97 protein-coding genes and 2 pseudogenes (2 of these 99 cut by a window edge) are annotated in these 112,593 nt (G+C 70.8%); 52 read left to right on the top strand and 47 right to left on the bottom strand.

The window, feature by feature from the left end; all coding sequences use genetic code 11:
• The 4 genes from BpN12_RS11940 to argE form a co-directional block, all read left to right on the top strand.
• Positions 1 to 763, top strand: partial view of an agmatinase gene (locus tag BpN12_RS11940; RefSeq protein WP_246792797.1) — the 3' portion only. The gene continues 221 nt to the left of window position 1, outside the view; only the last 763 of its 984 coding nucleotides appear in the window; its start codon lies off the left edge, out of view; it ends in the stop codon at positions 761 to 763.
• Positions 760 to 1,488 carry an amino acid ABC transporter ATP-binding protein gene (locus tag BpN12_RS11935; RefSeq protein WP_246792796.1) on the top strand — a complete coding sequence of 243 codons (729 nt, stop codon included), beginning with the start codon at positions 760 to 762 and terminating at the stop codon, positions 1,486 to 1,488. Before BpN12_RS11940 ends, BpN12_RS11935 begins: the two co-directional genes overlap by 4 nt.
• A gap of 75 nt (positions 1,489 to 1,563) precedes the next feature.
• Positions 1,564 to 1,971 (top strand): RidA family protein, encoded by a 408-nt coding sequence (locus BpN12_RS11930; RefSeq protein WP_246792795.1) that lies wholly within the window; start codon positions 1,564 to 1,566, stop codon positions 1,969 to 1,971.
• A gap of 16 nt (positions 1,972 to 1,987) precedes the next feature.
• The gene (gene argE, locus BpN12_RS11925) at positions 1,988 to 3,151 is read left to right on the top strand and encodes an acetylornithine deacetylase (RefSeq protein ID WP_246792794.1); all 1,164 of its coding nucleotides are present in this window, start codon (positions 1,988 to 1,990) and stop codon (positions 3,149 to 3,151) included.
• A gap of 111 nt (positions 3,152 to 3,262) precedes the next feature.
• Here argE and BpN12_RS11920 read toward each other — a convergent pair whose 3' ends face one another.
• Positions 3,263 to 4,645: a DHA2 family efflux MFS transporter permease subunit gene (locus BpN12_RS11920; RefSeq protein ID WP_246792793.1), complete on the bottom strand. Its 1,383-nt coding sequence runs from the start codon at positions 4,643 to 4,645 to the stop codon at positions 3,263 to 3,265.
• A 591-nt stretch (positions 4,646 to 5,236) separates the two neighbouring features.
• Between BpN12_RS11920 and BpN12_RS11915 the strand changes: the two genes are divergently transcribed.
• On the top strand, positions 5,237 to 5,620 hold the full coding sequence (locus BpN12_RS11915; RefSeq protein ID WP_246792792.1) for a hypothetical protein: 384 nt from the start codon (positions 5,237 to 5,239) through the stop codon (positions 5,618 to 5,620).
• A 101-nt stretch (positions 5,621 to 5,721) separates the two neighbouring features.
• Here BpN12_RS11915 and BpN12_RS11910 read toward each other — a convergent pair whose 3' ends face one another.
• The 3 genes from BpN12_RS11910 to madL all read right to left on the bottom strand — a co-directional run bounded on the left by BpN12_RS11910 (position 5,722) and on the right by madL (position 7,528).
• Entirely contained in the window at positions 5,722 to 6,093 is a 372-nt protein-coding gene (locus BpN12_RS11910; RefSeq protein ID WP_246792791.1) for a hypothetical protein, read from the bottom strand.
• Between the two features lie 271 nt (positions 6,094 to 6,364).
• Positions 6,365 to 7,132: a malonate transporter subunit MadM gene (madM, locus tag BpN12_RS11905; RefSeq protein ID WP_246792790.1), complete on the bottom strand. Its 768-nt coding sequence runs from the start codon at positions 7,130 to 7,132 to the stop codon at positions 6,365 to 6,367.
• A 12-nt stretch (positions 7,133 to 7,144) separates the two neighbouring features.
• Positions 7,145 to 7,528 carry a malonate transporter subunit MadL gene (madL, locus tag BpN12_RS11900; RefSeq protein WP_246792789.1) on the bottom strand — a complete coding sequence of 128 codons (384 nt, stop codon included), beginning with the start codon at positions 7,526 to 7,528 and terminating at the stop codon, positions 7,145 to 7,147.
• 302 nt (positions 7,529 to 7,830) lie between these two features.
• Here madL and BpN12_RS11895 point away from each other — a divergent pair, with 302 nt between their 5' ends.
• Entirely contained in the window at positions 7,831 to 8,733 is a 903-nt protein-coding gene (locus tag BpN12_RS11895) for a LysR family transcriptional regulator (protein WP_246792788.1), read from the top strand.
• A gap of 157 nt (positions 8,734 to 8,890) precedes the next feature.
• Positions 8,891 to 10,147, top strand: coding sequence for an MFS transporter (locus BpN12_RS11890; RefSeq protein ID WP_246792787.1), 1,257 nt, complete (start codon positions 8,891 to 8,893; stop codon positions 10,145 to 10,147).
• 95 nt (positions 10,148 to 10,242) lie between these two features.
• On the opposite strand, the gene BpN12_RS11885 is transcribed toward BpN12_RS11890, so the two are convergent.
• The 7 genes from BpN12_RS11885 to BpN12_RS11855 form a co-directional block, all read right to left on the bottom strand.
• Positions 10,243 to 10,884, bottom strand: a complete 642-nt coding sequence (locus BpN12_RS11885; protein ID WP_246792786.1) for a DUF1109 domain-containing protein — start codon at positions 10,882 to 10,884, stop codon at positions 10,243 to 10,245.
• Entirely contained in the window at positions 10,881 to 11,453 is a 573-nt protein-coding gene (locus BpN12_RS11880; RefSeq protein WP_042628777.1) for a sigma-70 family RNA polymerase sigma factor, read from the bottom strand. The genes BpN12_RS11885 and BpN12_RS11880 overlap by 4 nt, the downstream gene beginning before the upstream one ends.
• Positions 11,454 to 12,120: 667 nt before the next feature.
• Positions 12,121 to 14,487, bottom strand: a complete 2,367-nt coding sequence (locus tag BpN12_RS11875) for a sensor histidine kinase (RefSeq protein WP_246792785.1) — start codon at positions 14,485 to 14,487, stop codon at positions 12,121 to 12,123.
• An 8-nt stretch (positions 14,488 to 14,495) separates the two neighbouring features.
• Positions 14,496 to 15,212 carry a response regulator transcription factor gene (locus BpN12_RS11870; RefSeq protein ID WP_198256787.1) on the bottom strand — a complete coding sequence of 239 codons (717 nt, stop codon included), beginning with the start codon at positions 15,210 to 15,212 and terminating at the stop codon, positions 14,496 to 14,498.
• 190 nt (positions 15,213 to 15,402) lie between these two features.
• Positions 15,403 to 15,768 (bottom strand): DUF4180 domain-containing protein, encoded by a 366-nt coding sequence (locus tag BpN12_RS11865; RefSeq protein WP_246792784.1) that lies wholly within the window; start codon positions 15,766 to 15,768, stop codon positions 15,403 to 15,405.
• Positions 15,769 to 15,899: 131 nt separating this feature from the next.
• Entirely contained in the window at positions 15,900 to 16,292 is a 393-nt protein-coding gene (locus tag BpN12_RS11860) for a hypothetical protein (protein ID WP_246792783.1), read from the bottom strand.
• Between the two features lie 262 nt (positions 16,293 to 16,554).
• A complete protein-coding gene (locus BpN12_RS11855) occupies positions 16,555 to 17,616 on the bottom strand; it encodes a lactonase family protein (RefSeq protein ID WP_246792782.1) in 1,062 nt (353 codons plus the stop codon).
• A gap of 150 nt (positions 17,617 to 17,766) precedes the next feature.
• Here BpN12_RS11855 and acnA point away from each other — a divergent pair, with 150 nt between their 5' ends.
• The 3 genes from acnA (at position 17,767) to BpN12_RS11840 (ending at position 22,501) form a co-directional block, all read left to right on the top strand.
• The gene (gene acnA / locus BpN12_RS11850; protein WP_246792781.1) at positions 17,767 to 20,469 is read left to right on the top strand and encodes an aconitate hydratase AcnA; all 2,703 of its coding nucleotides are present in this window, start codon (positions 17,767 to 17,769) and stop codon (positions 20,467 to 20,469) included.
• A gap of 314 nt (positions 20,470 to 20,783) precedes the next feature.
• Complete coding sequence (locus BpN12_RS11845) at positions 20,784 to 21,746, top strand: GntR family transcriptional regulator (protein ID WP_246792780.1); 963 nt, start codon at positions 20,784 to 20,786, stop codon at positions 21,744 to 21,746.
• Positions 21,743 to 22,501 (top strand): ABC transporter substrate-binding protein, encoded by a 759-nt coding sequence (locus tag BpN12_RS11840; RefSeq protein WP_246792779.1) that lies wholly within the window; start codon positions 21,743 to 21,745, stop codon positions 22,499 to 22,501. The genes BpN12_RS11845 and BpN12_RS11840 overlap by 4 nt, the downstream gene beginning before the upstream one ends.
• A gap of 67 nt (positions 22,502 to 22,568) precedes the next feature.
• Here BpN12_RS11840 and BpN12_RS11835 read toward each other — a convergent pair whose 3' ends face one another.
• Positions 22,569 to 23,429 (bottom strand): LysR family transcriptional regulator, encoded by an 861-nt coding sequence (locus tag BpN12_RS11835; RefSeq protein WP_246792778.1) that lies wholly within the window; start codon positions 23,427 to 23,429, stop codon positions 22,569 to 22,571.
• A 132-nt stretch (positions 23,430 to 23,561) separates the two neighbouring features.
• Here BpN12_RS11835 and BpN12_RS11830 point away from each other — a divergent pair, with 132 nt between their 5' ends.
• Entirely contained in the window at positions 23,562 to 24,863 is a 1,302-nt protein-coding gene (locus BpN12_RS11830) for an aspartate aminotransferase family protein (RefSeq protein ID WP_246792777.1), read from the top strand.
• 149 nt (positions 24,864 to 25,012) lie between these two features.
• On the opposite strand, the gene BpN12_RS11825 is transcribed toward BpN12_RS11830, so the two are convergent.
• Both BpN12_RS11825 and BpN12_RS11820 read right to left on the bottom strand, forming a co-directional pair.
• Entirely contained in the window at positions 25,013 to 25,444 is a 432-nt protein-coding gene (locus tag BpN12_RS11825; RefSeq protein WP_246792776.1) for an organic hydroperoxide resistance protein, read from the bottom strand.
• A 186-nt stretch (positions 25,445 to 25,630) separates the two neighbouring features.
• Entirely contained in the window at positions 25,631 to 26,107 is a 477-nt protein-coding gene (locus BpN12_RS11820) for an Lrp/AsnC family transcriptional regulator (protein WP_246792775.1), read from the bottom strand.
• Positions 26,108 to 26,298: 191 nt separating this feature from the next.
• Between BpN12_RS11820 and BpN12_RS11815 the strand changes: the two genes are divergently transcribed.
• Positions 26,299 to 27,540, top strand: a complete 1,242-nt coding sequence (locus tag BpN12_RS11815) for a diaminopropionate ammonia-lyase (RefSeq protein WP_246792774.1) — start codon at positions 26,299 to 26,301, stop codon at positions 27,538 to 27,540.
• Between the two features lie 53 nt (positions 27,541 to 27,593).
• Entirely contained in the window at positions 27,594 to 28,757 is a 1,164-nt protein-coding gene (locus BpN12_RS11810; RefSeq protein WP_246792773.1) for a M20 aminoacylase family protein, read from the top strand.
• A 34-nt stretch (positions 28,758 to 28,791) separates the two neighbouring features.
• Here BpN12_RS11810 and BpN12_RS11805 read toward each other — a convergent pair whose 3' ends face one another.
• Positions 28,792 to 29,523, bottom strand: coding sequence for a cysteine hydrolase family protein (locus BpN12_RS11805; protein WP_246792772.1), 732 nt, complete (start codon positions 29,521 to 29,523; stop codon positions 28,792 to 28,794).
• 127 nt (positions 29,524 to 29,650) lie between these two features.
• Entirely contained in the window at positions 29,651 to 30,241 is a 591-nt protein-coding gene (locus BpN12_RS11800; RefSeq protein ID WP_246792771.1) for a TetR/AcrR family transcriptional regulator, read from the bottom strand.
• A 364-nt stretch (positions 30,242 to 30,605) separates the two neighbouring features.
• Between BpN12_RS11800 and BpN12_RS11795 the strand changes: the two genes are divergently transcribed.
• The 3 genes from BpN12_RS11795 to BpN12_RS11785 all read left to right on the top strand — a co-directional run bounded on the left by BpN12_RS11795 (position 30,606) and on the right by BpN12_RS11785 (position 32,944).
• Positions 30,606 to 31,808, top strand: coding sequence for a hypothetical protein (locus tag BpN12_RS11795; RefSeq protein ID WP_246792770.1), 1,203 nt, complete (start codon positions 30,606 to 30,608; stop codon positions 31,806 to 31,808).
• Positions 31,809 to 31,969: 161 nt separating this feature from the next.
• Positions 31,970 to 32,404, top strand: a complete 435-nt coding sequence (locus BpN12_RS11790) for a hypothetical protein (protein ID WP_246792769.1) — start codon at positions 31,970 to 31,972, stop codon at positions 32,402 to 32,404.
• A 138-nt stretch (positions 32,405 to 32,542) separates the two neighbouring features.
• Complete coding sequence (locus tag BpN12_RS11785) at positions 32,543 to 32,944, top strand: DUF3597 domain-containing protein (RefSeq protein ID WP_246792768.1); 402 nt, start codon at positions 32,543 to 32,545, stop codon at positions 32,942 to 32,944.
• Positions 32,945 to 33,130: 186 nt separating this feature from the next.
• Here the strand turns inward: BpN12_RS11785 and BpN12_RS11780 are convergent, their stop codons facing one another.
• Complete coding sequence (locus tag BpN12_RS11780) at positions 33,131 to 34,717, bottom strand: aldehyde dehydrogenase (NADP(+)) (RefSeq protein ID WP_246792767.1); 1,587 nt, start codon at positions 34,715 to 34,717, stop codon at positions 33,131 to 33,133.
• Between the two features lie 406 nt (positions 34,718 to 35,123).
• Between BpN12_RS11780 and BpN12_RS11775 the strand changes: the two genes are divergently transcribed.
• A complete protein-coding gene (locus BpN12_RS11775) occupies positions 35,124 to 35,882 on the top strand; it encodes an SDR family oxidoreductase (protein WP_246792766.1) in 759 nt (252 codons plus the stop codon).
• Positions 35,883 to 36,020: 138 nt separating this feature from the next.
• On the opposite strand, the gene BpN12_RS11770 is transcribed toward BpN12_RS11775, so the two are convergent.
• Positions 36,021 to 36,944, bottom strand: a complete 924-nt coding sequence (locus tag BpN12_RS11770; RefSeq protein ID WP_246792765.1) for an AraC family transcriptional regulator — start codon at positions 36,942 to 36,944, stop codon at positions 36,021 to 36,023.
• A gap of 183 nt (positions 36,945 to 37,127) precedes the next feature.
• Between BpN12_RS11770 and BpN12_RS11765 the strand changes: the two genes are divergently transcribed.
• The gene (locus tag BpN12_RS11765; protein ID WP_246792764.1) at positions 37,128 to 37,910 is read left to right on the top strand and encodes an SDR family NAD(P)-dependent oxidoreductase; all 783 of its coding nucleotides are present in this window, start codon (positions 37,128 to 37,130) and stop codon (positions 37,908 to 37,910) included.
• Between the two features lie 210 nt (positions 37,911 to 38,120).
• Here BpN12_RS11765 and BpN12_RS11760 read toward each other — a convergent pair whose 3' ends face one another.
• Positions 38,121 to 39,176, bottom strand: coding sequence for a GlxA family transcriptional regulator (locus BpN12_RS11760; RefSeq protein WP_246792763.1), 1,056 nt, complete (start codon positions 39,174 to 39,176; stop codon positions 38,121 to 38,123).
• Positions 39,177 to 39,720: 544 nt separating this feature from the next.
• Between BpN12_RS11760 and proP the strand changes: the two genes are divergently transcribed.
• Positions 39,721 to 41,226, top strand: coding sequence for a glycine betaine/L-proline transporter ProP (gene proP, locus BpN12_RS11755; RefSeq protein WP_246792762.1), 1,506 nt, complete (start codon positions 39,721 to 39,723; stop codon positions 41,224 to 41,226).
• On the opposite strand, the gene BpN12_RS11750 is transcribed toward proP, so the two are convergent.
• Complete coding sequence (locus BpN12_RS11750; protein WP_425306263.1) at positions 41,196 to 41,303, bottom strand: DUF2269 family protein; 108 nt, start codon at positions 41,301 to 41,303, stop codon at positions 41,196 to 41,198. The two genes, proP and BpN12_RS11750, sit on opposite strands and share 31 nt — an antisense overlap.
• 182 nt (positions 41,304 to 41,485) lie before the next feature.
• On the opposite strand from BpN12_RS11750, the gene BpN12_RS11745 reads away from it, so the two are divergent.
• A complete protein-coding gene (locus BpN12_RS11745; protein ID WP_246792761.1) occupies positions 41,486 to 42,655 on the top strand; it encodes a porin in 1,170 nt (389 codons plus the stop codon).
• Positions 42,656 to 42,767: 112 nt separating this feature from the next.
• On the opposite strand, the gene BpN12_RS11740 is transcribed toward BpN12_RS11745, so the two are convergent.
• Complete coding sequence (locus BpN12_RS11740; protein ID WP_246792760.1) at positions 42,768 to 45,047, bottom strand: phosphocholine-specific phospholipase C; 2,280 nt, start codon at positions 45,045 to 45,047, stop codon at positions 42,768 to 42,770.
• A 367-nt stretch (positions 45,048 to 45,414) separates the two neighbouring features.
• On the opposite strand from BpN12_RS11740, the gene BpN12_RS11735 reads away from it, so the two are divergent.
• The 5 genes from BpN12_RS11735 to BpN12_RS11715 all read left to right on the top strand — a co-directional run bounded on the left by BpN12_RS11735 (position 45,415) and on the right by BpN12_RS11715 (position 51,283).
• Entirely contained in the window at positions 45,415 to 46,056 is a 642-nt protein-coding gene (locus BpN12_RS11735) for a YukJ family protein (RefSeq protein WP_246792759.1), read from the top strand.
• Positions 46,057 to 46,801: 745 nt separating this feature from the next.
• Positions 46,802 to 47,950: an asparaginase gene (locus BpN12_RS11730; protein ID WP_246792758.1), complete on the top strand. Its 1,149-nt coding sequence runs from the start codon at positions 46,802 to 46,804 to the stop codon at positions 47,948 to 47,950.
• 197 nt (positions 47,951 to 48,147) lie between these two features.
• Positions 48,148 to 48,465: a hypothetical protein gene (locus BpN12_RS11725; RefSeq protein WP_198256812.1), complete on the top strand. Its 318-nt coding sequence runs from the start codon at positions 48,148 to 48,150 to the stop codon at positions 48,463 to 48,465.
• A 296-nt stretch (positions 48,466 to 48,761) separates the two neighbouring features.
• Positions 48,762 to 50,339, top strand: a complete 1,578-nt coding sequence (locus BpN12_RS11720; protein ID WP_246792757.1) for a methyl-accepting chemotaxis protein — start codon at positions 48,762 to 48,764, stop codon at positions 50,337 to 50,339.
• Positions 50,340 to 50,650: 311 nt separating this feature from the next.
• Positions 50,651 to 51,283: a glutathione S-transferase N-terminal domain-containing protein gene (locus BpN12_RS11715; RefSeq protein WP_246792756.1), complete on the top strand. Its 633-nt coding sequence runs from the start codon at positions 50,651 to 50,653 to the stop codon at positions 51,281 to 51,283.
• A 66-nt stretch (positions 51,284 to 51,349) separates the two neighbouring features.
• Here BpN12_RS11715 and BpN12_RS11710 read toward each other — a convergent pair whose 3' ends face one another.
• Positions 51,350 to 52,264 (bottom strand): glutaminase, encoded by a 915-nt coding sequence (locus BpN12_RS11710; protein ID WP_246792755.1) that lies wholly within the window; start codon positions 52,262 to 52,264, stop codon positions 51,350 to 51,352.
• Between the two features lie 459 nt (positions 52,265 to 52,723).
• On the opposite strand from BpN12_RS11710, the gene BpN12_RS11705 reads away from it, so the two are divergent.
• Together BpN12_RS11705 and BpN12_RS11700 are read left to right on the top strand one after the other, a co-directional pair.
• On the top strand, positions 52,724 to 53,431 hold the full coding sequence (locus BpN12_RS11705) for a response regulator (RefSeq protein WP_246792754.1): 708 nt from the start codon (positions 52,724 to 52,726) through the stop codon (positions 53,429 to 53,431).
• Positions 53,418 to 54,593, top strand: coding sequence for an ATP-binding protein (locus BpN12_RS11700; protein ID WP_246792753.1), 1,176 nt, complete (start codon positions 53,418 to 53,420; stop codon positions 54,591 to 54,593). The genes BpN12_RS11705 and BpN12_RS11700 overlap by 14 nt, the downstream gene beginning before the upstream one ends.
• 201 nt (positions 54,594 to 54,794) lie before the next feature.
• On the opposite strand, the gene BpN12_RS11695 is transcribed toward BpN12_RS11700, so the two are convergent.
• Positions 54,795 to 57,413 carry a patatin-like phospholipase family protein gene (locus tag BpN12_RS11695; RefSeq protein WP_246792752.1) on the bottom strand — a complete coding sequence of 873 codons (2,619 nt, stop codon included), beginning with the start codon at positions 57,411 to 57,413 and terminating at the stop codon, positions 54,795 to 54,797.
• A 316-nt stretch (positions 57,414 to 57,729) separates the two neighbouring features.
• On the opposite strand from BpN12_RS11695, the gene mreB reads away from it, so the two are divergent.
• The 4 genes and pseudogenes from mreB to BpN12_RS11675 all read left to right on the top strand — a co-directional run.
• A complete protein-coding gene (gene mreB, locus BpN12_RS11690) occupies positions 57,730 to 58,764 on the top strand; it encodes a rod shape-determining protein (protein WP_280529116.1) in 1,035 nt (344 codons plus the stop codon).
• Positions 58,765 to 59,114: 350 nt separating this feature from the next.
• The gene (locus BpN12_RS11685) at positions 59,115 to 61,382 is read left to right on the top strand and encodes an amylo-alpha-1,6-glucosidase (RefSeq protein WP_246792750.1); all 2,268 of its coding nucleotides are present in this window, start codon (positions 59,115 to 59,117) and stop codon (positions 61,380 to 61,382) included.
• Between the two features lie 177 nt (positions 61,383 to 61,559).
• Positions 61,560 to 61,826 (top strand): hypothetical protein, encoded by a 267-nt coding sequence (locus BpN12_RS11680; RefSeq protein WP_246792749.1) that lies wholly within the window; start codon positions 61,560 to 61,562, stop codon positions 61,824 to 61,826.
• 631 nt (positions 61,827 to 62,457) lie between these two features.
• Positions 62,458 to 62,709, top strand: a pseudogene (locus tag BpN12_RS11675) (VOC family protein); the annotation flags it as partial.
• Positions 62,710 to 63,497: 788 nt separating this feature from the next.
• On the opposite strand, the gene BpN12_RS11670 reads toward BpN12_RS11675, so the two are convergent.
• On the bottom strand, positions 63,498 to 64,496 hold the full coding sequence (locus BpN12_RS11670) for an alcohol dehydrogenase catalytic domain-containing protein (protein WP_246792748.1): 999 nt from the start codon (positions 64,494 to 64,496) through the stop codon (positions 63,498 to 63,500).
• Positions 64,497 to 64,623: 127 nt separating this feature from the next.
• Here BpN12_RS11670 and BpN12_RS11665 point away from each other — a divergent pair, with 127 nt between their 5' ends.
• The 5 genes from BpN12_RS11665 to BpN12_RS11645 all read left to right on the top strand — a co-directional run bounded on the left by BpN12_RS11665 (position 64,624) and on the right by BpN12_RS11645 (position 70,282).
• On the top strand, positions 64,624 to 65,514 hold the full coding sequence (locus BpN12_RS11665; RefSeq protein WP_246792747.1) for a LysR family transcriptional regulator: 891 nt from the start codon (positions 64,624 to 64,626) through the stop codon (positions 65,512 to 65,514).
• Between the two features lie 233 nt (positions 65,515 to 65,747).
• On the top strand, positions 65,748 to 65,948 hold the full coding sequence (locus BpN12_RS11660) for a hypothetical protein (RefSeq protein ID WP_246792746.1): 201 nt from the start codon (positions 65,748 to 65,750) through the stop codon (positions 65,946 to 65,948).
• Positions 65,949 to 66,126: 178 nt separating this feature from the next.
• Entirely contained in the window at positions 66,127 to 66,696 is a 570-nt protein-coding gene (locus BpN12_RS11655) for a fimbrial protein (protein ID WP_246792745.1), read from the top strand.
• Between the two features lie 91 nt (positions 66,697 to 66,787).
• Positions 66,788 to 67,582 (top strand): fimbria/pilus periplasmic chaperone, encoded by a 795-nt coding sequence (locus BpN12_RS11650; protein WP_246792744.1) that lies wholly within the window; start codon positions 66,788 to 66,790, stop codon positions 67,580 to 67,582.
• Positions 67,583 to 67,684: 102 nt separating this feature from the next.
• Positions 67,685 to 70,282, top strand: coding sequence for a fimbria/pilus outer membrane usher protein (locus tag BpN12_RS11645; protein ID WP_246792743.1), 2,598 nt, complete (start codon positions 67,685 to 67,687; stop codon positions 70,280 to 70,282).
• Positions 70,283 to 70,605: 323 nt separating this feature from the next.
• On the opposite strand, the gene BpN12_RS11640 is transcribed toward BpN12_RS11645, so the two are convergent.
• Entirely contained in the window at positions 70,606 to 71,457 is an 852-nt protein-coding gene (locus BpN12_RS11640; RefSeq protein WP_246792742.1) for an alpha/beta fold hydrolase, read from the bottom strand.
• 332 nt (positions 71,458 to 71,789) lie between these two features.
• Here BpN12_RS11640 and BpN12_RS11635 point away from each other — a divergent pair, with 332 nt between their 5' ends.
• Both BpN12_RS11635 and BpN12_RS11630 read left to right on the top strand, forming a co-directional pair.
• Positions 71,790 to 72,650: a MurR/RpiR family transcriptional regulator gene (locus BpN12_RS11635; RefSeq protein WP_246794699.1), complete on the top strand. Its 861-nt coding sequence runs from the start codon at positions 71,790 to 71,792 to the stop codon at positions 72,648 to 72,650.
• A gap of 401 nt (positions 72,651 to 73,051) precedes the next feature.
• Positions 73,052 to 73,315, top strand: a complete 264-nt coding sequence (locus BpN12_RS11630; RefSeq protein WP_246794698.1) for a YodC family protein — start codon at positions 73,052 to 73,054, stop codon at positions 73,313 to 73,315.
• A 468-nt stretch (positions 73,316 to 73,783) separates the two neighbouring features.
• Here BpN12_RS11630 and BpN12_RS11625 read toward each other — a convergent pair whose 3' ends face one another.
• Together BpN12_RS11625 and BpN12_RS11620 are read right to left on the bottom strand one after the other, a co-directional pair.
• The gene (locus BpN12_RS11625; RefSeq protein ID WP_042628740.1) at positions 73,784 to 74,107 is read right to left on the bottom strand and encodes a superinfection immunity protein; all 324 of its coding nucleotides are present in this window, start codon (positions 74,105 to 74,107) and stop codon (positions 73,784 to 73,786) included.
• 122 nt (positions 74,108 to 74,229) lie between these two features.
• Entirely contained in the window at positions 74,230 to 74,625 is a 396-nt protein-coding gene (locus BpN12_RS11620) for a rhodanese-like domain-containing protein (RefSeq protein ID WP_246792741.1), read from the bottom strand.
• A gap of 110 nt (positions 74,626 to 74,735) precedes the next feature.
• On the opposite strand from BpN12_RS11620, the gene ftrA reads away from it, so the two are divergent.
• The 4 genes from ftrA to BpN12_RS11600 all read left to right on the top strand — a co-directional run bounded on the left by ftrA (position 74,736) and on the right by BpN12_RS11600 (position 78,488).
• Positions 74,736 to 75,692 carry a transcriptional regulator FtrA gene (gene ftrA, locus BpN12_RS11615; RefSeq protein ID WP_246792740.1) on the top strand — a complete coding sequence of 319 codons (957 nt, stop codon included), beginning with the start codon at positions 74,736 to 74,738 and terminating at the stop codon, positions 75,690 to 75,692.
• 368 nt (positions 75,693 to 76,060) lie between these two features.
• Positions 76,061 to 77,512: a M20 family metallopeptidase gene (locus tag BpN12_RS11610; RefSeq protein WP_246792739.1), complete on the top strand. Its 1,452-nt coding sequence runs from the start codon at positions 76,061 to 76,063 to the stop codon at positions 77,510 to 77,512.
• A 203-nt stretch (positions 77,513 to 77,715) separates the two neighbouring features.
• Complete coding sequence (locus tag BpN12_RS11605) at positions 77,716 to 78,204, top strand: GNAT family N-acetyltransferase (RefSeq protein WP_246792738.1); 489 nt, start codon at positions 77,716 to 77,718, stop codon at positions 78,202 to 78,204.
• Positions 78,205 to 78,269: 65 nt separating this feature from the next.
• Positions 78,270 to 78,488 (top strand): DUF1653 domain-containing protein, encoded by a 219-nt coding sequence (locus BpN12_RS11600; protein WP_246792737.1) that lies wholly within the window; start codon positions 78,270 to 78,272, stop codon positions 78,486 to 78,488.
• Between the two features lie 28 nt (positions 78,489 to 78,516).
• Here BpN12_RS11600 and BpN12_RS11595 read toward each other — a convergent pair whose 3' ends face one another.
• Both BpN12_RS11595 and BpN12_RS11590 read right to left on the bottom strand, forming a co-directional pair.
• On the bottom strand, positions 78,517 to 79,737 hold the full coding sequence (locus BpN12_RS11595; protein ID WP_246792736.1) for a winged helix-turn-helix domain-containing protein: 1,221 nt from the start codon (positions 79,735 to 79,737) through the stop codon (positions 78,517 to 78,519).
• Positions 79,738 to 80,217: 480 nt separating this feature from the next.
• Positions 80,218 to 81,615, bottom strand: coding sequence for an MFS transporter (locus BpN12_RS11590; RefSeq protein WP_246792735.1), 1,398 nt, complete (start codon positions 81,613 to 81,615; stop codon positions 80,218 to 80,220).
• A 913-nt stretch (positions 81,616 to 82,528) separates the two neighbouring features.
• Between BpN12_RS11590 and treA the strand changes: the two genes are divergently transcribed.
• Positions 82,529 to 84,109 (top strand): alpha,alpha-trehalase TreA, encoded by a 1,581-nt coding sequence (gene treA / locus BpN12_RS11585; protein WP_246794697.1) that lies wholly within the window; start codon positions 82,529 to 82,531, stop codon positions 84,107 to 84,109.
• A 121-nt stretch (positions 84,110 to 84,230) separates the two neighbouring features.
• On the opposite strand, the gene BpN12_RS11580 is transcribed toward treA, so the two are convergent.
• Together BpN12_RS11580 and BpN12_RS11575 are read right to left on the bottom strand one after the other, a co-directional pair.
• A complete protein-coding gene (locus BpN12_RS11580; protein WP_055140843.1) occupies positions 84,231 to 84,632 on the bottom strand; it encodes a winged helix-turn-helix domain-containing protein in 402 nt (133 codons plus the stop codon).
• A 638-nt stretch (positions 84,633 to 85,270) separates the two neighbouring features.
• Complete coding sequence (locus tag BpN12_RS11575) at positions 85,271 to 85,642, bottom strand: DUF3564 family protein (protein WP_246792734.1); 372 nt, start codon at positions 85,640 to 85,642, stop codon at positions 85,271 to 85,273.
• Between the two features lie 339 nt (positions 85,643 to 85,981).
• On the opposite strand from BpN12_RS11575, the gene BpN12_RS11570 reads away from it, so the two are divergent.
• On the top strand, positions 85,982 to 87,262 hold the full coding sequence (locus tag BpN12_RS11570; RefSeq protein ID WP_246792733.1) for an SfnB family sulfur acquisition oxidoreductase: 1,281 nt from the start codon (positions 85,982 to 85,984) through the stop codon (positions 87,260 to 87,262).
• Positions 87,263 to 87,438: 176 nt separating this feature from the next.
• Here the strand turns inward: BpN12_RS11570 and hpaR are convergent, their stop codons facing one another.
• The 9 genes from hpaR to BpN12_RS11525 all read right to left on the bottom strand — a co-directional run bounded on the left by hpaR (position 87,439) and on the right by BpN12_RS11525 (position 97,224).
• Positions 87,439 to 87,879 carry a homoprotocatechuate degradation operon regulator HpaR gene (gene hpaR, locus BpN12_RS11565; RefSeq protein WP_246792732.1) on the bottom strand — a complete coding sequence of 147 codons (441 nt, stop codon included), beginning with the start codon at positions 87,877 to 87,879 and terminating at the stop codon, positions 87,439 to 87,441.
• Between the two features lie 403 nt (positions 87,880 to 88,282).
• A complete protein-coding gene (locus tag BpN12_RS11560; protein WP_246792731.1) occupies positions 88,283 to 89,152 on the bottom strand; it encodes an MOSC domain-containing protein in 870 nt (289 codons plus the stop codon).
• Between the two features lie 242 nt (positions 89,153 to 89,394).
• Positions 89,395 to 90,375 (bottom strand): ABC transporter substrate-binding protein, encoded by a 981-nt coding sequence (locus BpN12_RS11555; RefSeq protein WP_246792730.1) that lies wholly within the window; start codon positions 90,373 to 90,375, stop codon positions 89,395 to 89,397.
• A gap of 59 nt (positions 90,376 to 90,434) precedes the next feature.
• Positions 90,435 to 91,739 (bottom strand): c-type cytochrome, encoded by a 1,305-nt coding sequence (locus tag BpN12_RS11550; RefSeq protein WP_425306310.1) that lies wholly within the window; start codon positions 91,737 to 91,739, stop codon positions 90,435 to 90,437.
• A 375-nt stretch (positions 91,740 to 92,114) separates the two neighbouring features.
• Positions 92,115 to 92,951 (bottom strand): ABC transporter ATP-binding protein, encoded by an 837-nt coding sequence (locus BpN12_RS11545; protein ID WP_246792728.1) that lies wholly within the window; start codon positions 92,949 to 92,951, stop codon positions 92,115 to 92,117.
• Positions 92,945 to 94,039: an ABC transporter permease gene (locus tag BpN12_RS11540; RefSeq protein WP_246792727.1), complete on the bottom strand. Its 1,095-nt coding sequence runs from the start codon at positions 94,037 to 94,039 to the stop codon at positions 92,945 to 92,947. Before BpN12_RS11540 ends, BpN12_RS11545 begins: the two co-directional genes overlap by 7 nt.
• Before the next feature lie 4 nt (positions 94,040 to 94,043).
• The gene (locus BpN12_RS11535) at positions 94,044 to 95,102 is read right to left on the bottom strand and encodes an ABC transporter substrate-binding protein (protein WP_246792726.1); all 1,059 of its coding nucleotides are present in this window, start codon (positions 95,100 to 95,102) and stop codon (positions 94,044 to 94,046) included.
• 154 nt (positions 95,103 to 95,256) lie between these two features.
• On the bottom strand, positions 95,257 to 96,096 hold the full coding sequence (locus BpN12_RS11530) for a class II aldolase/adducin family protein (protein ID WP_246792725.1): 840 nt from the start codon (positions 96,094 to 96,096) through the stop codon (positions 95,257 to 95,259).
• 42 nt (positions 96,097 to 96,138) lie between these two features.
• Positions 96,139 to 97,224: an LLM class flavin-dependent oxidoreductase gene (locus tag BpN12_RS11525; RefSeq protein WP_246792724.1), complete on the bottom strand. Its 1,086-nt coding sequence runs from the start codon at positions 97,222 to 97,224 to the stop codon at positions 96,139 to 96,141.
• A 322-nt stretch (positions 97,225 to 97,546) separates the two neighbouring features.
• Between BpN12_RS11525 and BpN12_RS11520 the strand changes: the two genes are divergently transcribed.
• Entirely contained in the window at positions 97,547 to 98,824 is a 1,278-nt protein-coding gene (locus tag BpN12_RS11520; protein ID WP_246792723.1) for an acyl-CoA dehydrogenase family protein, read from the top strand.
• 52 nt (positions 98,825 to 98,876) lie between these two features.
• Here BpN12_RS11520 and BpN12_RS11515 read toward each other — a convergent pair whose 3' ends face one another.
• The gene (locus tag BpN12_RS11515) at positions 98,877 to 99,791 is read right to left on the bottom strand and encodes a LysR family transcriptional regulator (protein ID WP_246792722.1); all 915 of its coding nucleotides are present in this window, start codon (positions 99,789 to 99,791) and stop codon (positions 98,877 to 98,879) included.
• A 62-nt stretch (positions 99,792 to 99,853) separates the two neighbouring features.
• Between BpN12_RS11515 and BpN12_RS11510 the strand changes: the two genes are divergently transcribed.
• From BpN12_RS11510 to BpN12_RS11500, 3 genes are all read left to right on the top strand, one after another.
• Positions 99,854 to 100,462: a cysteine dioxygenase family protein gene (locus tag BpN12_RS11510; RefSeq protein ID WP_246792721.1), complete on the top strand. Its 609-nt coding sequence runs from the start codon at positions 99,854 to 99,856 to the stop codon at positions 100,460 to 100,462.
• A gap of 151 nt (positions 100,463 to 100,613) precedes the next feature.
• Complete coding sequence (locus BpN12_RS11505; protein WP_246792720.1) at positions 100,614 to 102,290, top strand: rhodanese homology domain-containing protein; 1,677 nt, start codon at positions 100,614 to 100,616, stop codon at positions 102,288 to 102,290.
• 567 nt (positions 102,291 to 102,857) lie between these two features.
• Complete coding sequence (locus tag BpN12_RS11500) at positions 102,858 to 104,060, top strand: porin (protein WP_246792719.1); 1,203 nt, start codon at positions 102,858 to 102,860, stop codon at positions 104,058 to 104,060.
• A 334-nt stretch (positions 104,061 to 104,394) separates the two neighbouring features.
• Here BpN12_RS11500 and BpN12_RS11495 read toward each other — a convergent pair whose 3' ends face one another.
• Positions 104,395 to 104,613 (bottom strand): hypothetical protein, encoded by a 219-nt coding sequence (locus tag BpN12_RS11495; RefSeq protein WP_246792718.1) that lies wholly within the window; start codon positions 104,611 to 104,613, stop codon positions 104,395 to 104,397.
• Positions 104,613 to 104,948 (bottom strand): hypothetical protein, encoded by a 336-nt coding sequence (locus tag BpN12_RS11490; RefSeq protein ID WP_246794696.1) that lies wholly within the window; start codon positions 104,946 to 104,948, stop codon positions 104,613 to 104,615. Before BpN12_RS11490 ends, BpN12_RS11495 begins: the two co-directional genes overlap by 1 nt.
• Positions 104,949 to 105,336: 388 nt before the next feature.
• On the opposite strand from BpN12_RS11490, the pseudogene BpN12_RS11485 reads away from it, so the two are divergent.
• Positions 105,337 to 106,187: pseudogene (locus tag BpN12_RS11485) on the top strand (enoyl-CoA hydratase).
• A gap of 134 nt (positions 106,188 to 106,321) precedes the next feature.
• Here BpN12_RS11485 and alr read toward each other — a convergent pair.
• Positions 106,322 to 107,449: an alanine racemase gene (alr, locus tag BpN12_RS11480; protein WP_246792717.1), complete on the bottom strand. Its 1,128-nt coding sequence runs from the start codon at positions 107,447 to 107,449 to the stop codon at positions 106,322 to 106,324.
• A gap of 565 nt (positions 107,450 to 108,014) precedes the next feature.
• Here alr and BpN12_RS11475 point away from each other — a divergent pair.
• The 3 genes from BpN12_RS11475 to egtD all read left to right on the top strand — a co-directional run bounded on the left by BpN12_RS11475 (position 108,015) and on the right by egtD (position 110,849).
• A complete protein-coding gene (locus BpN12_RS11475) occupies positions 108,015 to 108,398 on the top strand; it encodes a DUF427 domain-containing protein (RefSeq protein ID WP_246792716.1) in 384 nt (127 codons plus the stop codon).
• A gap of 224 nt (positions 108,399 to 108,622) precedes the next feature.
• Positions 108,623 to 109,870 carry an ergothioneine biosynthesis protein EgtB gene (gene egtB, locus BpN12_RS11470; protein ID WP_246792715.1) on the top strand — a complete coding sequence of 416 codons (1,248 nt, stop codon included), beginning with the start codon at positions 108,623 to 108,625 and terminating at the stop codon, positions 109,868 to 109,870.
• Positions 109,854 to 110,849: an L-histidine N(alpha)-methyltransferase gene (gene egtD, locus BpN12_RS11465; RefSeq protein WP_425306262.1), complete on the top strand. Its 996-nt coding sequence runs from the start codon at positions 109,854 to 109,856 to the stop codon at positions 110,847 to 110,849. Before egtB ends, egtD begins: the two co-directional genes overlap by 17 nt.
• A 118-nt stretch (positions 110,850 to 110,967) precedes the next feature.
• On the opposite strand, the gene ubiT is transcribed toward egtD, so the two are convergent.
• The 3 genes in view from ubiT to ubiU are tightly spaced (at most 8 nt apart) and all read right to left on the bottom strand, a layout consistent with a single transcriptional unit that may run on beyond the window.
• On the bottom strand, positions 110,968 to 111,483 hold the full coding sequence (gene ubiT, locus BpN12_RS11460; protein ID WP_246792714.1) for a ubiquinone anaerobic biosynthesis accessory factor UbiT: 516 nt from the start codon (positions 111,481 to 111,483) through the stop codon (positions 110,968 to 110,970).
• Positions 111,480 to 112,382 carry a U32 family peptidase gene (locus BpN12_RS11455; RefSeq protein WP_246792713.1) on the bottom strand — a complete coding sequence of 301 codons (903 nt, stop codon included), beginning with the start codon at positions 112,380 to 112,382 and terminating at the stop codon, positions 111,480 to 111,482. Before BpN12_RS11455 ends, ubiT begins: the two co-directional genes overlap by 4 nt.
• Before the next feature lie 8 nt (positions 112,383 to 112,390).
• Positions 112,391 to 112,593, bottom strand: partial view of a ubiquinone anaerobic biosynthesis protein UbiU gene (gene ubiU, locus BpN12_RS11450; protein WP_246794694.1) — the final stretch only. It continues 823 nt past the right edge of the window; 203 of the gene's 1,026 nt are visible here — the last part of the coding sequence; the start codon falls outside the window, past its right edge; its stop codon occupies positions 112,391 to 112,393.

Raw genomic sequence — 112,593 nt, 5'->3', positions numbered from 1 at the left:
TTTCGACATCGACGGCCCGCTGCTGCAGGAGCGCGACGACATCCGCTTCGTCGATTGCGGCGACGTGATCGCCGACCTGGCGGCGCCGGGCAGCCACTACGAGCGCGTCGAGGCGGCCGTGCGCAAGATCCTCGCGGCCGGCGCGCTGCCGATCGTGATGGGCGGCGACCACGGCATCACCACCCCGGTGCTGCGCGCGTTCGATTCGCTGGGGCCGATCACGCTGGTCCACGTCGATGCGCACCTGGACTGGCGCGACGAGGTGAACGGCGTGCGCGAGGGGCTGTCGAGCCCGATCCGCCGCGCCTCGGAGATGAAGCACGTGGCGAAGATCGTGCAGATCGGCCTGCGCGCGCAGGGCAGCGCGCGGCCCGAGGAACTGCGCGCGGCACGCGCCTACGGCTCGGAACTCGTCACCGCCTACGAACTGCACGACGTCGGCATGGACGCCGTGCTCGAGCGGATTCCCGACGGCGGCAACTACTACCTGACGATCGACGCGGACGGGCTCGATCCGTCGGTGATGCCGGGCGTGGCCGGCCCCGCGCCGGGCGGCGTGACCTTCGTGCAGGCGCGCAAGCTGATCCACGGGCTCGTGAAGAAGGGCCGCGTGGTGGGCATGGACATCGTCGAGATCCAGCCCGAGAAGGACGTCAACCAGATCTCGTGCATCACGGCGGGCCGGCTGATCCTGAACCTGATCGGCAGCGCGATCCGCGCCGGCTACTTCGACTCGCGCGACGGAAGGCGAGGCCCGCGATGATCGAGATCCGGCAGGTCAGCAAGCGCTACGGTGCGTTCCAGGTGCTCGACGACTGTTCCACCCGCGTCGAGGCCGGGCAGGTGGTGGTGGTGTGCGGGCCGTCCGGCTCCGGCAAGAGCACGCTGATCAAGTGCGTGAACGGGCTGGAGCCGTTCCAGTCCGGCCGGATCGTGGTGGACGGCGTGTCGGTGGGCGCCGCCTCGACGCGGCTCGCCGCGCTGCGCGCGAAGGTCGGCATGGTGTTCCAGCACTTCGAGCTGTTCCCGCACATGAGCGTGCTCGACAACATCGCGATGCCGCAGGTCAAGGTGCTGGGCCGGCCGCGCGACGCGGCGCGCGAGCGCGCCCTCGCGCTGCTCGACCGGGTGGGACTGAAGGCGCATGCCGGCAAGTATCCGGCTGGCCTGTCGGGCGGCCAGCAGCAGCGCGTGGCGATCGTGCGCGCGCTGGCGATGGACCCGCGCGCGATGCTGTTCGACGAGCCGACCTCGGCGCTCGACCCCGAGATGGTCAACGAGGTGCTCGACGTGATGGTCGACCTGGCCCGCGACGGCATGACGATGATGGTCGTCACGCACGAGATGGGCTTCGCGCGGCGCGTGGCCGACCGCGTGATCTTCATGGAGCGCGGCGCGATCGTCGAGGACGCCGACGCCGCGCGCTTCTTCGACGGACCGCAATCGGCGCGCGCGCGGCAGTTCCTTTCGCGCATACTCACGCATTGACGCGTGCGTCCCGTTCCGCTTCTTCGCAACCCGGGTCCGAGCCGGACCCGCCCAGACCCGCAAGGCAAGCCAACCATGGAACATACCCGCATCCGCCCGTTCAACACGCGCGACACCTATCCCGAGCAGGCGCTCGACAACGATCTCGCGCAGGCCGTGGTGGCCGGCAAGATGGTGTTCCTGCGCGGCCAGATCGGCCAGGACCTCGACACCTCGGAGTCGGTCGGCATCGGCGACGCGGCGGCCCAGGCCGAGCGTGCGATGGCCAACGTCAAGATGCTGCTGGAGGAAGCCGGCAGCAAGCTCGAGGACATCTGCAAGGTCACCATCTACCTGACCGACGTGCGCTACCGCGAGGCCGTCTATCGCGTGATCGGGCGCTGGCTGAAGGGCGTCCACGCGGTCTCCACGGGGCTGACCGTGACGGCGCTCGCGCGCCCGGAATGGCTGGTCGAGGTGGACGTGATCGCGGTCAAGCCCTGAACCGGAGCCCGACACCATGAACGACGCCGTCGGCCTGCTCGCGACGCTGGTCGGGTTTCGCACCCTCAGCCGCCAGCCGAACCTCGACCTGATCGAATTCGTCGAATCGTACCTGCGCGGGTTCGGCGTCGCGTCGCGTCGCGTGCCGCACGCCGACGGCACGCGCGCCAACCTCTACGCCACCATCGGGCCGCGCGAGCGCGGCGGCATCTGCCTGTCCGGCCACGCCGACGTGGTGCCGGTGGCGGGCCAGCCCTGGAGTACCGATCCGTTCGTGCTGACTGAGCGCGACGCTCGCCTGTACGGGCGCGGCACCTCGGACATGAAGGGCTTCCTCGCCTGCGTGCTGGCGGCGGTGCCGTCGTTCGTGGCCGAGCCGCTGGCGCTGCCGATCCACATCGCCATCAGCTACGACGAGGAGATCGGCTGCGTGGGCGTGCGCGACCTGCTCGACGAGCTGGCGGTGGACGCGGCGCGGCCGATCGGCTGCATCGTCGGCGAGCCGACCCAGATGCGGCTCGCCTCGGCGCACAAGGGCAAGCGCGCCTATCGCTGCTGCGTGCGCGGGCTCGCGGGCCACTCGGCGCAGCCGCAGCTCGGCGTCAACGCGATCGAATACGCGGCGGAACTGGTCACCTCGCTGCGCGGCAGCGCGCGTGCCATGCAGGCCGACGGCACCCGCGACGCGCGCTTCGATCCGCCGTGGACCACGGTGCAGACCGGCACCATCGAGGGCGGCGTGGCCGTGAACGTGGTGCCCGACCGCTGCACGTTCGACTTCGAGATCCGCGAACTGGCGGGCGCGGACGGCGAGCGCATCGTCGCGGCGTTCACCGGCTTCGCGAACGGCACGCTGCTGCCCGAGATGCGCCGCGTGTCGGCCGACGCGTCGATCGAGCTGGAGGCGCTGTCGGCCTATCCGGGATTGCGCGACGACGCCACGTCGCTGGCGCTGAAGGCGCTCTGCGCCGACCTGCTCGGCGACGAGCGCGAGGAGACCACGCTGTCGTTCGGCACCGAGGGCGGGCTGTTCCAGGCGATCGGGATTCCGGCCGTGGTGTGCGGGCCGGGCGCGATCTCGCGCGCGCATCGCGCCGACGAATACGTGACCGCCGACGAACTCGGCGAATGCCTGCGCTTCCTCGAGCGGCTCGCCGGATACTGCCGGCAGCCGCGCTGAAGCGGGCGGCGGCGCCCGACCCGGCCGTCGCCGCGATCGTTCCTTGACGCGCGCGCCGCTCCGCCGCGACGTCTGTCTTGATCCGGTTTCCGTGCCGCCTCAGGTGCCGCCTCAGGTGCCGCGCGTGCCGGCCACGGCCGGCTTCAAATCGAGCTTGCCGAACACGAACGTGGAAACGAGCGTGATCGCGCCCATCAGCAGGAAGCTCATCTGGATCCCGAACAGCTCGCCGTCCGCGTGGTGGCCGGCCAGCAGGCTCGCGAAGCCGCCGCCCACCGACACGCCGAGGCTGGTCGCGAGCATCTGCACCATCGAGAACAGGCCGTTGCCGCTGCTCGCGTCGCGATGCGAGAGGTCTTTCAGCGTGACGCTGTTCATCGCCGCGAACTGCATCGAGTTGGCCGCGCCGAACGCACCCAGCAGCAGCACGTCGAGCGCGAGCGGCGTGTGCGGCGAGAGCGTGGCGAAGCCGAGGATCGACACGCCGACGATCAGCGTGTTGACGCGCAGGAACGGCACGTAGCCGAAGCGGCGCACGAGCGGCGCGATCCAGCGCTTGGAGACGGTGCCGGCCACGGCGGCGGGCAGCATCACCAGCCCCGCGTGCAGCGGCGAATAGCCGAAGCCGAGCTGCATCTGCAGCGGCAGCAGGAACGGCACGGCGCTGGTGCCGATCCGGCACACCAGGTTGCCCACCAGCCCGGTGCTGAAGTTGCGTTCGGCGAACAGGCCGAGCCGGAACAGCGGCTGCGCGCGGCGCCGTGCATGCGCGACGTAGCCGAGCACCGCGCAGACCGTGGCGAGCGTGGCCGCGACGATCCAGGCGGCGCGCGCCGTGCGCGCCGGCATGTCGAGCGCGAGCGAGCTGGCCAGCATCGCGAGCGAGAGCAGCGTGCAGCCGGCCAGATCGAACGGCCGCCGCTCGTCGAGCCGGTCCGACGGCAGGTAGCGCCGCACCGCCAGCAGGCCGAGCGCGCCGATCGGCACGTTGACGAAGAAGATCCAGCGCCACGACAGCGATTGCGCGAACCAGCCGCCGAGCGTCGGCCCGATGATCGGGCCGACCTGGCCCGCCACCGAGATGAACGCGAGCGCCGTCACGTAGCCCTCGCCGGGCACGCTGCGCAGCACGGCGAGCCGCCCGACCGGCAGCAGCATCGAGCCGCCCACGCCCTGCACGATGCGCGCGATCACCAGCTGCTGCGAGGTCTGCGAGCCCGCGCAGGCGAGCGAGCCGATCGCGAACACGAGGATCGCGGCGAAGTAGACCGAGCGCGTGCCGTAGCGGTCGGCGAGCCAGCCCGAGGCGGGCGTGAGGATCGCCATGGTCAGCGTGTAGGCCACCACGATCGAGCGCATCGACAGCGTGTCCTCGCCGAACGCGTGCGCGATCGACGGCAGCGCCGTGTTGACGATGGTCGTGTCGAGCGCCTGCATGAAGAAGCCGGCGGCCACGATCCAGAGCAGCGCCGATTGGGAGGAAGACCGCGTCATGGTTGAAATCGAAAGACGTTCGTAGGGTGCCGGGAAACATGGCGCGCGGTGCTCGCCGGCCTGCGCCGATCCGGCGATGCGGGTGGCGGCAACGTCGCCCGTTGGTGGGCGGCATGCGCGAATTCGAATTGGAACATGATCGGCGGGCTGCCGTCGATGTGCGCATGGGCCGGCATGGCGCGCGGAGCCGATCGAACGGCCGGGGTGCCGCGCGCGGCATGCGGGTGCCGCCTTGCGGCGCGTCGATGCGGGCCGTCCGGCGGGCCGCGGGAATGGTTGTGATCGCAACCGTCAGGCCGCGATGCGTGTGCGGCAGCCTCGTGCCGGCACCGCCGCGCCGCCTCGCCCGCCGGGTTCTCCGGACGCGGCCGCATCGTATCGAGTATCGCGAAATCGGTAAATCTGGCAAAACCAATAGACTGAATTACCTGGATTCGGGAAATAAATACCTGAAAAAATTACCCGGAGGTGACGGCTTGATAACGGATATTTACACCTCATTACATTCGTATACAATGCTTTCGCCAGTCAAAACGGGCGATTTGAAAGCTTCACCGCGGACGCGTTTCGAAAACCTAGAGGAAAAGAACGATGAGAAAAATTCTTGCGATCGCAGTATTCGCTCTCCTGTCGGCATGCCAGAACATGGACGGGCTCGGGATGAGCGGGAACGAGAAATTCGATCCGGCCTGGATCAAGCAGCACGTCGTGATTGGCAAAACCACGCAGCACGATATTTATTCGATGTATGGCGAGCCCGATAGCAAAAGTACCAATGCAAGCAACTCCGACACCTGGGTTTATGAAAAGAATCATTCGGGAAGCAATCTGATGTCGATGGCTTCCGGCATGATTCCCGGCATGTCCACGGTCAATCAGGCCAAGAGCGTGGCCGACGTTCACGACAAGAAAGGTTATGGGGATGCGCTGTTTTTCTGGTTTAAAAACGGCACGCTTACCAATTGGCACAATTGATGACGCCGGCGCGCCGTTCAGCAGGTGAGTCGCGCCGCTCGAAGCATCGCCGCCGGCCCGCCTGACAGCCGACGCGTCCCGTGCGCGCGCAGGCGCCGGCCTCACGCCAGGCAGCCTGCCTGCTCCTGCCTGTCCGTTTCCGGCCGTTGCTCGCGGGGCGCTGGCGTCGCCGCTCGAATCGCACGCCAGGCATCGAGGTAGCGGTCGATCGTCAGTGCCGCCAGTTGCGCATCGTGCAGCGCGAGAACGAGGCTGAGCGTATCGCGCTGGATGGCGTCGAGGCGATAAGGCGCGCCGCGCAGAAACGCGCGTTCGAGAGCCTGCTCCGCGCGCCGGCACAGCGAGGCGAGCGAGGGCGTCGACGCCACGTCTCGTAGCTGCCATGCGAGCCGGATCACGTTGGCGAGCACGGCAAGCGGCGCCGGATCGCGGCAGTCGGCGCGCAGCCGCGCGAACGCGAGATGGTGTTTCAACTGCAGGTCGCGGCGTTCGTGCGCGGGCAGCGGCGGCCGCGGGCGCGAAGCGGAATGACGGGGGACGGGCGGAACGGACATCGGCGGCAGGGATGGTAAGGGAAGCGGGAGCGTCACCGTCGAGCCTGGCGATGCGGGCGACGCGACCGGCGGGACGCCGGTCGATGACGCCCGACCACGCGGGCGGCACTCGCGCCGGGCGCCGGCAAGACTGCACGGCGGCGTGGGCGGGGCCGTCGACGGCCCCGCCGTGCGGCTCACGACGCCGCGCTCAACCGCCGACGATCGCCCGCGTCGCGAAGTACAGCACCGACGGCCCGAGCAGGCAGCCCACGCCGGTATGGAACGTCGAGATCAGCGCGCCGTAGGGCACCAGGCGCCGGTCGGTGGCGGCGAGGCCCGCCGTCACGCCGCTGACGGTGCCGGCCAGGCCGCCGAAGATCATCGCCGAGCGCGGCGTGCGCAGGCCGAGGAAGCCGGCCGCGAGCGGCGTGCCGACCATCACGATGATGGCCTTCACGAGCCCGGTGGCGATGCTCAGCGCGATCACGTCGGAACTCGCGCCGATCGCGGCGCCCGTCACCGGGCCGACGATATAGGTCACCGCGCCCGCGCCGATCGTCGTCATGCTGACGGCGTCGGTATAGCCGAACGCGCGCGCCACCAGCGCGCCGACGATGAACGGCAGCACCGTGCCGAGCAGCAGCGACAGCACGCCGATCAGGCCGGCGCGGCGCGCCTCGGTGGCCTGCACCTCGAACGCGGTCGCGACGATCGCGAAATCGCGCAGCATCGCCCCGCCCATCACGCCGATGCCGGCGAACAGCGGGATGTCGGCAATGCCTTTCTCGCCGTGCGTGGCGACGCCGCCGACATAGGCGAGCACGAGGCCGATCAGGATCGCGATCGCGGAGCCGTGGACGCGGCCGCGCGTGAGCTTGCGCGACAGCGCGGCCGACACCCACATCACGATGCCGACGAGCGCGAACGCGGCGATGAGGCCGTTGTGCGCAACGATTCTTTCGAGCATGGCAAGCATGGCGGCCTCCGCTTATTGCTCGGCCGGCACGAGTGCCGAGTCGTCGTTGCCGATGCGCGAGAGCACCGCGATGCAGCAGGCGCAGATCGCCACCGCGCCCACCGCCGCGATCAGCGCGACCGGGCCGCCCTTGAGCGCGGCCAGCACGTTCTGGTTGGCCGCCATCGCCACCACCACCGGGATGTACATCGCGCCCCAGAACGTGACGCCGGCCTCGGTCTCCTTCGGCAGCCAGCCGCGCCGGTGCAGCCAGATGCGCAGCACGATCAGCAGCAGCATCGCGATGCCGACGCCGCCGACGTTGGTCTTCACGCCGATCGCGGCGCCCAGCAGGTCGCCGAGAAAGAGGCCCGCGAGATGGCAGAACGCGAGCAGGGCGGTTCCATAGATGATCATCGTTGTCTCCAGTCTTTCTGATAGGAATCGTTGGCGGCGCGAGGGCCGCCGCCCGGCGGTTCGTCGATCGGAACGCGTTCTCGGGCTGGCCGTGGTGCCGATGCTCCGGCACGGACAGTCTAGTCCGCCGCTATTCGCGCATTTATGAAGTTGTCCGGGCGATTCAGTGGGAACGGCAATGTGCGCGGATAACGGAAAGAACAGAACGCTTTCGGCTGGCCGAGCGAGGCCGCCGCGTCGGCTATGCTGATGGCCCGCCGCGCCGCGCGCGGGGCTCACGACATGAACGACATGAGGACGCAATGGATTTGCTGGCGGCAATGCGGGTGTTCGTGCGGGTCGTCGAGCGGGGGAACCTGTCGCGCGCCGCGAAGGATCTCGGGCTCGGGCAGCCGGCGGTCAGCGATCGCATCGAGCGGCTCGAGCGCCATCTCGGCGTGCGTCTGCTGCTGCGCAGCACGCGCGCCGTGTCGTGTACCGACGAGGGCGTCGCGTTCTACCAGAAGAGCAAGCTCGTGCTCGACGCCGCCGAGGAAGCGCAGGCGGTCGTGATGCCGGAGCGCGCCGCCGCGCGCGGCCGCATCCGCATCGCCGCGCCGCACGGGCTCGGCGACACGGTGCTGCCGGGCGTGCTGGCCGTGCTGCGCGAGCGGCATCCCGACTGGCACGTCGAGCTGATCCTCAACGACGAGCCGACCGATCCGGTGACCGAGGGCGTCGATCTCTCGCTGCGCCTGGGCACCGTCGACAACGGGAGTTTCGTGGCGCGGCGGCTCGGCCACGTGCGGCGCCTGCTGGTGGCCGCGCCCGCCTATCTGGCGGCGCACGGCTGCCCGGACGAGCCGGCCGGGCTGGTTCGCCATCCGTTCCTGGCGGTGGCCGGGCTGTTCGCCGACGGCCAGCTGCCGCTGCACGCGGCGGCGGGCGAGCGGGCGGCGCCGATCAACGTCGTCGCGACGGCCAGCCACTGGGGGCCGGTGCGCGAACTGCTGCTGCGCGGCGGCGGGGTCGGCGTGCTGCAGGAAATCGTCTGCGCCGAGGCGCTGGCGGCGGGCCGGCTGGTGCGCCTGCTGCCCGGCTTCACGGTGCCCGGCTTCGACCTGCACGCGCTGCTGCCGGTCGCGCGGCCGCTGCCGGCCAAGACGCGGATCGTCCTCGAACTGCTCGAGGCGGCGCTGCCCGCGATGGTGCGCGAGGCCGGCTGACGCGAGGCCGGCTGACGCGAGCCGGCTGACGTGAGCCGGTTCGTGCGCGGCCCGATTCATCGAATCGCGCGATGACTGACATCGGCGGGCCGCGCCTACCGGGCGCGCGGGCCGGCCGCTAACGTGGGCGCTCGTTTCCACTTCGCGTGTCCCGCCCATGTCCACCCTGAACCTGAAGCACCTCGGCCCCTGCCTGCTCGCGATCGCGATCGACGCGATGGGCTTCGGCCTCGTCTATCCGATCATGGCCGCGATCTTCTCCGATCCGCGCTCGGGCCTCGTGGCGGCCACGACCAGCCCGGCGCTGCGCAACTTCGTGCTCGGGATCGGCTACGGCATCTATCCGTTCTGCATGCTGTTCGGCTCGTCGCTGCTGGGCGAGCTGTCGGACCGCCACGGCCGCCGCAAGGTGATGCTGGCCTGCGTGCGCGGCCTCGCGCTCGCCTATCTGCTGATGGCGCTCGGCGCCTGGCTGCCGAGTCTCGCGCTACTACTGGCCGGGCGCGGCCTGAGCGGGCTGATGGCCGGCTGCCAGGGCATCGCGCAGGCGGCCATCGGCGACCTCAGCACGCCGCGCACCAAGGCGCGCAACATGAGCGTGATGTCGATGGCATTCAGCGCGGGCGTGATCGTCGGGCCGGTGCTGGGCGGCATCGCGTCGGATCGCACGCTCGCGCCGGGCCTTGGCTACGGCACGCCGTTCCTGCTGGTGGCCGGGCTCGCGGCCGCCTGCGGCGCGTGGCTGCGGCGCGCGTGGCCCGACACGGCCGCGCCGCGCGGCCAGGCGCGCCTCGACTGGCTGCTGCCGCTGCGCACGCTGCGCGAGGCGGCCCGGCATCGACGCGTGGCGATGCTGAGTGCGGTGTTCTTCCTGATGCAGGTCGGCTACGGGCTCTACCTGCAGACCATCATGCTCGTGATGCAGACGCGCTTTCACTACACGAGCGCGCGGCTCGGCCTGTTCAGCGGCCTGATCGGCGTGGCGTTCGTGTTCGGGCTCGGCGTGGTGGTGCGCTTGATGCTGCGGCGCTGGCGGGTGGTGACGATCGCGGCGGCCGGCCTGCTGGCCGCGGGCCTCGCGCAGGTCCTCTCGGCGCTGCTGCCGGCCGAGCACGCGCTGTGGGCGCTCGGCATGGTGGTGGGGTGTTTCGACATGGTGGCCTATACGACCATCTACACCGCGTATTCCGACGCGGTCGAGGCCGGGCGGCAGGGCTGGGCGCTCGGCGTGGCCGGCTCGGTGATGGCCGTGGCGTGGGTCGTGACGGGCCTGCTGACGAACCTGCTGCCGCTGGTCGGCGAGACGGGGCTGCTGATGGTGGGCGGGCTGGGCTTTATCGCCAGCTTCGCGGCGATGCTGGCTTATGCGCGCCGCTGGGTGGAGCCTGCGCCGGGAGTGGCGGCGAGGGCTTGAGTGGGATGAGGTTTGGCGGTATGGCGTGATCGCGGCGCTGGGGCTGAATCAGCCAATGCGGCGGCGCGGCAACGCCACCGCGCCGCCGCACACCCTCACCAGCGCAGCACGCGCGCCCCGACAACGGCGCCCACGACGGTCGGCACCAGCATGCCGAGCAGGTACCAGACGCCCCAGAACGGCACGCCCATCTCCGGGCAATGCAGGCAGTAGACGAGCGTCGCGACGGCGCCCGCGAGCAGGCCGCCCACGGCGCCCGCCAGCCGCAGGCGGGTGGGCGCGAGGCTGCGCAGCGCGGAGAAGGTCGCCACGAAGCCCGGCACCGACAGCAGCGCGATCAGCGACGGGCAGACCTTCCAGGTCGAGCCGAGCACGAGCGCGAGCCGCTCGCCGGCCGGCGCGGCGGCCAGCACGGCCAGCGCGGCGATCCAGACCACCGCCACCGGCGCGGCGATCAGCAGGCTCGGGCGGCCGGCGCGCGCGCCGGGGCGCGCGAGCCTCGCCAGCGTGGCGAGCGCGCCGATCGCGATCACGAGCGGCAGCGCGACCTTGGCCCAGAACAGCGGCGTGAGCGCGACCTCGGCGAGATCGCGGCGCACGCCGAGCAGCGCCGCCATCAGCAGCAGCGCGCCGGCCGCGCCGATCGCGAGCGCCGTCGCGAAGCGCCGGGCCGGCAAGCGCGGGTCCACGGGCGTCACGCCCGTGGCCAGCATCGATATCAGATCGTCGGTTTTCATCGTGTTCCCCGAATCTTCGCGGCCAGCGCCTTCAGGCCGCGGTGTACTCCGATCTTCACGGCCGATTCGGACAGGCCCGTCATCCGCGCCGTTTCGGCCACGGACAACCCTTCGAGCTTCACATGCACGATCGGCAGGCGCTGCCGGTCCGGCAGCGTGTCGAGCAGCTTGCCGAGATCGCGCCGCGCCTCGGACGGCTCCAGCTCCGACGCCGCGATCCACTCCGATTCGTCGTCGAAGCTTTCGTTCAGCGCGTCCTGCCTCGACCAGGCGCGGAAATAGTCGATCAGCTTGTAGCGTGCGATCGCGTGGATCCAGGCCGTCAGCGGCTCGCCGGCGCGATACGTGTGCCGCTTGTCGTGGACCGCGAGCAAGATTTCCTGCACCAGATCCTCGACGTCGGCGGGCCGGCTCGCGAGCCGGCGCCGCACGAAGCCGCGCAGGTGTGCCGACAGGGCGCTCAGGAAGCGCCGGTAGGCGGCCTCGTCGCCGTCGAGGCCCGCCAGCAGCCACTGCCGCAGCGCCTGTTCGGCCTGTTGTCGAGCGCCGCCATCTTGAGTTCGCTCCATGCGTGGTCCGGGTTACAGGAGATCGAAAAAACTTTCGGCGAATGCCGCGGCGCGCGTTCGCGAGGCCGGGCGCGGGCGTCGAGTGGCTTGCGCGGTGCGTGCCGCTGGCTGCTCGCCTGCACGGGGCGCGGCAGGCCGCCGGCGCGGTCCCGACACGAAACGAATTGTATCCCGGCCGCGCGGGCGGACCGGCCGGAACGAACGCAGGAACGAACGCGGAGGCGTCGCTCAGGATGCCGCACCGGGCTGCCGCCGCATCGTGCCGATGTCTTCGCACGATTTCGCGCGCGGGCGTCCCGGGCGAGTTCGACGCGAAGCAAGGCGGGGCGAGGGAGCGGACGAAGGCGGAGCGGGGCCGGGCGGGAGCTGGCAAGCGATCCCGGCCGGCGCCGCTGCGCCGGCCGGCCACCGCCCCGAGCCAGAGAATGACGGACGGCGCGTGTCTTCAGGACGCGTTCGCCCATCCCATTCGGTGCGTTGCCAGGCAGCGCCAGCCCGTCGCCGGTGTCGGCCCGTGCGGCGGGTTCGCCCGATCCGCGATGCATTGCATCCGCAACCGAATGAGTGGCCAGATTAGCAATCCGCAAAATAGGTGCCCATACCCCGAAATGGGTATGGCGCCGAACCGTGCCGGCGCCGCCGCCATGGCGGGGCTCGCGCGCCGCGCTCAGTCCGAGGCGAGGCCGGCGATCTCGATCGCGATCGTCGTGCCGCCCGCGCCCGAATCGATCCGCAATTGCCCGCCCAGCCGGCCGACCCGCGCGCGCAGGCTGCGCATGCCGATCCCGCCGTGCGGCGTGGGCGCCTCGGGGTCGAAGCCGTGCCCGTTGTCGGCCACCGTGAGGCGCAGCCCGCTCGCGTCGTCGTGCGCGAGGCCGATCTCGATGCGCGTCGCGCCGCTGTGGCGCAGCGCGTTGGTGGCCGCCTCCTGCAGGATGCGCATCAGGTCGAGGCAGACGGCGTTCGGCAGGTGCAGCGTATCGATGCCGTCGAGCCGCCAGCGGCAGTCGATGTCCTGCGCCTCGAACGCGCGCGCGAGCCGGTGGCGCAGCGGCGCGATGAAGCCGTCGAGCGAGCGCGTGCCGGCATGGTCGAGCGCGGCCGAATCGATGATGATGCGCAGGTCGTCGCGCAGTTCCTTGAGGATGCCGAGGAAGCGCGCGGGCGGCATGTCGTGCGGCGCGTGCTCGAGCGTGGTGATGCTCGACACCAGCGTGCCGCCGAGCCCGTCGTGCAGGTCCTGCGCGAGGCTCAGGCGCTCGTTCAGGCGCGCGTTGGCGACCTGCAGCGCGTGTTCGCGATCGAGCGTGTCGCGCAGGTCGCGCTTCGCGTCGGCCACGGCACCCGTCAGTTCGTCGTTGAACTGCTCGATGCGCCGCAGGTTCGTGACGAACCGCCAGGCCAGCACGAGCGCCATGCCGATCATCTCGAACTGCGCGGCGATCGACGTGTAGTAGACGTTGTCGGCCAGCACGCCGAGGAAGGTCAGGATGTCGTGCAGGCAGGCCGCGATGAAGATCAGCATGCAGGCCGACATCGCGAGCCGGTCCGCGCGCGGGCGGCGCAGCGAGAACACGATGAACGCGGCGCAGCAGCCGATGAAGGTGGCCGCCGGGATCATTGCGATCACGGCGCGCACGGTTTCGATCGCGGCATGCGGCGTGACCAGCATGGCCATCGCCTGCGCCGCCGCGAGCGCCCACAGCACGGCTTCGAGGCGCGGATAGCGGCGGCTCGCGAAGCGCAGCGTGAACATCGCGAAGCTGCTGGCGAACAGCACCACGGCCACCGACATCGCGGCCTCCCAGCCGTCGGTGCTCGTAAACGGCCACGGCGTGGTGGCCGCCTGGTTCATCTGGAAACACCACCAGGCGAGCGACTGCAGGCCGAACCAGCCGTACACGCTCTCGCGCCGCCGCATCAGCCACAGCACCACGAAGAAACAGCCGAGCGTGGAGGTGACGGCCAGGCTGTAGAGCTGCAAATCGCGGCGGATCTCGTGTGAATGGCCGTAGTGCCGCGCCACCATCTCGGGCGGCCCGACCAGCACCGGGCCGAGCCCCGGCGCGTAGGCCGCGAGGCCCGACACGCGGATCAGCAGCGTGTTGCCGGCGTGCGCGCCCGCGTGCAGCAGCGGCGCCGGCAGCAGCCAGTAGCGCGGCATGTTCCAGGCGCGGCTGAGCGGCTCGGTGAGTTGCGCGTCGCGTCCCAGCATCGTGCCGTTCAAATAGACCGCGCCGGCCATGTTCAGGTAGTCGATGAAGACCGCGAGCGGCGCGCCGGCACCGCAGGCGCCGGACCAGTTCAGGCGATACCAGACCACGCCGTCGAAGCCGGGCCAGCGCGAGGTCCAGACGTCGGGCAGCGTGACGCGCAGCCAGCCCGCGGCGGGCGGCATGGCGGCGTCCCAGGCGCCGCGCGCCGCCTCGACGGCGAGCGGGCAGCCGGGCGCGTCCGGCATGCCGCCCGCCGTGGTGCCGGATTGCGCGTCGCTGCCCGGCCGCGCGGTGGAGGCGAGCGCGCCCGGCGCGGGTGTCGCCGTGAGCGAAGCGGCCAGCGTGGCGCGTGGCGGGGCGGCGACGGACGCGGCGGGAAACGAGGCGGCCGACAGGGCGGCCGACGGGGCGGGTGGGGCGGCCGGTAACGAGGCGGCCTGCGAGGGGGGAGACGGCAAGACGGGCGGCAACGCGCCGGCCGGCGGCGCGACTCCGGCGGCATCGCTCCGGGCCGCGGCGGTGGAGTTGGTGCCGTCCGCCGCCGCGTGGGCGGACGCGTCGGCCGGCATCGCGAGCAGCGCGACGAGGAACGCGGTGAGCCCGATCAGCAGGACGGTCACCACCGGCATCAGCAGCATGGCCCGCGAGACGGTGGCCACGCACCAGGCCGCCGCCGACGCCTGCGCGATCGCGCGCCGCGCCGCCTGCCCGCGCACGCGGTCGGCCGCGTCGGCGCGGGCGTCGAAGTCGGCACCAGAGCCGACATCGACGCCGGCCGAGGAGGTCGAACTGTGATCGCAGTCTGGCGCTGCCTGCATGCCGGATGTCAGGGCAGCAGCCCGTGGGCGCGGGCCTCGAAGACGGCCTGCGTGCGCGAGCGTACCGCGAGCTTCTTGTAGATGTTCTTGATGTGGCACTCGACGGTCAGCCGCGACAGCGACAGCAGTTCGGAAATTTCGCGGTTGGTCAGGCCTTTGCTGACGATGCCGAGAATCTCGACCTCGCGGCGGCTGAGCCGTACCGGCGGGGCGCCGTCGCGCGACGGCAGCATCACGGCGCCGGTCGGTGTCACGGACGCGGCGGGCGGCGGCGCGTTGACGGTGGTGTCGAGGATGTAGCGCGCCACGAACGGATCGATCGGCGCGCCGCCGCGCAGTACGCTGCGGATCGACAGCGCGATTTCGATGTCGTCGCGTTCCTTGAGCAGGTAGCCGGTCGCGCCGGCCTGCAGCGCGCCGACGATGGTCGGCCCGGTGCTCCAGGTGGAGATCACCACGATCGGCAGCGCCGGGTCGGCCTCGTGCCATTCGCGGATCAGCTCGATGCCCGAGCCGTCGGGCAGGCCGATATCGACCAGCGCGATCGCGCACGGCTGCGTGGCGCGGATCGCGCGCGCCTCCGAGAGGCTGCCGGCGAACAGCAGCGCGTCGTCGGCATAGCCGAGCGAGGTCAGGATGGTGGTGAGCCGGCGCTGCATCATCGGCTCGTCGTCGACGATGAGGAGCGGGCCCGGCACCATGGGTTCCGGCGGCAAGAGCGTCATGGGTCGCGTGTTGGATGACTGGGTCGGATGCCAAGCCGGCGAACTTGCGCACCTGCGTGGTGCGTTCGCCGGCCGGCGCGAGAATCGCGCCGACGGCAGCATCGAATGATACGCGAGCGATCCGACGGCGGGCTGACATGCTTGCATCGCATGCGTGTCCCGCTTCGCGTCGTGCGGCGCGTGCGCGCGCCTAGTCGGACGGCAGCAGCCGCGCGAGCGCGTCGTCGAGATCGGCGACGAAGCCGACCTGGCTGCCGCGGTTGCTCTCGACGATGAAATCGTGCAGCGGGCCGCTCGCCACCGCCTGGAAATCGCCGATGATCGCGAGCCGCAGGTGGTAGTTGACGAACATCTGCAGCAATTCGCCGGCCACCCCGGTGCGCAGCACGAGGAAATCGGGGTGCAGGCAGGCGGCGTCCACCGCCAGGCCGTCGAGATCGCGATGGCCGTGGCCGAGCATCAGGTCGAGCGCATCCTGGCGGCTGCGCACCGGCGTGTCCACGGCGCTGACGTGGACGATGCGGATGCCGTGCTGCTCGATCAGGCGCGCTTCCATGCGGGGATCCGGTGGCGGTGAGGGGCGCCGCGTTCGTTGCGGCGTGCGTGGTGAGGCGTGGTGCGGTGCGTGTGCCGGCGAGAGCTCAGGCGAGTGCGTTCAAGCGTGGGTTCGGGCCGGCACGCGCCGCGTCACGGCCGCGCGGCCGAAGCCGGCACCGCGGCCGACACCGGCGCCGCCGGCGAGGCGGCCCGGCGGCCGCGTTGGGCCTGCCGCGCGCGCTGGTCCCGCAGGCATTCCTGCGTGACCAGCATGGTGGCCTGGTCGGGGTTCGGTAGCGTCGGCGCCGCGTAGATGGTCGCGATCGCCTTGTCCACCGCCTGGCTGTCCGGGCCGTCGCCGTAATACTTGTGCGACTGCGCGAGCGCCTGCGCCCTGGTCTTGCCGCGCTTGCGCCAGCCGGAAACCTGCGCGGCGACGTCGCCGACCGCGAAACAGCGATCGTCGAACGCCTGCGCATGGGACGGAAGGGCCGGCAGCGCGGTGCAGCACGCGACGGCGAGGGGCAAGACGGCTTGCTTCATCGGGAAATCCTGTGGCTCGAAAACGCGGCGCCGGGCTGGAAAGCCGCCGCGGCGCCGCGACAATCGCACAGTCTATCGAAAAGCCGGGCCGCGGGCGGCCGACGCGGGGCGCCGTGCGGTGGGGCGCGAACGCGGCGGGGCGCGGCTTGTGCCGCGGTTGTGCCGCGCGGCTGCCGGTGCGCGCGGGCGGGCAGCGCGCACGATGCCGGCAGATATGCGGCGCAATGCCACATATCGCGAGCGGCGCCGGCCACGCGCCGATTCAGCCCGCGTCGCGCGAAAACACCAGGCAGACCGGGCTGCCCGCCGCGATCGTCAGGCCGGTGGGCGCGAGCCGGCCGCTCGCGGCGTCGACCGAGAACACCACGATGCTGTCGCTGTCCTCGTTCAGCGCGTAGAGGAAGCGCCCGTCCGGCGAGAGCGTGAAGAAGCGCGGCGTGCGGCCGCCGCTCGGCACCGCCTCGACGAACGCGAGGCGGCCGCTGTCGGGGTCGACGTGGAACAGCGCGATGCTGTCGGCGCCGCGGTTCGAGGCGTAGACGCAGCGGCCGTGCCGGTCCACCTCGATGCCGGCCGCGCGGCTGTTGCCGGTGAAGGTGTCGGGCAGCGTCGACACGATCTGCCGCGGCACCAGCTCGCCGCTGGCCGCCTGCCACGCGTAGGTGGTCACCGTCGAATCGAGTTCGTTCACGCACCACGCGTAAGGCGCCGTGGGGTGGAACGCCAGATGGCGCGGCCCGGCCGCCTCGCGCGTGGCGACGAACGGCACGCCGGCGGGCGTCAGGCGCCCGCCTTCGAAGCGGAACACGAAGATCCGGTCGAGGCCCTTGTCCGGCACCAGCACGAAGCGGCCGTCGGGCGAGAACGGGTTGAAGTGCGGCTTCGCCTGCTGCTGCTCGACGCGATGCGGGCCGGGCGGGCCGTCCAGCACGACGCGCTGCGCGAGCGGGCCGAGCGCGCCGTCGGCCGCGACCGGCAGCACTGCGAGGCTCGCGCCCAGGTGGTTCGAGACGACCGCATGGCGGCCGTCCGGCGCGAGCGCGACGTGGACCGGATTGCGGCCCTCGGTGCCCGCGCGGTTCAGCGCGCTCAGGCGGCCGCTCGCGCGGTCGATCGCGAACGCGCTGAGGTCGCTGAGATCGCCATGCACGCTGTAGAGCCGCTCGCCGCGCGCGTCGAGCGCGAGGTACGACGGGTTCACGAGATCGCCGACGGTCTGCACCGGATCGAGCGCGCCGCTGGCGGGATCGACGCGGAACACGCGAATCCCTTCGCCGCGCGCGTGGCGTTCGCGCGTGGTGCGCGAGCCGACATAGGCAAACATGGGGTGGTCCTTCGACTGGTCGTCTGGCGGCCCCGGATGGGCCGCAGGGTTCGGGGAGCGCGCGCCGGGGGCGCCGCCGCAACGAGAGCGTAGCGTAACCGCATTCGCTTCAAATTGCATTTTTTATCTTAAATATGCAAAATGCGCGACATGACGACGCCTCACACTCCCGCCGATTCGCGCCTGACCGTTGCCGGCGCGACCTACCGTTTCATCGACCTGCCGGCCCGTTTCGGCGCGAAGCTGCGCGAGCTGCCGGTGGTGCTGCGGCTGCTGCTCGAGAACGTGATCCGCAATACCGACGGCGACGAACGGCGCGCGGCCGTGGACGGCATCCTCGCCTGGACGGGGCCGGCCACCAGCGAGGTGGAGATCGCGTTCCAGCCGAACCGCGTGCTGATGCACGACACCACCAGCACGCCCGCGCTGGTGGACATCGCCGCCATGCGCGACGCGCTCGCCGAGGCCGGCGCGGACCCGGCGGCGCTCAATCCGGTGCTGCCGGTGGACGTCTCGGTCGATCATTCGCTGGCCGTCGAGGTGTACGGCGAGCCGGACGCCGCGCCGCGCAACCTGCGCGCCGAGCTGGCCCGCAACGCCGAGCGCTACCGCTTCCTGCGCTGGGCCTCGAACGCGCTCGCGGGCGTGCGGATCCACCCGCCCGGCACCGGCATCATGCATACGATCAACCTGGAGCAACTGGCCACCGTGGTGGCCGGCGTCGAGCGCGACGGCGAGCGCTGGGCCGTGCCCGACACGCTGATCGGCACCGACAGCCACACGCCGATGATCAACGGCATCGGTGTGCTGGGCTGGGGCGTGGGCGGGCTGGAGGCGCAGACGGTGATGTTCGGCATGCCGGTGATGCAGCGGATTCCCGACGTGATCGGCGTGCATTTGACGGGCGCGCCGCGGCCCGGCGTGCTGGCCACCGACATCGCGCTGACCGTCACGCAACGGCTGCGCGCGATCGGCGTGTCGGGCGAGTTCGTGGAATTCTTCGGGCCGGGCGTGGCGGCGCTCGCGGCCGGCGAGCGCGCCGTGATCGCGAACATGGCGCCCGAGTACGGCGCGACCACCGGCTATTTCCCGATCGACGCGCGCACGCTCGACTATCTGCGCGCGACCGGGCGCGACGAGGCGGCGATCGCGCTGGTCGAGGCCTATGCGCGGCGGGCCGGGATCGGCTACGAGCCGGGTGCCGTGCCGCGCTACACGCGCGTGGTCGAGATCGCGCTCGACGCGGTGACGATGCAGGTGGCCGGGCCGCAGCGGCCGCAGGACCGGCTGCCTTATACGGATACGGCGGGAGCGCTGGCGGAGTTGGCGGGGGCGGCGGGTACGTCGAACACGCCGGTCACGTCGAACACATGTCGCGATCCGGTCGCGTCGCCCGAGCCGACGCCATCCCCCACGCTGCCGCGTCACGCCGTTGCGCTGGCCGCGATCACGAGCTGCACGAACACTTCCGATCCGGGCCTGCTGATCGCGGCCGGCCTCGTCGCGCGCCGCGCGCGCGAGCGCGGCCTGAGCGTGCCGGCCTGGGTCAAGACCTCGCTCGCGCCCGGCTCGCCGGCCGCGGCCGCCTACCTCGAACGCGCGGGACTGATCGACGATCTGAGCGCGCTCGGCTTCGCGATCGTCGGCTACGGCTGCACCACCTGCATCGGCAATTCGGGCGCGCTGACCGCGCCGATCCACGCCGCGCTCGCCGCCGGCGTCGTGCATCCGGTCGCGATCCTGTCCGGCAACCGCAACTTCCCGGGCCGCATCCATCCCGATCTCGATCTCGGCTTCATCATGTCGCCGCCGCTCGTGATCGCGTTCGCGCTGGCCGGCGACGCCGCTCGCGACCTCGGCCGCGAGCCGCTCGGCCACGCGCCGGACGGCACGCCGGTGTTCCTGCACGAACTGTGGCCGACGCGCGACGAGATCGCCGCGCTCACCGCGCACGCGTCCGAGGCCGGCGACTACCGGCGCGCCTTCGCGATCGCGAGCGCGAATCCGGCCTGGCACGGGCTCGACGCGCCGGCCTCGGCGCGCTTCCCGTGGGCGCCGGCATCGAACGCGCTGCGCCGCCCGCCGTTCGCCTCGATCGAGGCGGGCAGCCGGCTCGGCCGCTATCTCGCGCATCCGCTCGCGGTGTTCGGCGACGACGTGACGACCGACCATATCTCGCCGGCCAGCGCGATTCCCGCCGACAGTCCGGTGGCCGATTTCCTCGTTGCGCGCGGCGAGCGCCGCGACGACCTGAACGTGTTCGCGTCGCGGCGCGGCAACTGGGAGGTGATGCTGCGCGCGGCGTTCTACAATCGCACGCTCGTGAACCTGCTTGGCGATGGCTTGCCGGTCGCGCACACGGTCCACGCGCCGTCCGGCCAGGCGCTGCCGATGTTCGAGGCGGCCGGGCGCTATCACGACGACGGCGAGCCGGTGGTGCTGGTGGCCGGCGAACGCTACGGCACCGGCTCGTCGCGCGACTGGGCCGCGAAGGGCCAGCGGCTGCTCGGGATTCGCGCGGTGCTCGCGGCGAGCTTCGAGCGCATCCATCGCTCGAACCTGATCGGCATGGGCATCCTGCCGCTGCGTTTCGCGGCCGGCGTGCATCCGGCGCGGCTCGCTTTGCGGCCGGGTGACCGGATCGCGATCGACGCGCCGGCGCACGCGCTGACGCCGCGCTGCGCGGTGCGCGTGACGATCGAGCGTGCCGACGGCCGCGTGGAGCCGATCGCGGCGACGGCCGCCGTCGAGACGCGGCTCGAATGCGAGCTGCTGCGCGCGGGCGGCGTGATGCCGTTCATTCTCGGCCGGCATCTGGCAGCGGGGAGCGTGCCGGCGAGGGACGCGTGCTGAGCTGGCGGGCGCGGAGCGTGGATGCTGCCGAAGGATGCGAGCGGGCCGGCCAGCAGGGCCGCGCGTTCGGCGCTGAGGCGCTGAGCCGATGGGCGCCGGGGTGAACGGCATGGCGGGACGAACGCGCGATCGGCGGCCGCCTGTCATGCGAAACGACGGCACGCAGCGAGGCCGCCGCCCGTGGCGCGCATCCGGTATCGCGTCCGCGGCACGAAGCCGAGCCCGAAGTAGTCCGAAGCAACACGAACCGCATCACCCGCCTCATCACGCCCCGAGGCAAGCAAGCGACCCATGACCGAAGCAGACGAACCACGATGACCGATCGATCGATAGCGGCCCGCATCGTCGAGCTGATCCAGACCGAGCAGCTCGAGGCGGGCGCGCATCTGGCCGCGCAGCGGCTCGCGGACCAGCTGCGCGTGTCGCGTTCGCCCGTCAACGAGGCGCTCGCGCTGCTGCACGAGAAGGGCGTCGTCACGCGCGAACGGCATCGCGGCTTCTTCGTCGCGAAGCCGGTGGTCGAGCCGCTCGACGCGGTGGTCGGTGCGCTCGGGCTCGACGCGGCCGACGTGGTTTCGAGCGTCTATTTCCGGATCGCCGACGACCGCCTGCGCGGCGAGCTGCCCGACGCGTTTTCCGAGCAGCTGATCCGCCAGCGCTACGGCCTCACGGCCGCGCAGCTGAACGGCGTGCTGGCGCGCATCGCCGGCGAGGGCTGGGCCGAGCGCAAGCCCGGCTACGGCTGGTGCTTCTCGCCGATGCTGACCACGCCCGACAGCCTGATGCAGTCGTACCGGCTGCGGCTCGCGCTGGAGCCGGCCGCGCTGCTCGAACCCGGTTACCGGCTCGATCCGCGCACGCTCGAACGCTGCCGCGAGGTCGAGCGACAGCTGCTCGCGGGCGGCATCGAGACCGCCAGCGCCGATCAGCTGCACGAGCGCGGCGTGCGATATCACGAGTCGCTCGTCGAGGCGTCGGGCAACCGCTTCTTCATCGACACGATCCGCCGCGTGAACCGCGTGCGGCGCCTGCTGTCGTACCGCTCGACGCGCCGCCGCGAGCGCTACGTCGAGCACTGCCGGCAGCATCTGCACGTGCTCGACCTGCTCGAACGCGAGCGCAACGACGAGGCCTCGGCCGCGCTGCGCGAGCACCTGCTGCATACGCTCGACGCGCTCGCGCGCATCAGCGATTTCCTCGAATCCGCGCCGCGCGATGCGCTGCACTCCCACGACACGCCGCGCAAGCCGCGGCCCAACGACGAAGGCACGCGATGACCGCATCCTCCGCTTCCTCCCTCGATCCCGCGATCGTCGCGGCCTTCGCCCCGCATGGCGTGCTGCGCGCCTCGATCAACGTCGGCAATTCGATCCTCGCCGGCCACGATCCGGCCACCGGCCAGCCGGCCGGCGTGTCGATCGATCTGGCGCGCGCGCTGGGCGCGGCGCTCGGCGTGCCGGTCGAACTCGTGGTGTTCCCGACCGCCGGCGAATCGGTGGCCGCGGTCGGCGACGAACGCGCCGACGTCGGCTTCTTCGCGATCGATCCGCTGCGCGGCGCCTCGATCGCGTTCACCGCGCCCTATGTGTTGATCGAAGGCAGCTACCTGGTGCGCGACGCGTCGCCGATCCGCGCCAACGGCGAGGTCGATCGGCCCGGCACGCGCGTGACGGTCGGCAAGGGCAGCGCCTACGACCTGTTCCTGACGCGCGAGCTGAAGGTCGCGCAGATCGTGCGCGCGCCGTCGTCGCCGGCCGTCGTCGCGACGTTTCTGGCCGACGGTCACGACGTGGCGGCCGGCGTGCGGCAGCAGCTCGAAGCGGACGCGGCGCGCACGCCGGGGCTGCGGCTGCTCGACGGACGCTTCATGGTGATCCGTCAGGCGATGGGCTTGCCGAAAAGCCGTGGCGAGGCGGCGGCCGAATTCCTGAACGCGTTCGTCGAGGCGCACAAGGCGTCGGGCTTCGTCGCCGGGGCGCTCGCGCGGCACGGCATCGCCGGCGCGTCGGTGGCGCCGGCCGGGCGCGACTGAGCGAGGCCGTGCGACTACGTCGATCGCCGGCTTCGACGGCACCGATCCAACCCGTCAGCCCTCGCTCCTACAACAACGGCAGCGACCCCCGGATATGCTCGGCGAACGCCGCGATCAGCGGCGACGGCTGTTCGCGTTCGAGCTTCAGCGTGATGCCCACGGCCGGCAGCGGCGGCAGCGTCGTATCGGCGCCGAGGATCTGCAGGTCGGGCGGCACGGCCGTCTGCGTGATCACCGCGAACGCCTGCCCCGAGCGCACCAGTGCGGTGAGCCCGGCCAGGCTGCTGCTCGCGCAGGTGATCCGGAATGCGCGCCCGGCCCGCCGCAGCGCCTCGCAGGCGGCGAGATGGTCGAGCGCGTCGGCGTCGGACAGCGCGAGCGGCAGCGGCTCGAAATCGGCCGGATCGAGCCCGGGATATCCGACCCAGACCAGCGCCTCGCGGCGGATGATCGATGCGTCGGCGCCCGGCGCGTCCGGCACCGACACCAGCGCGAGATCGAGCGCGTGCTTGCCCAGCCGCTCGTGCAGGCGCGGAGTGGGCGCGCACACCACCTCCACCTGCGCGTGCGGATGGCGGATCGAGAACTGCCGCAACAGCGCGGGCAGGAACACCGTGGCGTAGTCGTCGGGGCAGCCGAAGCGGATCGTGCCCGTCAGCCCCTTGCCGGACAGGTCGGCCATCGCCTCGTCGTGCAGCCGCAGCAGGCGCTGCGCATGCACGAGCAGCCGCTCGCCGGGGTTGGTCAGCACCACGCCGCGCCCGGTGCGCTGGAACAGCGGGGCGTCGACGATCTCCTCCAGCCGCTTCAGCTGCTGGCTCAGCGCCGACTGGGTGCGCCCCACGCGCTCGGCCGCGCGGCTCAGCGTGCGGACCTCGGCGATCACGACGAAGGTGCGCAACAGGTCGATGTCGAGCGTCAGGCTCATGGCGCTGCTCCCCTGGTATTAGCCACGTTTCTATCTCGAATTAAAACTATTAGATTCTATAAAAAAAGATGCGCTTCTAGACTGCCGGCATGGGTTCGAACGTGAACCTTCCTTCCAGTCAGGAGAACCGTGGTGTCCCGTAACCAAGACGAGCAATTCTGGCGGCAGGCGTGCCAGCACCTGATCCGCTACGGCGGCAGCTTCGAGCCGATGATCATCGAGCGCGCGCAGGGCAGTTTCGTCTACGACGCCGACGGCCGCGCGATCCTCGATTTCACCTCGGGGCAGATGAGCGCCGTGCTCGGCCACAGCCACCCGGACATCGTCTCGGTGATCAACGAATACGCGGGCAGGCTCGACCATCTGTTCAGCGGAATGCTGTCGCGCCCGGTGGTCGAGCTGGCCGCGCGGCTCGCCGAGATCACGCCGCCCGGGCTCGACCGCGCGCTGCTGCTCAGCACCGGCGCCGAATCGAACGAGGCGGCGATCCGCATGGCCAAGCTCGTGACCGGCAAGTACGAGGTGGTGGGCTTCGCGCAGTCGTGGCACGGCATGACCGGCCACGCCGCCTCGGCCACCTACAGCGCCGGCCGCAAGGGCGTCGGCCCGGCGGCGGTGGGCTCGTTCGCGATCCCGGCGCCGTTCACGTACCGGCCGCGCTTCGAGCGCAACGGCGGCTACGACTACCTGGCCGAACTCGACTACGCGTTCGACCTGATCGACCGCCAGTCGAGCGGCAACCTGGCCGCCTTCATCGCCGAGCCGATCCTCAGTTCGGGCGGCATCATCGACCTGCCGCCCGGCTATCTGGCCGCGCTCAAGCGCAAGTGCGAGGAGCGCGGCATGCTGCTGATCCTCGACGAGGCGCAGACCGGCGTGGGCCGCACCGGCACGATGTTCGCGTTCGAGCGCGACGGCGTCACGCCCGACATCCTCACGCTGTCGAAGACGCTCGGCGCGGGGCTGCCGCTCGCGGCGGTGGTCACCTCGGCCGCGATCGAGGAGCGCGCGCACGAGCGCGGCTACCTGTTCTACACGACCCATGTGTCCGATCCGCTGCCGGCCGCGGTCGGCCTGCGCGTGCTGGACGTGGTGGCGCGCGACGGCCTGGTGGCGCGCGCGAACCGGATGGGCGAGCGGCTGCGCAACGGGCTGCTGGGGCTGATGGAGCGCTTCGACTGCATCGGCGACGTGCGCGGGCGCGGGCTGCTGCTCGGCATGGAGATCGTCAAGGACCGCCGCACCAAGGAGCCCGCCGACGGGCTCGGCGCGAAGATCACGCGCGAGTGCATGAACCTCGGGCTCAGCATGAACATCGTGCAGCTGCCGGGGATGGGCGGCGTGTTCCGGATCGCGCCGCCGCTGACCGTCGGCGACGAGGAAGTCGATCTCGGCATCGCGTTGCTCGGGCAGGCGATCGAGCGGTCGCTGTAGGCGGGGAGGAAGGCGCCGGCGTGGTCCGCCGGCATGCGCAAACGAACGGGGCGGCAACGTTGCCGTTGCCGCCCCGGTGGCGGGCCGCGCGCGCGTGTTGCTCGTATCGGCGCGGCCCGCTTGTCGTTTGACGCGTCAGGTTTGACGCGTCAGCCGCGCGTGGTGGTCTCGATGTCGACGCTGGCCTTGATCGCGTTCGAGTACGGGCAGATGCCGTGGGTGGTCTCGACCAGTTTGGACGCGTCCGCCTCGGGTACACCGGGCAGGTAGACGTCGAGCGCGGCGGTGATGCCGTAGCCGCCTTCCGAGCGCGGCCCCATGCCGATCGTCGCCGTGACGGTGGTGCCTTCCGGCACCTTGATTTTGGTCTGCTGCGAGGCCACGCGCATCGCGCCGAGGAAGCAGGCCGAGTAGCCGAGCGCGAACAGCTTCTCGGGGTTCGCGCCGTCGCCGCCGGGGCCGCCGAGTTCCTTCGGTACGGTGAGCTGGAACGACAGCGTGCCGTCGGCCAGTTCGGTCTTGCCGTCGCGGCCGCCGCCAGTGGCGGTGGCGGTGGTCTTGTACTTCGCATCAACTGACATGGGTGGCTCCGGTTCGAGTTGGCAAGCGCTGCCCATGGTAAGCGGGCGGCGCCGGTTTCGTCCATCGCGGCATGCGGCCGGCCGCCGGTGCGCGCCTGCCGCGATGCGGCGCGGCAAGCCATGCCTGCCGCTTCGGCGTTCCGCCCTAGCAACGCCCGCGCCCGTCATCCATCCGTCACGCGCACGTCACGCCTCGGCATCCATCGGCACCTCCAGTCCCACCTTCACGCGGTTCATGCAGACCAGCGTCTTGAAGCGCTTCACGTTGTTGTTCGAGAAGAACAGCCGGCGCGTCAGCTCGTTGTACTGCTCCATGTGCCGGACCGTGACGATCAGCACGAAATCCCATTCGCCCGCCACGTAGTAGCACTGCTGCACCCATGGATGCTGCAAGAAGGTGCGCTTCATCGCGTCGAGCAGGTCGATCTGCTCGCTCTCCACCTCGACGTTGACGACGATCGTGAGCGGATGATCGGCCTTCTCGGGCGCCACCACGGCCGTGTAGCGTTCGATCACGCCGTCGTCGGCGAGGCGGCGCAGGCGTCGGTTGACGGCGGCGGTGGACAGGTTCACGCGCGCGCCGAGTTCGTTCTGCGGGATCTGCGCGTCGCGCTGGATCTCGGTCAGCAGCTTGCGGTCGTAGGTGTCGAGGGAGCTCGTCATGATGGGGGCGGAGGGAAGCGGTACGGGAAAGCCGGAGAAAACGGAAAAAAATTGCGCGATACGGCGCAACTATGAGACCGAATTGAGCGCGACGGGAAATATTATTTTTCAAGCACGCGATCACACCATGTTGCGCCGCGCCGGCGAAACCCCTTCGGCACGCGCGCACGATCTTCTCCGGAGTCCATTCCATGCTGTATGCGAACCCGCACGCCACGCTCGCGCCGTATCCCGACGCGCTGCGCGGCATCCTCAACATCGCCGCGGCCGACGAAAGCGGCGCGTGGCTCGCGCACTGGCCGCTGATGCGCCGCAGCGCCACGCCGCTGTTCGAGCTGCCGGGCGCGGCCGCGCGGCTCGGCCTCGCGCGGCTCGCCGTGAAGGACGAGGCGGCGCGCTCGCCGCTCGGCAGCTTCAAGGCACTCGGCGCGCCGGTCGCGCTGCTGCGGCTGATCCAGCGCCTAATGCCGGCGGCCGGCTTCGATCCGGCCGCGCTGATCACCGGCCGCCACGCCGCGCAGCTGGCCGCGCTGACCGTGATCAGCGCCACCGACGGCAACCACGGCAAGGCGCTCGCGGCCGCCGCGCGCGCGGTGGGCTGCGCCTGCGTGATCGTGCTGCACGCCAACGTCGGCGCCGAGCGCGAGCGGGCGATCGCCGCGCAGGGCGCGCGCATCGTGCGGATCGCCGGCAACTACGACGAATCGGTCCGCCACGCGGCGCAACTCGCGCGCGAGCACGGCTGGCACGTGGTGTCCGACACCTCGTATGACGGCTACGAAAGCATTCCACGCGACGTGATGCAGGGCTACGGCGTGATCGCGGGCGAGGTCGTCGCGCAGCCGGGCGGCCAGGCCGGGCGCCCCGCATTCACGCACGTGCTGCTGCAAGGCGGCGTGGGCGGGCTCGCGGCCGGCATCGTCAGCTATCTGTGGGAGCGCTACGGCGCGGCCCGGCCGCGCTTCATCGTGGTCGAACCGAGCCAGGCCGATTGCCTCTACCAGAGCGCGCTGGCCGGGCACGCGGCGAAGGCGTCCGGCCGCGTCGACTCGGTGATGGCGGGCCTCGCCTGCGGGGAAACCTCGCCGCTCGCATGGCGCATCCTGCAGCCCGCCGTCGATACCTTCATGACGATCGAGGACGAGGACGCGCTGGCCGCGATGCGCGCGCTCGCGGGCCGGGCCGGCGGCGGCGCGGATCACGGCGACGTGCCGATCGTGGCCGGCGAATCGGGCGCGGCCGGTTTCGCCGGGCTCGCGGTGCTGATGCGCGACGCGGCGCTGGCCGCGCGCGCCGGACTCGGGCCCGATGCGCGCGTGCTGGTCGTCAACACCGAGGGCGCCACGGCGCCGGCCGACTACGCGCGCTTCGTCGGCGAGCCGGCCGAGGCGGTGGCGGCGCGGCAGCGCGCCTGGCTCGCGCGCGCGGCATGACCCCACCGCGACCGCACGCTACGATCGACGCATCCGAGCAGAGGGAAATCCGCATGGAAAGCACGCTTCAGGAACAGCTGGCCGGCTGGCGCCGCCGCTTCCACCAATACCCCGAGACCGGCTTCGAGGAAATCGAGACGTCCGACACCGTGGCCCGCATCCTGGACACCTTCGGCCTCGAGGTGCAGCGCGGCATCGGCGGCACCGGGCTGGTCGCGAACCTGCGCGTGGGCGCCAGCCCGCGCGTGATCGGGATTCGCGCCGAGATGGACGCGCTGGCCATCGTCGAGCAGGCGCCGGGCCGTGCCCACGCGTCGTGCGTGCCGGGCAGGATGCACGCGTGCGGCCACGACGGCCACATGTCGATGGTGCTCGGCGCGGCGCAGCTGCTGGCCGAGCGGCGCGACTTCGACGGTACCGTGCGCTTCATCTTCCAGCCTGCCGAGGAGCATGGGCGCGGCGCCAGGGCGATGATGGCCGACGGCCTGTTCGAGCGCTTTCCGGTGGACGCGATCTTCGGCGCGCACAACATGCCGGGCATGCGCGCCGGCACGTTCGCCACGCGCGCGGGCGGCATCATGGCGAGCGAGGACAACTTCGTGATCCACGTGCGCGGCCGCGGCACGCACGCGGCGCGGCCGCAGATGGGCATCGATCCGATCGTGATCGGCTCGCAGATCGTGCTCGCGCTGCAGACCATCGTCTCGCGCAACCTCGACCCCGGCCAGCAGGCGGTGGTGTCGTGTACCGAGTTCATTACCGACGGGCTGCGCAACGTGATCCCGTCGAACGTGACGATCAAGGGCGACACGCGCAGCTATTCGCGCGAGGTGCAGGCGCTGCTCGCCACGCGCATGCGCGAGATCAGCGAGGGCATCTGCCGTGCCGCCGGCGCGGAATGCCGCTTCGAGTACACGCACGAGTTCGCGCCCACCGTGAACACCGAGGCCTGCGTCGGCATCGCCGTGGAGGCGGCCACGCGCGTCGCCGGCGCAGGCGCCGTCGACGCGAACGTGCAGCCGATGATGATCTCCGAAGATTTCGGCGCGTTCCTGCAGGTGGTGCCGGGCAACTTCGTGTTCATCGGCAACGGCGACACGCCCGAGGCCGGCGGCACGCCGCTGCACAACGCCTCGTATGACTTCAACGACGCGATCCTGCCGGTCGGTGCGCGCTACTTCGCCGAACTCGCGCGGCTCGCGCTGCCGGTGCGCTGATTCATGCCGATTCGCGCGTGGCCGCCGGCGGCGCTTACGCCGTCGCGCCGGCCGCCCGAGCGGTGAGCGCGGCGACGGTCTGCTTCGTGGTCCACAGCGCGTGCGCGAGGAAGCGGAAGTTGATCAGCGCGGCCAGATAGCCGTCGCCTTCCGGCACGCGCGGGCCGGCCGTGGCGTCGCGCACCACCACCACCTCGAAGCCCTGTTCGATCAGCTCGCGCAGATGCGACTCGATGCAGAGGTTCGCGGCCATGCCGGCCAGGATAACCTGCGAGACGCCGTGCTTGCGCAGCTGCAGCGCGAGATCGTTGGTCTCCGGGCCGTACACCTTGTGCGGCGACGCGATGATGGTCTTGCCGTCGAGGATGTAGGGCTTGTACTCGTCGAGGAAGTCGGCGCCCGATCCCTCGAAGCCTTCCAGCGTGTTCGGCCCCTTGCGCGCGAACATGTCGATGTCGTGCATGACCTTTTCGAGCGGGCCGCCGAAGTGCCAGCCGTGATCGCACGGGTAGTAGTAATGCGGCGAGACCGCCACCGTGATGCCGGTTTCCTTCGCCGTGCGGAACAGCGTGGCGAGATGGCCGACCGTGCCGTTCTCGGTGATGCTCTGGCCCACCAGCGGCCAGGTCGCGCCCGACGGGCTCAGGAAGTCGTTCTGCGGATCGATCACGACCAGCGCGGCCTTGCTGCGGTCGAGGCGAAAGCCGGTGGCCGGCAGCGCCGGTTCGGCCGGATCGGCGTAGGGATGGGAGGCGGGATGGCTCATGCGAAACTCCTGGCGATGATTCAGGGGAAGGGGACGACGAAACGAAGCGGAAGAAATCGGACGATGGCCGGTCATGCGATGGTTTAAATAAATGACCAGTCATCTTGTTATTGAGTCAAAAAAAAACTCACCCGAGCCAACGGGCGAGCACGACTTTTTCGAATCGCGCGCAGGCGCTGCCGTTGCGCTCGACCTTGCTGCGCATCACGGCGCCTTCATAGGCCTCGACCAGGATCGCCGCGAGTTCGTCGGCGTCGTGCGCGGCATCGAGTTCGCCGGCGGCCTGCGCCTCGCGCAGGCAATCGGCCAGCAGCGTCTGCCAGCGGTCCAGCAGGCGCCGCGCCGTGTGCCGCGCGCTGTCGTTGGCGGCCGACAGTTCGAGCGAGAGGTTGCCGATCAGGCAGCCGAGCGCGAAGCCGTGTTCGCGGTGGTCGTCGGTGATCAGCCGGAAGAACTTGCGGATGCGCGCGAGCGGCTTGCCGCGGCCTTCGCGCAGCACCGCCGCGTGGCGTTCCTCGATCGAGCGCCAGTAGTCGTCGAGGATCTCGCCCGCGAACGCTTCCTTGCTGTCGAAGTAGTGATAGAACGAGCCCTTCGGCACCTTCGCCGCTTCGGCGATGTCCTGCACCGCGCAGCCGTTGAAGCCCTGCTCGTGGACGACGCGCCGCCCGGTGCTGACGAGGCGGGTGCGGACTTCGGGGTTGGGCGGACGGGGCATCGCGGGCTCGGCGGCGGTGGAGAATGCGTAGCAAGATAACCGGTCATCTATTAACTGTCAACGGCCGGGTAACGACCAGCCGCCGTGACCGATCGCGCCGGGGTTATCCCTGCCCGCCGCGCGCGCAGCCCGGCCCCGCGAAGCGGGGCGAAAGCTTCGAGCCCGCCGCGGCGCGGTTGCGCCGGGTCCGGCGGTTCGCATATCGGGCCGATATGGACAGGTGCGCGAAATCATATTGGACGCGTTCACGGGCATCCCGTAGCCTCGGCGCGATATCGAAACGCCGTGGTCGGCGCGTATGTAAGAGTCGTTGTGGATGCAACGATTCGTGCATCGTTGCCGTGGCCGGCAGACAGCACATCGCATGCGCGCTCGAACGCAGGCATCGGGAGGAGACGTGATCGACAGAAGGTTTTCAACGCGCACGGCCATGCTGGCCGGCGCCTGCGGCGCGCTGTTCGCGCTCGCGGCCTGCGGCGGTGGTGACAGCGGCAGCGCGGGCAGCAGCACCGGCGCAGGCGGCACCGGCAACCCGAGCGCGGCGGCGGGCCAGACCGCGACATCGGGCACCACGGCGGCAGCCGTGCAGCACATCCTGTTCGTCGGCGACAGCTTCACGCACGGGCGATACCAGCCGGTGCGCGGCTATCACGCGGGCGGCGCGGCGGGCTCGACGGCGGCGTCCGCGCTGGTGGCCGACGAGAACTTCGGCCGGACCGGCGCGCGCCAGGAACTCGAGGCCGGCCCGTGGGGCGGCATCCCCGGCATCTTCGCGGCGCTGGCCGCCGAGGCCGGCCTGCAATACGACGTCCACATCGAGGCGATCTCGCAGACCAGCCTCGCGAAGAACTTCGCGGCCGCGCCGGCCGTGATCGCCCAGCCGCTCTGGAACGCCGTGGTGTTGCAGGAGCTGAGCGCGAAGCCGCTGCCGCAGGCGCTGACGGGCAGCAGCCTCAGCGATCCGCAGGCATTTTGTTCGAGCGTGAAGACCATCGAGACCGCCGTGCATGCGGCGGCGCCGCGCGCGGGCGTCTATCTGTACGAGCCATGGGCGCGCGCCGATCTCGCGCAGACGCTGGCGGGCGATCCGTCGGCCGCTGGTTTCGCGACGCAGTACCAGGTCGCGCTGACGGCGTTGAGCGACGCGAACCACGATGCCTACTACGCCGCGGCCGGCGCCGACGGCGCGATCGCCGCCGTGGCGCCGGTGGGCGAGGCGTGGCGGCTGGCCTGGAGCCAGGGCGTGGCGAATCCCGATCCGTTCGCGGCGTCGAGCCTGCCGCTGCTCTGGTACGGCCTCGAGGCCAGCAACGACCCGCAGATCAACACGCCCGATTATGCGCATCCCGGCGTGGCCGGCGCGTACCTGAGCGGCCTCGTGCTGTTCGAGCGGATCACCGGCGTGGACGTGCAGCGCTTCGGCGCGAGCGAACTGGCCGCGCAGCAGCTCGGCGTGCCGGCGACGCTTGCCGTGCGCCTGCAGCAGATCGCGACGCAGGCCGTGCAGCAGGCCAGTGCCGCACCGATCGACGCGGCGGCGCCGGCGCCGTGCAGCCAGACGCAGTGAAGCGGGGGGCATGAGACCGACGCGGTGAGTCGGGAAAACGACGGCATGCCGTGCGGCCCGATTGTCGTATCCTGAATCGACGCGCGCGCCGCGCGCCGGCGCGGAACATGCCGGCGCGCCGCGTCGTTTCCGTTTCCGTCACGATCGATCCCGCCGCCGCGATGACCACACCAACCGACCCGCATTCCGAACCGCTCGTTTCTCTCGACACCGATCCTGACGCCAGCCCCGGCCCGGCGCCGCGCCGCTGGCGCGGCTCGCTGGTGGCGCAGAGCCTGCTGATGCTGGCCGCCGTGCTCGCGCTGGTGGCGGCGGGCGGCTTCGGCGCGCTGACGGCCGAGTGCCGCGATCCGGGCCTGGCGGCCGGCTGGACGCTGTTGTTCGCCGTGATCGGCGTGGCCGCGGCCGGCGACAACCTGATCGTGGCGATCCCCGCGCTGGCCGCCTGGATCGGGCTCGTCGCGCTGGTGCGGCGCGCCGTGCCGCTGCGCATCAGCGGCCGGCAGTATGGCGTGGCGCTCGTCGCGATCTACGTGGCCGCGATGGCGATCGGCTGGCTCGCGATTCCCGCCGATTCGTGTCAGCTTCATTTCTGACGGCCACCGGTTGCGCCGCTTACGACTTTTGACATTTGCGCGGCGCCAACCCGCGTAACATGAGGCGCGACACGCGTGGCGGCCCCGCTCGCGCGTGTGCCGTTTTCACCCACATCATCCACCGTTGGGAGCCCAGACATGAGCATCTTTGGCGATATCGTGAACAAGCTGTTCGGCAAGGCGAAACCTGACCAGCCGCCGCCCGCGGCCAATCCCACCCCGGACCCGGCCGCCGTGCAGGACGTGGCGCCCGAGGCCGCGCCCGCGCAGGCGCCGCTGTCCGACGTCGACGTCGCGGCGGTGATGGACCAGCTGGTGGCCGAGAGCGGCCAGACGCTGAACTGGCGCGTGTCGATCGTCGACACGATGAAGGCGCTCGGCGTGGACAGCAGTCTCGAGCATCGCAAGCAGCTCGCCGCGGAGCTGCACTACGACGGCGACACGAACGATTCGGCCAGCATGAACGTGTGGCTGCACAAGGCGGTGATGCAGGCGCTGGCGGCCAACGGCGGCAAGCTGCCGTCCGATCTGGCGAACTGAGCGCCGGGCGGGCGTCGAAACGAAGCGTCGAAGCGAGGCGGTAAAGCGGGATCGCGAAGCGCGGCCCGCGGTCCAACGTACCCCCTGCTTCAGAACGAAAAAGGCCGGCGCGAAGTGGCGCCGGCCTTTTTCATGGAGCCCGCGGTCCCGGTCGCGGCTTGATCGCTACCGGGCGGGCGGCGTCGCTCAGCGCCGGGCCAGTTCGCCGTCGCGCAGGCGCCAGATGCCGAGCGGATTCTCGTCCTGCAGCGCCTCGGGCAGCAGCTCGGCCGGCAGGTCCTGATAGCAGACCGGGCGCAGGAAGCGGTCGATCGCCATGGTGCCCACCGAGGTCGTGCACGAGTCGGAGGTGGCCGGGAACGGGCCGCCGTGGACCATCGCGTGACAGACTTCGACACCGGTCGGATAGCCGTTCGCGAGAATCCGGCCCACCTTGCGCTCGAGCACCGGCAGCACGCGCTTCGCGACCGGGTAGTCGGCCGGGTCCAGCAGCAGCGTGGCCGTGAGCTGGCCTTCGATGCCGTCGAGCACGCTCAGCAGTTCCTGCTCGTCGCGGCAGGCCACCACGATCGACGCCGGCCCGAAGATCTCGTCGGCCAGGCCGTGGTTTGCCGTGAAGGTGGCCGCCGTGGCGCGGAACAGCACCGGCAGCGCGCCGCAGGCGTTCCCGGAGGCGACGCCGTCGGCCACGCGGGCCACGTCCGGCTGCTGCGCGCGCTCGTCGATCTGGCGGCGATAGGTGGCGGCGATGCCGGCCGTCAGCATGATCTGCGACTGCTTCTCGGCCAGCGCGGCCGAGGCGGTGGCCACGAACGCGTCGAGTTCCGGGCCGTCGATCGCGAGCAGCAGGCCCGGGTTCGTGCAGAACTGGCCGGCGCCGAGCACCAGCGATTCCACGAAGCCCTGCGCGAGCTGCGCGCCGCGCGCCTTCAGCGCGGCCGGCATCAACAGCACCGGGTTGATGCTGCTCATTTCGGCGTGGACGGGGATCGGTTCGGCGCGCGCGGCGGCGATCGCCGACAGCGCGAGGCCGCCGCGGCGCGAGCCGGTGAAGCCGACCGCCTTGATCGCCGGATGCGCGACCAGCGCCTCGCCCACCGCGTTGCCCTTGCCGATCACGAGCGAGAACGTGCCCTCGGGCAGGCCGACCTCGGCCACCGCCTGCTGGATTGCGCGGCCCACCAGTTCCGAGCCGCCCAGATGCGCCTCGTGCGCCTTCACCACCACCGGGCAGCCGGCCGCCAGCGCGGAGGCCGTGTCGCCGCCCGCCACCGAGAACGCGAGCGGGAAGTTGCTGGCGCCGAACACGGCCACCGGGCCGATCGGAACCTTGCGCGCGCGCAGGTCGGCGCGCGGCAGCGGCTTGCGTTCAGGCAGCGCCGAATCGAGCGTGGCGTCGTTCCAGCGGCCGTCGCGCACCAGTTGCGCGAACAGGCGCAGCTGGCCGCAGGTGCGGGCGCGTTCGCCTTCGAGGCGGCCGACCGGCAGCGCCGTTTCCAGGTGCAGGCGCTCGATCAGCGCCGAGCCGAGCTGCTCGATCCCGCTGGCGATGGCTTCGAGCAGCGCCGCGCGGGTTTCCAGCGGCGCGGCGCGGAACGCGTCGAACGCCTCGGCCGCGAGGCGGCAGGCGCGATCGACGTCGGCCGGGCTGCCGGCGCCGAATTCCGGTTCGAGTTCGGTGCCGGTGGCCGGCGCGAACGCGCGCAGCACGCCCTGCGTGCCGCGGACCGAGGCCGCGCCCAGCAACATGTTTCCGGTGATTTCGTGGTTCATGCGATGTGTCTCCTGCGAAACGGCGAATCGACTGGCGCCTGCCGGCGCGGATCGCGCGTCACGCATGGCTTTCGCACACGTGACGCGCGCATGGGGGCGGCGGCCGTGTCGCGAACGGGCGGATACCCGTGTGACACGGCCGGTGCCGGCGCGAGCCGAATGGCCTGCGGCCGGCGATGTCCGACATCATACCTATCAAACGAGGCAGGCACTTGACAGTGGATGCGGCACGGCGCGCCGAGCGCGCCTGCCGCGCGGCGCCGCGTTGCCGGCCCGGGCCGGTGTCGTTACGATGGCGGTCGATCCGCGCCCGGCCCGAGCCCGAACCCGACCCGCCTCGTCGGATCACTCGTCCCCAGGTTGGCGCGCCGCCTTTCATGATGTCCTTACCGCCATTTCGTCCGACATGACCCAGACCCATTCCACGCCGCCCGCGATCCGCGCGATCGTCACGGGCCACACGCGCGGCCTCGGCGCCGCGCTCGCCACGCAGCTGCTGCGCCGTGACATCGCCGTGCTCGGCGTGTCGCGCGGCGCGCATCCGTCGCTCGCCGCGACCTACGGCGAACGCTTCACCGAAGCCGCGCTCGATCTTTCCGACCCGGCGCGGGTGGCAGCGTGGCTGGCCGGCGGCGAACTCGAACGGTTCGCGGCCGGCGCGCGCACGGTGCTGCTGATCAACAACGCGGGCGCGGTCGAGCCGATCGGCCCGCTCGACGTGCAGGCGCCCGACGCGATCGCGCGCGCGGTGGCGCTGAACGTGACGGCGCCGCTGCTGTTCGCGAGCGCGGTCGCGAAGCTCGGCGGCGGGGCGGTCGAGCGGCGCATCGCGCACGTCTCGAGCGGTGCCGCGCGCAACGCCTATGCGGGCTGGAGCGTCTATTGCGCGACCAAGGCCGCGCTCGATCATCACGCGCGCGCGGTCGCGCTCGATCACAACGGCCCGCTGCGGATCGCCAGCGTCGCGCCGGGCGTGGTCGACACCGACATGCAGGCCACCATCCGCGCCACCGACGCGAGCCGCTTCCCGCAGCTCGACCGGTTCGAACGGCTGAAGGCGAGCGGCGCGTTGACGACGCCCGACGATGCGGCGCGCAAGCTGATCGACCACCTGCTCGACGACGCGTTCGGCAACGCGCCGATCGCCGACGTGCGGGATCTGTGAGCGTTGGCGCGGGCCGAGTATCGCGCCGATCGCGTGCCCGCGCCTGCGTCGCGCTGGTCGACACGTTCGGCAACCCGCCGCCCATCCACGTGAGCGGCGTGTGAGCGACCCGTGAGCGTCGGCGCAGCCGGCTCGCGTCTACGCCCCGCTGGCCGCGAGCCGGCGCCCGTCGCGCATCGCGGCCAGCAGGCCGCTCGCGTCGCGTTTCGGCGAGATGCCGAACATCCGCGAGTATTCGCGGCTGAACTGCGAGGGGCTTTCGTAGCCGACGCGGAACGCGGCTTCCTCCACCTTCAGCACGTCGTTGGCGATCAGCCGACGCGCTTCGAGCAGGCGCAGCTGCTTCTGGTATTGCAGCGGCGTCATCGAGGTCAGCGCCTTGAACTGACGATGGAACGCCGACGGGCTCATGCGCGCGAGCCGCGCGAGGTCGTCGATGCGGATCGAGGCCGCGAAGCCCTCGCGCAGCGCGTGGATCGCGCGCACCACGCGCTCGGCCTGGCCGTTCGCGAGCATCATGCCGACGATCTCGCCGCCGCGCGGGCCGGCCAGCAGCCAGTAGCAGAGCTCGCGCATGATGCCGGGATAGAGCACCGGAATCGCGTGCGGCGTGTCGAGCAGCCGGATCGCGCGCAGCGCGCAGTCGGCGATCTCGGCGCGCAGCGTCTCGACGAACACGCCCGGCCCGGTATGGCCGGCGGCCGGCGGCGGCGCGTCGAACGCTTCCAGCACCGCGGCCATCACCGTCATGTCGAGTTCGATCGACAGGCCGAAATAGGGCGCGGCCTCGCTGCCTTCCACGATCCGGCCGATGGCCGGCATCTCCACGCCCACCACCAGCATCTCGCCCGCGCGATAGGGGAAGTCGCGCGCGCCGAAGCGCGTCTGCTTGGCGCCCTGCAGTACGAGGCAGAGCGCCGGTCTCAGGATCAGGTGGTTTTGCGGGCGTTCGCGCGTCGCGCGCACGATCGCGATGCCGTCGATGCCGGTCAGGTGGAGGACTTCGCCGGGCCGGCGGTCGGTGTAGCGCTGCACCGCGTCGAGCAGGGGATTCGGGGTCATGGCATGAGCGGAGCGGGGCGGGCCGGTCCGCGGGTGGGCATCGGTTCGTCAGCATAACGGCAAGCGCGGCCGATGCGTCGGGCCGGGCAGGATCGGGCAAGAAATTGTCGAATTCGGACATTCACCGCGGGTGGGGCGCGGCCCTACGATCGGTACCGTCATCCCCCCATGAGGTATCACCGCATGTCCACCCCGATTTCTCCCGCCGGCCAGACCGGCAAGCTTGCGATCGTCACCGGCGGCAGCCGCGGCCTGGGCCGCGACACCGTGCTGAGCCTGGCCCGGCGCGGCGTCGATTCGATCTTCACCTACCACGCGAACCGGGCCGCCGCCGACGAGGTGGTCGCGCAGGTCGCCGCCGCCGGCCGCCGCGCGATCGCGCTGCAGCTCGATACCGGCGACACCGGCGCATTCGACGCGTTCGTGGCCGAGACCGGCACCGCGCTCGCCACGCTCGGCGCCGCGCGCTTCGACTACCTCGTCAACAACGCCGGCACCTCGCACCACGCGCCGTTCGACAGCGTGACCGAGAGCGATCTCGATGCGCTCTACCGCGTGCATTTCAAGGGCGTGTTCTTCCTCACGCAGAAGCTGCTGCCGCTCATCAACGACGGCGGGCGCATCGTCAACATCTCGTCGGGGCTCACGCGCCTGTCGTTCCCGGGCAGCAGCGCCTACGCGTCGATGAAGGGCGCCGTGGAAGTGCTGACGCGCTACCTGGCCCGCGAGCTGGGCGCGCGCGGCATCGCCGTGAACACCGTCGCGCCGGGCGCGATCGCCACCGACTTCAGCGGCGGCATGGTGCGCGACAACCCCGACCTGAACCGGCGCATCGCCGAGATGACGGCGCTCGGCCGCGTGGGCCAGCCCGAGGACATCGGCTCGCTGATCGCCTCGCTGGTGGCCGACGACAACCGCTGGATCAACGCGCAGCGCATCGAGGCGTCGGGCGGGTTGATGATCTGAGGGGTCGGGCGCGTCGAGAAGGGCGACGGACATTTCCGTCTCCCGGATCGGAGCGTGGCCGATCGCGGCGCCGGTGGATCGGCAACGCGGCGCCGCGATCGGCGGCCGCTCCGCTCGCCTGTCGAAAAAGACGGCAAGCACGCCGCGAGACATGCGCTGAGCCGCGATCGATGCCGGGGCGCCGTCCATCTTTGTGGACGGCCCGACCGCTCAGCCACGCTGCGGGACCGTGCCGCCCGTCCCGGTCGCCTCCGCTTCCCCGCTCACCGGCACCACCCCGCGCGGCGCACCCGCCTGCCTGTCGTCGGGCTTCGGCGCGCGCCGCTCCTGGCTCGGCGCGTGGCCGAACTGCGCGCGGTAGGCCTTGCTGAAATGGCAGGCGGAACGGAAGCCCGCGAGCGGCGTGACGCGCGCGATCGACAGGTCGCTGTTGCGCAGGATCTCGCGCGCGTGCTTGAGCCGGACCGCGAGGTAGTAGTGGGTCGGCGAGGTACTCAGGTAATGCTTGAACATCCGCTGCATCTGGCGCTCGGACAGCGCGATCAGCCGCGCCAGGTCGGCCAGCGGCAGCGGCTCCTCGATATTGGCCTCCATCAGCCGCACCGCCTCCACGAGTTCGGCGCGCGAGAAGCCGACCCGCGCGTCGACCGGGATCGGCTGCGGATCGCTCGCGCCGCGGATCCGTTCCAGCACGAACTGCTCGGACACGCGCGTGGCGAGCGGCTGGCCGCGCTCGGCGGCGATCAGGCCGATCATCAGGTCGAGCGGTGCGGTGCCGCCGGTGCAGGTCACGCGGTCGCGATCGATCACGAACAGCTCGTCGACGATCGCGACGGCCGGGAATTCCGCATGCAGCGCCGACAGGTTCTCCCAGTGGACCGTGCCGCGATAGCCGTCGAGCAGGCCGCCCGCCATCAACGCGTAGGCGCCGGTGCAGATGCCGCCGAGCGGCACGCCGCGCCGCGCGAGTTCGCGCAGCGCCTCGATCAGCGGGGCGTCCACGGCTTCGCGCACGCGCGTGCCGCCGCAGACGATCATCAGGTCCGGCAGCGGCGCGTCGAAGTCGAGCCGCTGGGTGGGCCGCGCGACCATGCCGTTGCTGGCCGGCACCGCGCTGCCGTCGATCGAGTAGACCGACCAGCGGTAGAACTCGCTGCGATCGGCGTAGTTGGCCATGCGCAGCGCCTCGATCGCGCTCGAGAACGCGATCATCGAGAACGACGGCAGCGTCAGGAAACCGAAGTGGCGGAGCGTGGGTGCGGGCATGGATTCAACATCGGTGCGGGCCGATGCGCGAGGTTGGGCCGTGCGTGACGCCGCCGCCGATCGGCCGCCGACCTGGCATCGCCGACCGGCGCCACCGGCACGCGGCCGGGCCGTCGTCCGGCGCGGCCGCGGCATGGTCGAGCGACGCGGCAGGCACGTGCCGCGCCGCCCGAACGGCCGGTGGCGTCACCTCCGAATCATTGCGATAAACGCGCGCCCGGGATCGCGCAATTGCGACGGCCGCTTGCCTATTCCCGACACCGGCGCGCGGCCGCCACGCGCGCGGCGGCCCCGCCCTCCGACGCGACTTCACGGCAGGCGCGCGGCGGCCGCCGCGAGGCGAGAATAGCGGGGCGGCAACGCTGTCGTTTCCAGTCGGCTTCGGGACGTTTGCGCGCAGGCTCGCGCGCTTGCGCACGCGCAAACTCGCGGACGCCATCACCGTGTCCGACAACCGGCGACGACGACCGGGCGGGCCGCCCGATCGCACGACGAGACACGCCGCCGCCAGGCGGCGCATCGCCATTCCCAAAGGAGCGTGCCATTGAGCCCATCGACCCGCAGACCCTCCGCCAAGGCAGCCGGCAGCGCGCGCGGCGCGCGCCCGTCCGGCCCCCGTTCGCATGAAGCGCGCGCGGCCGCGTTCGCCGACGACGAGGTGACCGTCGTCGATCGCGCGCTGTTGCGGCGCGCGGTGGGCGCGATGGCGATCGGCAATGCGATGGAGTGGTTCGATTTCGGCGTCTACAGCTACATCGCCGTGACGCTCGGCGAGGTGTTCTTCCCGTCCACCGCCGGTCCGGTGCAACTGATCGCCACCTTCGGCACGTTCGCGGCCGCGTTCCTGGTACGTCCGATCGGCGGCATGGTGTTCGGCCCGCTCGGCGACCGCATCGGCCGCCAGCGCGTGCTCGCCATGACGATGATCCTGATGGCGCTCGGCACGTTCGCGATCGGCCTGATCCCCGGCTATCGCTCGATCGGCATCCTCGCGCCGGTGCTGCTGCTGGCGGCGCGCCTCGTGCAGGGCTTCTCGACGGGCGGCGAGTATGGCGGCGCGGCCACCTTCATCGCCGAATTCGCGGCGGACCGGCATCGCGGCTTCATGGGCAGCTTCCTCGAGTTCGGCACGCTGGCCGGCTACCTGCTCGGCGCGGGCACCGTCACGGCGCTCACGGCCGCGCTCTCGCCCGCGCAGATGCTCGACTGGGGCTGGCGCGTGCCGTTCTTCATCGCCGGCCCGCTCGGGCTGATCGGCCTCTACATCCGCACCCGGCTCGAGGAAACGCCGGCGTTCCGCAAGGAGGCCGAGCGCCGCGAGCGGTTCGAGCGCGCGCACGCGCGGCCGTCGTTCGTCGCGCTGCTGGCCGGGCAGTGGCGCGCGCTGCTGGTCTGCATCGGGCTCGTGCTGATCTTCAACGTGACCGACTACATGGTGCTCGCCTACCTGCCGAATTATTTGTCGGCCACGCTGCACGTCGCGCAGGCCAGCAGCCTGCTGGTGGTGCTGCTGGTGATGCTGGCGATGATGCCGCTCACGCTCGCGGCCGGCTGGCTGTCGGACCGCGTCGGCCGGCGCCCGGTGATGCTGGCCGGCTGCCTCGGGCTGGTCGTGCTGGCGGTGCCGGCGCTGCTGCTGGTCCGCGGCGGCCACGGCGTGCCGCTGTTCGCCGGCATGATGCTGCTCGGCGTGCTGCTCTGCTGCTTTTGCGGCGTGATGCCGTCGGCGCTGCCGGCGCTGTTTCCCACCTCGGTGCGCTACAGCGCGCTGGCGATCGGCTTCAACGTGTCGGTCTCGCTGTTCGGCGGCACCACGCCGCTCGTGGCCGCGTGGCTGGTCGGCGCCACCGGCAACCTGATGATGCCGGCCTACTACCTGATGGGCGCGGCGGCGCTCGGCGCGGTGGCGGTGCTGGCGGCGCGCGAGAGCGCGGGGCGGCCGCTGCCGGGCTCGGCGCCGTGCGTGGCGACCCAGGACGAGGCGCGGCGGCTACGCCGTGGCGGCGCGGGCCGGCTCGCTCAGGCGGGCTTGACCACCATCAGGAAGTAGACCGCCACCATCGCCAGGAAGGCCGGGTAGCCGAGCCATTCCCAGGCCCGCGCGCGGCGCCAGTGAGTGTCGGGCAACGCGCTCGAACCGGTTGCGTGCGCAATTTGGCGGCCGCCGTTCGACGCGGCGCCGTCAACAGGTCCGGGGCATGCCGTTCCAATCTGTTGTTTTCATATTCTTCACAGAATTCCTTGGTTTCCCGCCGATATCGGTTTCGATAACGTTCGAACTCTTCCAAAAACACACCAGAGAAACCGGAATGAAACGTCTGTCCCTCCTCGCGCTGCCCGCCATCGCCTCGCTCGCCGGCGGCGCCGCCCACGCGCAAAGCTCCGTCACGCTGTACGGCATCGTCGACGCGGGCATCGCCTACGTCCACAACGCACAGGGCGCCAACGGCGCCAACCAGTCCTCGCTCGTGAAGTTCAGCAGCGGCAACATGTCGGGCAGCCGCTGGGGCCTGCGCGGCACCGAGGATCTGGGCGGCGGCCTCGCGGCGATCTTCCAGCTCGAGAACGGCTTCAACGTCGGCACCGGCGCGCTCGGCCAGGGCAGCCGCGAGTTCGGCCGCAAGGCGATCGTCGGGCTGGCCGACCAGCGCTGGGGTACGGTGACGCTCGGCCGCCAGTACGATCCGCTCGTCGATCTGGTGCAGGGGCTGACCGAAGACGGCCCGTTCGGCGGCACCTTCGCGACGCCGGGCGACCTCGACAACTACGACAACAGCCTGCGCGTGAGCAACTCGGTGAAGTACACGAGCCCGCTGATCGCGGGCCTGCAGGTGGAAGCGCTGTACGGCTTCGGCGGCGTGGCCGGCGCGACCGGCAGCGGCCAGACCTACAGCTTCGGCGCGGCCTACGCGAACGGCCCGCTGCAGGTCGGCGCCGGCTACTTCTTCGCGAACGGCGGCAGCACCGTGGCGGGCGGCCAGCGCAGCTGGACCAGTACCTCGGACACGCTGTTCAACACCGTGATCAACTCGGGCTTCGCGAGCGCCAAGTCGATCCAGATCGTGCGTGCGGGTGCCCAGTATTCGATCGCCGCGGCCACCTTCGGCATCGCCTACTCGAACACGCAATACGCGGGCGACACGCTCTCGACGTTCCAGTCGACGGCGAAGTTCAACAGCGGCTCGGCGTTCTTCAACTACCGCTTCACGCCGGCGCTGAACACCGGCGTCGGCTACAGCTACACCTCGCTGACCGGGCCGGCCTCGGCGCACTACAACCAGGTCAACATCGGCGCGGTCTATTCGCTGTCCAAGCGCACCGACCTCTACGCGCTGGCGGGCTACCAGAAGGCGAGCGGCAACACGCTCAACGCCACCGGCGGCCAGATCGCGGCGGCGGCCTCGATCGGCAGCTACGGCGTGAACTCGGGCACCGACAGCCAGGAACTGGCCGTGGTCGGGATTCGGCACAAGTTCTGACGCGCGGCGGGCCGCGGCGCGGCCCGTGTGAGACGAGACGGCCGGCCATCGCGCTTCGCGGTGGCCGGCCGTTTTTCATGACGCGCTCGGCGGCGCGGGTGGCCCGTGCGTCTTACACGGTGCCCATCGCCGGATCGGACACGGAATCGCGGCCGGTCTCGATGCGCCCCGCGAAGCGCCGCCGGAACGCCGCTGACGCGTCGCAGCTCACCGTGAAGTCGTACCAGTTGCCGCTCGCGGCCACCGGCCAGCGCAACTCGCCCGCGCCGTGGCCGGCCACCTTCAGCGTCCACGGGCCGTCGTCGCGGTAGGCATTGGCGGCGGCCGTGAACGTGCAGGGCCGGCTGCCGCGATTGACGAGCCGCACGATCAGCTGCGCCGGCTCGTGCTGCCCGTGTTGCTCGTAATGAACCTCGATCTCGGGATGCGCGGCGTCATGCGGGTCGGCAAGACGGCCCGCGAACGCGCGGTGATAGCCGTTCGGGCCCAGCACCCACAGGTCGTAGGCGCCGTCGTCGGCGGCATCGGGCGTCCAGCTGCCGGCCAGCGACTTGCCGACCTCCACCACGTAGCGGCGCGGAATCCGGTCGAGATGGCGGCGATCGTAGACATGGAACACCGCGCCGGCCTGCGCGGCGCTGTGGTTCGCGAATTCGAGCGAGACGGTGCCGGCGGCCGGGTCCGCCCGCATCGTCGTGCGCAGCGCGTAGGGCAGCGCGCGCGACGGCCGCGTGCCGGCGGCCTGCGCCGGCAGCGGCGAACCGGGCGCTGCGGCCGGCACCGGAATCGCCTTCGCGGCGGCCTGCGACGCGGCCAGCGAATCGGCGCCGGCGCGGCTGGTGCGGCCCGGCAGCGTCGGCGGCGCGGCCTCGTTCGGCGACACGAAGTTGAAGCACGAGGTCAGGTCCCCGCAGATCGCGCGGCGATAGGCGCTGATCTGCGGCTCGACCACGCCGAAGCGTTGTTCCAGGAAGCGCAGCGTCGAGGTGTGATCGAACACCTGCGAATTGACGAAGCCGCCGCGGCTCCACGGCGAGATCACCCACATCGGCACGCGCGGGCCGGGGCCGTAGGGGCGCCCGTCGATGGCCGGCTGGTTCGGCGTGGCCGGCGTGAAGTCGTGGTACTCGGGCGCCATCGCGGCGGCCGGCAGCGTGCTGCCGCCGGCCAGCGTGCCGTCGGCCTCGCGCGACGGCGCGCTCGGCGGCGGCAGGTGATCGAAGAAGCCGTCGTTCTCGTCGTAGTTGACGATCAGCACGGTCCGGCTCCAGACCTCGGGGTTCGCGGTCAGCGCGTCGAGCACCTCCTGCACGTACCAGCCGCCCTGGGCCGGGCTCGACGGCCCCGGATGCTCGCTGTAGTACGACGGCGCGATCAGCCACGACACCGACGGCAGCGTGCCGGCGCGGATGTCGTCGCGGAACGTTTCGAGGAAGCCGTGCGGCATGGTGTTGCCGAAGCCCTTCGCGAGCGGGCTCAGCGCGTCGTCGATCGCCGGATCGTAGAACGGCCCGGCCGCCGTGGCCGGCTGTTTGATGTCGACGGTCGAGACGAACACCGGACGGCGCTCGGCCGGCATGCCTTCGAGCGCGGCGCGCCAGTGGCGAAAGCTCATCATCTCGTTGCAGCCGAAGTTGTCGACCAGGCTCTGGTAGACCTTCCAGCTCACGCCGGCCTGCTGCAGCCGGTCCGCATAGGTGGTCCAGGTCCAGCCCGCGTTCGACGGGCCGATGTCGTTGCCGAGATGGAATTCGTTGTTCAGCGCGGCCACGCGCACCGGGTGCCGGTCGGCGGGGCTCTGGCCGTTCGGACCGTTGGTGCCGCTCCAGTAGAACAGCCGGTTCGGGATCGTGCCGGTATGCATGCCGCAGTGGTAGGCGTCGCAGAGCGTGAACGCGTCGGCCAGCGCGCGATGGAACGGCACCTCGGCCGCCTCGTAGTAGCCGAGCGAGAGCGGCGTCTTCGCGGTCGGCCACGCCGACATGCGGCCATGGTCCCAGGCGGCCTGCGCGTCGGCCCATTGGTGCGGCGTGCTGCCCGCGCGCAGCGCGTTGCCCTTCGTTTCGTCGAGGTGATACGGGCTCAGCGTGCGGGTCGCGCCGTCCAGCGTGTAGCGCTGGTGGAAGATGTTGGCGGTGCCGGCCGCCGGGATCGCGAAGCGGTCGCCGTAGCCTCGCACGCCGCGGAACGTGCCGAAGTAGCTGTCGAACGAGCGGTTCTCGAGCATCAGCAGCACGACGTGCTTGACGTCCTCGATGGTGCCGGTCGCGTTGTGCGCGTCGATCGCGAGCGCGCGGCGGATCGCGGGCGGAAACGCCGAGAGCGCGGCGGCGGCCGCGGCGCCGCCGAGCGAGGTCTTCAGGAACTGTCGTTTGGAGGCGTTGAATGTCATGCGGATGGGCGGTGTCGGGATGAGGGGCGGCGTTCGCGGCGTGGCGCGGCCGGTACGTGCCGGGCCGGCCGCGCACGGCGGTAACGATACCCGGGTTCGTCGCCGTTCGCCGACCAGGCCAGGCGCAGTGTCCGGCAGGCGCGTGACGCGCGTGCGGCACCAACGTCATGACGCGCCGCCGGCCTCGCGCGGCGCGCGAAATTGCCGAATGCGAGGCGCGCGCGCGGTAGCGCTTACCGATCCGCGGCGCCACGTGGCCGCCACGCTCATGGCAGGCAGGAAAACATCCTGCGCATGCAACTCGCGTTTCGCAAAACTGTCAGTCGCGAACGGCAGAATCGCTTTCCACCCACCACAGGACGATCCCATGTCACTGAACTATGGCTTGCTGAAGGGCACCGTTACCGGACATCTGCGCAACGCTGACGACGATCATTACCAGATCCTCCTGCATGCGGGCGACGAGGTGTTCCGGATCGCGGTGAACGTGAAGTCGTCGGCGCCGCACGCGCCCTCGACGGTGCTGTTCGAATCGACCACGACGCTGCCCGACTCGCTGGCCACGCAGCTGATGGCGGCCGACACCGGCTTCACGAAGCTCGCGAGCAAGCCGGGCGGCCTCGCGATCGACTTCGTGCGCGGCGGCCTGGTGGATACCAAGGCGATGGTGCCGGTGCCGCCCGACGTGCCGGGGCAGAGCAACGACCTGAAGGACCGGCTGGAGAGCGCCGTGGTGAAGGCGATGGACGAGGCCGGCTCGCTGGTGTTCGCGTTCGGCGCGAAGTGGGGCCCCGAGAACAAGCCCGACCAGTATTTCAAGTTCGTGCCGGGCCAGGGCATCCATGACATCCATATGAACCAGGGCAACTCGGGCTCGTACAAGAAAGACAACGGCGTCTATCAGGACGGCTGCCTGATGCTGCGCTACCCGGACGGCTCGTGGCTCGCGGTGTTCCTCGCGTTCCAGTCGCAGACCTTCGATACCGACGATCACGGCAATCCGGCCTGAGCGTGATGACGTGACGATGTAATGATGTGATCGCGGCGGTTCCGGTGATGCCGGTGCCGCCGTCGGCATGGAATAAATAAAAAGACTCGAGACCATGCCGAGGGGTGATCCGGTTTGATGTGCCTTCCCTGATTCGTTGATTTTCCCGCTATTCGAATCGATCGGGATGTGATGCGGCACATTCCGTGAAGCCGTGTTTGGGCTACATGGCCATCGATTGGAAATTGCGCCATTTCAATAGGATGGAAAATCATGATTAAAAATCGGGAAGCGATGAGGTATCGCGCCATCCGGTCCGCATGCCGGCATCGGCTCGGCCCGATGTTTCCTTGCGTCAGCACAATGCGGGCGGCACGTCTGCCGGGGTTCGCCGCAAACGCCGGCCGCGCTGGCCCGGCGATCATGCCGATTCGCCGCTCCAGAGCGCGTTTGACGCGCATCAGCGAGCCCCGGGTAATTTGAGTCAAATTTGGTCAAATCCAAGGACAACGAAGGAAATTGGTTTTAGGATGACTTGCGACATCATCTGAAAACCACCTTCCGAATCGCCGCGATTCTCGCGAATCGGCGCGCCCCCGGGCATGCCGCTCATCCCGTCTGAAGCATTGGCCGCACGCCGGTCAGGCGGGCCGGCGGGCCGGCGGCAGCGTGATCGATTGGCTGCGAGCCGATCGGAAATGAAAACCACATCGAATGATGTTTGCGAAGTGCAATTCAGCGAATCAAAAAATGTATGGAGTCTAAAATGAACGACATTTCCGCTTTCGGGAAAACCGGGTCTCGCCATGCTCTGCTTCGTCTCGCCGCCGCCGCGGCGCTGACCGCCTTCGTCGCGCTCGGCGCGCCGGCCTCGTTCGCCGCCGACGCGGCGGCACCCGTCGCGACCGGCACCCAGGCCGCCGTCTCGCTGCCGCGCGTCGCGATCCTCGCCACCGGCGGCACCATCGCGGGCAAGGCCGACGCGCGTGCCGCGAATGCCTACAACGCCGGCGCCGTCAGCGCGCAGCAACTGGTGGACGCCGTGCCGGGCATCGAGAAGCTCGCGCGCCTGAGCCCCGAGCAGGTCGCCTCGATCGGCTCGCAGGACATGAACGACGGCGTCTGGTTCAAGCTCGCGAAGCGCATCCAGGAGATCTCCGATCGCAACGAAGCCGACGCGATCGTGATCACGCACGGTACCGACACGCTCGAGGAAACCGCGTTCTTCCTCGACAACGTCCTGCACACCGACAAGCCGGTCGTGCTGGTCGGATCGATGCGGCCGTCCACGGCGATCAGCGCCGATGGTCCGGCCAACCTCTACGAAGCGGTGGAAGTGGCGGCCGATCCGCATGCGCGCGGCCGCGGCGTGATGATCGTGCTGAACGACACGATCCACTCGGCACGCGGCGCCACCAAGACCAACTCCACCAGCGTGCAGACCTTCGTCTCGCCGAACAGCGGCCCGATCGGCTACGTCGATCCGGCGAGCGTGCGCTTCCTCGCGCCGGCCACGGCCGATTCGCGCAAGAAGTACGCGCTGCCGGCCGACGGCAAGCTGCCGCCCGTCGAGATCATCTATTCGCACAGCAACATGGATGCGCAGCAGATCGACCGTGCGATCGCCGATCACGTGAAGGGCATCGTGCTGGCCGGGGTGGGCGACGGCAACACTTCCGGCAAGGCGCTCGATGCGCTGCAGCAGGCGGCGCGGCAGGGCATCCTCGTGGTGCGCTCGACGCGCGTCGGCAGCGGCTTCGTGAACCGGAACGTGGAAGTGAACGACGATCAGCGCGGCTTCGCGGTGTCGCTCGACCTGAACCCGCAGAAGGCGCGGATTCTTTCCCAGCTGCTGATCTCGAACGGCATCACCTCGCCGGCCCAGGCGCAGCGCGCGTTCTCGGCGACCTGGTAAGGCGCCGGCTCGCCACCCTGCGGCCCCGCGGCGGTCGTGACGGCCGCCGCGTGTTTCGTCTGCGCTTTGCGCGCGGTGCCGCCCGTGGCAGGTCCTGCCCGGGCGCCGCCGCGCCTCTGCCTGCACCGCCGGCCTTTGTAAGCCGCCGTTCACCGACTAGACTACAAAATTCTCGTCGATTAGCCGGATGAAACGCGATGCAGATCGATTTTTATACGGAGCCGGTGGACGTCGATGCGGTGTGCCGCGATCTGGAGAACGGCGACGTGGCCGTGATCCACACCACGCGTCCGAACTTCCAGGACCTGCATGATGCCGTGAGCCCGCTGATGCGCGGCTCGGCGATCCTGCCGCTGTCGGTGCGCGACGCGCAGGGCGGCTGGCACTGGTACCTGATGAACGGCGATCGCGAGCCGCGCCCGCTCACCGAAGTGGACGCGCGCGTCGCGGTCGCGATCGCGGCCTGGCAGGCCGCCGGCCGGCCCACGCCGTACCGCGTCGCCGCCGTGCGCTGAGCGCGCAAGCTCATTGCGCGGGGCTGCCCGCCGGCCATCCGCGGCCCGCGTCGTCCACATTCCTGCAGCGTCCTTTCACCCGTCACGCCGGCGATGGCGGTTTTCGACGGGTTCCCGTCGCTTCGCTGCTCAAGTCAAAAATTCGCGTTTCCGATAGCCCGGCATGAAGCGCGCGAATCCGGCCCCATGCCGGCTGCGCGCTCATGTGCCGGGCCAGCGCGTCCGGCGTTCCGTCCGATCCCCGCGTGCGCCGCGGCCGCCAGGCCCGATGCGCGCGCCTCTTTTCCTTGCCGACCATGTCTCGAACCATCACGATCCGCGGCGGGCTCGCCGCCACGATTGCCGGCTGTACGGTCCTGCTGATGCTGGTGATCGGGGCGGCCGCGTTCTCGCTCGTGAAGAGCAACGGCGCGCTCGACGCGATGTATCGCGACGACACCGCGTCCGTCGTCCACCTGAAGACGAGTTCCGAACGCATGCTGATGCTGCGCATCGGCCTCGGCAACGTCGAGCAGATCATCAGCGCGGGCAAGCCGGCCACCGAGGAGGTGCGCCGGCTGCACGCGCTGCTCGACGAGAGCCGCCGCGAACTCGACGCCTATCGCGCGCTGCACGCGCCCGACGCGGCCGAGAAGGCGCTGCTCGACACCATGCTCGCGAAGCGCGCCCAGCTGCTCACGCAGGGGCTGGAGAAGGGCATCAGGCAGCTCGACGCCGACAACCTCGTCGATTTCCTCGGCACCCAGCGCGAGATGTCGGCGGCCTGGTTCGACGACTACCAGCAGGCGCTGACGGCGCTGGAGGCGTTCCAGGTCGAGCGCCAGCGCGCGCGCTACGAGGCGGCGGCGCGGCGCTTCGGGGTGGCGCTCACGGCGTTCGGCGCGGCCGGCGTGTTCGCGCTGGTGGCCGGCTTCGTCGCGCACCGGGCGCTCACGCGCGCGATCGTCCGGCCGATCGACGCGGCGGTCGGACACTTCGCGAAGATCGCCGCGGGCGACCTGACCGGGCGCATCGACACCGGGCGCGGCAACGAGATGGACCGCCTGCTCGGCGCGCTCAACGAGATGCGCCAGCGCGTGGCGCAGGTGGTGGGCAAGGTGCGCGAGGGCACCGAGGCGATCCTGCTCGACGCGCGCGGCATCGCCGGCGGCAGCCGCGACCTGTCCTCGCGCGCCGGGCAGCAGGCCGCGTCGCTGCAGCAGGCCGCCGCGAGCATGGAGCAGCTGACGGCCACCGTGCGGCAGAACTCGGACAACGCGCACGACGCGAGCGAGCTGGCCACGCGCGCCTCCGACATCGCCTCGCGCGGCGGCGCGGTGGTCAAGCAGGTGGTCCGCACCATGGATGCGATCTCGGACAGCTCGGCGCGCATCGTCAGCATCGTCGGCACCATCGAGAGCATCGCGTTCCAGACCAACATCCTCGCGCTGAACGCGGCCGTGGAGGCGGCGCGCGCCGGCGAGGACGGCCGCGGCTTCGCGGTGGTGGCCGCCGAGGTGCGTTCGCTCGCGCAGCGCTCGGCCGCCGCCGCGAAGGAGATCAAGGAGCTGATTTCGGCCTCCACCACCAATGTCGACGAGGGCAGCGCGCTGGTGATGCGGGCCGGCGCGACAATGGACGAGATCCTCACCGCCGTGAACAGCGTCAACGCGATCATGGCCGACATCAGCCTCGCCTCGCGCGAGCAGTCGGCCGGCATCGAACTCGTGAACGCGACCGTGGTGCAGATGGAGGCCACCATGCAGCACAACGCGGCGCTGATCGAGACGGCGTCGGTGACCTCGGCGTCGCTGGAGCGGCAGAGCGAGAGCCTGTTCTCGGCCGTGTCGTGGTTCCGGGTGGCGGACGGCACGGCGGGGCGGGCGGCGGGCTGAACGAGCGGCGAGGGCGAGCGGACGGTGGGGTCTGCGGTACACGAGCTGGCCGTCCCGCAGCCGCCGTTTGCCATAGCGTCCGGCGCTTCCACGCCTGACGTGCCCGCCGATCTCGGCCCCCGGGCCGCGCACGAGCCTGCAGGCCGTCGGCGAATGGGCCAGAATCACGCTGCTGATCGATCCGGCGGATCCGGCGCCCGAGGCGCCCGGCCCGATCGCGGCGCTCGCGCGGACCGGCGTCGGCCTCGACGCCGCCGCGAACGCGAGCCCGGCGGCCCCATTCCACGCACTGCCCCACGGAGAACCGAAACATGCTGAAGATCCTGACCGACGCGACCTCGCCGTTTGGCCGCAAGGTCGTCGTCGCGGCGCACGAGCGCGCGCTCGACGTGCGCGAGCTGTTCATCGACATGAAGCGGCCGGAAGCGCTCGCGCCGTTCAATCCGTTATGGCAGATTCCGGCGCTCGCGTTGTCGGACACGGCCGGCCTCTACGACAGCATGGCGATCATGCTGCATCTGGACACGCTGCACGCGCAGGCGCCGCTGGTGCGCACCGGCGACGTGGCCGCGCTGTCGATGCTCGCGCTCGCCGACGGGATGATGGAGGCCACGCTCGCGCGCCGCGTCGAGTCGGTGCGCGATCCCGCGCGGCAGGACGAAGCGACGCTCGCCAGGCTCGAGGCGCGCATCCTGCGCTCGGTGGAGACGCTCGCCGCGCGCCTCGACGAACTGGCGCCCGAGCGCGACGGACGCGTGTCGGGCACCCAGATCGCGGTGGCCGTCGCGCTCGAATACGCCGATTTCCGCTATGGGCGCGCCTGGCGCGAACGCGCGCCGGCGCTGGCCGAGTGGCTCGCGCCGCTGTCGGCGCGGCCGGTCATGAAAGCGACCGCGCCCGGCGCGCGCGAGCCGTTCGAGAGCGCGGGCCACGCCGCGTCGTAGCGGCGGGGCGTGGCCGGCCCGCGGCGGTGCCTCCGGTGCGCCGCCGCAGCCCAATCCCGCGCGGCGTCAGAAGATCGAGCGTTCCGTGTAGCTCGTCAGCCATTCCAGCGCCAATACGCCGGCCAGCGAATTGCCGTTCGCGTCGAGCCCCGGCGACCAGACGCAGACCGCCATCTCGCCCGGCAGCACCGCCACGATGCCGCCGCCCACGCCGCTCTTGGCCGGCAGCCCGACGCGGTAGACGAAGTCGCCGGCCGCATCGTAGGTGCCGCAGGTCAGCATCAGCGCCGACAGCCGCTTGGCCGAACTCGCGTCCACCACGCGTTCGCCGGTCACCGGCGCCACGCCGCCGTTGGCGAGGAACAGCGCGGCCTGCGCGAGTTCCACGCAGTTCATCGAGATCGCGCACTGGCGGCAGTAGGCTTCCACCACCGCGTCGGGCGGCATCCACATGTTGCCGAAACTGGCCATGAAGTGCGCCATCGCGCGGTTGCGCTCGGCATGCTGCCATTCGGACTGCGCCACGCGCGAGTCGTAGTCGATCTCGTTCGAGCCGATCAGCCGGCGGATGAATTCGACCAGCGCCGTCTCGGCGCGCACGAAGCGGCGGCTCAGCACGTCGGTGACCACCAGCGCGCCGGCGTTGATGAACGGGTTGCGCGGCTTGCCGCGCTCGCTTTCGAGCTGCACCAGCGAATTGAACGCGGTGCCCGACGGCTCGCGGCCCACGCGCTGCCAGAGCTCGTCGCCGAGCAGCTGGAACGCGAGCGTGCAGGCGAACAGCTTCGAGATGCTCTGGATCGAGAAGCGCTCGTGCGCGTCGCCCACCGTGTGGGTCTGGCCGTCGAGCGTGACGATCGCGATGCCGAAGCGCTCGGCGGGCACCTTGGCGAGTTCGGGGATGTAGTCGGCCACGCGTCCGGCGCCGATCCACGGCGTGATTTCGGTGTGGATGCGTTCGAGTATCGATGGGTAATTCATGACGGCGATCGGGCGGCGCACGGGGCGCCGAATTCAGCGAGCCCGTATGGAACCGCCTGCGCCGCGATTCGTCAAGCGCCGGGCCGCTGCGGTGGCGACGCATGCGAACCGGGGCGGCGTTCGCCGGGGCGGGCGACGGCCAAACCGGCGGCGCGGCGCCCGTTTCAACGCGGTAAACGCTTACCGGATTGATGCCGCGCCGCTTCCACGCCGGGTCCGCGACCGGCGTGGCACTTCCTGCCGCGATCCTGGTCGGACCCATCTGGCCGCCGCGCTTCCGAAATCCTTGTCGCGCGCCCTGAATTGGGCGGATATCGGGCGCCGGCGGCAGTATGATTCGGATTATTCTCGAATATTACCGATGGTTACCGGTCGGTTCGCGGGCCGACCCACGCGGCGTCGCCCATGCGGCCCGACCCATCCCCGATTTTCCGCACGCAACACGCAACGATCTCGCCCATGCCTTTCCGGATTCTTCTCGTCGAGGACGACAGCCGTCTGTCCACCCTGATCACCGGCTATCTGCGCAAGCACGACTACGAAGTCGATACCGTGCTCGACGGCCACGCGGCCGTTCCCGCGATCCTCTCGTCGCGGCCCGACCTCGTGATCCTCGACGTGAACCTGCCGGGCAAGGACGGCTTCGAGATCTGCCGCGAGGCGCGCAAGCACTACGACGGCGTGATCGTGATGGTGACCGCGCGCGACGAGCCCTACGACGAGCTGCTCGGGCTCGAGTTCGGCGCCGACGACTACGTGCGCAAGCCGGTCGAGCCGCGCATCCTGCTGGCACGCATCAAGGCCCAGCTGCGCCGCTCGCCGGCGCGCGCGGCCGAGTCCGGGGCCGAGCCGGAAGCGTTCACGTTCGGCAAGTTCTCGATCCATCGCGGCAACCGCTCGGTGCGGCTGCCGGACGGCTCGTCGCCCGACCTCACCTCGGCCGAGTTCGACCTGCTGTGGGCGCTGGCCTGCCGCGCGGGCGAGGTGGTGAGTCGCGACGACCTGATGCTGCAACTGCGCGGCGTGGAGTTCGACGGGCTCGACCGCACCATCGACGGCCGCATCTCGAAGCTGCGCCGCAAGCTGCAGGACGACGCGAGCCACCCGCGCCGCATCAAGACGATCCGCAGCAAGGGCTACCAGTTCAGCACCCATGAGTGGGAATAGGATCGACCCGGCCCGCCGCGGCGCGGCCTGCCCGCCGCCGCCCTCGCCCTCGCCGCCGCCCTCGCGCCTGCCGGCGCTGCGCTACCTGCGCTGGCGCTGGCTGCGCTTCCGGCGTTCGTGGACCGACACGCGCGCCGACCGCATGCCGAGCTGGTCGCGGCTCTACCTGCGCGCCTACCTGCATCTGATGAGCCTGGTGCTGACGATGGTGGGGGTGCCGCTGCTGGCGCTGTCGGCCACGCTGTCGCCGCGCGCGGTGCTGGCGGGCCTCGAGGCGCTGCCGGGCGGCGCGCTCGGCGTCGCGCTGTTCGTGATCGTGGTGCCGGCGCTCGCCACCTGGCGCTGGGCGCGCCCGACCTGGAGCGATCTCGTGATGGTGCGCGAGCGTGCCATCGATTTCAGCGGCGGGCGCTTCCACACGCGCGCGCGCGAATCGCACAGCGTGATCCTCGGCCCGCTCGCGCGCACGCTGAACGCGCTGGCGATGCGCATGGAGCGCCTGATCGAGGCCCAGCGCGACCTGACCAACGGCATCTCGCACGAGCTGCGCACGCCGCTCGCGCGCGTGCGCTTCGCGCTCGAGGTGCTGCGCGATCCGGCCTCCGACGCGGAGCGCCGCGCCGCGCTCGACAGCATCGCGCAGGACGTGACCGAACTCGACGAGCTGATCGACATGAGCCTCACCTACGCGCGGCTCGAATACAGTTCGCTGCAATCGAACCTGGAGCCGACCGGGCTCGCCACCTGGCTCGAAACCCAGGTCCGCGACGTCGCCCAGCTCGATCCGACCAAGCGCATCGAGATGCGCATCGGCGTGCCGCGCGAGCTGCGCGTCCACATGGATACGCGGCTGATGTCCTACGCGATCCGCAACCTGCTGCGCAACGCCGGCAAGTACGCGCAGTCGCGCATCGTGATCGGCGCCGCGACCGGCGCCGACGGCGGCATCACCGTGTTCGTCGAGGACGACGGCCCCGGCGTACCCGACGTCGAGCGCGAGCGGATCTTCGACGCGTTCGTGCGGCTCGACCGCCATACGGCCGGCTACGGGCTCGGCCTCGCGATCACGCGGCAGGTGCTGCAGGCGCACCATGGCAGGATCGTCGTGACCGACGCGCGCGTGCTGTCCGGCGCGCGTTTCGAGATCGGCTGGCCGGGCTGACGGCCGCCGGCCGACGATGGCCGGGCGAGGTGGGAGCGGGCGACGGCTGCGGGCCACGGCGTGCCGGGCGCCGCGCGGTTTCGGTCCGGCTTGCGCCCGCGCGTCGGACGGCAGCCCGCGGCGATCGATCCACACCGCGTCCGCGCGGGTTCAAGCGGGCCGAAGCAGGCCGCATCGGGTCCGACCACGCTCGACCGGCGCTCAATAAGTCCGGCCGAGCTGGAAATACAGGTTGCGCACGCCGCCCGGCGCCAGCGCGACACCCACGTAGATCGGCCCGAACGAGGTGGCGAAGCTCGCGAACAGTGAGTAGCTCTGCTTGAGCGGCCCGCTGCTGATCGAATCGTCGGCGCTCCAGACGTTGCCGACCTCGGCGCTCGCGCCCACGTAGAACGCCTTGATCGGCGACGCGTTGAACGTCATCAGCCGGTTCATGTAGGTGAGCTGGCCGTAGGCGAGCGCGTCGCCGCTCAGCTGGTCGGCCGCGTAGGCCGACAGGTGCTGGAAGCCGCCCAGCGTGAACGCGAGCAGGTTCACCGGGCTCACGCCGCCGAGGCTCTTGCCGCCCTCGATGCTGGCGCTGAGGCTGTGCCGGCCGAACTCCTGCGCGATCATCGCCTTGCCGAACAGCTCGGTATAACGCGTGCGCTCGCTCGCGACGATCGAGCGGTCGACGCGCATCTCCAGGTAATAGCCGCGGCGCGGCAGCATCGGATCGTCGAGCTGGTCGATCAGCAGCCGCGCGCGCGCGGTGAGTTCGTGGCCGTTGTAGGGCTCGAACGCCTCGCCGATCGGCCGGCCGTCGGGCGCGGTGTCGACCGGCAGGTTGTAGGTGGCCGAGGCGCTGCCGTGCGCGTAGGCGAGGCCCACCCGGAAGTCGCCGAGCCGCGCGATCGGCAGGCCCAGGTCGAGGCCGAGCCGCTGCGTCTGCAGCCGGTACTGGGTGAGCTTGTAGTCCTCGTAGTAGACGTTCGCGAAGCGCCGCTCCAGCTCCGCGTAGGGCGCGAGATAGAAGCCGTAGCGGCTCGACAGCGGCTGGCGCAGCTCGGTGCGCAGCGCCTGCAGGTCGCTGCCGAGCGTGGTGTCGGCGCGGAATTCGAGCCCCGAGTCGGTCAGCCAGGGCCGCCGGTAGCCCACGTGGAAGCGGAAGCCGCCCTCGTCGCTGGAGCTGCTCGACATGCCGAGCCCGAACAGCAGGAAGTTCGGCCCCCAGCTCTTCTCGCGCGCATCGATCAGCAGCGTGTTGCGGTTGCCGTCGGTGATCACCTGCTGGGTGACCGAATCGAAGTTGCCGCTGGTCGACAGCGCGAGCAGGTCGCGGTTGACGGCCTGCGGATCGTAGACGTCGCCGGGCTTCACGTGCAGCGCGTCGGCCACCACGCGCTTGGGTACCGGGCCGCCCGCGCGGATCTCGATCTCGGCGAGCCGCACCGGCGGCGCCGGCGCGCGTGCGTGCGCGGCGCGATAGGCCGCGTAGTCGGCCGGCGACAGCGCGTAGCGTTCGAGCCGAGGCAGCGCGGCGTTGGCCGCCGCCTCGCCGGCCTTGATCGCCTGCTGGGCGTTCTGGAAATCGATGAACGACAGCGAGCCGAGATCGGGTTCGAGCAGCACGTCGTCGCGGCGCAGCTGCGCGTGCTGCGCCGCGACGTTCTGGCGGATCAGGATGCCGAGCATCTGCTGGATCACGTCGGCCGCCGAGGCGAGCGAATCGAGCGGGCGCAGCTGCGAGCCGATGTCCACCGCGATCACCCGGTCGGCGCCCATCCGGCGCGCGGTGCTGACCGGCAGGTTGCTGACGAGGCCGCCGTCCACCAGCGTGCGGCCCGCGATCTCGGTGGGCGAGAACAGGCCCGGCAGCGCCATGCTGGCGCGGATCGCGAGCGGCAGCGAGCCATGGTCGAGCACCACCATGCGGCCGTTGCCGAGGTCGGTGGCGACCGCGCGGAACGGCACCGGCAGCTTGTCGAACGACTGGTTGACGGGCACCGCGGCGGTCCAGTCGGCCAGCAGCGCCTGCAGCCGGTTGCCCTGGATCAGCCCGGCCGGCGCCTTGAAGCCGTTCGGGCCGAAGCCCACCGTCAGGCCGCCGATGTAGTGCTCCTCGTCCTCGCGGCGCTTCTGGGGCAGGTCCGCGCGATCGACCACGTCGAACGCGATGTCGGTGAGGTTCACCGCGGAGAGCCGCCGCGCCATCTCGTCGGCGCCCATCCCGCTCGCGTAGAGGCCGCCGACCACGGCGCCCATGCTGGTGGCCGCGATGCAGTCGACCGGGATGCGATGCGCTTCCAGCACCTTCAGGACACCCAAATGCGCATAGCCGCGCGCGCCGCCGCCCGACAGCACCAGGCCGATCGCCGGCCGGCCCGCCGGGCCGCCGTTCGCGATGCAGGCGTGGGTGGGGGCGCTGTCGTCGGTGGGGGCGGTGGGCGAGGGCGATGCGGTTGTTGCTGCCGCCGAAGCCACCGAAGATTCTGTCCCCATTGCCGGCGCGGCCGCGTTTTCTCCGTTTGCATTGCGCTGCGCCTGCATCGCCGCGAGCGCCGCGGCCCAGGCCGTCGAATCGGGCGATGCGCCCGGTGCTCCCGAGGCGGCCGGCGCGGCCGGCCCGTTCGCCGCATCGGCCCGCGCCGTGGCGGGCAGCGCGCAGCAGGCCAAGCCGAGCACGGCGATCGCGACGCGCACGACGTGCGCGGCACGCGGGCCATGGCGGCCATGGCGGAAGCCGACGGATTCAGGCCCGGCCGCCGACAGCGGCGCGCGGGCAGCGAGGCGGTCGGCGGACGATTCGCGGTGCGAGGCGGAGGAGGCGATGAGGCGCATTTCTACTGTTGATATCGGTATGGCGTGGTTGCGCGGCGGCGCATGCGCGGCCCCAGCCGAGAGGGTACAGACTTTGCGGCCGCCGTCAATTTATGCGGTCGATGTCAGGGAGTCCCGACTTTTCCGTCAAATTGTTAATTGGATATCGGAATATTCTCCATTGACCCGGAATTACCTACAGTAGAAACTTCCGGTCGACGGCGCATCATCATCGATGCGCGCGCGAGCGGGCAACGAGCGAGCGGTACCGGCGCGGGGAAATGCCGGATCGGGCCGGGTTCGCGCGTCTTCGTCGGTCAGTTCGTTGGGGCACACAATGTCGACACCCATGCTGGGCAGGCTTTTCTCGAACGACGTCGCGGTCGATCCAGGCACCGCGAGCACGCTTATCTACACGCAGGAACGCGGCGTGGTGCTGAACCAGCCATCGGTGGTCTGTTTCCGCAAATCGGCCGCGCATGCCGAAAAGGCGCGCGTCGAGGCGGTCGGCGAACTGGCCAAGGCGCTGATCGGGCGCGTGCCCGAGCATCTCGAGGCGGTGCGCCCGCTGCGACACGGCGTGATCGCGCATTATCCGGCGGCCGAGCAGATGATCCGCCAGTTCGTCGGCATGTCGCACGCGCGCTCGCTGTTCGGGCGGCGCATCGCGTTCACGATGTGCGTGCCGTCGAGCGCCACCGCCGTCGAGCGCCGCGCGCTGCGCGAGGCCGCCATGGCGGCCGGCGCCTCGCGCGTGAGCCTGATCGGCCAGTCGCTGGCGGCCGCGCTCGGCGCGGGGCTGCCCGTCACCGAGGCGGTCGGCTCGATGGTGGTGGACATCGGCGGCGGCACCACCGAGGTCGGCGTCGTCTCGCTCGGCGGCGTGGTCTACCAGCAGTCGGTGCGGGTCGGCGGCGACCAGTTCGACGCGGCCATCATCAACCACGTGCGCGGCCTCTACAACGTGCTGCTCGGCGAGCAGACCGCCGAGCACGTCAAGAAGCAGATCGGCTCGGCCTGCCGTTCGGTGCCGCGCGAATCGATGCGCGCGGTCGGGCGCGGCGTCGAGGACGGCCTGCCGCGCACCATCGAGCTGTCGAACCACGACGTGGCCGAGGCGCTCGCCGCGCCGTTGAACCAGGTCATCACCACGGTCAAGGCCGCGCTCGAGAAGGCGCCGCCCGAACTCGTGACCGATATCGCGCATCGCGGCATCGTGCTGACGGGCGGCGGCGCGCTGCTTGCTCATCTCGACCGGCGCCTGTTCGACGAGACGGGCCTCGCGGTGCGCGTCGCCGACGAGCCGTTGAGCTGCGCCGTGCGCGGCGCCGGCGAGGCGATGGGCCGGCTGGAGGCCGACGTCGATCACTGACGGTCGTTATCTCGTTTTGTTCGGCTGTCCGGCTGTCCGGCTGTCCGGCTTGACGCCGGGCCGGCCGGCGGGCGGTTGCCGGAGCGGGCGGCCGTGGCGCCTCGCGATAGCCGCCGCCCATCCACCCATTCATCCATACCCGCGCGCGATCCGCTCTGCCACCGGCTCCCCGCCATCCACGCCCCGTTCCCCGGCGCCCGCCTGCGGACCGCAGCGCGCCCCGCCGTCCCCGCGCGCCGGATTCGCGACGCTGCGTGGCGGGCGCATTCTGGCCTATCCTGTGGCGAATCGGGGTGCGAGCAGCGACAGGCCCGCCGCCCCTTTCCCGTGGACCGCAGTCAGGAGTCGCAATGCCCGGTATCCCAGCAGATCACGCTTCCTCGACGGCCGCGCAGGCTGTTGCCGCCACCTCGTCCGCGCCGCCGGTGGCGCCGCCCGCGGGCGCCGCGGCGCCCCCCTTCATCGCCCCCGAACCCGGCTCGCAGAAGCCCGTGCGCGGCAGCCAGCACGTGCTGAAGTCGGGCGACGCGTTCGTCGTCAGCGACGCGCTCGGCGACATCTCCGGCCACGACGACGGCCTGTTCGTCGACGACATGCGCGTGCTGTCGGGCTGGCGCCTCACGTTCGGCGGCCGCGCGCCGTCGCTGCTGTCGGGCGCGACCAGCGCCGACAACGCCTCGTTCACCGCGCATCTGACCAATCGGCCGCTGCCGCCGCTCGGCGGCCACGAGATGCCGGAAGGCATGATCCACATCGAGCGGATGCGCGTGCTTTCCGACAACGTGCTCTACGAGGCGCTGACGCTGACCAACTACGGCACGACCGACGCCGAGGTGCCGCTGTCGATCTCGTTCTCCGCCGATTTCCTCGACATGTTCGAGGTGCGCGGCACGCCGCGCGAGCGGCGCGGCGAGGTGGCGGCGCCGCACGTCGAGTCGGGCCAGGTGCGGCTGCGCTACGACGGCCTCGACGGCGTCGCGCGCACGGTGCGGATCGGCTTCTCGCCGGCGCCGGTGCGGCTCGATACCGAGCGCGCCGACTATACGCAGACGATTGCCGCGCAGGCCTGCGTGTCGATCTACCTGACGGTGGAGGCGCGCATCGAGCGTGACGGCGAGCCGGCCGAGCCGTCGCAGCCGCTCGCGGAGGCGGGCCGGCCCGGCCTGCGCCGCGCGCTGGTGCAGGTCCACCGCAAGATGCGCGAACGGCGTCGCATGACCGCGCGCGTGCGCACCAGCAACCCGCTGTTCAACGCCTGGCTGGAGCGTTCGCTCGCCGATCTCGGCCTGCTGACCACCCAGCTCGAGACGGGGCCGTATCCGTATGCCGGCATCCCGTGGTTCTCCACGCCGTTCGGCCGCGACGCGGTGATCACCTCGCTGCAGATGCTGTGGCTGCAGCCGTCGCTCGCACGCGGCGTGCTGCGCTTCCTCGCGCAGCACCAGGCGCGCGAGGCGTCGGCGTTCCGCGACGCCGAGCCGGGCAAGATCATGCACGAATTCCGCCGCAGCGAGATGGCGGCCACCGGCGAGGTGCCGTTCGCGCTCTACTACGGCGGCGTCGATACCACGCCGCTGTTCGTGGTGCTGGCGGGTGCCTACCTGGAGCAGACCGGCGACGCGGCGCTGATCGACGAGCTGTGGCCCGCGCTCGAACGCGCGGCCGACTGGGTCGCACGCGCCTGCGACCGCAATCCGCTCGGCCTGCTCGACTACCAGAAGACCTCCGAGCGCGGCCTCGCGAACCAGGGCTGGAAGGACAGCCACGATTCGGTGTTCCACGCCGACGGCCGCTTTCCGGAAGGGCCGATCGCGCTGGTGGAGGTGCAGGCCTACGCCTGCGCGGCGTTCGACGCGATGGCGACGTTCTCCACGCATCGCGGCGACGACGAACGGGCCGCCGGCTACGCGGCGCGCGCGAAGAAGCTGCGCGAGGCGGTGGAGACGCACTACTGGATGCCGGAGGCCAATTTCTACGGGATCGCGCTGGACGGGCGCGGCGAGCTGTGCCGCGTGCTGGCGTCGAACGCGGGGCACCTGCTTGCTTTCGGGCTGCCCGAGGCGAGCCGCGGCGAGGCCGTGGCGGCCACGCTCGACTCGTCGCTGTTCCGCACCGGCTGGGGCGTTCGCACGCTCGCGGCCGGCCAGCCGCGCTTCAACCCGATGGCCTACCACAACGGCTCGGTCTGGCCGCACGACAACGCGCTGGCCGCGCGCGGCTTCGCGCGCTACGGCAACAAGACGGCCGCCACCGAGCTGCTGCGCGCGCTGTTCGAGGCGGCGGTCAGCTTCGACATGCGCCTGCCCGAGCTGTTCTGCGGCTTCCCGCGCCGGCGCGGCGAGCCGCCCACGGCCTATCCGGTCGCCTGCCTGCCGCAGGCCTGGGCGGCCGGCTCGCCGTTCATGATGCTGCAGGCCTGCCTCGGCGTGAGCGTCGACGCCGCGCGCGGCGAGGTGCGCATCGAGCGCCCGGCGCTGCCCGAGGGGATCGCCTGGCTCGATCTCGACGGGTTGCGCGTGGGCGACGAAACGGTCTCGCTGACGTTCCGCCGGGTCGGCGGCCAGGTGGTGGCGGCCGCGCAGGGCAACGGGCGCGTGAAGGTGGTGGCGGCGCTGTAGGCAGGCGGCCGGACGGGCGGCGAGGGCGGTCGGGCAATGGAACAGGCCGTGGCCAGTCGCCGCGTCGTGTCAGGCCGCCCGCCCGGCCCGCGCGGGAATCACGCGAGCACCGCGCGGTCGAATCGATGGAGCGCGCCGCGTCCGGCGGCGCATCGTTCAGTTCAAGGAGAAGGCACCATGACCCAGGAAACCCGGCCCGACGAAGGCCGCCCGCGCGACCGCGACGCGCAGCTCGAACAGATGGAAGCGGCGGTCGATCACCTGCATGCGTCGGTCGCCTCGCAGTCGATCGCGACGGGCGCGGCCAAGGGGCTCGCGTTCAGCCTGATCGAGACGCTCGGCACGCTGATCGGCGACCCGGACCTGCCCGAGCATGCGCGTTCGGGCTACGAGGCGCTGCGTGCCAAGGCCGGCGAGCTGATGACCTCGCTCGAGCGGCACTGAGCCGGCGGCGCGGGCCGTCTGCCCGGGCCGCTGCCCGTCCATCAGGCGCGAACAAAAAGACCTGTCGGATCAACGGCTTGGGCTGGCGATCCGGCTGATGTCCACAAACTTGCGCACATCATCTGTTGACAACCCGGCGACCGGTGCGATGGCTCGCCGGCCGCTTTTTTTACGCCTCGGCCGGGCGCCGGCCACCCGCCGCCACGGGCCTCGCGGCAGCCGGCGATCCGCCGAAGAGCCATGCCGGTCGTGGCTTGGCGCCTGCCGGCGGCGGCCCGGCGAGGCGGGTAAGCAAGCCCTTGCCGCCGTCGTGTCGGGCCTCGCGCGGCCCCCGATCCGGGCCATTTCGTGACGAAGTCGTGAGCGTTCCGACAGGGTCGAAAAAAATCCTCGTCTGATCAATGGCTTGGCGACGCTGGCTCGCTGATATCCACAGGTTTGCCAACAAAAACTGTGGATAACTTTACCTCTGCCGCGCCATCGAAATCGGTACCCGATACCGATTGTCAATACCGAGCGCCGATACCGGTACCCGGCCGCGGCGCGGTCTTCCACCGGGCCACCCTGCCTTGCGACGTCGATGCGGGCCGGCGCACGATGTTTTCGCTGGCCGTGTCGATTTCGGGCTGGCCCGCGCACGCCGAACGGCTCGCCCGTGATGCCGCACTTGTACGTGGAGGACGCCGACGCGGTGACGGCGCGCGCCGTCGCGGCCGGCGCGTCGCTGACGATGCCGGTTGCCGGGAGGTTCTGGGGCGACCGGCACGACCAGCTCGAGGATCCGTTCGGCCACCGCCGGTCGGTGGCCACGCCCCTGCGCGATCTCATGCCCGAGCAGGTGCGCGATGGGATGGCGCAAGGCATGCGCGACGCGCCGCCGGCACGCCGAACGCCGCGGGTTTCCGGATCCGGCGGCGTGCTACCGAAACAGGCAGCACGCCGCCCGGCTGCCGCATCCGCGATGCCCGGCAATAAACCGTGCCCGATCAATGCGTTGCGGCGCTGATGCGCAGGAAATCCACAAAGTTGCCAACAGAAATTGTGGACAAGCGGTGGCCGATGGCGCGCCGGGCGACGGTGACGCTTTCGTGACACGTCCGGAAAAACATCGACGGATCAATGGCTTGAGGTGAATGGCCTCAGGATGTCCACAAGCTTGCCAACAAAAAATGTGGACAACGTGGGTGGCTGGCGCGGCCCGGAAGCGACGCGTCGCGCGGGGCGCAATGCGGCATCGCATCGGCGCGGCGCGCCTCGGCCATGGCCGAAAGCGCCGGGCGAGACATGGTTGCGGGGACAACTAACTGCTCATGCAGGCGTTGATTCGAAACGGCTTTTCCGTGCGGTTGACGCGATGTCCGCCATGTGCGCGGGCGCCCGGAAAGCCTGCCGAATGCCGGTATCGTGAAAAATAGGCCAATCGAATCAAGCGCTTGGCGAAGTCACGCTAAAGATATCCACAAACTTGCCAACAAAAACTGTGGACAAGCCCGGCATCGTACACGCCTCGCAACCACCGTGACCGATCCGTGCTCGCCGAGAAAAAGGTGCGTTCGATCAATGGTTTAGGGAAGGCGTGCGCAAGTCATCCACAAGCTTGCCAACATTTTCTGTGGATAACGTCGCACGAGGCGAGGCGGCCGCCTTGCCGCGCCTCCCGCGCCACCGCCCTCACGGCACCAGAATCGCCTTTTTCGCGTCCGCCGGCGCATAGGCCATCGCCGCCTCGATCTGCGCGAAGCGGAACGTCTCGCCCTGATGCGTGGCGAACAGCGGGTCGTCGATCACGCCTTCGAGCAGGCCGAGCGCGGCTTCGAGCCGCCCCGGCGCCTTCACCGTGGCGCTCTCGAAGTTGCTGAAGCGCCGCATCACGAAGTTCTTCATCATGAACAGCGCGGACGGCAACGCCACCGGCTCGGCGCCGCCGAGGAAGCCGTAGAAATAGAACGTCGTGTTGGCCGGCAGGCTCGGCGCGATCGCGCCCACCAGCGCGCCGCCCACGCCGTCGAACACGGCGGTGGCCGCGAGCCGCGCCGACAGACCGGCAAGCGCCTCGGCGAAACCCGCCTCGCCCGTGACGAGGACGTGCTCGACGCCGCGTAGCCGCAGTGCGTCGCGGGCCGCCGCGCTGCGCACCAGCAGGATCGCCGGCAGCCCGCGGCGCCGCGCGAGCGCGGCCAGCGCCAGGCCGGTGGCCGAATTGCCGGCCGTGGCGATCACGCCGCGATGGCCGGCCGCGACGATTTCCTCGAGAAACGCATGGGCCGTGATGACGTTCACGAGCGAGCCGCAGTAGTCGCGCGCCGGCACCGTGTCGGGCAGGATCAGGCAGTTCGTGTACGGCATCTGCGCGCGCTCGCACCAGAGGCCGATGCTGTCGGCGCTGCGGCCGAGCGAACGGTAGGCCGCCACCTGCCGCCCCACGTAGCGCGCCGGCACGCCGGCGCCCACCGCCACCACCGTGCCCGCGCCCGAGGCGCCCCACACGTCGTGGCGCGTGGCGGCCAGCGCGACGCCGGCCGCGGCCGGCTGGCGCAGGAAGGTCTTGTCGCCGTGGTTGATCGCCGCCGCCGTGATATCGACGAGGACATGCCCCGGCGCCGGTTCGGCGGGCGCGGGAATCTCGCGGACTTCCAGTTCCCGGCTCGGGGTCACGCAAATCGCTTTCATCGCTTGTGCTCCAGTGGATTCGGCCGCCAGTCGGCCCGGGCATGACTTCACCACGTCGATTCATTGCGCGAAACACCGATCCGCGCATACCATCGATTCCATTTCGGAATTGATCGGGGAGCAGACCATGGACCGCCTGGATGCGATGCGCCTGTTCGTGCGGCTCGTCGAATGCGGCAGCTTCACCGCCGTCGCGCGCGCGGAGGGTATCGGGCAGCCGGCCGTGAGCAAGCAGATCGACGCGCTCGAACGCTATCTGGGCGCGCAACTGCTGTCGCGCACCTCGCGGCGCGTGGTCGTGACCGATGCCGGCCACGCGTTCTACGATTCGGCGAAGACGCTGCTCGACGATTTCGACGCGGTCGAATCCTCGGTCGGCACGCGGCAGCGTGCGCCGCGCGGGCTGATCCGGCTCAATACCGCGCCCGGCCATGGGCGGCTCTGCATCACGCCGCTGTTGCCCGAATTCTTCCGGCGCTATCCGGACGTGGAGATCCAGATGTCGGTGTCGGCGCGCCATGTCGACCTGATCGGCGACGGCATCGATCTGGCCGTGCGCCATGGCCGGATGGCCGATTCGTCGATCACGGCGCGCAAGCTCTACGAATCGCCGATGGTGCTGGCGGCGAGCCCCGCCTATCTCGCCTCGCGGCCCCTGCCGCGCGTGGTCGCCGATCTGGACGCGCAGCGCTGCATCGTGTTCGCGCATGGGCGCGAGCGCTATGCGTGGTCGTTCCGCGTGGACGGGCAGCAGCTGTCGTATCTGCCGCAGGGGCCGTTGACGACCGGCGACGCCGAGCAGGTGCGCGCCGCCGTGCTGTGCGGTCTCGGCATCTCGCAGGTGCCGAGATGGCTGCTGGCCGACGAGATCGACGCGGGCGCGGTGACGGTGCTGCTGCCGGCATGGCAGCCCGAGCCGCTCGACGTGCATCTGGCCTATCCGGCCGGGCGTCGCGTGCCGGCGCGCGTCAAGGTGTTGATCGACTACCTGGTGGCGGCGTTTGCCGGGCAGCCGTGACGAGCGCCGGCTCGGCATCTCGGAATTTCTCGATATTTTCGAAATGATTCGATAAGCCAATTCATATATAAATCGGTATGTGGTAACGGTCTTTGATAAAAATTTTTAAATAAAAATATAAGAAAAACTTCATGCATCCATGATTGGCGTCAATGTTGCAATTCAGTTGAATGTCAATCTTTTAATTCCAGATGACGATGCGCCGGTGTGATGCCGCCGTGACAGAGCCGGTCTTGCGTCGCGATTCCGTTTCATGGCGCGTTTTTCGCTCGGACAATGCCTCGCTTTTGCATTCGCGCGCCGCCGGCAAGGTCATGGTTTTCAGTATTCTTCCTCGCTTATTGCAGGCGATATCGAACCTGGAGGCGGCGGGCAAGCCTGCCGCTTTCCCAGGAGCCGACAGCAGTCGCCGGATGGTAAATGCGTTGTCGTGATCATCCTGATTGAGACGTTTTTCATTTTCATGAATGGGCCGTCGTGTTGATTGGGGGAGTGTTTTTGATGGTGAGCCTTCATTGAGCGGATGTCGCGGCTGAGCCGGATGGCCGTGAAGTCTTCAATGTTTCGCGGTCGATTGTCGAGTGGTGGAAGTTTATTTTCATGAGATGGAAAATGGGAAAAATCGCAAGAATCGTCACGTCGCTGGTCGCCGTGTCCTCCGTCGGTGTCGTCGGTACCGCGTTCGCCGCGGACGGCACCATCACGTTTACCGGTAACGTCAGCGCGCAGACCTGCACGATCAACGGCGGCGGCAGCAGTTCGAAGAATTTCACGGTGGCGCTGCCGAGCGTATCGGCGAGCCAGCTCGCCGCGGCCGGTGCAACGGCGGGGCGCACCGGCTTCAGCATCGCGCTGACGAACTGCACGCCGGCAACGGGCAACGTCCACACCTTCTTCGAATCGGGGCCGACCGTCGATCCGTCGACAGGCAATCTCGTCCTGGTCAAAGGCGGTGAGCCCGACGCCTCCGACGTCGCGGCCAACGTCCAGATCTCGCTGCTCAACAGCGACCAGACCAAGATCCAGCTCGGCGCGCCCGATGCCTCGCAGAATTCGAAGTCGGTCCCGATCGACAAGAGCGGCGCGGCCACGCTCTCGTACTTCGCGGAGTACGTGGCGACGGGCACGGCGAGCGGCGGCTCGGCGAATTCGAGCGTCATGTATTCGCTCGTCTACCAGTAATTCGGTGTCCTTGGGTTCCGACCGGACGGCGCCCGCCCGCGGCGGCTTCGCGCCGTCCGGTCGTTTCATCTGCAACCGTCTGGAGCTGACCATGGTATCGAGGAAGACCGTCCGGCTCGCGTGGCTCGCGGGATGCGCCGCCTGGCTGATGCAGACCGCGGCGCCGGTGTCGGCCTCCGTGGTGATCGGCGCGACCCGCGTGATCTACAACGCGCCGGAGCCGGAAGTCACGCTCAGGCTGTCGAACGTGGGGCAATCGCCCGCGCTGGTGCAATCGTGGATCGACACCGGCGACCTCTACAGTGCGCCGTCCGACATCAGCGTGCCGTTCACGGTGACGCCGCCGATCGCGCGGATCGATCCGTCGAAGTCGCAGACGCTGCGCATCATCTATACGGGCGAGGCACTGCCCGGCGATCGCGAATCGGCGTTCTGGCTCAACGTGCTCGAGGTGCCGCCGAAACCGGACACGCGCGAGGCCGAATCGCACCGGCTCCAGCTGGCGTTCCGTTCGCGCATCAAGCTGTTCTATCGCCCCGAGCATCTGCCGGGGACCGCCGACGGCGCGCCGTCGCGGCTGGCGTGGCGGCTCGCGCGCGTGGATGGCAAGCTCGTCGCCGAGGCACACAACCCCACGGCGTTCCATGTCTCGCTGACGAGGCTGCGCATCGTCGAGGGCGACAAGGTCGCGACGTTCGACGACGGCGCGATGATCGATCCGGACAGCAGCCACACGTTCCCGCTGCGCGGCGATGCGCTCGACGTCGCGCCGGGCGCGCCGGACCTGATGGTGCGCTACGACACGCTGAACGATTTCGGCGGCGTGGCCGAGCGAAGCGCGCCGATCCGGGCGGGGCAGGCGCCCCGCGGGAGCGGTCGCGACTAGCGGCCGGCTGCGCCGCCAGCTCCGGGCTCGCTCATTTTCCGTTGCAGGCGCGGCGTCCGGCCGGGCGTCGATGTGCCTGCAAGCAATCGATCGGCTATCGTCATGCAGCGTCCCTACAGATTGCCCTCGCCGGTACGCTGCCGTGCGCGTCCCTGCCATCTGCTCGCGCTGTCGCTGTTCGTGTCCGCCGCGGCGGCGGCGCAGTCGAACCCGTCGCAGGTCGCGGAAGTCCGGTTCAACGACACGTTCCTGCGCCGCCCCGGCGCGCCGCGCATTGACGTGAGCCGCTTCGACAAGGGCAATCCGGCGACGCCGGGCACCTATCGCGCGGATCTCTACGTCAACCAGAACTGGCTCGGCCGCACCGATGTCACGCTGAAGCCGGTCGATGGCCGTCCGAACGACGTGCGGGCCTGCTTCGACCGTGAATTGCTGCAGCGGGTGGGGGTGGCGCTCGACCGGCTCTCGCCGCAGGCCAGCGCGAAGCTGGCCACCGCCGGGACCGGCGGCTGCGTCACGCTCGACGAGCTGGTGCCCGACGCCGGCGCCGTGTTCGACAACGGCGCGCAGCGGCTCGACGTCAGCGTGCCGCAGGCATTCCAGAGCCGCGACGCGCGCGGCTACGTCGATCCGCGCTACTGGGACGACGGCGTGCCGGCCGCGCTGCTGCAATACAACGCGAACGTCTACCGTTCCGACGGGCAGGGCGAGGCGTCGACACAGGCCTACCTCGGGATGACCGCCGGCTTCAACGCCGGGCCGTGGCGTTTCCGGCACAACGGCAACCTGACCTACGGCTCGCGGCGCGGCACGCACTACCAGTCGATCCAGACCAGCGTGCAGCGCTCGATCGCGCGGCTCAAGAGCCAGCTCGTGATCGGCGAGGCGTACACCGACGGCACGCTGTTCGACAGCGTCGGGTTCCGCGGCGTGCGGCTCGCGAGCGACGAGCGCATGTATCCGGAGTCGCAGCGCAGCTATGCGCCGACCGTGCATGGCATCGCCGACAGCAACGCGCTGGTGCAGGTGCGGCAGAACGGCAACATCATCTACAGCACCAACGTCGCGGCCGGTCCGTTCGTGATCGACGATCTCTATCCGACCGGATACGGCGGCGATCTCGAGGTCGTGGTGACCGAGGCCGACGGCGGCATCCACACGTTCAAGGTGCCGTATGCCTCGACCGTGGATGCGCTGCGGCCCGGCATCACGCATTTCAGCGTGACGGCCGGCCAATATCGCGACGCGGCGCTGTCGAGCCGGCCCGTGCTGTTCCAGGCCACCGTCCGGCATGGCTTCACGAACCTGCTGACGGCCTACGGCGGCGTGACGGCCACGCCGGGCTACGTCGCCGGCCTGGTTGGGGTGGCGCTCAACACGCGCTTCGGCGCGTTCAGCCTCGACGTCACGCATGCCAACACGAGCCTGCCGGGCGGCAGCACGCGGCATGGCCAGAGCGTGAAGTTCTCGTACAGCAAGCTGATTGCCCCGACCTCCACCAACATCACGGTGGCCGCCTACCGTTATTCGAGCAGCGGCTACCTGAGCCTGCGCGACGCGATGCAGCTGCGCGATCCGTCGGCCAGCCGCCCGGACGGGCCATGGCGCGGCGGCATCCTGCGCGGGCAGCTGCAGGTCACGGTGAACCAGTCGCTGCCGTCGGGATGGGGATCGTTCTACGCGTCGGGCTCGACCGTCAGCTACTGGAACCGGCATGGCACCGACACGCAGTTCCAGGCCGGCTACAACAACAACTTCCGGCGCATCACCCTCGGCGTGGCCGTGGCGCGTCAGTTCGACGCCACGCGCCGCCGGTGGGACAACCGGGTCATGCTGAACGTCTCGATGCCGCTTGGCGGCGGCAGCCACCCGGCCTACGCGTCGACCAGCGTGCAGCGCGATTCGAGCGGCGAGACCACGCTGCAGCAGTCGCTGGCGGGCACGCTCGGCGCGGCCAATCAGCTGAACTACGGCGTCAACCTCGGCCGCGCGAGCCGCAGCGGCGGAGGCGCGGCCGTCAACGTGGGCGGCAACGTGTCGTATCTGTCGCGCTATGCGACGCTGACCATGAACGCGTCGAAGGGCACGGGCTTCACGCAGTACGGCGGCGGCATGTCGGGCGGCGTGGTGGCCTATGCCGGCGGCGTCGCGTTCACGCCGAGCATGAGCGAAACGGTGGCGATCATCGAGGCCAGGGGCGCGAGCGGCGCGCGCGTGACATCCGGCAGCGGCCTGCGCATCGATCCGTTCGGGCACGCGATCGTGTCGAGCCTGATGCCGTTCGAGACCAACGAGGTCGAGATCGACCCGAAGGGCCTGCCGATGAGCGTCGAGCTGAAATCGACCACGCAGCGCGCGGTGCCGACGGCCGGCGCGGTGGTGCGGCTGCGCTTCAGGACGGAAGGCGGCGGGCGGGCCGTGATCATGCGGATCCGGACCCGCGACGGCAAGCCGGTGCCGTTCGGCGCCGAAGTGTTCGACGCGAAAGGGCAGCACGCGGGCACCGTCGCGCAGATGGGCAGCGTCGTGTTGCGCGGCGTGAAGACGAATGCGGGCACGCTGCGCGTGACGTGGGGGCCCGCGGCTTCGGAGAGCTGCACGGTGTCGTACCGGCTGCCGGTCGCGAAGCACGCGCGCGCGGCGCGCTGGACCGCCACGCACGCGGTGTGCGTGGCCGATCCGGCGGTGCAGGTGAAGTAGCCGGTGGCGGAGGCGGCGCGACGCGATTGACGATGGCTCGCGGCTGGCGCCTGATGCGGCCGGTCCGAGCGCGTGGGAATCTTGCTGGCGCGTGGCGCGACGGGTTGCCGGGCGAGCGGGCGATGTCCCGGGCACCGGGATGCGGATGGAGCGGCCGCGGCGTTGCCTGCCGGAGTGCGACCCGCCCGCCACGCCGCCACGCCGGCCGATACGCCGCCACGCCGCCACGCCGCCACGCCGCCACGCCGCCACGCCGCTACGCCGCTACGCCGCTACGCCGATACGCCGGCCGATACGCCGATACGCCGCCACGCCCAGGCCGCTCAGCGACCCACCTCGCCGAGAAACGCCGCCACCGCCTCGAGCACGGCCGGCATCGCTTCGCGATGTGGAACGTGCGCGCAGCCGGGCAGCAGCACGACGCGCGCCGGCCCCGGCACGCGTTCGGCGATGCGGGCCGGGTGGCGCGGCGAACCGTATTCGTCGTGTTCACCGTGCAGCGCGAGCACCGGGCAGCGGATGCGCGCGAGCGTGGCGTCGAGCGTCCAGCCGCGGAAGGCCGGATCGAGCCAGGTGTCGATCCAGGCGTCGAGTACCCAGCGCGCGCGTTCGCCGTGATGCCGCCGCAGCCGCTCGAACTGCTCCGGCAGCGCGAACGCCTCGCGCGCCGCGCGGATGCCGTCGAGCGTGCGGTCCTCGACGAACGCCTGCGCCGCGATCGTCACCAGCGCCTCGCAGCGCGCCGGTTCGGCGGCCGCGAAGCCGGCCGCCATCCCGCCGCCGACGCTGTGGCCGAGCGCGACGAAACGCGAGAAGCCGAACGCCTGCCGCAGCGCCGGCAGCGCGAGGCGCGCCTCGTCCTCGATGAAGCGGGCGGTGAGCGGGCCGTGGGCCGGCGCCGAGCGGCCGAAACCGGCGCGATCGTAGGCGATCACGTCGCGGCCGGTGGCGCGCGCGAGTGCGGCAGGGAAGTCGCGCCAGAGCGCGACGCAGCCGAGCGAGTCGTGCAGCAGCACGATCGGCGCGGCGGTGGCGCCGCCGTTGATGTCGGGTTGGGCGTGGAGGTGCCGGGCCGCGTGGGCGGGCGGGGCGTCCCGCGTGGCCCGGGCGGCCGGCCAGCGCTGCGCGAACAGCTGGCCTGACGGCGTGTCGATCCAGCGAATCTCGTCGGTCATCGAAAGTCTGGCCGGACCCGGGCCGGCGCATCTGCCTGCTTGCTGACATCGGCCGGGAAACCGTTTTGCATCAGGGGCTTGGCGCGCCGGTGCGCAGGATATCCACAAGCTTGCCAACAAAAAGCGGGGATAACTGGCGGCGCCGCCACGGCCGGCCGGGCTCGATGCAATGTAGCAGAAACGCCGTGCGTCACGCTCCGGCGCCAGCCTTCGCGGATGCGCGCGCGGCGCGTTCGCCCGCGGTTCGCCGGGCCGTTCGCGCTCCGCGGCCCCCGGGCGGGCGGCGCGCGACCCGGTGATACCATGGGCGCCCGCTCCAGCCCCTCGTGACGATGCCCGCCAATTTCGACGAACTCGCGTCCCTGATCCGGACGCAATTTTCCGAGCTGAGCCCGCAATTCCAGGTGGGCGCCGCGTTCCTGCTCGACCATCCCGACGAGGTCGCGGTGTCGTCGATGCGCAAGCTCGCGCAGCGCGCGCAGGTGCAGCCCGCCTCGCTGGTGCGGCTCGCGCAGCAGTTCGGTTTCCCCGGCTGGAACGAGTTGCGCGACCTGTTCGTGGCGCGCGTGCGCACGCGCCCCGCGCCGATGACGCAGCGCGCGCGCTCGCTCGTGAAGCCGGGCGCGAAGGCCTCGCTGTCGCACGACCTGCTCGCCGCGCAGCAGCAGAACCTGGCCGACACGGCCGCGCGCAACGAACGCGCGATCGCCGACGCGGCGCGGCTGATCCGCAAGGCGCAGCACGTCCATGTGGCGGGCTTTCGCTCCTGTTATCCGGTCGCGTTCGGCTTCGTCTACGCGTACCGGCTGTTCCGGCCCAGCGTGTCGCTGCTCGCGGGCATGGCCGGTTCGCTCGAGATGGATCTGCGCGCGATCGGCAAGGCCGGCGTGACGGTGATCGTCAGCTTCGCGCCGTACTCGACCGAGGCCACGCGCGTGGCGAACATCGCGCGCGAGCGCGGCAGCCGGATCGTGGCGATCACCGACAGCGCCGCGTCGCCGGTCGCGCTGGCCGCCGACGCCACGCTGATCTTCGGGCACGACAGCCCGTCGTTCTTCCCGTCGCTGGTGGCCGCGCACGCGCTGGCCGAGGCGCTGGTCGCCCAGTTGCTGGCGCTGGAGGGCGGCGAGGCCGTGGCCGAGCTCGAACGCGCGGAATCGGAGCTGCATGCGCGCGGCGCCTATACGGGCTGAGACGGGCCGAACCCCCTGAATCCGCAGCCCGTCGTCGGAAACCGTTCCGTTCGTGGCAGCCAGATGTCATGGCGAGAAAAACCCTCGATATTTTCAGTTCGCGTTTTTCAAACTTTGACATTTCCACGCGGAACGATTTCAACGGAATAATCCAATTCGGCGATTCGGTATTACGAAAAAGCCGGATCAAAACCCGGCAATCCGGACAGGTTGGGGCGGCAACGATGGCGCCCATCAAACGCTTTACTGGCAAGGAAGACAGGTTGGTGGACGGGTTTTCGTCAGTTCGTCTAAGTGAAGCAGAAAAGACCGCTTGTCCTCGAATAGTTTCGTTGCTAGTCTGCTCGAAACCGACAAATCGGCGCTCGCCCGATAATCGGGTTACGAGAGAGATTAGGGCCATGACAGCACTTCACGATATCCGCGCCGCGTCGCCGCGCATCGGCGACGTCGTGACACTCAAGACCGGCGGAGCCCGGATGACGGTCACCTACGTCGGCATCGCCGGCGATCAGCTGTACCTCACCTGCCAGTGGTTCGATGCCAGCGGCGAATTCTGCCAGCAGCGCTTCGCGGTGGACGCCGTCGTGCGCGAGCCGACCACCATCACGGCCGGCCGCGCGAGCCTGCGCCGGTTCGGCGCCTCCGACGGGATGGCGCTATGAGCGCGCCGCGGCCGGTGCGGATGTCGCGCGTGGGCAAGCACGTGTACGGCACCTCCGGCCACGCCGTGCGGTAAGCCGCGGCACCGGCACACCTGCCCGCCGGAGCGGGCGCGGCCGACTGGCCACCAAGCCGAATCGAAAACGCGCCCGTTCAGGGCGCGTTTGCATTGGGGAAGGCTTTGCGCGGCGACAGCTGACGGCGGCCCCATCCCCCCGACCACATTTCCCTTCCCACCTTTCCAGCCGCAATGATCCCGCGCTGGCCGCAGTGCAACGGCCGCCTGTACTGCACTCGTCGCCTCGCGCCCGACCGCCCGCGGGACAACTGGCGCGGCCATGCAATCGCACGGCGCGGGCAGGGGGCTCGGGCGCTCAGGAAGGGGTGAGGCGGGCGGTGCGGGCTTCGGTGGGTGACGCGGGGCGGGTGCTACGCGGTCGGTGCCACGGGGAAATCCGGCGACGGCGGGCTCAGCGGTCCTGCTTTTCGATCCAGGCTTGCTGGAGGGCGACGCGGCGTTGCACGCGGTCGACGAGGCCCGTCGAGAACGTGCTCATGCTGATCGAGCGGCGCGTCTGCACGATCGCCCCGGCAAGGTTCTTGGCCGGGTTCGGCTGGCGCGCCCAATAGAGCGTCATCGCCCAGCCCACCACGGTCCAGCCGAACAGGGCGTTGAACAGCGCGAGCGTCAGCTTGTCGTGTCGACCGCGGCGGTCGGCGACGATGGCCGGCAGAAAGTAGACCGCGATTGCGATTACGGCCCCGACGATCTGGATCAGGATTTTCATCTGCATGGGTGCTTCTCCTTCCGTGTTGCAGTGCGACGAAGTCGACTGAAGTGGGACAGATTGTCGCGCTTTTTCGGATGTTGTGCCGGCAACTAATTGTTGCGTTTCCGAAGATGATCATGGTTGGCCTACCGTTCCGTCACCAATTCGAAGCGCTCGTCGAGCCATCCCGTCACCCCGCCTGCCATAAGCTTCACGGGCCTTTCGGCCCGGGCCAGGCGCAGTGCCGCGCGGGCCGCGCCATTGCAGTGCGGCCCCGCGCAATAGACGACGAATATCGTCCCGATTGGAAAATTCGATAGGCGGCTTGCGACGATCTTGCGGTGCGGAAGATTGATCGCGCCCTCGATATGGCCGGCGGCGAACAGTTCGGGGCTGCGCACGTCGAGCAGGACGAAATCGGGCGCGCCGGAGGCGAGTGCGTGGTGGACGTCCCAGCAATCGGTCTCGAAGCGCAGCGTGGCGGAGAAATGCTCGACGGCGGCCGCGCTGTCGGCGGCGGGAATCTCGGTGACGAACGACATGTTTGTGACTCCTGGCGGGGTGGCGAAAGGCCGGTGAATGCGTGCCAGTATCGGGGTCGCACGATCGCGGCGCCACTGGCGCGATCGACAACTTCCGGTAACATCGCGCCATGTCCGATCATCTCGTCGTCGCGCTCGCCTACGACCGCCTCTGCACCTTCGAATTCGGTTGCGTGGTCGAGCTGTTCGCCCTGCCGCGTCCCGAACTCGAGGTCGCCTGGTACCGCTTCGCCGTCTGCGCGGCCGAGGCCGGGCCGATCCGCGCGGCGGGCGGCATCACCGTGGCCGCGCTGCACCGGCTCGCGCTGCTCGACCGCGCCGATACCATCGTGATTCCCGGCTGGCGCGATCCCGACGAGCTGCCGCCCGAGCCGCTGCTGCGCAAGCTGCGCGCGGCGCACCGGCGTGGCGCGCGGCTCTGTTCGATCTGCTCGGGCGTGTTCGTGCTGGCGGCGGCCGGCGTGCTCGACGGCCTGACCGTGACCACCCACTGGCGCTACGTGGAGAAACTGCGCGCGCGTTATCCGGCGCTGCGCGTGAATCCGGACGCGCTGTACGTGGACGAGGGGCGCGTGATCACCTCGGCCGGCTCGGCCGCGGGGCTCGACATGCTGATGCACGTGGTGCGCCGCGACCACGGCAGCGCGATCGCCAACCGCGTCGCGCAGCGGCTGGTGCTGCCGCCGCACCGCGACGGCGGGCAGGCGCAGTTCGTGCCGCGGCCGGTGGCGCCGGACGGCCAGGACCGGCTCGCGAAGCTGATCGACTGGCTGCGTGAGCACGCGGCCGAGCCGCATACGCTGGCCGCGCTCGCACGGCGCGCCGCGATGAGCCCGCGCACGCTGCAGCGGCAGTTTCGCGACGCGACCGGGCTCGCGCCCTATGCGTGGCTGATCCGCGAGCGCGTCGGGGTGGCCAAGGAGATGCTGGAGGCGAATTCGGCGCTGCCGCTCGCGCAGGTCGCGGCGCTCGCGGGCTTCGGCTCCGAGGAATCGCTGCGGCGCCATTTCCGGCGCGTCGCGGCGACGAGCCCGGCCGCTTACCGGCGCGGGTTCGACGCGCGCTGATGGCGGGCGCTGGTCGGGCGGTGCGATGGACGGGAGCCGCTGCCTGAGGGCGGGGCGGTGATCGGGCGACGTGCCGGCTCGCACGCGTCGCATCGATGTTGGCCGGGCGCGTGACTCGAACTCCCCGATCCGTGCGCCATCACCGCAATCCCGTGTCCCGCGCGGCACCGCCTCATTCAGCGGATTCCGCCGGCCTCACCGCTGTTGGCTCGCCGCTATCGTCTCGCACCGGTTTTGCCGACCCCGCCCGACCCGCGCCGGCGCTGCGCCTCGTCATCGCCGAACGCCTCGCAGCGCTCCATCCCGGCCGCATGCCCCCGCATCGGCGCTATCATCGGTGCTTCGTCCCCACCGATTCCGACACGATCATGACAAGCCCCGCCGACACCACGATCGATCACGCCCGTCTGGCCGATTTCATCGAGCGCAAATGGAACGACGAGATCGTTCACGAGCTGACCGCCTACATCGCGATCCCGGCCAAGAGCCCGGCGTTCGACCCCGACTGGCAGCAGCGCGGGCTGCTCGAACGCGTGGTGGTGGACGCCGCGCAGTGGGCCGAGCGCCAGCTGGTGCGCGGCCTCACGCTCGAGATCGTCCGGCTGCCGGGCCGCACGCCGGTGATCTTCTTCGACGCGCCGGCCACGCGCTCCGGTACCACCGAAACGATCCTGCTCTACGGCCATCTCGACAAGCAGCCCGAGTTCGACGGCTGGCGCGCCGACCTCGGCCCGTGGACGCCGAAGTACGAGGGCGGCAGGCTCTACGGCCGCGGCGGCGCCGACGACGGCTACGCGATCTACGCGAGCCTGACCGCGCTGGCCGCGCTCGACGCGCAGGGCATCGAGCGCCCGCGCTGCGTGGGCCTGATCGAAACCTGCGAGGAATCGGGCAGCTTCGACCTGCTGCCCTACGTCGATGCGCTGCGCGACCGGCTCGGCAAGGTCGGCCTGGTGGTCTGCCTCGATTCGGGCGCCGGCAACTACGACCAGCTGTGGCTGACCACTTCGCTGCGCGGCCTCGTCTCCGGCGAACTGCAGGTGGAAGTGCTCGACGAAGGGCTGCACTCGGGCGTGTTCGGCGGCATCGCGCCGTCGAGCTTCCGGATCATGCGGCAGCTGTTCGAGCGGCTCGAGGACGCCGCGAGCGGCAGCCTGCTGCCGCGCGTGTTCCATTGCGAGGTGCCGGCCGGCCGCGTGCGCGAGACCGACGCGGCCGCGGCGATCCTCGGCGATCTGGTCTGGAAAGGCCTGCCCTGGGCCTGCGGCCAGGACGGCCGCCCGGTGCTGCCCACCACCACCGATCCGCGCGAGGCGCTGCTCAACTCGACCTGGCGGCCCTCGCTGGCCGTGACCGGCGCGGGCGGCCTGCCGCCGCTCGACAACGCCGGCAACGTGCTGCGGCCGCGGACGGCGTTCAAGCTGTCGCTGCGGCTGCCGCCGCTCGTCGACGCGGCGCCGGCGGTGCAGGAGCTGAAGCGACTGCTCGAACTCGATCCGCCCTACAACGCGAAGGTCACGTTCAAGCCCGACGCGGGCGCGGCCACCGGCTGGAACGCGCCCGAGCTCGCGCCGTGGCTGGCCGCGTCGCTCGACGAGGCATCGCGCCGCCACTTCGGCGCCGACTGCGCCTACATGGGCCTGGGCGGCACGATCCCGCTGATGAACGTGCTGCAGGAGGGCTTCCCGTCCGCGCAGTTCATGGTGTGCGGCGTGCTCGGGCCGAAATCGAACGCGCACGGGCCGAACGAGTTCCTGCACGTGCCGTATGCGAAGAAGCTGACGGCGGCCGTGGCCGACGTGATCGCCGCCACGCGCTGAGCGGCGCGGCCGGGGGCGTGGCGGCTGCCGCGTCGTCAGGCCGGTGGCCGCCGTTGCTGTTGTCTGCGTCGTGTCTCGCGGCGGCCGGTGTCGCCGCCGGCCGCTTTTGCATGTCGCGACGATCTCCGGCCTTGCCGCGCGATCGCGCCGCGATCTCGCCACCCTCCGCCGCGGCGTGCCGCGATCTCCAAGGAGTCTTCCCGATGAGCGTTTCCCCGTCGCCCGCGCTACGCATCTCGACCGACCGGCGCGAACTCGACGTCGACACGATCCACGCGTTCCTGCGCGACCACGCGCCCTGGGCGCTCGGCATCCCGCGCGAGGTCGTGCAGCAGTCGATCGACGGCTCGCTCTGCTTCGGCGCATTCGTCGGCGACACGTTCGTCGGCTTCGCGCGGCTCGTCACCGATCTCGCGACCTTCGGCTATCTCTGCGACGTGTTCGTGCTGCCGGCGCATCGCGGCCACGGTCATGCGCGCGTGCTGATCGACACGATATTCGCCGATCCGCGCGTGACGAAGCTGCGCCGCGTCGCGCTCGTCACGAGCGACGCGCACGGGCTCTACGCGCCGGCCGGGTTCGCGGCTCCGGCGCATCCGGAGCGCTGGATGGAACTGCATCGCCCCGACGTCTATCGGGCTGAAGTTCGAACCGACCCGCCGCCGATCGAGCCGCCGATCGAGCCGCGCTGAACGGCGCGCGCGGCGCGTCTGCCTCTACAATGCGGTCCTCGCATTTCGATGGAGCATCGACCAGCATGACCGAGCAGGAAGCCGAACAGATCGCCACCCACCGCCACTACAAGGGCGGCCTCTATCGCGTGATCGGCACCGCGCGCCATTCGGAGACGGAGGAGCCGCACGTCGTCTACGAACATCTGTGGCCGCACGAGCGCGGCCTGTGGGTGCGCCCCGAAGCCATTTTTCACGACACGCTGGCCGACGGCCGCCCGCGCTTCCTCAAGCTGCGCGACTGATCGCCGACCGCGTTCCGGGCCGCCGCGCTCAAGCTCCGGCGAGCGCGGCCTTCAGTTCACGCGGCGCGTCGCCCACGGCCACCTCGGGCGTCGCGTGCCAGTCCGCCAGCCGGCGGATCGCGCGCGCGACGTCGGCCGTGAGCCCGCTGCCGAGCTTCACGCCCGGCTCGACATGCACGGCCTTCAGCTCGAACACGCCCTGCGCGCGATGCGCCTTGGCGTCCACGCGCCCGACCAGCTTGCCGCGATGCAGCACCGGCAGGCAGAAGTAGCCGTAGCGGCGCTTGTGCGCGGGCGTGTAGCACTCGATCGTGTAGTCGAAGTCGAACAGCTGCGAAGCGCGCCGCCGGTCCCAGACCACCGGATCGAACGGCGAGAGCAGCGTGGTCACCGACGAGCGCAGCGTGTCGTCGGCCGCGCGCGCGAGCAGCGGCGCGAGATCGCGATGCACGAACGCGTCCTCCTTCCAGCCTTCCACGGCCACCGGCAGCAGTTCGCCCGCGTCGGCCAGCGCATGCAGTTCATGACGATAGGCGCGCCTGGGCAGCCGGTAGTAGTCGGCCACCCAGTCCGCGCGCGCGATGCCGAGCGCGCGGCAGGTGTTGCGCAGCAGTTGCGGCAGCACGCCGTCGGGCGCCGGCAGGTCGCGCGTGTCGTCCCAATGCGGCAGCACGCGTTCCCATACGTCGTAGATGCGCTGGAAATTGCGGCGCGCGGCCACCATCAGCTGCCCGGTCGAGAACAGCACCTCGAGGTGGCGCTTCTCCGGTTTCCAGTCCCACCAGCCGCTGCCCTTCTCGCCGGCCTCGCGTGCGAAATCGGCCGAGCGCACCGGCCCCGTCGCGCGCACGCGTTCGAGCAGCGCGTCGATCGCGTCGCGGTGCTCGTCGTGCCAGCCCGCCGCGTATTTCCAGCCCATGCCCTGCGGGTTGAGCATGCGGTGGCGCATCAGCCCGAACGCCTCGATCGGCAGGAAGCAGGCTTCATGCGACCAGTATTCGAACAGGCTCGCCTCGGCCAGATGCTCGTCGAGCCACTGCGGCTGGTAGGGGCCGAGCCGGCTGAACAGCACGAGATAGGGGCTGCGCGCGACCACGTGGATCGTGTCGATCTGCAATTGCGCCATGCGGCGGATCGCATCGAGCACGTCGGCCTTGACGGCCTTGCGGCGCGGCGCGGTGAGCAGGCCCTGGGCGGACAGATGCAGCGAGCGGGCGGCGTTGAGCGAGAGCGGGGGGAGCGCGGTCACGGCGGCGAGGGCGGGGCGGGCGTGGGAACGGGAGGCATCACTGTAGCGCGATTCGGCGAAATTCGGCGACGCCGTTCGCACGCGCGGCGCGTCATGCGCGACACGCTTGCGCCACACATCTGACAATCGTTGACAGATCGGCGCGGCGAGTTTCCCTATAGTGACAAGCATGCCGTGACGGTTCATCGTCATCGGTTCGCTCCCGACGCACATATGTCAATGGCACGCAGGGCGCGAATCCGGGCGTCGTGACGCTGTCGCAAACCCGGACTCATTGACGCGGACATCCGAACGGTCTTCGACCGGACGTGGATGTCCGCCGATTTCTTTTGGTGCTCGGGATTTTGTTCGGCACGGATGGACGGCCACACGCTCGCCGCGGCTTCAGCCTCTTATGGCGTCCTGTCGTTTCCCGTTCCGCTCGTCACTCCATTGCTCGTCGATGCCGCGATGCCGCGATGCATCGAGCTGCATCGCGCATCAGCCGCGCTTGCCGCGCGCGATCTCGTCGCCGGCGTTCGGCGCGAGGCGGCGCGTGACCGGGATCGACGCGAACGAGCAGAGCCCCACCACCAGGAACGCCGGCCAGAAATCCGACCACTGCACCGACGGATGGCCGCGCAGCGCCACCGACAGATGCAGCACGATGCCGGCCACCGTCACGCCGAGGCCCAGCGACATCTGCTGGACCACGCTGCCGAGGCTGGTGGCGCGACCGATGTCGCGCGGCGCGATCTCGGCGTAGATCACCGAGTTGAGGCTGGTGAACTGCAGCGCGGGGAACACGCCGCCCACCAGCACGATCACCCAGATCGCCCACATCGGCATGCCCGGATAGAACGTGCCGTACATCGCGATCGCGAGGCCGGCCAGCGCGGCGTTCACCATCAGCACGCGGCGAAAGCCGTACTGGCGCAGCAGCTTCTGCGACAGCAGCCGCGAGAGCGTGCCGCCCACCGCCGACGCGCAGGTCACGAGCCCCGAGGCGAACGCGCTCATGCCGAGCCCTTCCTGCAGCGTCAGCGGCAGCAGGAACGGGACGGCGCCGAGCCCGATGCGGAACAGCGAGCCGCCCACCACGCTCGCATGGAAGGTGGGGATCTTCAGGAACCGCAGATCGAGCACGGGCTGCGCGGCGCGCCGCGCGTAGAGCACGTAGATGCTCAGCAGCAGGCCGCCCGCCACGCACATCAGGAATGCCGCGCGCTGGCTGACGAGCGCGCCGTCGAGCATGGTGAGCCCCATCAGCAGCAGCGAGGCGCCTGCGGCCGACAGCAGGAAGCCGAACCAGTCGAGCGGCCCCGGGTTCGGCTCGTGCGTGTTGGCGATGTACTTGTTGGCGAGATAGATGCCGTAGATGCCCACCGGCACGTTGATGAAGAAGATCAGGCGCCAGTGCAGGTAGGTGGTGAGGAAGCCGCCGAGCAGCGGCCCGAACGCGGGGCCGAACAGCGCGGGCAGGCTCAGGTAGTTCATCGCGCGGATCAGGTCCGAGCGCGGCACCGCGCGGAAGATGATGATGCGCCCGACCGGCACCATCATCGCGCCGCCCACGCCCTGCACGAAGCGCGCGAACGTGAACAGCTCGAGGTTGGTGGAGGCCGCGCACATCAGCGAGCCGGCCACGAAGATGCCGATCGCCGTGCGGAACACGGTGCGCGCGCCGTAGCGGTCGGCCAGCCAGCCGCAGATCGGGATGAACACGCCGAGCCCCACCACGTAGGCGGTGATCGCGATGTTGAGGGTGACGGGGCTGTGGCCGAAGGCCCGGGCCATCGCGGGCAACGCGGTGACGATGATGTTGGCGTCCACCGTCTCCATGAACAACGCGCAGGCGACGATCAGCGGTGCGATGAAGGGATGGACGACGGGCGGCATGGGGGAGCGACGCGCGGCAAAGACGCCATTATTGCATCGATCCCCGCCCCGGCGTTAGCGGAACCGTCGTCGTCTAATTATTTGGACGACCGACGGAGCGCCTGCCACGGACTGCATGCTGGCCGCCTCGTTGGTCCCGCAGGGGTTCGTGGCATCGAGTGGAGGACATGGGCGGCGGGGTGCTTGACGGGCCGCGCAAGCGGCACGCGTGCCGCATGAGTGCGAAGACATCGATGTCGCGCGATGCGACCGGTCACTTCCCGCCGTCGTCATGCACCGGACGCGCCGGCCTCGGGTTCTTGCGTCTGCCGACTGCAAGTCGCCCCGCCTGCCGGCATCGTGCCGCCTGATCGACGTGGCCGCGCGCGGGCAAACCGGCCGGCGGCGCCCGCCGCGCCATTCGGCAAGCCCCGCGCGCCGGACTCGCGACGCCGAAAGTCGCGGCACGCGATGTGCTAGGGACGGCGCGCGGCGCGAGCGGTTCGATGCGCGTGTCCGGCGCGACTGTCTCGCGCCCGCGTGAACGCTCCGCATGGCGCGCCGCGCGCGGTCGTGCCTGCGCCCGGCGCCGCTCGCCGGTCCGCCCGGCCGGCCTCGGCCATCCGCGCGAAAGCCCGCGCGCGGCGCCGCTTCCGGCGCGCCTCTTGCGCGACGGCGACGCGGTGCATCAGGCAGGCATCGGCGTCCGTCAGGCATCATCGGGCCTCCGGATAGTCGAGAAAAAGGAACGAAGATGGCGACCCTGCCCGAGCAGCACACCTCGAACCCCGCGCCGGAACCGGCGGTCGAAACCTCCCGCGCCACCGTCACGAAGACGGCCGCCCGGCGCCGCGCGCGGCACGCCATCGGCCATCGCGCAAGCACCGCGCTCGTGCTGGCGGCCGCGTGCGTGTCCCTGCCCGCCTGCTCCGACATGAACACGGCGCAGTCCGCCACGGCGTCGGCCGCGCAGAGCACCGGCGACGACGCCGCGGCGGCCGCCGCGCAGCCGACCGGCGTGCTGCCGCCGCCGAGCAAGCTCTACGGCGACCTGTTCGTGGCCGTGCAGACCGCGCAGCTGTTCCCCGACCAGAAGACCTTCGTCGATTCGACGCCCGACGCGGACCCGTCCACGATCGAGCAGCTCTACGCGCAGCAGAAGGACACGCCGGGCTTCTCGCTGCGCGAGTTCGTCACGAAGCACTTCGCGCCGCCGGTGGACAGCGTGGTCACGCCGCCCGCGCACCAGACGCTGCGCGCCCACATCGACTGGCTGTGGCCGCGCCTGACGCGCAATACCGACGGCGCGCCGCGCTACGGCTCGCTGATCGCGCTGCCCAAGCCCTACGTGGTGCCGGGCGGGCGCTTCCGCGAGGGCTACTACTGGGACAGCTATTTCACGATGCTGGGCCTGCAGGAGGCCGGACGCGAGGATCTGGTCGACGCGATGCTCGACAACTTCGCCTACCTGATCGACACGGTCGGCCATGTGCCGAACGGCAACCGTACCTACTACGCGAGCCGCTCGCAGCCGCCGTTCTTCGCCTACATGGTCGAGCTCGCGGCGCGCAAGGAGGGCAACGGCGTCTACCAGAAATACCTGCCGGCGCTGCGCGAGGAATACGCGTACTGGATGCACGGCGAGAAGAACACGCCGCGCGGCAGCGCGTCGGCGCACGTGGTGGCGATGCCAGACGGCTCGATCCTGAACCGCTACTGGGATGCGAGCGCGACGCCGCGCGACGAGTCCTATCTCGAGGACGTGCAGACCGCGCACGCCGCCGCCGGCCGGCCCGCCGCCGAGGTCTGGCGCGACCTGCGCGCCGGGGCAGAGAGCGGCTGGGACTACAGCTCGCGCTGGCTCGGCGACGGCCGCACGCTCGCCACCATCCGCACCACCGCGATCGTGCCGGTCGACCTGAACAGCCTGATGTACCACCTGGAGAAGACCATCGTGAAGGGCTGCGGCGTCACGCACGACGCCGCCTGCGTGGCCGACTTCTCCGCGCGCGCCTCGCGCCGCGACGCCGCGATCAACCGCTATCTGTGGAATCCGGCCGGCTATTACGGCGACTACGACTGGCGGCTCGGCAAGCCGCGCGACGAACTGAGCGCGGCCGCGCTCTACCCGCTCTACGCGGGCGTGGCCACGCCCGAGCACGCGATCTCCACCGCGCAGCATGTGCGTGACACGCTGCTGCAGCCGGGCGGCCTCGCCACCACCACCAACAACACCGGTCAGCAGTGGGACGCGCCGAACGGCTGGGCGCCGCTGCAATGGATCGCGATCCAGGGGCTCACGCGCTACGGCGAAGGCCCGCTCGCCGACGAGATCGGCAAGCGTTTCCTGGCCGACGTGAAGGGCGTGTACGGACGCGAGGGCAAGCTGGTCGAGAAGTACGTGGTGGAGGGCGCCGGCGTGGGCGGGGGCGGCGGCGGGGAATATCCGCTGCAGGACGGCTTCGGCTGGACCAACGGCGTGACCGCAAAGCTGCTCGACCGCTACGGCCAGTAATGAAACAAGCCCGCCGCCGGAATCCGGTAGCGGGCCTGGGGTGGCCGGTGCGCTGGCCATGCGGCTCGCCCGAGGCGGGCCGCGTGAGCCGGGAGCGCCGGCGCGGCGCGTGCCGCCGCGCTCAGAAAAACGCGTGCGAAGCCGGCGCGCCCGGTTGCGGCATGCGGCGCAGCGTCGGCTCGTCATGCGGTTCCACATGCGTCATGGCCGCGCCGAACAGCACGAGGCGATAGCCGATCGAGTAGATCGGGATGATGCGCATGTTCTTGTCGTTGTCGAGCTTGAGCTTCGAGCGGATCCGCGAGATGTGCGTGTCGAGCGTGCGCGACGACACGCCGAGTTCGCGACCCCACACGGCTTCCTGAATCGCCTGGCGCGGCACGACCTTGTTCATGTTGTCGAGCAGGAATTCGACGACGTCGAACTCGCGCGGCGTCATGTCGATCGGCTCGCCGTCGATGTCGATCGAACGGCGGATGAAGTTGATTTTTATGTTGTCGATGTACAGATACTTGCAATCCATGATGGTCCTCGCAAATTGTCTGGTGGCCCCGGAGCGGAACGCTTAACACTCTGCAATATCCGGGCCACGCGGGCCGGGGCGGCGTGCCGGCCTGGGTTGGCATCAGTAATTGCATGATTCGAAAGGAAAATATTCGTCATGAGCGTCCGGTGAGCGCTTTCGCGGGAGGCACGATCCCGTCACGGAATGACGAGGTGTTACGTAGCACGCGGGCGCGCGTTACGGACCCGTTACGTCGCCGTAACGGCGCGCACGCCGGGCGCGCCGCACATGGCGAAACGATCGGGGCGATCGAGTCGCGAGGCGAACCGGCGAGTAGCCGCGAAGGGCGGCGGTGCGTGCCTCTGCCGGCCTGATCGCGAACGTCGGCAACGGCGGAAGCAGCGGGCCGGGCGGCTAGGGCGGCGTGATGGAACGAGGACGAGGCGAGACGCGGGAGAGCGAGGCGGAATTCGAGCGGGTAGTGCAGCGGGAGACTGCGGCGGAGCGGCGGGAAGGAAGTGAGAGGGCGGCAGGAAGTGGCGGGCGGCTGAAAGCCGAAGCGGCGAAGGCCGGCGGCGGCCCGCGGCCCGGCGCAAGCGCGGTGGAACCGCCTGCGCCTCCGGCGCCGCATGGCGCCGGGGCGAAGCGCGGGCCGCTCAGCGTTCGACGACCGTGAAGCCCTGCGTTTCGGGTGTCGTCGCGCAGCAATCGACGGCCTGCAGCCGCCACGCGCCGCTCGGCTCACCGACGCCGAGCACGGCGGTGCCGTGGCCGTCGGCGCGCGGTACGGAGGTGGCCGACGCCTGCTCGATCGACAGCCCCTGCAGCCGGCACAGCGCCTCGTCGCCGTCGGCCGCGCACAGCGCCACCGCGCCTTCGACGTGTTTCACCTTGCCCCAACACGGCAGATCGATGCCCTGATGCGCCTCGCGCGACCAGAGCTGTTCGTCGGTATCGACCCACAGCACGGCATAGGACGGCTGGCGTGTGGTCTGACTGGTTCCGTTGATCCGAATCGTGAGGCGCATGAGAACTCCTGAGGCGGGGCATGAGAAAACGATCGAGTAAACAGTCTAGAAGCCCGCCCACTAAACACAAGGGACCCACGCAATGAAATTGCCGCACTGCCCGTGCGCAGGCCATAGCGTCGCTGCATCGGCCCTGCCGTGCGGCAGGGTGTGCGCGTTTTCCGGCACGATCGGATCGATCGTGTCGCGCGCCGCGTAATCGATCTCGCATCGTGTAACGCCGCCGCCGGTTGACGGAAATGGCGCCGGGACGCCGGAATATCGATTCCCGAATCGATCGCTTTGGCACGTCGCGGGCCGTTGATAGATTGGCTGCTTCGTTCCCACCCGGAGATGCCGATGTCCACGCCCGATCTCACCACGCCCCGCTCGCCGGCCGCCGGCGCACCGGACGGCGCCGCCGCGTCCGACGTCGTACCTGATGCCGCGTCGGTGCCCGCGCACCGGATCAGGTCGGACGAGGAAGCGATCGAGGTGGCCCGCGAGCTGGCCGCGCGGCTCGCGGCCGGCGCGATCGAGCGCGACCGCGAGCGCCGGCTGCCGCGCGAGGAGATCGAATGGTTCTCGGGCTCGGGGCTGTGGGCGATCACGGTGCCGAAGGCCTACGGCGGCGCGGGCGTGTCGTTCGTCACGCTGGTCGAGGTGATCCGGCTGATCTCGGCGGCCGATCCGTCGCTCGGCCAGCTGCCGCAGAACCACTTCGGGCTGGTGGACGTGATCGCGCTGACCGGCAGCGAGGCGCAGAAGCGCGCGTTCTTCGCCGAGGTGCTGGCGGGCCGGCGCTTCGGCAACGGCTTCTCGGAGAAGGGCACGAAGCACGTGCTCGACCTGAAGACCACGATCGTGCGCGACGGCGGACACTGGCGCGTGGACGGCACCAAGTTCTATTCGACGGGCGCGCTGTTCGCGCACTACGTGCCGGTGCTCGGCCTCGATGCCGACCGCCAGGCGTGGCTCGCCTACATCCCGAGCGGCACGCCCGGGCTGACCGTGATCGACGACTGGTCGGGCTTCGGCCAGCGCACCACGGCGAGCGGCACGGTGCGGCTGGAACAGGTGGTGGTGCCCGACTCGCATGTGTTCCCCGCGCAGCGCGTGACCGACCAGCCGACGCTGAACGGCCCGATCTCGCAGATCCTCCAGGCCGCGATCGACGCCGGCATCGCGCGGGCGGCGCTCGACGACACGCTGCGCTTCGTGCGCGAACGCTCGCGGCCGTGGGTGGACAGCGGTGTGACGCGCGCCGCGGACGATCCGCTGACGCTGAGCGAGACGGGCCGGCTGGTGATCTCGCTGCACGCGGCCGACGCGCTGCTCGACCGCGCCGCGCGCACGCTCGATGCGCTGGCCGCGCGCGGCGACCTCGGCGACGACGACGTTGCGCGCGCATCGGTCGAGGTGGGCGAGGCCAAGGTGCTGACCACCGAGACGGCGCTGCTCGCGAGCCAGAAGCTGCTGGAACTGGCCGGCACGCAGGCCACGCTGGCCGTGTACGGCCTCGACCGGCACTGGCGCAACGCCCGCACGCATACGCTGCACGATCCGGTGCGCTGGAAATACCATCTGGTCGGCAATTACTACCTGAACGGCGTGAGGCCGGCGCGGCATGCGTGGAATTGATACCGATGCGGGCCGGCGCGCCATGGTGGACAGGCGGTGGACAGACACGTCGGTCTATCGGGCGGCGGTTGATCGGCTGTCCTGACGGACGGAAGCGGGCCGGCGGAGCAAGGTCCAGGCCCGGCGCCAAAGGCGGTTCGCGAGGCGCGGCGCCGCGCGGCGTGCAAATGGACCGGCTAGTGAACCGAGGCGACTTCGAGCAGCCGGTCGAGCGCGACGTAGATGTCGCGCAGGCCGTCGGGGCCGAGCTGCTGTTCGAGCTGGCGATCCTGGTCGTCGATGCGCTGGCCGATCTTGCGCACCAGCTGGCGGCTGCGCTCGGTCAGCGCCACCAGCAGACGGCGCTGGTCCTCGGTCGAACGCATCCGCGTGATCAGGCCGTCGCGCTCGAGTCGTTCGAGCACGCCCGTCAGGCTTGGGCTCAGGATGCAGCAGCGCTTGGCGATCTGGCCGGCTTCGAGTTCACCACGCGGTTCGCCATCGAGCAGGCGGATGATTCGCCATTGCTGCTCGGTCAACGACACTTCCTTGAGGATCGGGCGGAAGCGGCCGACCAGCGCCTCGCGAGCTTCCAGCAGCAACATCGTTAGATTGCGATGGTCAATCGTGCGATTCATGTAAATCGGTTCGGTGTTGGTATTGCGGGCAAGGCAACAATCTTAACAGGACGAAATGTTTCCGACTCATCCTGTTTCGATGAAATTCGTGTGTCGATACGCGTGAATTCGTGAATGAATTAAGCAATTCGACGGAAATCGACGCAGCAGTTTTCGCTCCGCTTGCGTGTCGTTCGTTGTCGATACGACAAGAGCGGGGTGGCCGCCGGCAGGCCGGCGAGCGTCGCCCGCACGGCTGGATCGAGGGATATCGGCCCGACATGGCGATCCGGGAAAACCCTGTGGGCGCGCCGTCTCACGGGCCGTCGGCAGGCGGCCCGCGAGACGGGAAAGAGAGGATTCCTGATGGTGTTCGCGGCCGCCCGGCCCACCGCGAAAGCGGGCCGGTGCCGCGCGGGCCGACTCAGTCGCCGAAGCCGATCTCGGCCTCGAGCGACTGGCCGACTTCCAGCACGCCGGCCCCGACGCTCGCGAGCACCGCGTGCTTGCCGAACGTCAGCGCGCCGTTGAAGCGCGCGCTCGCGCGATAGCCGCTCATCGTGTCGAGCGGCTCGTGCGGCCACTCCGGATGCGGGCCGCCGAGCGTCTGGTCGATGTCGGGGATCGGGCAGCGCGTGCAGAGCTTGACGAGCCTGAGCCGGATCGGCCCCGACGCGGCTGCCACGTCGAGATGCTCGACGAAGTCCTCTTCGTAGGCCTCGAGCCCCGAGATCACCAGGTTCGGGCGGAAGCGGTCCATGCCCACCGCCGGCACGCCGCGCTGCGCGAGCCGGGCGTTCAGGTCGTCGAGCGAGGACTGGCCGACCACCATCACCGGGAAGCCGTCGGCAAACTGCGTGTGGGTGCTGAGTTCGCCGGTCCACTCGCGGCTCACTTCGCGGCGCACCTCGGACGAGAAGCGCATCAGCCGCACCGTGAGGCCCAGGTAGTCGCTGAACCACTGCGCCGTGGCCGCGCCGGTGTCGAGCGCGTCGAAGCTGCTGCCCCAGACCGTGACGCGCAGCGTCGGCGCGCCGTCATGGGCGCGCGCGTCGAGCGGCGTGCGCAGCGTGGGCATGCCGGGCGCGTCGACCAGCAGGTCCATCTCGCCGATCGCCACGCGCACCAGCGCGAGCCGGGCCTGCTCGCGCTGCGTGACCATCGCGCCGGACGGCTCCACCACCATCCAGCCGCGATCGTATTCGAGGCCGCTTTCCAGCAGCCGCGCGCGCGTGGCCGAAATGCCGGCGCAGGACTTGATCGGATAGAGGAACAGTTCGCTGAGGATCGGCATGGCGGTGGCGCGTGGAGGTCAAGAGGTGCGGGGAACTCGAGATTTTGCCAGATCGATGGCGCCGGTGTGTGGGGGTGTGGGTCGTGTTGTCGATCTGATGGCGTGGGAGTTGCGCCGTGTTTCGTGCGGCGGCGGGGCGGATGCGGCGGGCGCTGCCGGCGGCGACCAGGGGCGGCCGAAGGCATTCGGCCGCTTGTCTGTCAGGCAGCGCCCCGGGCCGCCGGGGCGCTCAGGCGAGCGGTTCAGGCCGCGTGCGCCGCGTCCAGCGCGAAGCCGCGGTCGAAGGTCGGCCCCACGTCGAGGCGCTGCCGCAGCAGCCCCATGCGCAGGTAGAAGTCGGCGGTCGCCTGCTGCTCGGCGATCAGCCCGGGCCCGATCGGCAGCCACTTCGTGTTGCGCCGCTCGAACTGCAGCTTCGCGGCCGCCTCGGGAATCCCGATGATGCGCGCGAGCGTGGCCGAGAACGCGTCCGCGTGCTGGTACGACCCGACCTGCGCGGCCACCACGCGCCGCACGAAGTCCTGCAGCACGTCGCGTTTCGCGGCGATCGCGGCGTCGGTCGCCGCGAGGTAGCTGAGCCCCGACGATAGCCCGCGCCCGTTCACCAGCACGCGCGCCCGGCCGCTCGTCTCGGCCAGCGCCGTGTAGGGCTCCCAGGTCGCCCACGCGTCGATCGAGCCGGTGGCCAGCGCGAGCATCGTGTCGGCGGGCGGCAGGAAGCGGAAATCGGCGGCCGTGGGCGGCAGGCCGGCCGAGTCGAGCGCCTTCAGCGCCACATAGTGGCCGATCGAGCCGCGCATGGTACCGATGCGCTTGCCCTTCAGGTCGGCGGCGCCGCGCAGCGGCGCGTTCGGGCCGACCATCACCGCGGTGCCGTAGGCGTCCGAGCGGTTCGCCGCGATCGCCTTCACGCGTGCGCCCGAGGCCAGCGCGAAGATCAGCGGCGCGTCGCCGATCGGCCCGCAGTCCACGGCCGCCGCGTTCAGTGCCTCGCCCAGCGGCGCCGCGGCCGGGAATTCGGTCCACTCGATGTCGTAGGGCAGCCCGGTCAGCGCGCCGGCCGCCTCCAGCAGCGCACGCACGCCGCCTTTCTGGTCGCCGGCCCTCAGCGTCACGCGCGTGGCGGCCCGCGTGAACGCGGGCGCGCCGAGCGCCGGCAACGCGGCGAGCGCGGCGCTGGACTGGAGGAAACGTCGTCGGTTGACGGGCGGGCGGTGGTTCATCGTCGAGAGTCCTTGGATCGGAAGGGGAAGCGGACGGCCGCCGCCGGGGCGGTGGCGCGTCAATGGGGGTTGCCGCCGGCCGTGGCGGCTACCGGCTCGGCGTCGATGCGCGCGAGCAGCGCGTCGATGCCGTTGGTGTCGTGGGTGCCGCCGGTGGCGTCGATGTTGGACGTTGCGCGTAGACGGTTCGGGTCGGTGGCGTTGTCGGTGCCGTCGATGCCGGATGACGCGCGAGGGAGGTTCAGGTTCGTGGCGCTGGCCGTGTCGCGCGACGCGCGTGCCGGTGCCGCCGCGGTGCCGCGCGCCGGGCCGCAGAGCAGGTCCGCGTCGGACCAGCGCGTGCCGGGCGCGGCCACGGCACGCAGCCAGCCGGCGCGGTCGGCGATCAGCGCGGTGCCGGCGAAGCGGTCGGGCGCGCGCGCCGCGATCGTCGCGAAGAGCGGCCACGCCTCGGGCGTGGCCGCCGTGCAGGTCGCGCGCGGGCCGTCGGCCGGAATCCGCGCGGGCGGGCGGCCGTCGCGCGTGAGCAGCAGCGTCTGCCAGCGCGCGTCCTCGAACGGCGGCGCGGCGTCGTCGCCGAGCGCGACCACGTAGACGCGCTGCCCGCTGCGCCAGCGTGAGAGCGGGCGCGGCGCGCCGTCCGCGCAGCGCACCTCGAGCGCGGGCAGCGCGAGCGGCACCGGCCAGCCCTCGCCGCTCGCGCTGCCGCCCGAGGCCGACAGCACGCGCAGGTAGGCAAGCGTGTCCCAGATGTCGCCGTCGCCGAGCGTGCCGGCGAAGCCCGGCATCGTCGCGCGGCCGTCGCGATCATGCAGGCCGGCGGCGACGTGCCAGAACAGCTCGCCGTCGAGCCGGCGCGCGAGCAGCGGGCCCGCCATGGTGGGCGGCCAGACCGGCAGCGAGCCGGCTCGCGGGCCGTCGCCTCGGCCCGTCGCGCCGTGGCAGGCCAGACAATGTTGCGCGTACAACGAGGCGCCGTGCGTGGCCGTGGCGACCGAGAACGGGGCCGGCGATGACTGGAAGCTGGTGGGCGTGGCGGCCGTGAGCCAGAGCGAGGCGGGCGGCCACGGCGCGAGCCATGCGCAGGCCACGGCTGCCGCCGCGAGCGGCAGCCGCGCGCGGCCCGGCACGAGCGCGCCCAGCGCGCAGACGAATGCGCCGACGCTCGCGAGCAGCGCGAGGCCGAGGCGGCGCGCGAGGCCCGGGTCGATCGCGAGCGTTTCGATCGCGATGCGCCGCGCCCACGGCCACGCCGGCTGGCCGTGGCTGATGCCGGCGAGCCCGAGCCGGGCGGCCAGCCAGCCGAGCGCGACCTCGCCGTCGTGCAGCGTGGCGAGCAGGGGATCGAGCCAGGCCGCGCTCATGGTCTTGACGCGCCGTGGTGAGAGCGAGGCGCGTGGAACGCTCTGTGCCGGGAGAGGGACGCGGCGGATGTCGGCGTCCATGTTTCGGTTGATGGTGCCGAAGCCGCCGAAGCCGCCGAAGCCGCCGAAGCCGCCGAAGCCGCCGAAGCCGCCGAAGCCGCCGAAGCCGCCGAAGCCGGAAAGATGGTTGCGCACGCAAGCGATTGCCGCTGCATCTCACGCGGCGTGCGAAGTCCACCCACCTCGCGCCGCATCCGACGGCGCAAGTCCTCCACGAGTCCTACCGCAAGCGGCCGCACGCAAGAGCCGCCCCGGCGCGGTTTACCCGCACCGGCCATCACGCCGCGTGGCCCGATCGCGCCGCATGGCGTCGTGCTACCAGCTCGCATCGAGGCCCAGATGGACGAGCGCCGTGCGGCGCAATTGCGCGAGGCGCGGATCGCCGCGATGGCGCGGATAGGGCAGGTCGACGTCGAGCGTCGCGACGATCCTCGCCGGCCGGGGCCCGAACACGATCACGCGCTGCGCGAGGAACAGCGCCTCTTCGACGTCGTGCGTGACGAGCAGCGCCGAGAACCGGGCGCGCTGCCATAGAGCAAGCAGCTCGCCCTGCATCGCGAGCCGCGTCAGCGAATCGAGCTTGCCGAGCGGCTCGTCCAGCACCAGCAGCCGCGGATCGTTGACGAGCGCGCGAGCCAGCGCGACGCGCTGCGCCATGCCGCCCGAGAGCTGGTGCGGAAACGCGTCGGCGAACTCGGTCAGCCCGACGCGCGCGAGCGCCTCGTCCACGCGCGCGCGCTCGTGCTTCGGCACGCCGCGCGCGTCGAGCCCGAGCGCGACATTGGCGCGAACGCGCCGCCACGGATAGAGCGTTGGGTCCTGGAATACGACGATGCGCGACGGATCGGGCCGTTCGATCTCGTGGCCGTCCTGCCGCAGCGAGCCCTGCGTGGCCGGTTCGAGGCCGGCCACGAGTCGCAGCAGCGTGGATTTCCCGCAGCCGCTCGGGCCGATCAGCGCGACGAACTCGCCCGGCGCGACCGACAGCGAGACGTCGTCGAGCACGTGCAGCGGGCCTTTCGGCGTATCGAACCAGTGGCTCGCGCGGCGGATCTCGATGCGCGCGCCGGGCGGCGCGACGGCGGACGTGCCATGCGGGTCCGCCGTCACGGCGGCGCGTGGCGCCGCGGAATGCGAGGCGGCGATCACCATTTGACGGTCCCCTTCTGCCAGGCGAGCGCGCGGTCGCGCACCGCGAACAGCAGCGTGATGAGGCCGGAGAACAGCAGCGCCATCACGATCAGCGCCGCATACATGTTGGTGTACGAGGCCCAGCCCTGCGCCCAGGTCAGGTACCAGCCGAGGCCCGACTTCACGCCCATCATCTCGGCCACCACCAGCACCGTGAACGAGGCGCCGAGCCCCATGAACAGCCCGACGAACACCTGCGGCAGCGCCGCCGGGATCGCCACGCGCAGCACCAGGAAGCGTGCGTTCGCGCCGAGCGTGCGCGCGACGTCGTAGTAGGCCTTGCCGACGCCGGCCACGCCTGACCACGTCAGCACGGCCACCGGGAAGCCGGCCGCGAGCGCGATCAGGAACACGGCGGCCGAGTAGCTCGACGGGAACACGAAGAACGCGAGCGGCAGCAGCGCGGTGGCCGGCAGCGGGCCGACCACGCGCAGCACCGGATGCACCCAGTAGCCGATCGCGCGCGACCAGCCCACCGCCACGCCCACCACGAAGCCGGTCGCGGCGCCGCTCAGCACGCCCACGGCGAGCAGCTTCAGCGAATTGAACGCGCTGCCGGCGAGCCGCGGCCAATCGTCGAGATAGACCTCGATCAGCGCCTGCGGCGGCGCGAAGAAAGGGGTGGGCAGCCAGCCTGTCTTGGCCGTCGCGATCTCCCAGGCCGCCAGCCCCAGCGCGATCGCGGCGAGCCACGGGCCGGCCGGGCGCAGCGCGGCGACGAGTGTCCGGCCGGGCGCGACCGTGGGGCCGGCGAGCGCGAGCAGCGCGAGCACGGCCGCGACGACGAACGCGGCGAGGCCGATGGTGTCGGTATAGGCCCAGTCGGTGAAGCCGGACACGCGGTTCGGCCAGGCCCGGGCGATGCCGCCGAACGCGGCCCAGGCGAGCGCCGCGTACAGGCCGCCGGCCCAGACCCGCGCTGCGCGCGGCGTGGCCGCCGTGCAGGCTACACAAGCCGCCGGGAGAGCGTCGGGGCGGGGCACCGCGTCATGATCGCCGGCGGCGTGCCGCGGTTCCTGCCGCAGCGTCGCGGAATCGAAGCTTGCCATCGGTTCAGCCCAGCACGTTCACGTAGACCTGCTGCGCGAAGCGCTGCGGGTCGGTCGATTTGCGGATCACGCCGATGCGGCGGAAATCGTCGGCGTAGAACGCGATCTCCTGCTGCAGGTCGACGTTGGTCGGATGGTGCTCGTAGGTCAGCGTCGCGTAGAGCTTGCGCAGATCGTCGATGCCGACCTTCGGCGTGTACTTCGCGAACAGCTTGGCCGATTCGTTCGGGTTCTCGCGCGTGTACTCGGTCGCCTCGACGATCGAGCGCGCCAGCGCGGCGGCGGCCGGCCGGTCGTTGCGCACCAGCTCGCCGCGCGCGCCGATCACGCAGCAGACCTTGTGCTGGTACTCGTCGGACAGGTTGCTGGCGAGCTGCGTGTACTTGCCCGGGCTGTGCTTTTCCAGCAGGTAGAGGTTCGGGTCGCCGTCGGCGATCGCCTGGATCTCGCCCTTGTCGGCCGCCACGCCGAGCAGGTCGGCCGGGTACTGCCGCCAGCTGATGTCGCGCTCGGCGTCGAGCCCGTGCTTGGCCAGCAGGATCGCGAAGAAGTGCTTGCCCGGCGAGGCCAGGTCGCTCACGCCGACGGTCTTGCCCTTCAGCGCCGCGAGCGAGGTCACGCCGGCCTGGTTGGCGCCGAGCAGCCGCACGCAGCCGCCGTGCGAGCTGCCGATGATCTTCACGTCGAAGCCCGATTCGAGCGGCTTGAGCCAGCGATGGACCATGCCGACCGCCGCGTCGGCCTTGCCGGTGGCGATCGATTCGAGCAGCTGGTCGGTCGAGCCGCTGTAGTTGACGAGTTCGACCGAGAGGCCGTTCTTCTCGAAGATGCCGCGCTCCTGCGCGACCACGATCGGCGTCAGGCAGAACGCGGTCTGGTTCCAGGCGAACTTCAGTTTTCTGAGCGGCGGCGCGGACCACGCGGTGCGGCCAAGCGCGATCGACGCGCCGGCCAGCGCGGCCGCGCCGGTGGCGCGCAGCGCGCGGCGCCGGCCCGGCTGAGCCGGCCTCGAAGTGGACGCGGCGGCGGCCGGACGCGGATCGGCATCGAACGGGCGGGACATGTCGGACTCCTCAATGCAGCAAGCGGTGGTGGTGGCGCGGCATCGAGGCCGCGCGGCATGAATTTGACTCGTCTACAAAACAAGACGCGGCGAGGCACCACGAGGCACCGAACGACAGCGGCCCGCAAAACCCCGCTGCGCCGCGCGCGGAAGCTCAGTCGAGCAGGTCCGGCTCCGCGGCCACGAGCCCTTCATAGAGCGCCTCGAACGCGTGCCGCGCGCCGTCGGGCTTGCCGATCTGGCCGTGCGTGTGGCGCGCCGTGGCCGCGTCGATCGGCTGGGGCGTGCCGGCCGCCTCGGCCAGCAGGGCCGTGTGCGCGACGTTGTCGAACGCGATGTACCACCACGCGGCGGCCTCCACGCTCGGCCCGCCCGTGAGGATGCCGTGGTTCTTCAGGATCACGCCCTTGTGCGTGCCGCCGTCCGGCTTCGCGAGTGCCCGCGCGATGCGCTCGCCCTCGCTCGTGTCCACCACCATGCCGGTGAAGTCGTCGAACAGCGCGTGGTCTTCGTGGAACACGCAGGCGTCCTGCGTCAGCGGATCGAGCGGGCGGCCGAGCGTCGACCAGGCCTTGCCGTAGGTCGAATGCGTGTGGGCCGCCGCCACCAGTTCCGGATGCGCGTCGTGGATCGCCGCGTGGATCGCGAACGCGGCCTTGTTGAGCGGACGCTCGCCGATCACCGTCTCGCCGCGGCCGTTCACGAGCAGCAGGTCGGACACCTTGATGCGCGAGAAATGCACGCCGAGCGGATTGACCCAGAAGTGGTCGGGCAGCTCGGGATCGCGCGCGGTGATGTGGCCCGCGAGGCCCTGCGCGAAGCCGTGCTGCGCGAAGATCCGGAACGCGCCGGCGAGCCGCTCCTGGCGATGGCGCCGCTCGGCGGCGACGCTGGTGCGCGGCGCGGGCGGGTCGAACCAGAATTTCTGCCGTGGCTGCGGGTTGATCGCGAGACCGGACGGCGTGAGGGACTGCGGCGACAGGACGGCGGACATGAGCGGCTCGTGAAAGTGGGGAAAGGAAGCGCTTGCCCGCGCTCAGGCCGCCGCGCGGCTCGCGTGGCGCCCGGCCACCAGCGCGCGCACGCGCGGGATCAGCTCGCGGCCGTAGTCGATCGCGTCGTCGAGCGGATCGAAGCCGCGGATCAGGAACGTGGTCACGCCGATGTCGTAGTAGTCGGCCAGCGCCTCGGCCACCTGTTCGGGCGTGCCGACCAGCGCCGTGGAGTTCGAGCGGCCGCCGCTCAGTTGCGCGATCTCGGTCCACAGCCGCTTGTCGACGCGCGGGCCGCGTTCGGCCGCGGCCAGCAGGCGCCGCGCGCCTTCGCTCTGCTGCGGGCCGCCGGTGCCGAGCCCGGCCGCCTCGCGCAGCCGGCGCGTCTCGGCGAGGATGCGTTGCGCGCGTGCCCAGGCGGCGTCCTCGGTGGCGGCCAGGATCGGCCGGAACGACACCGAGAAGCGCACCTGGCGCCCCTGCGCGGCCGCGGCGGCGCGCACGCGGCCGGTCAGCTCGCGCACCTGGTCGAGCGATTCGCCCCACAGCGCATAGACGTCGGCATGCTTCGCGGCCACCTCGAGCGCGGCCGCCGAGGCGCCGCCGAAATAGATCGGCACGTGCGGCTGCTGCGCCGGCTTGACCTCGGAGAAACCCTGCTTGAAGCGGTAATAGGTGCCGTCGTGGTCGAACGGCCGGTCCTCGGTCCAGATCCGGCGCAGGATGCCGAGATATTCGTCGGTGCGCGCGTAGCGCTGGTCGTGGTCGAGGAAATCGCCGTCGCGCTGCTGCTCGCTGTCCGAGCCGCCCGAGATGAAATGCACGCCGAGCCGGCCGCCGCTGAACTGGTCGAGCGTCGCGATCTGGCGCGCGGCCAGCGTGGGCACCGTGAAGCCGGGCCGGTGCGCGAGCATGAAGTGGACGCGCTCGGTGACGGCGGCCGCATACGAGATGGTCAGCGTGGCCGACGGGCCGGTCGAATGATGCGGCACCAGGATCCGGTCGAAGCCCGCCTGCTCGTGGGCCTGCGCGAACGCGCGGACATAGTCGCGATCGACGGCGTTGCCGTCGCCCGGGTGGATCTCGGACTGCTTCTGGCTCTGGATCATGCCGATGAATTCGACGCTCATCGCGGGGCTCCGGTGCGAACGGCCCGGGCCTGGCCCGGGCGGAAATGGCGAGGCCGGCGCGTGATGCATGGCGATCGGGCGAGTCGCTCGATCGCTGGCGCGAGCCGGAACATGGCGGCCAGATTAGCGTCAGGATCATGCAAATCGGAAATAATAAATCGCGCAAAGAATATCGAATTTGCATGGTTTGACGTGCCCGGCCACCCCCGTAGGCTGATGCTCCGGTGCTTCGCCCACGGCCGGCGCACGCGGCTGGCAGCCCGACGCGCGCCGTGCCGGCGGCGGCCATGTTCTTCTTCGCGTTCCCAGGATTTCCGCTCCGATGGCCTCCTTGCCGACCGATTTCGCCTTCGCCGATGCCGCCGCCGCGGCGTCGCGCGACGCCGTACCCGACGACACCGCGCTCGACGCGCTGCTCGCCTCGCTCTCGCCCACGCTGGCCGACGGCGCCGCGCGGCACGATGCCGACGGCAGCTTTCCCCACGATCACTTCGCGCTGCTGCATCGGCACGGGCTGATCGCACAGGTCGTGCCGCGCGCGGCGGGCGGGGGCGGCGCCGCGCTGGCGCGCGCGCGCCGCATCGTGGCCGGCATCGCGCGCGCCGACGCGGCCACGGCGCTGGTGCTGACGATGACCTATCTCCAGCATCGCGCGCTGGGCCGCGCCGACAGCCGCTGGCCGGCGGCGCTGCGCGATGCGGTGTTCGCCAGCGCGGTGGCCGACGGCGCGCTGATCAACGCGCTGCGCGTCGAGCCCGAACTCGGCTCGCCGTCGCGCGGCGGCCTGCCGGCCACCGTGGCGCGCCGCGATGCCGACGGCGGCTGGCGGCTCTCGGGCCACAAGCTCTACAGCACCGGCGTGCCGGCGCTGCGCTGGCTGGCCGTGTGGGCGCGCACCGACGAGGCGGCGCCGCGCACCGGCGTGTTCCTGGTGCCGCGCGAGGCGCGCCGCGCCGACGGCGGCGTGGGCATCCGCGTGATCGAGAGCTGGAACCACCTGGGGCTGCGCGCCTCGGGCAGCCACGAGGTGGTGTTCGACGAGGTGGGGATCCCGGCCGCGAACGCGGTCGATCTGCGCGCGCCGGCGCAATGGGCGAACTCGGGTGCGACGCAGGCCGAGGTCGGCAGCCATCTCGATCAGCAGGCCTGGATGATCGTGCTGCTCGGCAGCCTCTACGACGCGGTGGCGCGCGCCGCGCGCGACTGGGTGGCGGCGTTCGTCGGGACGCGCGTGCCGGCCAGCCTGGGTACGCCGCTTGCCGCGCTGCCGCGCGTGCAGGAGACGATCGGCGAGATCGACGCGCTGCTGCACGCGAACCGCGTGCTGCTCGACGACCTGAGCGGCCGCACCGATGCCGGCGCGCCGCCGGAGCTGGCGGCCTGCGGGCTCGTCAAGTACACCGTCACCACCCATGCGATCCGCGTGACCGAGCTGGCGCTGCAGCTGTCGGGCAATCACGGGCTGAGCCGCCATCACCCGCTCGAACGCCATCATCGCGACGTGCTGTGCAGCCGGATCCACACGCCGCAGAACGATGCGATCCTGGTCGCGGCCGGGCGCGAGGCGCTGGGCGCCTGGCTGCGCGACGATGCGCGCTGAAGGTGTCGAGTACGTTGAGCGCGGGGAGGGCGGGCGCCGCCCGGCCGGCTACCTAAGCGACCGCGTGCGTGGCGCCGAGTGCGTCGAACAGCGCGCGCGCGGCGTCGCCGACCGCGCGCACCGGTTCGGCGAGCCGCTCGATGCCGTCGCGCTGCGTGAGCCAGAGATCGACCGGCGGGCGGAAGTCGCTGACGTTGACGATCTCGAGCGCGTCGCGCAGCGCGCTCGCGCCGACCAGCGGCAACGGCACGAGGCCGAGCCCGAAGCCGTCAGCCACGCCCTGCAGCTGCACGTCGCGGCCATAGGCGTCGAGCGTGACCGCGAGCGGCAGCCGCTGCGCGTCGAGCGCGCGCTTCAGGCTCGCGCGAAAGCCGCAGCCGTCGGGATTCAGGATCCAGCCGCGCGCATGGAGATCGGCGAGGCGATAGGCGCGCCGCGGGCAGCTGCCGCGCGCGGCCACCACCACGAGCCGCGTGGCGGCGAGCCGCTCGCCCGTCACGCGCGGCGGCAGCGCCGTGTCGCGCGCGGCGAACACCAGCGCCGCGTCGAGTTCGTCGAGCGCGAGCCGGTCGAGCAGCGTGCCGGCCCAGCCGGTCTCGACGCCCGGCGCAAGCGACGGCCAGCGCTCGCGCAGCATCGCCACCAGCCCCGGCAGCATCAGCTCGCCGATGCCGTGCGTGATGCCGAGCCGGAACGCGCCGGCGGGCGGCAGCGTCGCGCGCGCCAGCTCGCGCAGCGCGTCCACCTCGCGCAGCACCGCGCGGCACTGGTCGTGGACGCGGCGGCCCAGTTCGGTCGGGCGCGGCGGTTTGGTGTTGCGATCGAGCAGCGCCGCGCCGAGCGCTTCCTCGAGGTTCTGCACGCGGCGCGTGATGGCCGGCTGCGTGATGCCGAGTTCGTGCGCGGCCTGGCTCAGCGATTGGCAGCGAATCACCGCCGCGAAGGCATCGATATCACCGATTTTCATGTTACTTTTGCATGCAATGGATTCGACGTTATGAACATACATCATATTCGAAGAGGCTTCCGATGAGTTCGCATGGATTGCACCAGACGCGCGCGGCCGAGGCGCAGCGCGCCGCGCCGCCGCTGGCCGAGTTCGTTGCCGCGTTTTCGCGGCTGATCGACACGCAGCCCGACGAGGCACGCGTGGTGCGCGACGGCGGCGCGCTGCTGGCCGATCTGGTCGCGCGCGACGACTGGCTGCCCGAGTCGTTCGCCCAGCCCGATCCCGAGCGCTACCAGCAGTTCCTGCTGCATCGCGATCCCGACGCGCGCTTCTCGATCGTCAGCTTCGTCTGGGGGCCGGCGCAGGTCACGCCGATCCACGATCACACCGTCTGGGGGCTGATCGGCATGCTGCGCGGCGCCGAATATTCGCAGCCCTACGCGTTCACCGGCGCCGGCGTGCCGGTGCCGGACGGGGAGCCGGTGCGGCTCGCGCCGGGGCAGGTCGAGGCGGTGTCGCCGGCACTCGGCGACGTTCACCGCGTCAGCAACGCCTACCACGACCGCGTGTCGATCAGCATCCATGTCTATGGCGGCGATATCGGCGCGATCGAGCGCTCGGTCTATCGCGAGGACGGCACGCGCAAGCCGTTCGTGTCCGGCTATACGCTGCCGGCCGGCGACGCGTGAGCGCGGCGGCCGTGCCCGGCGGCGGCCCGCTTCGGTCGCGGCCGGCACCTGCCGCGTTTCCATCAATTGCGTCCCCCCGCCTGATCCGCGTTATCGTGTGGCCTGCCGCTGCACGCCGCCCGACTCCGTTTTCCCTTTCCTGTCCTTGCCGATGAACACCGTGTCCGATTCCGCTGCCTCCGCTGCTTTCCCCGCCCGCTCCGCCGCCGCCCGGTCCGATGCGGCGTTCCCCCGTCTGTCCGTCGCCGAGGTGCGCGCGGCGCTGCTCGCGCGCGAGGAGATCGCGCTCGTCGACGTGCGCGAGGAGGCGCCCTACGCGGCCGGCCATCCGCTCTGGGCCGCGAACCTGCCGCTGTCGAAGCTCGAGCTGGAGGCCTGGCCGCGCATCCCGCGCCGCGACACCACGATCGCGCTGTACGGCGAATACGACGGCGAGGATCTCGCGCCGCGCGCGGCGGCCGTGCTCGCCGCGCTCGGCTATACGCGCGTGTGCCTGCTCGACGGCGGCCTCGCGGCGTGGAGCCGAGCGGGCGGCGAGCTGTTCATCGACGTCAACGTGCCGAGCAAGTCGTTCGGCGAATACGTGGAAGCGAAGCGCCACACGCCGTCGCTGTCGGCGCAGGAAGTGCAGGCGCTGATCGAGTCGAAGGCCGACGTGGTGATCGTCGATGCGCGCCGCTTCGACGAATACCAGACCATGAGCATCCCGACCGCGACCAGCGTGCCCGGTGCCGAACTCGTGCTGCGCGTGCGCGAGCTTGCACCCGATCCGGCCACGCGCGTGATCGTCAACTGCGCGGGCCGCACGCGCAGCATCATCGGCACGCAGTCGCTCGTCAACGCGGGGCTGCCGAACCCGGTGGCCGCGCTGCGCAACGGCACGATCGGCTGGACGCTGGCCGGGCAGACGCTCGACCACGGCGCCGCGCGGCGCTTCCCCGACGCGGTGGCCGACGCGCATCGCGCCGCCGCGCGAGACGGCGCGCGCGCGGTGGCCGCGAAGGCCGGCGTCAGGCGCCTCGCGGCGGCCGAGGCGGGCGCGCTCGACGAGGGTGGGCAGCGCACCGTCTACCGGTTCGACGTGCGCACGCCCGACGAATACGCGGCCGGCCATCTGCCCGGCTTCGCCAGTGCGCCGGGCGGCCAGCTCGTGCAGGAGACCGACCACCACGCGCCGGTGCGCGGCGCGCGCATCGTGCTGGCCGACGACGACGGCGTGCGCGCCGACATGAGCGCCTCGTGGCTCGCGCAGATGGGCTGGGAGGTCTACGTGGTCGAGCCGGTGCCGGCATCGGCGCGCGGCGAGGCCCGCGTGCCGCGCGTGAGCGCGCCCGAGGCGGCGCCGGTGGAACGCGTGACGCCGGCCACGCTCGCGGCGTGGCTCGAAGCGGAGGGCGGCGGCGACGCGCTGGCCGTGATCGACGTGACCGCGAGCGCGAACTACGTGAAGCGGCACATTCCGGGCGCGTGGTACGCGATCCGCGCGCGGCTGCGCGAGGCGCTGGCCGTCATTCCGGCCGCGCGGCGCTACGTGCTGACCTGCGGTACCTCGCAGCTGGCCGCGTTCGCGGCGGCGGACCTGCGCGCGCTGGTGCCGGCCGAGGTGGACGTGTTCGTGCTCGACGGCGGCACGCAGGCCTGGATCGACGCGGGCCTGCCGCTCGAACAGGGCGAGACGCGCCTTGCTTCGCAACGCGACGACCGCTACCGGCGCCCCTACGAGGGCACGCAGAACGCGGCGGCCGCGATGCAGGCTTATCTCGATTGGGAGTTCGGCCTGGTCGAGCAGCTCGGCCGCGACGGCACGCATCATTTCCAGGTGATCTGAGCCCGGTGATCTGAACGAAGGCGGCGGGCCGGCGCGCACGGCGCCCGCCCGCTGCGTCCGCTTCGTCCGCTTCGTCCGCTTCGTCCGCTTCGTCCGGCTCGCCGTCTGCTCGCGCCGCGAAGCCAATATCAAGCAGTCCAAACGATCGATCGGGCCGGGCGGCGTGCTCCCCGCCGCCATCCTTGCGCCGATGTCTCGATGTCCGAATACAACAAGGAAACCGCAAGTTTTTGACGCGGGACATCGAGACGCACTCCACCGAAATTCGCCTGCCAAATCGGCTGTCGCAACGCAGCAATCCCGATCTTCATCGTTGGCTCCCCGTGCCGGGAAAAGCGCTTCGGCATCGGAAAAACAGGCGCTTGCGACGTTACGTTGCCGCCACCGAATACGCGTTGTGCGGCGCGGAATCGGGGCTTGCCGTCCGGCGCATCGCCGCGTCGCGCCGCGCCAAACTACGAGATCCACGTCGATAGGGAATCGTCAGGCGATCGTCCAGAATGGCGCCGGCATGGAACTCGCCCATGCCGCAAGCCATAGACGAAGAAATCTGAGGACGGAGAAGCAATGAAGACACACGTGGTGGTTGCCGCGACGGCGGCCGGACTGGTGGCGGCCACGGCCGCGCAGGCGCAGGGCAGCGTCACGCTGTACGGGATCATCGACACGGGGCTTGCCTACCAGAACAGCAGCGGCACGCTTGGCCAGACCTCGGGGGGCCGCGCGTCGCTGAAGATGTCGACGGGCGTCACGGCCGGCAGCCGCGTCGGCCTGCGCGGCGTGGAGGACCTGGGCGGCGGCACGCGGGCCGTGTTCACGCTCGAGGCCGGCATCAATACCGCGAACGGCACCTCGCAATTCCCGGGCGGCATCTTCACGCGGCAGGCCTTCGTCGGCCTGTCCGACGCGAAGTACGGCACGCTGACGGCGGGCCGCCAGTACACCGCGTACTACACGCTGCTCGCGCCGTGGAGCCCGACCACCTGGCTGACCGGCTATTTCGGCGCGCACCCGGGCGACCTCGATTCGCTCGACACCAGCTATCGCGCCAACAACTCGATCGTCTATCTCTCGCCGAAGTACCACGGCTTCACGGTTGGCGGCTCGTACTCGTTCGGCGGCGTGCCGGGCAGCGTGAACGCGGGCGCGACCTGGAGCGCCGGCCTTCAGTACGCGAACGGCCCGCTCAGCATCGCGGCCGGCTTCCTGCGCATCAACAATGCGACGCCGGGCGGCGGCGCGTGGGGCGCGGCGTCGACGGCTTCGAACGGTGGCGCCCAGACCTCCGTCTCGGCGATCAACAACGGCTACGTGTCGGCCCAGGCACAGCAGCGCGTGGCCGTGACGGCCGGCTATCAGCTCACGTCGCGCTGGGACGTGACCGCGTCCTACTCGAACGTCCAGTACATTCCCGGCTCCGGCTCGGCGTTCCACGACACGGCGATCTTCAACACGGCCGGCGCGGTGCTGCACTTCAGGCCGGTGGCCGTGTGGGATCTCGCGATGGGCTACAGCTACACGCGTGCCGCGCTCGCCAACGGCGTCGACAAGGCCGCGCAGTACCACCAGCTCACGCTGTCGCAGGTCTACAGCCTGTCGAAGCGCACCGGCCTCTATGCGATCGAGGCCTATCAGCACGCGGGCGGCAACACGCTGCTGGACGGCAAGGTGATCGCGGCCACGGCTTCGATCGGTGACGGCTTCAACCTCACGCCGTCCACCACGAGCAGCCAGATCGCGATCGGCGTCGGCATGGTGCATCGCTTCTGAGCGCACCGTATCGCACGCGGGAGCTTGCCCGGGCGGCCGGCGCGGGAGCGCGGCCGCCCGTTTGGCGTCGGGGTGCGGACGAGTGCGGGCGGACGGCGGCATGACACCGGCGCACTCGAACGGGACGGCTGGGAGCGCGAAGCGGAACGGCTTGGGGATGGAGGGGGAAAGCGAGCCGGAGGACGAGAAGCCGTTGACTCAGGCAACTGGACGGGATGGCGGCATGAAACCGGCGGCGGGGCGGGAACGATTCATGAAATACATGGCGCCGCGGTCACCGCGCAGACGATGGCTGCGAAACGGGCAGAAACGGGCAGCCACGAGACAGCGACGTTCAACCGTGGCTGTCGACCCAGGCGCGCGCCCATTCGAGCCCGGCCAGACGCGCTTCGTCATCGGTGTCGAACACGCCGAGCACGCTGGACGCCTCGACGAGCCGGTTGTTGCGCGTGATCGTGCCGCTCGCGGCATAGCGGTCGGGCTGCATGATCTCGTCCTGCTGCAGGATTGCGTGGCCCCAGATCTGGTAGCCCCTGTAGCTCTCGGCTTCCATCAGCGCACCACCTCGACGCCGGACGCGCCGTGCGTGCCGACGCGCAGTACGTTGCCGTCCGGCGTGAACAGGCGCGGAATGTCCGGCGTGCCCGGAGCCGGGCGGCGCAGGTCGTGGTCGAGCGCATGCGGCTTGGTCTGGCCGGCCTTCGGCGCGGCGTCGATCGATGGCGGGCGGACCCCCGCGTCGACGAGGCGCGGTGCGACGTGCTTGTGCTTCGTGGCCTTCGCCGCCGCCGAATCGTGGTGCGCGCCGCCGCGCGCTTCGGGCGGATTCCAGATTTCGACGTAATGGTCGCCCGCGAACGCCGGCGACGTACACGCCAGCAGCAGCAACCCGCATCCAACCAGTTTCACTATGTATTCTCCGTGTGGCGCCGGAACGGGGCGCGACTGCCGCGCCGTCCGGTTCCTCGTTGGCCGGTACCGCGCATTTTCCTGCCGCGCGTGACGGTTCGGCCAACGCGTGATTGTCGCATGGACCACCCGCCCGACAGACGATTTTTACCGGCGGGCGGGCGGTCGAATGCTGTACGAATATACAGTATTTTCGGTGCGCGGGGGATGCGCGAACACGCGGCGCCGGCGCGGCGCCAGACGCGGCGCGGGTTTCGCCGGCCCGGCCGGGCGGCGTTCGGCATCGCGCGTTCCGGTGTAAGGTGTGGCGCGGGACCGTCGCGTCCGCGCGACGCGGCGATGCGATCCGTGACGAACAGGAGCCGCGATGGCCGCCGATCTCGCAACCGACGCCGCAACCGAAACCACAACCGATACCGCAGGCACCGAACGGCTCGTCCTGCGCCGCGACGCCGGCGGCGTGACGACGCTGCAGCTGAACCGGCCCGCGCGGGCAAACCTGCTGTCGGAAGCGATGCTCGGCGCGCTGCAGGCCGAGTTTGACGCGCTCGCCGACGACGCGCGGCTGCGCTGCGTGGTGCTGGCGGCCGAGGGACGCACGTTCAGCGGCGGCCACGACCTGCGCGAACTGCGCGCGGAACCCGATCATGCCCGCTACTCGACGCTGTTCTCGCGCTGCAGCCGCCTGATGCTGTCGATCCGCGCGCTGCCGGTGCCGGTAATCGCGCGCGTGCAGGGCACGGCGAGCGCGGCGGGCTGCCAGCTGGTGGCGGCCTGCGATCTGGCGGTGGCCGCCGATACCGCGCGCTTCGCGGTGGCGGGGATCGACGTGGGGCTGTTCTGCGCGACGCCGGCCGTCGCGCTGTCGCGGGCGGTTGCGCCGAAGCGGGCATTCGACATGCTCGTGAGCGGCCGTTTCATCGACGCGGCCACCGCGCTCGACTGGGGATTGATCAACGAGATGGTGCCGGCCGACGCGCTCGACGCGGCCGTGGCCAGCCGCGCGGCGACGATCGTCGCGAAGGCGCCGGCCGCCGTGCGCCGCGGCAAGGCGATGTTCTACCGGCAGCGCGAGATGCTGCTCGACGACGCTTATCTCTATGCGGCCGACGTGATGGCGGCCAACCTGATGGAGGCGGAGACGGCCGGGCAGATCGACGCGTTCCTCGACAGGTCGGGCCGCGGTGGAGAAGGCGGGCGCTAACCGGCGGGCGCTAACCGGCAGCGGTTGGCGCGGCGATGAAGCCGCGGCGCCGGAGCGGCGGCGCGTCTGGCGCCGTTAGTTGGTGATCGGGACCGCGGCCCGGCCAAGCCGGCGTGCCGGCCCCGGCGTCTGGAGCCGCCTGCGCCGCTCAGCGCCCGTAGCTGCCGGTGCGCAGCACCGGCACGTCGAGCGGCGGCGCGTCCACCAGCGGTTCCACCACCACCGGCACGCGCCGCGCGATCGCGCAGATCAGCTCGTAGCCGATCGTGCCCGACGCCTCGGCCACGTCGTCCACGCGCACCTGCTCGCCCCACAGCTCGACCGACGAACCCACGTGCGCATTCGGGCACGGCGTCAGGTCCACCGTCAGCATGTCCATCGAGACGCGCCCGACCACGCGCGTCATGATGCCGTCGACGGCGATCGGCGTGCCGGTCTGCGCGTGGCGCGGGTAGCCATCCGCGTAGCCGCACGCCACCACGCCGATGCGCATCGTGCGCTTGGCCGCGAAGCGCCGGCCGTAGCCCACCGTCTCGTTCTCCTCGATCGTCTGCACGCCGATCAGCCGGCTCGTCAGCGTCATGGCCGGCACCAGGCCGGTATCGGCGATGTGGCGCGCGGCGCCGGTGGGCGAGGCGCCGTACAGGATCGTGCCGGGCCGCACCCAGTCGCGGTGCGCGTCCGGATGCCAGAGCACCGCGGCCGAGTTCGACAGCGAGCGCTCGCCGGGCAGGCCTTCGGTGGCGGCGTCGAACTGCTGGGTCTGCCAGGCCACCTCGCCTTCGTCGGCGTTCGCGAAGTGCGTCATCAGCGCGATCCGGCCCACCGACGGCGTGGCCGAGGCGCGCTCCCAGGCGGCCCGAAACGCATGCGGCCGGTAGCCGAGGCGGTTCATGCCGGAATTCATCTTGAGCTGGATGTCGATCGGCCGGGCGGGGCGCGCGCTCGCGAGCATGTCGAGCTGCTCGTCGCCGTGGACCGCCACCGTGAGCCGGTAGCGGTCCGCGATCGCGAGGTCGGACGCATCGAACAGCCCCTCGAGCAGCAGCACCGGCCGGGTCCAGCCGAGTTCGCGCACGCGCACGGCTTCGTCGAGGTCGAGCAGCGCGATGCCGTCGGCGTCGGCGAGCGCCGGATAGATCCGCTCGATGCCGTGGCCGTAGGCGTTCGCCTTCACGACGGCCCAGATGCGCGCTCCGGCGGCCTTGCGCCGGATGATGGCGAGATTGTGGCGAACGGCGGCGGGGCGGATCTGGGCGACGATGGGACGGGGCATGGCTGTCTCGGAAGATGGCGTGGGCGGTACGGGCCGGGCTGCCTCGCGGCTGGCCGGCTGTCGATCGCGTTTTATTGAGAAAACTTGGGTTCGGCGGCCATCATATTGGCTTTGAGGCAGTTTTATTTAATGTATTTGTCTGTTTTTTGGTAGGGATCGCCTGTTTTGCCAGGCGCGCCGCTTCGCGCGAAGCGGGCCGAACGTCGCCGAACCGGTATCGAAAGTCGGCCGATTGGCGACATCCGGCGCGCGCCGCGGGCATGGAATCTGCGCGAGCCCGGAGCGCGGCCGGGCGGCGCGCAGGCCATGCGCGGTGCGGCCTTGCCGGGGGGCGAAAGGCGCGCGGCCGGCGGCTTCCCGCGTGGCGGCATGCCGGATGCGACCGGGCAGCGGCCGGCCGGGCCCGGTGCGCGGCGAGGGTGCGCGCGAGCCGCGCACCGGCAAGACGGGGCGCCGCCGCGACGCCCGCCGCAGCCGATCCGAAGCGGTGCCGCACGTCATTCACGAATTCGACGTAGGATGCGTGAATCATTTCAATCGAGATGTCCGCCGAAGGAGCGAGCCCATGTCCTCATCTGATCGCCCCGTCCGGGTTCCCGGCCCGGATCATCCGATTTCCATCGCGCCGACCGGCGCGCGCGTGCTGGTCAAGGCCGGCGCCGCCCCGCTCGCCGACACGCATCGCGCGCTGACGCTGCGCGAGGCGACCTACGAGCCGGTCCAGTACGTGCCGCGCGCCGACGTCGACCTCACGCGCGTCGAACGCAGCGCGCACACCAGCTATTGCCCCTACAAGGGCGAGGCCGTCTACTACTCGATTCCCGAGCTCGGCAAACGCGGCGAGAACGCGATCTGGTCGTATGAGACGCCCTACGACGCGGTCGCGCCGATCGCCGGCCATTTCGCGTTCTACACGGACCGTGTCGACGCCATCGAGATCGCGCCTTAATTTCCGTCGCCGCCGCTGTAACCGTTACCGCGCCGCGCGCGAACTGACATGCGTACCCTTGCGCCCCGTGTCGGGCCGGCCGCCGCGCCGGCCCCGGTGCCGCTTCCGCGCCGGCTGCCGGCGGCATGCCGCGCGCCCGGGCCGGCCGCATGGCGCAAGACGCATCGTGATCCAGGGCCGACCCGCCGCGGCGGGCCGGCCGCTACCTCCCGAGACCCCACAAGATGACCAAGAACGAACTCTCGGCGCGCACGCTCGCGTCGACCCTGGAGCGGGAGATCGCTGAAGTCCGGCGTCACAGCCTCGAACTCGCGAACCCGCTCAGCGCCGAGGATCAGGTGTTGCAGTCGATGCCGGACGCGAGTCCGACCAAATGGCATCTCGGCCACACCACCTGGTTCTTCGAGACCGTGATCCTCGCGCGTCACGTGCCCGGCTACGTGCCGTTCGACGAGCGCTTCGCCTACCTGTTCAACTCGTACTACGAGGCGCTCGGCCCGCGTCACGCGCGCCCGCAGCGCGGGATGCTGTCGCGGCCGTCGCTCGACGAGGTCCACGCCTACCGGCGCCACGTCGACGCGCGGCTGCTGGAACTGGTGGCCGGCGCCGACCTGCCGCTGCTGGTCGAGATCGCGCCGGAGATCACGCTCGGCCTCAACCACGAGCAGCAGCACCAGGAGCTGCTCTTGACCGACATCCTGCACGCGTTCTCGCTGAACCCGCTGCTGCCTGCCTACCGCGCCGACGGCGCCGCGCCGCGCATGCCCGCCGGCCCGGCGGCGGGCGCGCCGCGCTGGCTCGCGCATGCGGGCGGCATCGTCGAGATCGGCCACGACGGCAACGGCTTCGCGTTCGACAACGAAGGCCCGCGCCACCAGGCGCTGGTGCGGCCGTTCGAGATCGCGGACCGGCTGGTGAGCAACCGCGATTACGCGGCCTTCATCGCCGACGGCGGCTATGCGACCGCGGCGCTGTGGCTGTCCGACGGCTGGGCGGCCGTGCAGCGCGAAGGCTGGAGCGCGCCGGCCTACTGGCACGCGCGCGAAGCCGGCGCCGAGCCGCGGGACGCGGCCGGCTGGCAGGCGTTCGGCCTCGACGGCCTGCAGGCGCTCGACCCCGATGCACCGGTGGCGCACCTGAGCTTCTTCGAGGCGGCGGCCTATGCGGAATGGGCCGGCGCGCGGCTGCCGACCGAGTTCGAATGGGAGGCGGCCAGCGCGCTGCCCGGCATCGCGCAGATGCTCGGCCACGTCTGGCAATGGACGCGTTCGTCCTACGACCCGTATCCGGGCTTCCGGCCGCTGCCCGGCATCGCCTCGGAATACAACGGCAAATTCATGGTGGGTCAGCAGGTGCTGCGCGGCAGCAGCCTCGCCACGCCGCGCGGCCACGCACGGACGACCTACCGCAACTTCTTCCCGCCGGCCGCGCGCTGGCAATTCACAGGAGTGCGCCTTGTACGAGACCTCTGACCTGTTCCGACCCAATGCGGGCTCCGCCGCCCGCGCCCGCAAGCCGAGCCCGTTCGGCCGCGATCTGATCGAAGGACTGAGCGCGACGCCTCGCAGCATTTCGCCGAAGTATTTCTATGACGCGGCCGGCTCGGCGCTGTTCGACCGGATCTGCGAGCTGCCCGAGTACTACCCGACGCGCACCGAGCACGCGATCCTCGAACGCCATGCGGCCGACATCGCCGCCGCGATCGGGGCCGACGCGAACCTGATCGAGTTCGGCGCCGGCTCGCTGTCGAAGATCCGCTTCGTGCTCGATGCCTGCATCGCGAGCGTGCCGCCCGTGAGCTACGTGCCGGTGGACATCTCGGCCGCCTATCTGCGCGAATCGGCCGAGGCGCTGCGGCGGCAGTATCCGGGCCTCGACGTGCAGCCGGTGGCGGCCGACTACCTGCAGGCCGAATCGATGCGCGAGCTTGCGAACGTGCCGGCGCGGCGCATCGGCATCTTCTTCGGTTCGACGATCGGCAATTTCTCGAACGAGGAGGCCGATACGTTCCTGAGCCGCTCGGCCACGCTGCTGGCGGGCGGCGGGATGCTGATCGGCGTCGATCTGGTGAAGGACGAGGCGATCCTCAACGCGGCCTACAACGATTCGGCCGGCGTCACGGCGGCGTTCAACCTGAACCTGCTCGCGCGCGCCAACGCCGAACTCGGCGCCGATTTCGAACTCGACGACTGGGCGCACCGCGCGTTCTACGACAGCCACCTGCAGCGCATCGAGATGCACCTGGTGAGCCGGCGCGAGCAGACCGTTCACGTGGGCGGCCGCGCGTTCCGGTTCGCCGAGGGCGAGACGCTGCACACCGAGAACTCGCGCAAGTTCACGATCGACGGGTTCCGCGAACTCGCCGCGCGCGCCGGCTTCGTGCCGGCCGCGGTGTGGACCGACGAGGCCCAGCTGTTCAGCCTGCACTGGCTGGAAAGCCCGGCGCGCTGAGCGCGGGCGGCGCGAGGCTGGATTGCCGGCGCGATGAGCGCCGCCGGTCCCGCGATGTGACGCGGCGGGGCGGTTGGCCCGGCGTGCCGTGTGCGCCGCGCGCCGCCGGTTGCGCTCGTCAGGGCCGCGGCTCCGGCGCGAGCCGCCGCGCCACGCGGCGCAGCACGTCGTGCAGCATGGTGCCGCTGCGCGTCGCGCCGAAATCGATTGCGTCGATCGCGTTGCGCACGATCAGCGCGAGTTCCGTCTCGCCCTGGATGACCAGGCGCCGGTTGAAGAACAGCGTGTCGGCGTCGACCTCGCGCGCGGCGAGCCGGATGAAGTCGCGGCTGGTGGCGACGATGCGGATCTCGGGCGCCGCGCCCTCAGCCGATGCGCCCGGGCTTGCGTTCGATACGCTCGACGCGACCCGAAAGCCGCCGTCGCCGAGCGTGAGACCGATCATGATGCCGAGATCGCTCACCTCGATCACGTAGCGGCGGCCCGCGATGCGCGTGCGTGCGTCGCTGTCGAGCTGCGGCAGCAGGTGCCGGTCGAGCAGCAGGCACAGCACCGTGGCCGGCGGCCTGACCGGCAGCAGGGCGAGGCCGCGGCGCAGCGGCGGCAGCAGGAATGCCTCGGCGAATCCCGTCATCGCGCCTCCACGCCGGCCGCGGCGGCCACGCCCGGTTGACCGAACCAGAAGCCGTCGCAGGGCGCCGCGTCCTGCCAGCCGCACAGCGCGCGGTAGGCGTCGTCGGGCGCGAGCACGCCTTGCAGCCGGTCGGCAAAGGTCTCGATGATCGCGGCCGTATGCTCGACCTGCGGGCTGATGCGCAGGACCGACACGCCGGCCTCGGCCATGCTCTCGACCGCGCGTGCGAGATTGACGACCTGCGAGGTCTGGGTCTGCACGCCGTTCAGGCGAATGAACGGCCGGCCGTCGAGCGTCGCCGCTTCGAGGCCGCTCGCGTAGTCGGCGCAGCGGTGCTCGCATTGATCCTTCTGCAGCTGATGGTGCCGCGCCGTGAAGCAGCGCGCCGAGAACGACAGCGGCGCATGGCCGAACGCGAGGCATTCGATCTCGCTCGCCGAGCGGCGCTGGCGGCGGATCGCGTCGAGCGTGTCGCGCGTGCATTCGATCGGCGCGACCCAGCGGCGCGCGCCGAGCCCGGCCAGCCAGTCGAGCGTCGGCGCGCTGTAGCAGTTCACGTGAGGCCCCGCCACGAACGGCTTGCGGCGCGCCAGCATCCCGAGCGCCGACATGTCGTTGGCCTCGATCGGGAATGCGTCCGATTCCACCAGCGAGCGCATGCGGCGCAGGTCGGCCTCGGTCTCGGGCATGGCGAGCGTGGACAGCACGGCCTCCTTGCCATGCGCGCGCAGCATGCGCGCCGCGTCGAGCCAGTCCGCCGTGCGCATCTCGTGCCGCTTCGAGCAGACCACTTCGCCGAGATAGACGATGTCGACGCGCGTGCGCGCCACCTCGTCGTAGAACTTCATGATGTCGTCGCGGTTCCAGTAGTACTGGATCGGACCGAGGGAGAGTTTCATCGCGGGGATCATTTCCATGGGCGCGAGTAGGCGCCGAGCGTGTCGGTCTGCCCTTCGGACAGCGTGCCGAGCGAGCGGGACCAGGCGGGATCGAAGCTCATCGCGTCGCCTTGCTTGGCGAGCCGGTCGAGCGCGGCGCGCCAGACGCGCGTGACGGCGGCGGTGTAGGCCGGGCCGCGCTGCCGGCCCTCGATCTTGATGGCGCGCACGC

This window comes from Burkholderia perseverans (assembly GCF_022870505.1).
In the GTDB taxonomy this organism is placed as follows: domain Bacteria; phylum Pseudomonadota; class Gammaproteobacteria; order Burkholderiales; family Burkholderiaceae; genus Burkholderia; species Burkholderia plantarii.
Note: the sequence above shows the minus strand (reverse complement) of the source record. Positions and strands in the feature narration are given on the sequence as shown.

What these genes read in the sequence shown, in the direction of transcription:
- BpN12_RS11935 (WP_246792796.1), top strand. Translation starts at nt 760, where the DNA reads ATGATCGAGATCCGGCAGGTCAGCAAGCGCTACGGTGCGTTCCAGGTG.
- BpN12_RS11930 (WP_246792795.1), top strand. Translation starts at nt 1,564, where the DNA reads ATGGAACATACCCGCATCCGCCCGTTCAACACGCGCGACACCTATCCC.
- argE (WP_246792794.1), top strand. Translation starts at nt 1,988, where the DNA reads ATGAACGACGCCGTCGGCCTGCTCGCGACGCTGGTCGGGTTTCGCACC.
- BpN12_RS11920 (WP_246792793.1), bottom strand. Translation starts at nt 4,645, where the DNA reads ATGACGCGGTCTTCCTCCCAATCGGCGCTGCTCTGGATCGTGGCCGCC.
- BpN12_RS11915 (WP_246792792.1), top strand. Translation starts at nt 5,237, where the DNA reads ATGAGAAAAATTCTTGCGATCGCAGTATTCGCTCTCCTGTCGGCATGC.
- madM (WP_246792790.1), bottom strand. Translation starts at nt 7,132, where the DNA reads ATGCTTGCCATGCTCGAAAGAATCGTTGCGCACAACGGCCTCATCGCC.
- madL (WP_246792789.1), bottom strand. Translation starts at nt 7,528, where the DNA reads ATGATCATCTATGGAACCGCCCTGCTCGCGTTCTGCCATCTCGCGGGC.
- BpN12_RS11895 (WP_246792788.1), top strand. Translation starts at nt 7,831, where the DNA reads ATGGATTTGCTGGCGGCAATGCGGGTGTTCGTGCGGGTCGTCGAGCGG.
- BpN12_RS11890 (WP_246792787.1), top strand. Translation starts at nt 8,891, where the DNA reads ATGTCCACCCTGAACCTGAAGCACCTCGGCCCCTGCCTGCTCGCGATC.
- BpN12_RS11885 (WP_246792786.1), bottom strand. Translation starts at nt 10,884, where the DNA reads ATGAAAACCGACGATCTGATATCGATGCTGGCCACGGGCGTGACGCCC.
- BpN12_RS11880 (WP_042628777.1), bottom strand. Translation starts at nt 11,453, where the DNA reads ATGGAGCGAACTCAAGATGGCGGCGCTCGACAACAGGCCGAACAGGCG.
- BpN12_RS11875 (WP_246792785.1), bottom strand. Translation starts at nt 14,487, where the DNA reads ATGCAGGCAGCGCCAGACTGCGATCACAGTTCGACCTCCTCGGCCGGC.
- BpN12_RS11870 (WP_198256787.1), bottom strand. Translation starts at nt 15,212, where the DNA reads ATGACGCTCTTGCCGCCGGAACCCATGGTGCCGGGCCCGCTCCTCATC.
- BpN12_RS11865 (WP_246792784.1), bottom strand. Translation starts at nt 15,768, where the DNA reads ATGGAAGCGCGCCTGATCGAGCAGCACGGCATCCGCATCGTCCACGTC.
- BpN12_RS11860 (WP_246792783.1), bottom strand. Translation starts at nt 16,292, where the DNA reads ATGAAGCAAGCCGTCTTGCCCCTCGCCGTCGCGTGCTGCACCGCGCTG.
- BpN12_RS11855 (WP_246792782.1), bottom strand. Translation starts at nt 17,616, where the DNA reads ATGTTTGCCTATGTCGGCTCGCGCACCACGCGCGAACGCCACGCGCGC.
- acnA (WP_246792781.1), top strand. Translation starts at nt 17,767, where the DNA reads ATGACGACGCCTCACACTCCCGCCGATTCGCGCCTGACCGTTGCCGGC.
- BpN12_RS11845 (WP_246792780.1), top strand. Translation starts at nt 20,784, where the DNA reads ATGACCGATCGATCGATAGCGGCCCGCATCGTCGAGCTGATCCAGACC.
- BpN12_RS11840 (WP_246792779.1), top strand. Translation starts at nt 21,743, where the DNA reads ATGACCGCATCCTCCGCTTCCTCCCTCGATCCCGCGATCGTCGCGGCC.
- BpN12_RS11835 (WP_246792778.1), bottom strand. Translation starts at nt 23,429, where the DNA reads ATGAGCCTGACGCTCGACATCGACCTGTTGCGCACCTTCGTCGTGATC.
- BpN12_RS11825 (WP_246792776.1), bottom strand. Translation starts at nt 25,444, where the DNA reads ATGTCAGTTGATGCGAAGTACAAGACCACCGCCACCGCCACTGGCGGC.
- BpN12_RS11820 (WP_246792775.1), bottom strand. Translation starts at nt 26,107, where the DNA reads ATGACGAGCTCCCTCGACACCTACGACCGCAAGCTGCTGACCGAGATC.
- BpN12_RS11815 (WP_246792774.1), top strand. Translation starts at nt 26,299, where the DNA reads ATGCTGTATGCGAACCCGCACGCCACGCTCGCGCCGTATCCCGACGCG.
- BpN12_RS11810 (WP_246792773.1), top strand. Translation starts at nt 27,594, where the DNA reads ATGGAAAGCACGCTTCAGGAACAGCTGGCCGGCTGGCGCCGCCGCTTC.
- BpN12_RS11805 (WP_246792772.1), bottom strand. Translation starts at nt 29,523, where the DNA reads ATGAGCCATCCCGCCTCCCATCCCTACGCCGATCCGGCCGAACCGGCG.
- BpN12_RS11800 (WP_246792771.1), bottom strand. Translation starts at nt 30,241, where the DNA reads ATGCCCCGTCCGCCCAACCCCGAAGTCCGCACCCGCCTCGTCAGCACC.
- BpN12_RS11795 (WP_246792770.1), top strand. Translation starts at nt 30,606, where the DNA reads ATGCGCGCTCGAACGCAGGCATCGGGAGGAGACGTGATCGACAGAAGG.
- BpN12_RS11790 (WP_246792769.1), top strand. Translation starts at nt 31,970, where the DNA reads ATGACCACACCAACCGACCCGCATTCCGAACCGCTCGTTTCTCTCGAC.
- BpN12_RS11785 (WP_246792768.1), top strand. Translation starts at nt 32,543, where the DNA reads ATGAGCATCTTTGGCGATATCGTGAACAAGCTGTTCGGCAAGGCGAAA.
- BpN12_RS11780 (WP_246792767.1), bottom strand. Translation starts at nt 34,717, where the DNA reads ATGAACCACGAAATCACCGGAAACATGTTGCTGGGCGCGGCCTCGGTC.
- BpN12_RS11775 (WP_246792766.1), top strand. Translation starts at nt 35,124, where the DNA reads ATGACCCAGACCCATTCCACGCCGCCCGCGATCCGCGCGATCGTCACG.
- BpN12_RS11770 (WP_246792765.1), bottom strand. Translation starts at nt 36,944, where the DNA reads ATGACCCCGAATCCCCTGCTCGACGCGGTGCAGCGCTACACCGACCGC.
- BpN12_RS11765 (WP_246792764.1), top strand. Translation starts at nt 37,128, where the DNA reads ATGTCCACCCCGATTTCTCCCGCCGGCCAGACCGGCAAGCTTGCGATC.
- BpN12_RS11760 (WP_246792763.1), bottom strand. Translation starts at nt 39,176, where the DNA reads ATGCCCGCACCCACGCTCCGCCACTTCGGTTTCCTGACGCTGCCGTCG.
- BpN12_RS11745 (WP_246792761.1), top strand. Translation starts at nt 41,486, where the DNA reads ATGAAACGTCTGTCCCTCCTCGCGCTGCCCGCCATCGCCTCGCTCGCC.
- BpN12_RS11740 (WP_246792760.1), bottom strand. Translation starts at nt 45,047, where the DNA reads ATGACATTCAACGCCTCCAAACGACAGTTCCTGAAGACCTCGCTCGGC.
- BpN12_RS11735 (WP_246792759.1), top strand. Translation starts at nt 45,415, where the DNA reads ATGTCACTGAACTATGGCTTGCTGAAGGGCACCGTTACCGGACATCTG.
- BpN12_RS11730 (WP_246792758.1), top strand. Translation starts at nt 46,802, where the DNA reads ATGAACGACATTTCCGCTTTCGGGAAAACCGGGTCTCGCCATGCTCTG.
- BpN12_RS11725 (WP_198256812.1), top strand. Translation starts at nt 48,148, where the DNA reads ATGCAGATCGATTTTTATACGGAGCCGGTGGACGTCGATGCGGTGTGC.
- BpN12_RS11720 (WP_246792757.1), top strand. Translation starts at nt 48,762, where the DNA reads ATGTCTCGAACCATCACGATCCGCGGCGGGCTCGCCGCCACGATTGCC.
- BpN12_RS11715 (WP_246792756.1), top strand. Translation starts at nt 50,651, where the DNA reads ATGCTGAAGATCCTGACCGACGCGACCTCGCCGTTTGGCCGCAAGGTC.
- BpN12_RS11710 (WP_246792755.1), bottom strand. Translation starts at nt 52,264, where the DNA reads ATGAATTACCCATCGATACTCGAACGCATCCACACCGAAATCACGCCG.
- BpN12_RS11705 (WP_246792754.1), top strand. Translation starts at nt 52,724, where the DNA reads ATGCCTTTCCGGATTCTTCTCGTCGAGGACGACAGCCGTCTGTCCACC.
- BpN12_RS11700 (WP_246792753.1), top strand. Translation starts at nt 53,418, where the DNA reads ATGAGTGGGAATAGGATCGACCCGGCCCGCCGCGGCGCGGCCTGCCCG.
- BpN12_RS11695 (WP_246792752.1), bottom strand. Translation starts at nt 57,413, where the DNA reads ATGCGCCTCATCGCCTCCTCCGCCTCGCACCGCGAATCGTCCGCCGAC.
- mreB (WP_280529116.1), top strand. Translation starts at nt 57,730, where the DNA reads ATGTCGACACCCATGCTGGGCAGGCTTTTCTCGAACGACGTCGCGGTC.
- BpN12_RS11685 (WP_246792750.1), top strand. Translation starts at nt 59,115, where the DNA reads ATGCCCGGTATCCCAGCAGATCACGCTTCCTCGACGGCCGCGCAGGCT.
- BpN12_RS11680 (WP_246792749.1), top strand. Translation starts at nt 61,560, where the DNA reads ATGACCCAGGAAACCCGGCCCGACGAAGGCCGCCCGCGCGACCGCGAC.
- BpN12_RS11670 (WP_246792748.1), bottom strand. Translation starts at nt 64,496, where the DNA reads ATGAAAGCGATTTGCGTGACCCCGAGCCGGGAACTGGAAGTCCGCGAG.
- BpN12_RS11665 (WP_246792747.1), top strand. Translation starts at nt 64,624, where the DNA reads ATGGACCGCCTGGATGCGATGCGCCTGTTCGTGCGGCTCGTCGAATGC.
- BpN12_RS11655 (WP_246792745.1), top strand. Translation starts at nt 66,127, where the DNA reads ATGGGAAAAATCGCAAGAATCGTCACGTCGCTGGTCGCCGTGTCCTCC.
- BpN12_RS11650 (WP_246792744.1), top strand. Translation starts at nt 66,788, where the DNA reads ATGGTATCGAGGAAGACCGTCCGGCTCGCGTGGCTCGCGGGATGCGCC.
- BpN12_RS11645 (WP_246792743.1), top strand. Translation starts at nt 67,685, where the DNA reads ATGCAGCGTCCCTACAGATTGCCCTCGCCGGTACGCTGCCGTGCGCGT.
- BpN12_RS11640 (WP_246792742.1), bottom strand. Translation starts at nt 71,457, where the DNA reads ATGACCGACGAGATTCGCTGGATCGACACGCCGTCAGGCCAGCTGTTC.
- BpN12_RS11635 (WP_246794699.1), top strand. Translation starts at nt 71,790, where the DNA reads ATGCCCGCCAATTTCGACGAACTCGCGTCCCTGATCCGGACGCAATTT.
- BpN12_RS11630 (WP_246794698.1), top strand. Translation starts at nt 73,052, where the DNA reads ATGACAGCACTTCACGATATCCGCGCCGCGTCGCCGCGCATCGGCGAC.
- BpN12_RS11625 (WP_042628740.1), bottom strand. Translation starts at nt 74,107, where the DNA reads ATGCAGATGAAAATCCTGATCCAGATCGTCGGGGCCGTAATCGCAATC.
- BpN12_RS11620 (WP_246792741.1), bottom strand. Translation starts at nt 74,625, where the DNA reads ATGTCGTTCGTCACCGAGATTCCCGCCGCCGACAGCGCGGCCGCCGTC.
- ftrA (WP_246792740.1), top strand. Translation starts at nt 74,736, where the DNA reads ATGTCCGATCATCTCGTCGTCGCGCTCGCCTACGACCGCCTCTGCACC.
- BpN12_RS11610 (WP_246792739.1), top strand. Translation starts at nt 76,061, where the DNA reads ATGACAAGCCCCGCCGACACCACGATCGATCACGCCCGTCTGGCCGAT.
- BpN12_RS11605 (WP_246792738.1), top strand. Translation starts at nt 77,716, where the DNA reads ATGAGCGTTTCCCCGTCGCCCGCGCTACGCATCTCGACCGACCGGCGC.
- BpN12_RS11600 (WP_246792737.1), top strand. Translation starts at nt 78,270, where the DNA reads ATGACCGAGCAGGAAGCCGAACAGATCGCCACCCACCGCCACTACAAG.
- BpN12_RS11590 (WP_246792735.1), bottom strand. Translation starts at nt 81,615, where the DNA reads ATGCCGCCCGTCGTCCATCCCTTCATCGCACCGCTGATCGTCGCCTGC.
- treA (WP_246794697.1), top strand. Translation starts at nt 82,529, where the DNA reads ATGAACACGGCGCAGTCCGCCACGGCGTCGGCCGCGCAGAGCACCGGC.
- BpN12_RS11580 (WP_055140843.1), bottom strand. Translation starts at nt 84,632, where the DNA reads ATGGATTGCAAGTATCTGTACATCGACAACATAAAAATCAACTTCATC.
- BpN12_RS11575 (WP_246792734.1), bottom strand. Translation starts at nt 85,642, where the DNA reads ATGCGCCTCACGATTCGGATCAACGGAACCAGTCAGACCACACGCCAG.
- BpN12_RS11570 (WP_246792733.1), top strand. Translation starts at nt 85,982, where the DNA reads ATGTCCACGCCCGATCTCACCACGCCCCGCTCGCCGGCCGCCGGCGCA.
- hpaR (WP_246792732.1), bottom strand. Translation starts at nt 87,879, where the DNA reads ATGAATCGCACGATTGACCATCGCAATCTAACGATGTTGCTGCTGGAA.
- BpN12_RS11560 (WP_246792731.1), bottom strand. Translation starts at nt 89,152, where the DNA reads ATGCCGATCCTCAGCGAACTGTTCCTCTATCCGATCAAGTCCTGCGCC.
- BpN12_RS11555 (WP_246792730.1), bottom strand. Translation starts at nt 90,375, where the DNA reads ATGAACCACCGCCCGCCCGTCAACCGACGACGTTTCCTCCAGTCCAGC.
- BpN12_RS11550 (WP_425306310.1), bottom strand. Translation starts at nt 91,739, where the DNA reads ATGAGCGCGGCCTGGCTCGATCCCCTGCTCGCCACGCTGCACGACGGC.
- BpN12_RS11545 (WP_246792728.1), bottom strand. Translation starts at nt 92,951, where the DNA reads ATGGTGATCGCCGCCTCGCATTCCGCGGCGCCACGCGCCGCCGTGACG.
- BpN12_RS11540 (WP_246792727.1), bottom strand. Translation starts at nt 94,039, where the DNA reads ATGGCAAGCTTCGATTCCGCGACGCTGCGGCAGGAACCGCGGCACGCC.
- BpN12_RS11535 (WP_246792726.1), bottom strand. Translation starts at nt 95,102, where the DNA reads ATGTCCCGCCCGTTCGATGCCGATCCGCGTCCGGCCGCCGCCGCGTCC.
- BpN12_RS11530 (WP_246792725.1), bottom strand. Translation starts at nt 96,096, where the DNA reads ATGTCCGCCGTCCTGTCGCCGCAGTCCCTCACGCCGTCCGGTCTCGCG.
- BpN12_RS11525 (WP_246792724.1), bottom strand. Translation starts at nt 97,224, where the DNA reads ATGAGCGTCGAATTCATCGGCATGATCCAGAGCCAGAAGCAGTCCGAG.
- BpN12_RS11520 (WP_246792723.1), top strand. Translation starts at nt 97,547, where the DNA reads ATGGCCTCCTTGCCGACCGATTTCGCCTTCGCCGATGCCGCCGCCGCG.
- BpN12_RS11515 (WP_246792722.1), bottom strand. Translation starts at nt 99,791, where the DNA reads ATGAAAATCGGTGATATCGATGCCTTCGCGGCGGTGATTCGCTGCCAA.
- BpN12_RS11510 (WP_246792721.1), top strand. Translation starts at nt 99,854, where the DNA reads ATGAGTTCGCATGGATTGCACCAGACGCGCGCGGCCGAGGCGCAGCGC.
- BpN12_RS11505 (WP_246792720.1), top strand. Translation starts at nt 100,614, where the DNA reads ATGAACACCGTGTCCGATTCCGCTGCCTCCGCTGCTTTCCCCGCCCGC.
- BpN12_RS11500 (WP_246792719.1), top strand. Translation starts at nt 102,858, where the DNA reads ATGAAGACACACGTGGTGGTTGCCGCGACGGCGGCCGGACTGGTGGCG.
- BpN12_RS11495 (WP_246792718.1), bottom strand. Translation starts at nt 104,613, where the DNA reads ATGGAAGCCGAGAGCTACAGGGGCTACCAGATCTGGGGCCACGCAATC.
- alr (WP_246792717.1), bottom strand. Translation starts at nt 107,449, where the DNA reads ATGCCCCGTCCCATCGTCGCCCAGATCCGCCCCGCCGCCGTTCGCCAC.
- BpN12_RS11475 (WP_246792716.1), top strand. Translation starts at nt 108,015, where the DNA reads ATGTCCTCATCTGATCGCCCCGTCCGGGTTCCCGGCCCGGATCATCCG.
- egtB (WP_246792715.1), top strand. Translation starts at nt 108,623, where the DNA reads ATGACCAAGAACGAACTCTCGGCGCGCACGCTCGCGTCGACCCTGGAG.
- ubiT (WP_246792714.1), bottom strand. Translation starts at nt 111,483, where the DNA reads ATGACGGGATTCGCCGAGGCATTCCTGCTGCCGCCGCTGCGCCGCGGC.
- BpN12_RS11455 (WP_246792713.1), bottom strand. Translation starts at nt 112,382, where the DNA reads ATGAAACTCTCCCTCGGTCCGATCCAGTACTACTGGAACCGCGACGAC.